95 protein-coding genes, 2 pseudogenes and 2 riboswitches (1 of these 99 running past the window's edge) are annotated in these 115,343 nt (G+C 43.3%); of the genes and pseudogenes, 45 read left to right on the top strand and 52 right to left on the bottom strand.

Features of this window, described 5'->3' with window-relative positions; genetic code table 11:
- Positions 1 to 16: 16 nt before the first annotated feature.
- The 7 genes from AC0J5Y_RS04525 to AC0J5Y_RS04495 all read right to left on the bottom strand — a co-directional run bounded on the left by AC0J5Y_RS04525 (position 17) and on the right by AC0J5Y_RS04495 (position 8,999).
- Entirely contained in the window at positions 17 to 649 is a 633-nt protein-coding gene (locus AC0J5Y_RS04525; RefSeq protein ID WP_475131720.1) for a hypothetical protein, read from the bottom strand.
- A 401-nt stretch (positions 650 to 1,050) separates the two neighbouring features.
- Positions 1,051 to 3,096, bottom strand: a complete 2,046-nt coding sequence (gene betT, locus AC0J5Y_RS04520; RefSeq protein ID WP_475131719.1) for a choline BCCT transporter BetT — start codon at positions 3,094 to 3,096, stop codon at positions 1,051 to 1,053.
- Positions 3,097 to 3,380: 284 nt separating this feature from the next.
- Complete coding sequence (gene betA, locus AC0J5Y_RS04515; RefSeq protein ID WP_475131718.1) at positions 3,381 to 5,081, bottom strand: choline dehydrogenase; 1,701 nt, start codon at positions 5,079 to 5,081, stop codon at positions 3,381 to 3,383.
- A 117-nt stretch (positions 5,082 to 5,198) separates the two neighbouring features.
- Positions 5,199 to 6,713: a betaine-aldehyde dehydrogenase gene (gene betB, locus AC0J5Y_RS04510; protein WP_475131717.1), complete on the bottom strand. Its 1,515-nt coding sequence runs from the start codon at positions 6,711 to 6,713 to the stop codon at positions 5,199 to 5,201.
- Between the two features lie 129 nt (positions 6,714 to 6,842).
- Positions 6,843 to 7,415 (bottom strand): TetR/AcrR family transcriptional regulator, encoded by a 573-nt coding sequence (locus tag AC0J5Y_RS04505; RefSeq protein WP_475131716.1) that lies wholly within the window; start codon positions 7,413 to 7,415, stop codon positions 6,843 to 6,845.
- A 20-nt stretch (positions 7,416 to 7,435) separates the two neighbouring features.
- Positions 7,436 to 7,780 (bottom strand): DMT family transporter, encoded by a 345-nt coding sequence (locus tag AC0J5Y_RS04500; RefSeq protein ID WP_011513213.1) that lies wholly within the window; start codon positions 7,778 to 7,780, stop codon positions 7,436 to 7,438.
- Positions 7,781 to 8,321: 541 nt separating this feature from the next.
- Positions 8,322 to 8,999, bottom strand: coding sequence for a cupin domain-containing protein (locus tag AC0J5Y_RS04495; RefSeq protein ID WP_475131715.1), 678 nt, complete (start codon positions 8,997 to 8,999; stop codon positions 8,322 to 8,324).
- Positions 9,000 to 9,249: 250 nt separating this feature from the next.
- Between AC0J5Y_RS04495 and AC0J5Y_RS04490 the strand changes: the two genes are divergently transcribed.
- A complete protein-coding gene (locus tag AC0J5Y_RS04490) occupies positions 9,250 to 10,449 on the top strand; it encodes a sugar transporter (protein ID WP_475131714.1) in 1,200 nt (399 codons plus the stop codon).
- 81 nt (positions 10,450 to 10,530) lie between these two features.
- Here the strand turns inward: AC0J5Y_RS04490 and arfB are convergent, their stop codons facing one another.
- From arfB to AC0J5Y_RS04460, 6 genes are all read right to left on the bottom strand, one after another.
- The gene (arfB, locus tag AC0J5Y_RS04485) at positions 10,531 to 10,944 is read right to left on the bottom strand and encodes an alternative ribosome rescue aminoacyl-tRNA hydrolase ArfB (protein ID WP_475131713.1); all 414 of its coding nucleotides are present in this window, start codon (positions 10,942 to 10,944) and stop codon (positions 10,531 to 10,533) included.
- Positions 10,945 to 11,005: 61 nt separating this feature from the next.
- Entirely contained in the window at positions 11,006 to 11,851 is an 846-nt protein-coding gene (locus AC0J5Y_RS04480; RefSeq protein ID WP_475131712.1) for an HpcH/HpaI aldolase/citrate lyase family protein, read from the bottom strand.
- 143 nt (positions 11,852 to 11,994) lie between these two features.
- Positions 11,995 to 12,756, bottom strand: coding sequence for an SDR family oxidoreductase (locus AC0J5Y_RS04475; protein WP_475131711.1), 762 nt, complete (start codon positions 12,754 to 12,756; stop codon positions 11,995 to 11,997).
- 141 nt (positions 12,757 to 12,897) lie between these two features.
- Positions 12,898 to 13,707 carry an SDR family NAD(P)-dependent oxidoreductase gene (locus tag AC0J5Y_RS04470; RefSeq protein WP_475131710.1) on the bottom strand — a complete coding sequence of 270 codons (810 nt, stop codon included), beginning with the start codon at positions 13,705 to 13,707 and terminating at the stop codon, positions 12,898 to 12,900.
- A gap of 3 nt (positions 13,708 to 13,710) precedes the next feature.
- A complete protein-coding gene (locus AC0J5Y_RS04465) occupies positions 13,711 to 14,718 on the bottom strand; it encodes an NADP-dependent oxidoreductase (protein WP_475131709.1) in 1,008 nt (335 codons plus the stop codon).
- Positions 14,719 to 14,740: 22 nt separating this feature from the next.
- Positions 14,741 to 16,546, bottom strand: coding sequence for an acyl-CoA dehydrogenase (locus tag AC0J5Y_RS04460; protein ID WP_475132078.1), 1,806 nt, complete (start codon positions 16,544 to 16,546; stop codon positions 14,741 to 14,743).
- Between the two features lie 193 nt (positions 16,547 to 16,739).
- Here AC0J5Y_RS04460 and AC0J5Y_RS04455 point away from each other — a divergent pair, with 193 nt between their 5' ends.
- Positions 16,740 to 17,738: a GlxA family transcriptional regulator gene (locus AC0J5Y_RS04455; protein WP_475131708.1), complete on the top strand. Its 999-nt coding sequence runs from the start codon at positions 16,740 to 16,742 to the stop codon at positions 17,736 to 17,738.
- Positions 17,739 to 17,961: 223 nt separating this feature from the next.
- On the opposite strand, the gene AC0J5Y_RS04450 is transcribed toward AC0J5Y_RS04455, so the two are convergent.
- Positions 17,962 to 19,191: an LD-carboxypeptidase gene (locus AC0J5Y_RS04450; RefSeq protein WP_475131707.1), complete on the bottom strand. Its 1,230-nt coding sequence runs from the start codon at positions 19,189 to 19,191 to the stop codon at positions 17,962 to 17,964.
- Between the two features lie 315 nt (positions 19,192 to 19,506).
- Between AC0J5Y_RS04450 and AC0J5Y_RS04445 the strand changes: the two genes are divergently transcribed.
- On the top strand, positions 19,507 to 19,908 hold the full coding sequence (locus AC0J5Y_RS04445; RefSeq protein WP_475131706.1) for a YkvA family protein: 402 nt from the start codon (positions 19,507 to 19,509) through the stop codon (positions 19,906 to 19,908).
- Between the two features lie 4 nt (positions 19,909 to 19,912).
- Here the strand turns inward: AC0J5Y_RS04445 and AC0J5Y_RS04440 are convergent, their stop codons facing one another.
- Positions 19,913 to 20,665, bottom strand: coding sequence for an IS5 family transposase (locus tag AC0J5Y_RS04440; RefSeq protein WP_475130150.1), 753 nt, complete (start codon positions 20,663 to 20,665; stop codon positions 19,913 to 19,915).
- Between the two features lie 17 nt (positions 20,666 to 20,682).
- Here AC0J5Y_RS04440 and AC0J5Y_RS04435 point away from each other — a divergent pair, with 17 nt between their 5' ends.
- Entirely contained in the window at positions 20,683 to 20,856 is a 174-nt protein-coding gene (locus AC0J5Y_RS04435) for a hypothetical protein (protein WP_475131705.1), read from the top strand.
- A gap of 167 nt (positions 20,857 to 21,023) precedes the next feature.
- On the opposite strand, the gene AC0J5Y_RS04430 is transcribed toward AC0J5Y_RS04435, so the two are convergent.
- Entirely contained in the window at positions 21,024 to 21,329 is a 306-nt protein-coding gene (locus tag AC0J5Y_RS04430) for a hypothetical protein (RefSeq protein ID WP_475131704.1), read from the bottom strand.
- Between the two features lie 56 nt (positions 21,330 to 21,385).
- A complete protein-coding gene (locus AC0J5Y_RS04425) occupies positions 21,386 to 21,940 on the bottom strand; it encodes a hypothetical protein (RefSeq protein ID WP_475131703.1) in 555 nt (184 codons plus the stop codon).
- A 278-nt stretch (positions 21,941 to 22,218) separates the two neighbouring features.
- On the opposite strand from AC0J5Y_RS04425, the gene dnaQ reads away from it, so the two are divergent.
- The 8 genes from dnaQ (at position 22,219) to AC0J5Y_RS04385 (ending at position 31,040) form a co-directional block, all read left to right on the top strand.
- The gene (gene dnaQ / locus AC0J5Y_RS04420) at positions 22,219 to 23,817 is read left to right on the top strand and encodes a DNA polymerase III subunit epsilon (protein WP_475131702.1); all 1,599 of its coding nucleotides are present in this window, start codon (positions 22,219 to 22,221) and stop codon (positions 23,815 to 23,817) included.
- A gap of 149 nt (positions 23,818 to 23,966) precedes the next feature.
- Positions 23,967 to 25,649 carry a hypothetical protein gene (locus AC0J5Y_RS04415; RefSeq protein ID WP_475131700.1) on the top strand — a complete coding sequence of 561 codons (1,683 nt, stop codon included), beginning with the start codon at positions 23,967 to 23,969 and terminating at the stop codon, positions 25,647 to 25,649.
- A 68-nt stretch (positions 25,650 to 25,717) separates the two neighbouring features.
- Positions 25,718 to 26,743, top strand: coding sequence for an NAD(+) diphosphatase (gene nudC / locus AC0J5Y_RS04410; protein WP_475131699.1), 1,026 nt, complete (start codon positions 25,718 to 25,720; stop codon positions 26,741 to 26,743).
- Positions 26,744 to 26,842: 99 nt separating this feature from the next.
- Complete coding sequence (locus AC0J5Y_RS04405) at positions 26,843 to 27,691, top strand: RnfABCDGE type electron transport complex subunit B (protein ID WP_475131698.1); 849 nt, start codon at positions 26,843 to 26,845, stop codon at positions 27,689 to 27,691.
- A 52-nt stretch (positions 27,692 to 27,743) separates the two neighbouring features.
- On the top strand, positions 27,744 to 28,439 hold the full coding sequence (nth, locus tag AC0J5Y_RS04400; RefSeq protein ID WP_475131697.1) for an endonuclease III: 696 nt from the start codon (positions 27,744 to 27,746) through the stop codon (positions 28,437 to 28,439).
- Positions 28,440 to 28,866: 427 nt separating this feature from the next.
- Positions 28,867 to 30,033 carry a methionine adenosyltransferase gene (gene metK / locus AC0J5Y_RS04395; protein WP_475131696.1) on the top strand — a complete coding sequence of 389 codons (1,167 nt, stop codon included), beginning with the start codon at positions 28,867 to 28,869 and terminating at the stop codon, positions 30,031 to 30,033.
- A gap of 96 nt (positions 30,034 to 30,129) precedes the next feature.
- The gene (locus AC0J5Y_RS04390; RefSeq protein WP_475131695.1) at positions 30,130 to 30,486 is read left to right on the top strand and encodes a DUF3144 domain-containing protein; all 357 of its coding nucleotides are present in this window, start codon (positions 30,130 to 30,132) and stop codon (positions 30,484 to 30,486) included.
- 203 nt (positions 30,487 to 30,689) lie between these two features.
- On the top strand, positions 30,690 to 31,040 hold the full coding sequence (locus AC0J5Y_RS04385; protein WP_475131694.1) for a hypothetical protein: 351 nt from the start codon (positions 30,690 to 30,692) through the stop codon (positions 31,038 to 31,040).
- A gap of 153 nt (positions 31,041 to 31,193) precedes the next feature.
- Here AC0J5Y_RS04385 and AC0J5Y_RS04380 read toward each other — a convergent pair whose 3' ends face one another.
- From AC0J5Y_RS04380 to AC0J5Y_RS04350, 7 genes are all read right to left on the bottom strand, one after another.
- Entirely contained in the window at positions 31,194 to 32,837 is a 1,644-nt protein-coding gene (locus tag AC0J5Y_RS04380) for a BCCT family transporter (RefSeq protein WP_475131693.1), read from the bottom strand.
- A 169-nt stretch (positions 32,838 to 33,006) separates the two neighbouring features.
- Positions 33,007 to 34,260 carry a PQQ-dependent sugar dehydrogenase gene (locus AC0J5Y_RS04375; protein ID WP_475131692.1) on the bottom strand — a complete coding sequence of 418 codons (1,254 nt, stop codon included), beginning with the start codon at positions 34,258 to 34,260 and terminating at the stop codon, positions 33,007 to 33,009.
- Positions 34,261 to 34,453: 193 nt separating this feature from the next.
- Entirely contained in the window at positions 34,454 to 37,051 is a 2,598-nt protein-coding gene (gene clpB, locus AC0J5Y_RS04370; protein ID WP_475131691.1) for an ATP-dependent chaperone ClpB, read from the bottom strand.
- A 243-nt stretch (positions 37,052 to 37,294) separates the two neighbouring features.
- Positions 37,295 to 37,786 carry a L,D-transpeptidase family protein gene (locus AC0J5Y_RS04365; RefSeq protein WP_475131689.1) on the bottom strand — a complete coding sequence of 164 codons (492 nt, stop codon included), beginning with the start codon at positions 37,784 to 37,786 and terminating at the stop codon, positions 37,295 to 37,297.
- A gap of 202 nt (positions 37,787 to 37,988) precedes the next feature.
- The gene (locus AC0J5Y_RS04360; protein ID WP_475131688.1) at positions 37,989 to 38,774 is read right to left on the bottom strand and encodes an SDR family NAD(P)-dependent oxidoreductase; all 786 of its coding nucleotides are present in this window, start codon (positions 38,772 to 38,774) and stop codon (positions 37,989 to 37,991) included.
- 87 nt (positions 38,775 to 38,861) lie between these two features.
- Positions 38,862 to 40,577 carry an AMP-binding protein gene (locus tag AC0J5Y_RS04355; RefSeq protein ID WP_475131687.1) on the bottom strand — a complete coding sequence of 572 codons (1,716 nt, stop codon included), beginning with the start codon at positions 40,575 to 40,577 and terminating at the stop codon, positions 38,862 to 38,864.
- Between the two features lie 175 nt (positions 40,578 to 40,752).
- Entirely contained in the window at positions 40,753 to 41,895 is a 1,143-nt protein-coding gene (locus tag AC0J5Y_RS04350) for a DNA topoisomerase IB (RefSeq protein WP_475131686.1), read from the bottom strand.
- A gap of 179 nt (positions 41,896 to 42,074) precedes the next feature.
- Here AC0J5Y_RS04350 and AC0J5Y_RS04345 point away from each other — a divergent pair, with 179 nt between their 5' ends.
- The gene (locus tag AC0J5Y_RS04345; protein ID WP_475131685.1) at positions 42,075 to 42,527 is read left to right on the top strand and encodes an N-acetyltransferase family protein; all 453 of its coding nucleotides are present in this window, start codon (positions 42,075 to 42,077) and stop codon (positions 42,525 to 42,527) included.
- 120 nt (positions 42,528 to 42,647) lie between these two features.
- On the opposite strand, the gene ppnP is transcribed toward AC0J5Y_RS04345, so the two are convergent.
- The 4 genes from ppnP to AC0J5Y_RS04325 form a co-directional block, all read right to left on the bottom strand.
- Positions 42,648 to 42,932, bottom strand: a complete 285-nt coding sequence (gene ppnP / locus AC0J5Y_RS04340; protein WP_475131684.1) for a pyrimidine/purine nucleoside phosphorylase — start codon at positions 42,930 to 42,932, stop codon at positions 42,648 to 42,650.
- A 55-nt stretch (positions 42,933 to 42,987) separates the two neighbouring features.
- Positions 42,988 to 44,083 (bottom strand): peptide chain release factor 2 gene (gene prfB / locus AC0J5Y_RS04335; RefSeq protein ID WP_475131683.1). Its coding sequence is split into 2 segments (ribosomal slippage): positions 42,988 to 44,010 and positions 44,012 to 44,083, totalling 1,095 coding nucleotides; the frame shifts between segments, so codons are not numbered across the junction.
- Positions 44,084 to 44,175: 92 nt separating this feature from the next.
- Complete coding sequence (locus AC0J5Y_RS04330; protein ID WP_475131682.1) at positions 44,176 to 44,883, bottom strand: HAD family hydrolase; 708 nt, start codon at positions 44,881 to 44,883, stop codon at positions 44,176 to 44,178.
- A gap of 41 nt (positions 44,884 to 44,924) precedes the next feature.
- Positions 44,925 to 45,461, bottom strand: a complete 537-nt coding sequence (locus AC0J5Y_RS04325) for a gamma carbonic anhydrase family protein (RefSeq protein WP_475131681.1) — start codon at positions 45,459 to 45,461, stop codon at positions 44,925 to 44,927.
- A gap of 171 nt (positions 45,462 to 45,632) precedes the next feature.
- On the opposite strand from AC0J5Y_RS04325, the gene AC0J5Y_RS04320 reads away from it, so the two are divergent.
- The 9 genes from AC0J5Y_RS04320 (at position 45,633) to AC0J5Y_RS04280 (ending at position 58,145) form a co-directional block, all read left to right on the top strand.
- Positions 45,633 to 46,202, top strand: coding sequence for a phosphatase PAP2 family protein (locus tag AC0J5Y_RS04320; RefSeq protein ID WP_475131680.1), 570 nt, complete (start codon positions 45,633 to 45,635; stop codon positions 46,200 to 46,202).
- A 400-nt stretch (positions 46,203 to 46,602) separates the two neighbouring features.
- The gene (carA, locus tag AC0J5Y_RS04315; RefSeq protein WP_475131679.1) at positions 46,603 to 47,835 is read left to right on the top strand and encodes a glutamine-hydrolyzing carbamoyl-phosphate synthase small subunit; all 1,233 of its coding nucleotides are present in this window, start codon (positions 46,603 to 46,605) and stop codon (positions 47,833 to 47,835) included.
- Between the two features lie 144 nt (positions 47,836 to 47,979).
- Complete coding sequence (gene carB / locus AC0J5Y_RS04310) at positions 47,980 to 51,234, top strand: carbamoyl-phosphate synthase large subunit (protein WP_475132077.1); 3,255 nt, start codon at positions 47,980 to 47,982, stop codon at positions 51,232 to 51,234.
- Positions 51,235 to 51,592: 358 nt separating this feature from the next.
- On the top strand, positions 51,593 to 52,069 hold the full coding sequence (gene greA, locus AC0J5Y_RS04305) for a transcription elongation factor GreA (protein ID WP_011513174.1): 477 nt from the start codon (positions 51,593 to 51,595) through the stop codon (positions 52,067 to 52,069).
- Between the two features lie 531 nt (positions 52,070 to 52,600).
- Positions 52,601 to 53,560 carry a hypothetical protein gene (locus AC0J5Y_RS04300; protein WP_475131678.1) on the top strand — a complete coding sequence of 320 codons (960 nt, stop codon included), beginning with the start codon at positions 52,601 to 52,603 and terminating at the stop codon, positions 53,558 to 53,560.
- 214 nt (positions 53,561 to 53,774) lie between these two features.
- Entirely contained in the window at positions 53,775 to 55,043 is a 1,269-nt protein-coding gene (locus AC0J5Y_RS04295; RefSeq protein ID WP_475131677.1) for a putative DNA modification/repair radical SAM protein, read from the top strand.
- Positions 55,044 to 55,099: 56 nt separating this feature from the next.
- Positions 55,100 to 55,984 carry a TIGR03915 family putative DNA repair protein gene (locus AC0J5Y_RS04290; RefSeq protein ID WP_475131676.1) on the top strand — a complete coding sequence of 295 codons (885 nt, stop codon included), beginning with the start codon at positions 55,100 to 55,102 and terminating at the stop codon, positions 55,982 to 55,984.
- Positions 55,985 to 56,136: 152 nt separating this feature from the next.
- Positions 56,137 to 57,384: a glycosyltransferase gene (locus AC0J5Y_RS04285; protein ID WP_475131675.1), complete on the top strand. Its 1,248-nt coding sequence runs from the start codon at positions 56,137 to 56,139 to the stop codon at positions 57,382 to 57,384.
- A 140-nt stretch (positions 57,385 to 57,524) separates the two neighbouring features.
- Positions 57,525 to 58,145, top strand: a complete 621-nt coding sequence (locus AC0J5Y_RS04280; RefSeq protein ID WP_475132075.1) for an aldehyde dehydrogenase family protein — start codon at positions 57,525 to 57,527, stop codon at positions 58,143 to 58,145.
- Positions 58,146 to 58,495: 350 nt separating this feature from the next.
- On the opposite strand, the gene AC0J5Y_RS04275 is transcribed toward AC0J5Y_RS04280, so the two are convergent.
- From AC0J5Y_RS04275 to AC0J5Y_RS04260, 4 genes are all read right to left on the bottom strand, one after another.
- On the bottom strand, positions 58,496 to 58,729 hold the full coding sequence (locus AC0J5Y_RS04275; protein ID WP_475131674.1) for a hypothetical protein: 234 nt from the start codon (positions 58,727 to 58,729) through the stop codon (positions 58,496 to 58,498).
- A gap of 451 nt (positions 58,730 to 59,180) precedes the next feature.
- A complete protein-coding gene (locus AC0J5Y_RS04270) occupies positions 59,181 to 60,623 on the bottom strand; it encodes an APC family permease (protein WP_475131673.1) in 1,443 nt (480 codons plus the stop codon).
- A 323-nt stretch (positions 60,624 to 60,946) separates the two neighbouring features.
- The gene (gene gabT / locus AC0J5Y_RS04265) at positions 60,947 to 62,209 is read right to left on the bottom strand and encodes a 4-aminobutyrate--2-oxoglutarate transaminase (RefSeq protein ID WP_475132073.1); all 1,263 of its coding nucleotides are present in this window, start codon (positions 62,207 to 62,209) and stop codon (positions 60,947 to 60,949) included.
- Between the two features lie 133 nt (positions 62,210 to 62,342).
- Positions 62,343 to 63,806, bottom strand: coding sequence for an NAD-dependent succinate-semialdehyde dehydrogenase (locus tag AC0J5Y_RS04260; RefSeq protein WP_475131672.1), 1,464 nt, complete (start codon positions 63,804 to 63,806; stop codon positions 62,343 to 62,345).
- A 331-nt stretch (positions 63,807 to 64,137) separates the two neighbouring features.
- Between AC0J5Y_RS04260 and AC0J5Y_RS04255 the strand changes: the two genes are divergently transcribed.
- The gene (locus AC0J5Y_RS04255; protein WP_475131671.1) at positions 64,138 to 64,908 is read left to right on the top strand and encodes an IclR family transcriptional regulator; all 771 of its coding nucleotides are present in this window, start codon (positions 64,138 to 64,140) and stop codon (positions 64,906 to 64,908) included.
- A 296-nt stretch (positions 64,909 to 65,204) separates the two neighbouring features.
- Here AC0J5Y_RS04255 and AC0J5Y_RS04250 read toward each other — a convergent pair whose 3' ends face one another.
- Together AC0J5Y_RS04250 and AC0J5Y_RS04245 are read right to left on the bottom strand one after the other, a co-directional pair.
- A complete protein-coding gene (locus AC0J5Y_RS04250; RefSeq protein WP_475131670.1) occupies positions 65,205 to 66,413 on the bottom strand; it encodes a CaiB/BaiF CoA transferase family protein in 1,209 nt (402 codons plus the stop codon).
- A 219-nt stretch (positions 66,414 to 66,632) separates the two neighbouring features.
- Positions 66,633 to 67,814 carry an acyl-CoA dehydrogenase gene (locus AC0J5Y_RS04245; protein WP_475131669.1) on the bottom strand — a complete coding sequence of 394 codons (1,182 nt, stop codon included), beginning with the start codon at positions 67,812 to 67,814 and terminating at the stop codon, positions 66,633 to 66,635.
- 187 nt (positions 67,815 to 68,001) lie between these two features.
- Here AC0J5Y_RS04245 and AC0J5Y_RS04240 point away from each other — a divergent pair, with 187 nt between their 5' ends.
- From AC0J5Y_RS04240 to AC0J5Y_RS04220, 5 genes and pseudogenes are all read left to right on the top strand, one after another.
- A complete protein-coding gene (locus AC0J5Y_RS04240; RefSeq protein ID WP_475131668.1) occupies positions 68,002 to 68,817 on the top strand; it encodes an IclR family transcriptional regulator in 816 nt (271 codons plus the stop codon).
- Positions 68,818 to 69,362: 545 nt separating this feature from the next.
- Complete coding sequence (locus AC0J5Y_RS04235; RefSeq protein ID WP_475131667.1) at positions 69,363 to 71,165, top strand: FMN-binding glutamate synthase family protein; 1,803 nt, start codon at positions 69,363 to 69,365, stop codon at positions 71,163 to 71,165.
- Between the two features lie 64 nt (positions 71,166 to 71,229).
- Positions 71,230 to 72,060, top strand: a complete 831-nt coding sequence (locus AC0J5Y_RS04230) for a phosphodiester glycosidase family protein (protein ID WP_475131666.1) — start codon at positions 71,230 to 71,232, stop codon at positions 72,058 to 72,060.
- Positions 72,061 to 72,651: 591 nt separating this feature from the next.
- Positions 72,652 to 73,122, top strand: a pseudogene (locus tag AC0J5Y_RS04225) (glycine zipper domain-containing protein); the annotation flags it as partial.
- 90 nt (positions 73,123 to 73,212) lie between these two features.
- Positions 73,213 to 73,389: pseudogene (locus AC0J5Y_RS04220) on the top strand (glycine zipper domain-containing protein); the annotation flags it as partial.
- Positions 73,390 to 74,311: 922 nt separating this feature from the next.
- On the opposite strand, the gene AC0J5Y_RS04215 reads toward AC0J5Y_RS04220, so the two are convergent.
- The 4 genes from AC0J5Y_RS04215 to AC0J5Y_RS04200 form a co-directional block, all read right to left on the bottom strand.
- Positions 74,312 to 75,535: a vWA domain-containing protein gene (locus tag AC0J5Y_RS04215; protein WP_475131665.1), complete on the bottom strand. Its 1,224-nt coding sequence runs from the start codon at positions 75,533 to 75,535 to the stop codon at positions 74,312 to 74,314.
- 132 nt (positions 75,536 to 75,667) lie between these two features.
- Complete coding sequence (locus AC0J5Y_RS04210; RefSeq protein ID WP_475131664.1) at positions 75,668 to 76,522, bottom strand: AAA family ATPase; 855 nt, start codon at positions 76,520 to 76,522, stop codon at positions 75,668 to 75,670.
- Between the two features lie 234 nt (positions 76,523 to 76,756).
- Positions 76,757 to 77,344: a hypothetical protein gene (locus tag AC0J5Y_RS04205; RefSeq protein WP_475131663.1), complete on the bottom strand. Its 588-nt coding sequence runs from the start codon at positions 77,342 to 77,344 to the stop codon at positions 76,757 to 76,759.
- Between the two features lie 222 nt (positions 77,345 to 77,566).
- Positions 77,567 to 77,890, bottom strand: coding sequence for a YcgL domain-containing protein (locus AC0J5Y_RS04200; RefSeq protein ID WP_475131662.1), 324 nt, complete (start codon positions 77,888 to 77,890; stop codon positions 77,567 to 77,569).
- Between the two features lie 380 nt (positions 77,891 to 78,270).
- A riboswitch (glycine riboswitch) is annotated at positions 78,271 to 78,408 on the top strand.
- 56 nt (positions 78,409 to 78,464) lie between these two features.
- Positions 78,465 to 78,603: riboswitch (glycine riboswitch) on the top strand.
- Between the two features lie 169 nt (positions 78,604 to 78,772).
- Here AC0J5Y_RS04200 and gcvT point away from each other — a divergent pair.
- The 5 genes from gcvT (at position 78,773) to AC0J5Y_RS04175 (ending at position 85,507) form a co-directional block, all read left to right on the top strand.
- Positions 78,773 to 79,945, top strand: a complete 1,173-nt coding sequence (gene gcvT, locus AC0J5Y_RS04195; protein WP_475131661.1) for a glycine cleavage system aminomethyltransferase GcvT — start codon at positions 78,773 to 78,775, stop codon at positions 79,943 to 79,945.
- Positions 79,946 to 80,011: 66 nt separating this feature from the next.
- Entirely contained in the window at positions 80,012 to 80,392 is a 381-nt protein-coding gene (gcvH, locus tag AC0J5Y_RS04190) for a glycine cleavage system protein GcvH (RefSeq protein WP_011280078.1), read from the top strand.
- A 347-nt stretch (positions 80,393 to 80,739) separates the two neighbouring features.
- Positions 80,740 to 81,498 (top strand): nitroreductase family protein, encoded by a 759-nt coding sequence (locus AC0J5Y_RS04185; RefSeq protein ID WP_475131660.1) that lies wholly within the window; start codon positions 80,740 to 80,742, stop codon positions 81,496 to 81,498.
- A 63-nt stretch (positions 81,499 to 81,561) separates the two neighbouring features.
- Positions 81,562 to 84,459, top strand: a complete 2,898-nt coding sequence (gene gcvP, locus AC0J5Y_RS04180; protein ID WP_475131659.1) for an aminomethyl-transferring glycine dehydrogenase — start codon at positions 81,562 to 81,564, stop codon at positions 84,457 to 84,459.
- Positions 84,460 to 84,829: 370 nt separating this feature from the next.
- Positions 84,830 to 85,507 (top strand): esterase/lipase family protein, encoded by a 678-nt coding sequence (locus tag AC0J5Y_RS04175; RefSeq protein ID WP_475131658.1) that lies wholly within the window; start codon positions 84,830 to 84,832, stop codon positions 85,505 to 85,507.
- A 17-nt stretch (positions 85,508 to 85,524) separates the two neighbouring features.
- Here the strand turns inward: AC0J5Y_RS04175 and AC0J5Y_RS04170 are convergent, their stop codons facing one another.
- The 4 genes from AC0J5Y_RS04170 to AC0J5Y_RS04155 all read right to left on the bottom strand — a co-directional run bounded on the left by AC0J5Y_RS04170 (position 85,525) and on the right by AC0J5Y_RS04155 (position 89,562).
- The gene (locus tag AC0J5Y_RS04170; protein ID WP_475131657.1) at positions 85,525 to 86,823 is read right to left on the bottom strand and encodes a ribonuclease D; all 1,299 of its coding nucleotides are present in this window, start codon (positions 86,821 to 86,823) and stop codon (positions 85,525 to 85,527) included.
- Positions 86,824 to 87,175: 352 nt separating this feature from the next.
- Positions 87,176 to 87,769: a recombination mediator RecR gene (gene recR / locus AC0J5Y_RS04165; protein ID WP_475131656.1), complete on the bottom strand. Its 594-nt coding sequence runs from the start codon at positions 87,767 to 87,769 to the stop codon at positions 87,176 to 87,178.
- A 110-nt stretch (positions 87,770 to 87,879) separates the two neighbouring features.
- Positions 87,880 to 88,209 carry a YbaB/EbfC family nucleoid-associated protein gene (locus AC0J5Y_RS04160; RefSeq protein WP_475131655.1) on the bottom strand — a complete coding sequence of 110 codons (330 nt, stop codon included), beginning with the start codon at positions 88,207 to 88,209 and terminating at the stop codon, positions 87,880 to 87,882.
- Positions 88,210 to 88,293: 84 nt separating this feature from the next.
- Positions 88,294 to 89,562: an O-succinylhomoserine sulfhydrylase gene (locus AC0J5Y_RS04155; protein ID WP_475131654.1), complete on the bottom strand. Its 1,269-nt coding sequence runs from the start codon at positions 89,560 to 89,562 to the stop codon at positions 88,294 to 88,296.
- 424 nt (positions 89,563 to 89,986) lie between these two features.
- On the opposite strand from AC0J5Y_RS04155, the gene AC0J5Y_RS04150 reads away from it, so the two are divergent.
- From AC0J5Y_RS04150 to dusA, 3 genes are all read left to right on the top strand, one after another.
- On the top strand, positions 89,987 to 91,687 hold the full coding sequence (locus AC0J5Y_RS04150) for a phospholipase D-like domain-containing protein (RefSeq protein WP_475131653.1): 1,701 nt from the start codon (positions 89,987 to 89,989) through the stop codon (positions 91,685 to 91,687).
- 205 nt (positions 91,688 to 91,892) lie between these two features.
- Positions 91,893 to 93,194: an MFS transporter gene (locus tag AC0J5Y_RS04145; protein ID WP_475131652.1), complete on the top strand. Its 1,302-nt coding sequence runs from the start codon at positions 91,893 to 91,895 to the stop codon at positions 93,192 to 93,194.
- Between the two features lie 151 nt (positions 93,195 to 93,345).
- Entirely contained in the window at positions 93,346 to 94,317 is a 972-nt protein-coding gene (gene dusA / locus AC0J5Y_RS04140; protein WP_475131651.1) for a tRNA dihydrouridine(20/20a) synthase DusA, read from the top strand.
- A 205-nt stretch (positions 94,318 to 94,522) separates the two neighbouring features.
- Here dusA and AC0J5Y_RS04135 read toward each other — a convergent pair whose 3' ends face one another.
- The 4 genes from AC0J5Y_RS04135 to AC0J5Y_RS04120 form a co-directional block, all read right to left on the bottom strand.
- Positions 94,523 to 95,308 (bottom strand): lysostaphin resistance A-like protein, encoded by a 786-nt coding sequence (locus AC0J5Y_RS04135; protein ID WP_475132072.1) that lies wholly within the window; start codon positions 95,306 to 95,308, stop codon positions 94,523 to 94,525.
- Positions 95,309 to 95,416: 108 nt separating this feature from the next.
- Positions 95,417 to 96,307: an alpha/beta fold hydrolase gene (locus AC0J5Y_RS04130; RefSeq protein ID WP_475131650.1), complete on the bottom strand. Its 891-nt coding sequence runs from the start codon at positions 96,305 to 96,307 to the stop codon at positions 95,417 to 95,419.
- 142 nt (positions 96,308 to 96,449) lie between these two features.
- Entirely contained in the window at positions 96,450 to 97,505 is a 1,056-nt protein-coding gene (sppA, locus tag AC0J5Y_RS04125; protein ID WP_475131649.1) for a signal peptide peptidase SppA, read from the bottom strand.
- 257 nt (positions 97,506 to 97,762) lie between these two features.
- Entirely contained in the window at positions 97,763 to 100,741 is a 2,979-nt protein-coding gene (locus AC0J5Y_RS04120; protein WP_475131648.1) for a ComEC/Rec2 family competence protein, read from the bottom strand.
- Between the two features lie 281 nt (positions 100,742 to 101,022).
- Between AC0J5Y_RS04120 and AC0J5Y_RS04115 the strand changes: the two genes are divergently transcribed.
- Positions 101,023 to 101,598 (top strand): DUF2062 domain-containing protein, encoded by a 576-nt coding sequence (locus tag AC0J5Y_RS04115; protein WP_475131646.1) that lies wholly within the window; start codon positions 101,023 to 101,025, stop codon positions 101,596 to 101,598.
- Between the two features lie 9 nt (positions 101,599 to 101,607).
- Here the strand turns inward: AC0J5Y_RS04115 and AC0J5Y_RS04110 are convergent, their stop codons facing one another.
- The 3 genes from AC0J5Y_RS04110 to AC0J5Y_RS04100 are packed head-to-tail and all read right to left on the bottom strand — an operon-like array spanning position 101,608 to position 103,935.
- On the bottom strand, positions 101,608 to 101,916 hold the full coding sequence (locus tag AC0J5Y_RS04110; RefSeq protein WP_475131645.1) for a hypothetical protein: 309 nt from the start codon (positions 101,914 to 101,916) through the stop codon (positions 101,608 to 101,610).
- Between the two features lie 58 nt (positions 101,917 to 101,974).
- Positions 101,975 to 102,655 (bottom strand): lipoprotein-releasing ABC transporter ATP-binding protein LolD, encoded by a 681-nt coding sequence (gene lolD, locus AC0J5Y_RS04105; protein WP_011513135.1) that lies wholly within the window; start codon positions 102,653 to 102,655, stop codon positions 101,975 to 101,977.
- A gap of 44 nt (positions 102,656 to 102,699) precedes the next feature.
- Positions 102,700 to 103,935, bottom strand: coding sequence for a lipoprotein-releasing ABC transporter permease subunit (locus AC0J5Y_RS04100; RefSeq protein ID WP_475131644.1), 1,236 nt, complete (start codon positions 103,933 to 103,935; stop codon positions 102,700 to 102,702).
- A gap of 449 nt (positions 103,936 to 104,384) precedes the next feature.
- Between AC0J5Y_RS04100 and AC0J5Y_RS04095 the strand changes: the two genes are divergently transcribed.
- A complete protein-coding gene (locus AC0J5Y_RS04095) occupies positions 104,385 to 105,353 on the top strand; it encodes a hypothetical protein (protein WP_475131643.1) in 969 nt (322 codons plus the stop codon).
- A 91-nt stretch (positions 105,354 to 105,444) separates the two neighbouring features.
- Here the strand turns inward: AC0J5Y_RS04095 and AC0J5Y_RS04090 are convergent, their stop codons facing one another.
- Positions 105,445 to 105,834: an SCP-2 sterol transfer family protein gene (locus AC0J5Y_RS04090; protein WP_475131642.1), complete on the bottom strand. Its 390-nt coding sequence runs from the start codon at positions 105,832 to 105,834 to the stop codon at positions 105,445 to 105,447.
- A gap of 873 nt (positions 105,835 to 106,707) precedes the next feature.
- Between AC0J5Y_RS04090 and ccoN the strand changes: the two genes are divergently transcribed.
- The 6 genes from ccoN (at position 106,708) to AC0J5Y_RS04060 (ending at position 112,606) form a co-directional block, all read left to right on the top strand.
- Positions 106,708 to 108,189, top strand: coding sequence for a cytochrome-c oxidase, cbb3-type subunit I (ccoN, locus tag AC0J5Y_RS04085; protein ID WP_475131641.1), 1,482 nt, complete (start codon positions 106,708 to 106,710; stop codon positions 108,187 to 108,189).
- Between the two features lie 9 nt (positions 108,190 to 108,198).
- Complete coding sequence (ccoO, locus tag AC0J5Y_RS04080) at positions 108,199 to 108,837, top strand: cytochrome-c oxidase, cbb3-type subunit II (RefSeq protein WP_475131640.1); 639 nt, start codon at positions 108,199 to 108,201, stop codon at positions 108,835 to 108,837.
- Entirely contained in the window at positions 108,837 to 109,019 is a 183-nt protein-coding gene (locus AC0J5Y_RS04075) for a cbb3-type cytochrome oxidase subunit 3 (RefSeq protein WP_201563678.1), read from the top strand. The genes ccoO and AC0J5Y_RS04075 overlap by 1 nt, the downstream gene beginning before the upstream one ends.
- A complete protein-coding gene (ccoP, locus tag AC0J5Y_RS04070; protein WP_475131639.1) occupies positions 109,016 to 110,161 on the top strand; it encodes a cytochrome-c oxidase, cbb3-type subunit III in 1,146 nt (381 codons plus the stop codon). The genes AC0J5Y_RS04075 and ccoP overlap by 4 nt, the downstream gene beginning before the upstream one ends.
- A 307-nt stretch (positions 110,162 to 110,468) precedes the next feature.
- The gene (gene ccoG, locus AC0J5Y_RS04065) at positions 110,469 to 111,878 is read left to right on the top strand and encodes a cytochrome c oxidase accessory protein CcoG (protein ID WP_475131638.1); all 1,410 of its coding nucleotides are present in this window, start codon (positions 110,469 to 110,471) and stop codon (positions 111,876 to 111,878) included.
- Positions 111,879 to 112,024: 146 nt separating this feature from the next.
- Positions 112,025 to 112,606 carry a FixH family protein gene (locus tag AC0J5Y_RS04060; RefSeq protein WP_475131637.1) on the top strand — a complete coding sequence of 194 codons (582 nt, stop codon included), beginning with the start codon at positions 112,025 to 112,027 and terminating at the stop codon, positions 112,604 to 112,606.
- 75 nt (positions 112,607 to 112,681) lie between these two features.
- Here the strand turns inward: AC0J5Y_RS04060 and AC0J5Y_RS04055 are convergent, their stop codons facing one another.
- Positions 112,682 to 113,629 (bottom strand): IS256 family transposase, variant Zn-binding type, encoded by a 948-nt coding sequence (locus AC0J5Y_RS04055; RefSeq protein WP_475132045.1) that lies wholly within the window; start codon positions 113,627 to 113,629, stop codon positions 112,682 to 112,684.
- A gap of 140 nt (positions 113,630 to 113,769) precedes the next feature.
- Positions 113,770 to 114,915, bottom strand: a complete 1,146-nt coding sequence (gene ttcA / locus AC0J5Y_RS04050) for a tRNA 2-thiocytidine(32) synthetase TtcA (RefSeq protein WP_475131636.1) — start codon at positions 114,913 to 114,915, stop codon at positions 113,770 to 113,772.
- A gap of 417 nt (positions 114,916 to 115,332) precedes the next feature.
- Between ttcA and queC the strand changes: the two genes are divergently transcribed.
- Positions 115,333 to 115,343: the beginning of a 7-cyano-7-deazaguanine synthase QueC gene (gene queC / locus AC0J5Y_RS04045; RefSeq protein ID WP_201551548.1), read on the top strand. 703 nt of this gene lie beyond the right edge of the window; only the first 11 of its 714 coding nucleotides appear in the window; it begins with the start codon at positions 115,333 to 115,335; its stop codon lies off the right edge, out of view.

Genomic DNA, 115,343 nt, shown 5'->3' with positions numbered 1-115,343 from the left:
CGTTATTAGCATGCTATTACGATTTAACTGGCAGCCCGTATTCCACTTTGTTAATAACCTCACCATGCTGCTCAATCGTTAGCCAGTAGCCTTTAATCACGCCACCATATGGCAAATTGCCATTGTAGTTTTTGTAATGCTCATCAATACACTTTTGTACGATGACCTCACGTTCTGTCTCAGTCATTCGAGCAATATTTTCAGGCAAGTGACTATGAGCCAATTGAGCCGCGCCGCCACGGGACATCCAATTTGCACCAGTAGTAAATTCAAAATCAACATCTGCTCTTAACCGATATTTAGGTAAAGGGTAAGCATAATGCGCCAAATCATACTTGATCTGAGCGATGTCTTCTTCAAACGCCTCATCCTGCATATCAAGTACTGAAACCAGCTTTTCTAAGAATTGCTCAGGAGTAAAATAAGCATCGATATAACTGCCATCCAAGCCCAGTTTTTCACTAGACAATATATGACGCAGACGATCACAGGCAGGAATGGTATGCTTAAGTGGATAGCCCATGGCTTTGATGATATCTTGAGCACGGCGCTCACACGTATCGATTTGAGTAATGATGCGGCGTGCCAAAGAATGCTGCGGTCTATAGTAGCGGGTATATTTGGAATGAGTAGCAGGAAGATTAAACAAGTGAGACTCCTATAACTCCGACAATAAAAGTATAATAATAAGCCAGATTCGGCAAATCAAATAAGGCATGGATGACTTTGTCGGAGAAAAGGCTCATGCGCTTTACCAGAGTTATTTTATATCGTGCTGGAAGTTGCAAGGCTTGTAGCGCTGTCATTGATAGATACACAATGGCAAGTGAAAGCTACGAAACCATTAAACCCACGATAGGTCTGAATGACCATTTTTAATAATGATAGCACATCAGATAATAGTAATACTGTTAATCTTCATTATAAAACGTAGCAGTATATATCCTATTACTTTTATAGCAAATAGACTATAACGCTGACATTTAAAAAACCCTATAAGCTGCATTCAACTTATAGGGTCAGTATAAATTTCGGCGTGTCACTTAGACATTAACGCTCTAAATGTAGATACTGCAAATGGCGCTCGTACTGATTTAAGATATCGACCAACACTTGCTCTTTGGAGTAACCAACCAAGTCATACTCTTGCGAGCCTTCACTCAAGAACACTTCCGCACGATAATAGTACTCTGCATTCTTAGTTGATGTGCTCAATGTAAAGTTAGGACGCTCCGCTTTGATCAAATTAACTTCATAGATAAAGTCATCTTCGTCACCGTGACCGACGCGCAGTTTTACCCCATCTATCTGACCGTCATCTTCACCCATCCCAGCATCTATATCTTTACCGATACTGGCCAAATTTTGGGTATCTAAAGACGTTGTCAGACCACCCGCTTTTAGCTCATTTTCAACCTCAATCATCGCAGGCTTAACCACCGTCTGTAAAAACTTCTCGACCTGCTTGTGACTAGGGAAACTAACGATACGTTGCAAGCGTGCTTTCCAGCTTTTACCACTATCAAGCACATTGGCCGTACCAATCGTACTGGCTTTGCGCTTATTACCTTCTTCTTTTAACGACTTCCACATCGACATCATATAGAGTACAAGAATAAGCGAGAATGGCAAACCTGCAATGACAGATACTGACTGCAATGAGGCAAAACCACCAGCAAACAATAAGCCTAAGGTAATCAGACCCGTTGCCGCCGCCCAAAATAAGCGTAACCAGACAGGGGCATCCGTATCATTTGTCATACCTCTTGAGCTCAAGTTTGCTAATACTAACGCGCCTGAGTCAGCTGAAGTCACAAAGAATACTAGCCCAATCACAACACCTGCAAATGATAGCACTTCGCTGTAAGGAAAATACTCAAACAAGGCAAACATGCCCATTGCCGCATCATTGACTGCGATTTCACCAAGTTCAGTGGCACCATTGGCAACCAAATCTATCGCTGAGTTACCAAAGATAGAGAACCAAGCAAAGATGAAACCAAGTGGGATAAACATCACACCAAATACGAATTCACGCAGGGTACGACCACGGCTAATACGGGCGATAAACAGACCTACGAACGGTGCCCAAGCAACCCACCATGCCCAGAAAAATATCGTCCAGCCTGATTTCCAATCAGCGCCAGCTTGACCATCATAAGCATAAACATCAAAGGTTTTAAAAATAATGGTTTGGAAGTATTGACCAATATTTTGGGTAAAGGTATTGAGCAAATAAACCGTGTTACCCATCACCAATATCGCGATTAATAGTAATATCGACGATAACATGTTGAATTCGGATAAACGGCGGACGCCTCTTTCTACACCAGTCATCGCAGAGATCGCCGCGGCAACAACCACCCCTAAGATAATCAAACTTTGCACCATTTTGCTAGATTCAATACCAAAGACATGGGTCAGTCCAGCATTGGCTTGCAATACACCAATACCCAAACTGGTAGCGATACCCATCAAGGTACAAACAACACCAAAGGTATCAATACCATCACCAAGCCAGCCTTTAATTAAGCGCTCGCCAAAAATAGGCGTCAGTGGTGAACGTAACGCAAGTGGCATGTTTTTACGATAAGCAAAGTACGCCAATGCCATCCCGATTAAAGCATAAATACCCCAGCCATGTAGACCCCAATGTAAAAAGGTCTGCGCAAGTGCTTCACGCATGGCCGCCTCACTGGCAGGCTCGAGCCCCGTATGCGGCGTCAGATAATGCATCAACGGCTCAGAGGCACCAAAAAACAATAAATCAATACCGATACCAGCGGAGAACAGCATCGCTGCCCACGCTAAAAAGGGAAACTGCGCCTTTTCGTGGTCTTGACCAAGCTTGATATCGCCATACTTAGAAAAGCCAACAAACAAGGCAAATATACTATAGGCGGCGACGACCAGCATATAATACCAGCCAAAGCTCTCTGATACCCATGCCATGCTTAAACTTAATAATGTCTCACTATAATCTGGAAACGCAATCGTCCAGATTATCAATAAAATAGAAATAATGGCTGAACCTAAAAAAACCGTCTTATTTAGAGTCAGAGGTTTCGTCGCATCTTTTGATGGCGAGCTGTACATAAAAGACCTCAATAGGTAAATTAAACAGGGTCTGATATTGCTTTGTCCGTCATAACTTTATGACTGATAACCGCACGACATACAAATAACTGCATGACGCACAAAGCAGTACCAATAAATGAAATTTGCTAAATCAACAATGTAAAAAAATAGCAAAGCAAACGATCAACAGAGGCCGCCTTAACGGCACTCATCTTCTTAAACGTTAGCGCGGATAAAAAAAGACCTTTACTATAAAAGACCTTCTTATTAAAACCGTCTTATATGATTGATGTTTCAACCGCTTATAACGTAGGACTATAACTCCGCATCGGCTCTGCTCTGAGCGATGCACCATTGGCGACATAATAGTCTACCGTTGAGCGTGGCAGCTGCACACCGCGCATTTTATCGACGATTTTTTCTGCCAGCATGATGGTGGTCGCGTTGAGATTGCCACTGATGATATTTGGCATAATTGACGCATCAACCACGCGCAAGCCATCGATACCATGTACCAGCCCTTCGCCATTGACGACCGAATCATTGTCTTCACCCATCGCACAGGTACAAGATGGATGATAAGCCGTCTCACTGTGATTACGGACATATTCGTCCAACTGCGCATCGGTCACCAAGTCATCGGTTGGGGCAATGGCACGACCACGATAAGGATCAAGTGCTGGCTGATGCATAATCTCACGAGTGATGCGCATGGCAGCACGGAACTCTTGCCAATCTTGATCATGAGACATGTAGTTAAACAAGATGCTCGGATGCGCGCTTGGGTCTTTTGAGGTCAGCTTGACGCGACCACGACTGGGCGAGCGCAATGAGCCCACGTGTGCTTGGAAGCTATGAGACTTCACTGCACTGCGACCATCATAACGTACCGCAAGTGGCAAGAAATGGTACTGAATATTAGGATGGGTGAATTTCTCATCGGTACGAATAAAACCGCCACCTTCGAACTGATTTGATGCGCCCAGCCCAGTACCATTGAATAACCACTCCGCACCGATGGCTGGCTTGTTCCACCATTTATTAGCAGGTGCAATCGACACTGGCAGCTTACATTCATACTGCATATACAGCTCTAAATGATCTTGCAGGTTATTACCAACACCCGGCAAATCTAGAATCTCATTGACACCCAAATCTTTTAACCATTGACCAGGGCCTATACCTGAGCGCTGCAACAGTTGCGGTGACGCAATCGCACCCGATGAAACAATCACCTCACGAGACGCGTAGAAATTTTTGGTTTGTCCTTGATGTTCTAACTTAACGCCGACAGCACGTTTGCCATCAAACAAAATCACATCGGTCAGTGCACCTGTCAAAATCGTGATATTACTGCGCGGTTTGGCGCGGTCAAGATAGCCACGAGCTGTTGAAGCGCGGCGACCATTAGGCGTCACGAAACGATCCATTGGCCCAAAGCCTTCTTGCTGATAGCCGTTTAAATCATCAGTACTTGGGTAACCTGCTTGCACACCCGCTTCAATCATCGCTTGAAACAGTGGATTGACGCCTGGTTTTGAAGTGGTCATCTCAACAGGACCACCCACACCATGATAGTCATTCTCGCCGGCATCGCGGTTTTCTAACTTTTTAAAATAAGGCAGGCAATCCAGATACGTCCAATCTTCTAAGCCTTTAATCTTAGACCAATCATCAAAGTCTAGTGCATTGCCACGGATATAGCACATACCGTTAATCAGTGACGAGCCGCCAAGTCCTTTACCGCGACCGCAGTCCATCACGCGGTTATTCATATATGGTTCAGGATCGGTTTTGTAGCCCCAGTTGTAGGTCGTTCCTTGCAACGGCATGGCGAGCGCTGCTGGCATCTGCGTACGAAAATCTAAGCGGTGGTCTGGACGACCCGCCTCTAACAGCAGCACCTTAATGTTGGCATCTTCGGTCAGACGTGTGGCCAGCACATTGCCAGCTGATCCTGCGCCAACGATAATGTAGTCATACTCAGGTGTGGTTGATGTCATAAAACGCTCCATAATATTGAAAAATAAATCATTTACTATCAGTAAAGTCGAACAAGGAACCAATTAGCTCTACTACTGAACCACTTTACTGATTAAGAATTTTCTCAATACAAATGATTAAAATACCGATTCAAACGTGCCTAGCTCTACTTGGATAGATTTGGTCTGCGTATAATGCTCAAGGGCTTCAATGCCGTTTTCGCGGCCAACACCTGAATGCTTGTAACCGCCGACTGGCATTTGAGCGGCTGATTCGCCCCACGTATTTAACCAGCAGATACCCGCTTCAATTTGAGCAATCACGCGATGTGCTCGGGTCAAATCAGCAGTCACGACCCCAGCTGCCAATCCATATTCAGTATCATTGGCACGGCGAATCACTTCTTCTTCGGTCTCATAAGTCAATATCGACATCACTGGGCCAAATATTTCCTCACGTACGATAGTCATCTCATCGGTGCAGTCAGTGAATACAGTCGGTGCGACAAATGCGCCATTTGCCAATTCGCCTGTCGTCACACGGTCACCACCTGTTAGCAAGCGTGCACCGCTATCCTTACCTTGCTCGATATAACCAAGCACTCTTTCCATATGCGGGAAGCTGACTAGTGGGCCCATGTTGATGTTTTCATCCATCGGATCGCCAAGCTTAATACGCTCAACACGCGTCAAGATAGCTTCTTCAAACTTGGCTTGCATCGCTTTAGGAATGAACACGCGCGTACCATTGGTACATACCTGACCACTGCTATAGAAGTTTGCCATCATGGCGATATCAGCAGCGGTATCGATGTCGGCATCATCAAATATGATTAATGGCGATTTACCACCAAGCTCTAATGTCACGTCTTTAAGCGATGATGATGCAGCGCTTGCCATTACTTTTTTGCCAGTTGGCACACCACCCGTAAACGATACTTTGGCGATATCAGGATGCTGAGTTAATGCCTCACCCACTTTATAATTGCCTTGCACGACATTAAATACGCCATCTGGTAAGCCCGCTTCTGTCAATATTTCTGCTAGTTTCAATGCAGTTAACGGCGTCACTTCTGATGGCTTAAAGATCATTGCATTACCAGCGGCTAGTGCCGGCGCGGCTTTCCACATCGCAATTTGAATAGGATAATTCCACGCACCGATACCTGCGACCACGCCTAGCGGCTCGCGGCGGGTATAAACAAAGCTGGTATCACGCAATGGAATCTGACGACCTTCAATCATCGGTGCAAGACCTGCATAATATTCAACGACATCCGCACCAGTTGCGATATCGACATACTTGGTTTCAGAGAGCGCTTTACCTGTATCTTTCGTTTCAAGTAACGCGAGTACATCATTACGCTCGCGTAGTATCTCAACCGCCTTTGATAAGATTCGACCACGCTCAACCGCTGTCAGTGCTGCCCAGACTTTTTGACCTTTTTGTGCAGCTTTTACCGCTTCATTAATCTGCTCAGTGCTTGTTTGCTGAATGGTGGCCAGCACCTCACCCGTCGCTGGATTAGTATCTTCAAAGGTAGTTAATGAGTCATCGACAGCTAGGTAACGACCGTTAATATAAGCCGTTTGTATTTGTTCTAAATCAATGATGTCTGTTAAGTTATTTAGCACTGTTTTTGAATCTGTCATGAGTTTGTTCTCCTTACGACGACTGGCAAAAGCTTTATAAAAAAATTAATACCGATAATATCGTCATGGGTTAAGTATTTAAAATCAATTTATATTGTCTATTTCGATAAGTCATTTAAGAGCGGCGCTTTATTCTTGCGCAGCTTGCGTCATGCTTATCAAGCGTTTATGAATGGATGTTTTATCTGAGATATCAATTCCTGAAAAATCAGAGAGCCAAATACCATCAGCGACTAAACGCACCATGCATAATGTTTCGGTATTGTCGGTTTCTTCATGTTTCTTTAATTGTGAATTTGCCCACTTTGCCCATAAGTCACGTAGCTCACTATCGCCTAGCATCAAGGCATATAATGTCGCTTGGCTATTGAACTCATGCTGCCCTTTTTCGCCCAAACTGATCGTGGCATTGATATAAGCACGGGTAAAAGAGCCAAAACGTACCGGATCTTTTGCCATAGCCGCGTCAACCTCTAGCTCGAACTTTCTCATAGCATCATGGAACACTTCCATAACCAAGGCGTTTTTGGTGGTGAAATGATGCATCACGCCACCCTTGGTTACTCCAACTGCATCAGCAACCGCTTGGAAGGTCACCTTGGCCAAACCTTGTTCTAAAGTGATGCGTGCCGCTTGGTCAAGTAATGCCCGACGTATTACTTCTGGTTGTTTTTTACGCTTATGCGCGTTTTCTGCTTCCATTTTTATCTCCAAATACACGATCAATGCCCGACAGAATTGGACAGCAAATTCATCACGACGACACCACCCACAATCATAGCGATACCGACCACCGCTGCCGTATCAAGTGTTTGCTTAAAAAACACCAAGCCTACCAATGAGGTCAATACAATCCCAAGTCCAGCCCACAACGCATAAGCAATACCAAGCGGTATGGTCTTGATGGTTTGTGTCAGTAAGTAAAACGAGATGGCATAGAGCACACCCATAATCACTGTCGGTACCAAACGCGTAAATTGCTCTGACTTAGCTAAAAAGGTGGTGCCAATGACTTCACAAATGATAGCAATGGCAAGGTAACCGTAAGCAATAGTGGTGGGACTCATCATTAGGATACCTGTCTCAAATTGAACATATATTAATAATTTATATACACTAAAGAAACCACACGGTCGGTATTTTATAGAAATAATCTAGCAATGTGAAGGGTTAATATGTATTTTGTTTATTCTAGGTGAGATAAGTTGAGATGAAGTGATACTAGGAAGGTGGAGTGATGAAGTGATTTTACTTGACGAGCCGCGTTTGGGCTTTAGCTGAAATCCTTCCTTGCTATACAGAATTAAAAGCTCTTGTAGCAAGGAGGAACTGATACAAAAAAGACGATTTAGGAGGAGATTTTTATATTGAATTAAGCATGATTCATTAAGAAAATACTAACTTAGGAAGGTTTAGTGTTCCTATGCTAGCAGCATCGATCGCGCCAGCAAGATAACCTGGGAACTGCGTCGACCATTCGCTGCCAATACCTGTCAGATAATGCCTTTTTTCTCCAATAAATAAGCCGCATACACGCCGCTTAGACCGCCGCCAATAATCGCGACCGATGCTTTCTTCATATTATTTTTCTCAACAATACTTATAAACTCAGTGAACATCGATACCGATGATTTGTGATAAATGTCCAGTTTTTAGATAAACCGTGGCGCCATTCTCTCCTGCTGTTATTTGCGATGTCGCATCGACAGGCAGACGTATCCAACCACCGCGCTGATAACTCTGTCCCGCTTCTATCAAAGTACCCTCTAGCACCAATAGCTCAGCACCTCCTACGATAATATCTGTAAACAATGCCTCACTTGCATTGATACGTTGCAAGCTCACCTGCTCCTTTGTATCCGAGTATAAATAGCAAACCTCGCGACCGCCTTGTTCTTGCCAATTGTCAGCATCGTTGGTATCGATAGCGACATGATGGGTCTCGTCGACCGTCATCTGCCAAAGTTTGACAAAAATAACAGCCCCCTCATGACTATAAGGCTGATGCTCTGAAGTCGGTGGATTGCGTAAATACCAACCAGCAGGATAATCGCTATTATCCGCAGAAAAAGTGCCTGACAATACCAGAATCTCCTCGCCACCTGGGTGCAGATGATGCGGAAAATTTGACTCAGGGGCATAGCGTACGATACTGGTAGCACGTGCTTTTTCAGCACCAACACGGTCAAGCATCACGCGCTCGACGCCGTTTTGTGGTGATTGGACCCACTGATAGTGTTCAGGTGCTAAGTCAGCACGGCATGAAAAGTCGGCATTGATAAGCATAATATAACTTCTAAATAAGTATGATATTGTTTGGAATTATCCTCTGATTTATCTATTTTGACAAACCAGATAAACCTATTATCGAAGTCAGTATTTATCATTAAAAAAGCTAGGCAATAATGACATTAGCAAAAAACCTCTTTAACTAAAGCGACTGACTTGCTATCTTGCTTAGCTTTTCTGTAAACATCTCACTTTTTGCCCCGTTTTTACGCTAATTTTTTAGCATTCTTTCTGACCGTTGGATTTTATGACACATAACCTTGAGGTGAGCGCAACTGCTCGCCGCACTCAATATTTTCAAGTATTTTTGATGGGAGTTAGCGCCTTTATCATGAATACCACCGAATTCGTTCCCGTTGCGTTATTAAGTGACATTGCGCAAGACTTTGCTATTACTACAGCAGAAACAGGCTGGATGTTGACGCTGTATGCGTGGATTGTCGCGGCCATGTCATTGCCGCTGATGCTACTGACCAGTCGCTTTGAGCGTAAGCGTTTGCTGTTGGCGTTATTTGCGGTATTTATTGCAAGCCATGCGCTGTCAGTATTTGCGTGGAGTTTTCAAGTGCTACTTATCAGCCGTGTTGGGATTGCACTATCGCATGCGATATTTTGGTCAATCACGGCGGCGATTGCCATACGAGTAGCACCCAAAGGAAAGAAAGCCATGGCGCTCAGTGTGCTTGCGACCGGTACCTCATTAGCAATGGTAATGGGTGTACCGTTAGGACGATTGATCGGTCAATGGTTTGGCTGGCGCGCAACCTTTGGCGGTATCGGTGCAGTTGCTTTGGTGGTATTTATATTGCAAGCAAGGCTTTTACCTACCCTGCCAAGTATGTTTGAGGGCTCGTTCAGAAAGATTCCAGAGTTGCTCAAAAACCCTTTATTGGTCAGCCTGTATGTACTTATTTTGCTTGTCTTTACCGCACACTATACCGCTTACTCTTATATCGAACCTTTTATGCGGCAAGTTGGGGCAATCAGTGAAAATGCGGCGACTTTTGTACTATTATTATTTGGCGTGGCAGGCATTCTAGGCAGTGTGATATTCAGTCGCTGGGGTGATAATTTTAATACCAGATTGATGCTGATATCGACGATATTGATATTGGTATCGATGCTTGCGCTGCTGCTTGCCGTCACCTCGGTATGGGCGCTCAGCGTAATCGCCTTGCTGTGGGGTGCAGCGCTCATGCTATTGATTGTCTCTATGCAAGCTAAAGTCATTATGGTTGATGTTAACGCGCAGGATATGCTGATGTCGATGTTCTCAGGCATTATTAACTTAGGAATTGGTACAGGGGCTTTGTTTGGTGGTTATGGGGTGACCCATCTCTCGTTATCAAGCGTGGGCTATGTTGGCGCTGCAATCGCCAGTGCCGCATTACTACTAATGTTGTTTATGATAAAGCGCTTTCCTGAATTAAGCAGAAGGCTCGGCTAGCTGAGAAGCTGATTGCAAATAAGTATATAAAAATGCCAGCCACTTAACTGGGCTGGGATTTTACATTTAAAATCATTCTAATTAAAAATCCACTTTGCCGCGTAATGCTTTTGTTTTACCGCGCTGGGTCTTTTGATCCACGCGTTTGCGTTTGGCATTTTGGCTAGGCCTAGTAGGTTTGCGGTTTTTATTCACATGAGTGGCTTTTACAATAAAGCTCTGCAAGCGCTCAAAGGCATCTATTTTATTGCGTTCTTGGGTACGAAATTGCTGCGCTTTAATGATGAGCACGCCTTCTTTGGTGATTCGGCTGTCTTTGCTGTCAAGCAAACGCTGCTTGGTCGCATCGCTCAAACTAGAGGCCATGATATCGAAGCGCAGATGAATGGCAGAGGAGACTTTATTGACGTTTTGTCCGCCTGCGCCTTGTGCGCGTATGGCGCTGATTTCGACTTCACTTTCATTGAGGCTGATACGGTTATTGATAAAAATCATGGCGTACTTTTATAATTTATGAATAGATATGTCTTATGATAAACCATTATCAGCTTCCCTGCTACTTCGCCAGTAACTGACCTAATAACTGGCGACAGCGCTCAATCACTGGCGCATCGACCATTTGGCCTTCTATTTTAAACACCGCCTGCCCGCTTCTTTCATACTCGTCGACCACACGCTGAGCAAATAGTAATTCTTCTTCGGTCGGTTGTAGAGATTGCTTAACAGTTGCTACTTGCTTTGGATGGATACAAAGCATGCCGGACATGCCTATTTGCGACCATAATTGCACTCGCTCAGTTAGCCCTTTTTCATCATTAAAATCAGGATAAACGGTATCGATAGGCGCTGATAGCTGATGTACTTTTGAAGTTAGAATCAATTGATAGCGGATTTGATTGGCGACGATATCGGCAGCTTTCGTGCCTACTTGTACGCACAAATCATTGCATAAGTCTAAGAAGCCATAACTGAACGCGGCAAGTCCCTTGGCTTTTGCCATGCTATCTATTTGGTATAAACCTATAGCGCTTTCTATTAACGCAATGACAGGCAGACCTGTATGCTGATGCACAAAGTCAATATCTGTTGCTTGCTCAGCTTTGGCCAGTAGCACGCCTGCCAGCTTCGGCAGCTGCTGACATAATGCCACGTCTTTTTTATATTCATCACTACCCGCTTTATTTATGCGTAGCCAAATCGGCCGATAATCCTGACTATTATAATAAACTTGTAAGTCTTTGCGAGCTTGCACCTTGTCCGTTGTAGCAACCGCATCTTCTAAATCCACAATCACTGCATCTGTCCCACTGGCAAAGGCTTTTGCTACTCTGTCAATGCGAGTAGCTGGAACGAATAACCATGTCTTGATATTGGTAAAATGCTTAATAATAGATGCTTGCATGCTTTACTCCTTCCTTAAATACTATTACTTCAAACACTGTTACTTAAAATATTAGTAATTACTATAACCAAATAAAAAACCGTCTGCCATTTATAAGCATACGGTTTTAGAAATGACCATACTTTTAGACGGCGAACAGCTGACTAAGCCAACATCCCACCATCAACGACTATAGTAGCACCTGTAGTATAGCTTGAAGCATCAGACACTAGGTACAATACTGTGCCAGCCATCTCGTCAGGATTAGCCACACGCCCTAGCGGAATAGCATGTAATGCCATCTTTAAGACTTTATCATTGGTGGTCAATGCTGAGGCAAACTTGGTATCGGTTAAACCCGGCAATAACGCATTGACACGAATATTTAGTGGGCCACACTCTTTGGCAAAGGCTTTAGTCATGCTAATGACCGCTGCTTTGGTGATTGAGTAAATCCCTTGCTTATCACCCGCAACTAAGCCATTAACGGATGCTGTGTTCAAAATCACTCCGCCGCCCTGCTCGCGCATCATCTTGCCAGCTGCTGTCGACATAAAGAAATAGCCGCGAATATTAACTTCGACGGTCTTGTCAAAAGCCGCCAAATCCGTGTCCAAGATATGCCCATAATAAGGATTTGCGGCGGCATTATTGACCAAGATATCAATTTGACCAAACTCACTTTTGATATGCTCAAAGATAGCAGCGATTTGCTCCATGTCTCCTACATGACAAGCAAACGCACTGGCTTTATAACCGTCAGCGATAATACTATCCGCAACGGCTTGGCACGCATCAATTTTGCGACTTGAAACGATCACGTGTGCGCCTCTTGAAGCCAGTAGACGAGCGATAGACTCACCAATACCGCGACTGGCACCCGTTACCAACGCAATCTTACCCGTTAAATCAAATAAATCTTTCATGATAACTCCTTATGCTTTTTTAAATTAGCAGTACTGGACAAAAATTGCGCAGCCTTTGGAGTGCAAAGCACACAGCAAGGAAAACTTTACCAGCACCGCCAAACTTAATATCAATCGTTTTAAGAAAATATATTAAGCCAGCTAAGCCAACATGCCACCGTCTAGCGTAAAGGCATGACCATTCATAAAGCTGCTCTCGTCGCTGGCAAGCCATGCAATCGCGCCAGACACTTCATCGACTTCTCCTAATCGGCGCAACGGACTGGCTTTGATGGTGGCTTGCTGCGCGCGCTCGTTCATATTTGCCATGGTATTGCGTACCATTGGTGTATCGATAAAGCTTGGACAAACAGCATTAAAGCGAATGTTTACGCGAGCGTATTCATGAGCGGCCGACTTGGTCAGACCCATCACCCCATGTTTAGCCGCACTATAAGCTGATAACAAAGGCGCGGAACGCAGACCTGCGATAGACGCCACATTAATCACATGACCACCGCCATTGGTTGCCATACAAGCGACGGCGGCACGCATACAGTGCCAAACCCCTTTTAAATTGACCGCGATATTGCGATCAAAATCATCATCACTCAGCTCATGCATGGGTGCCGGCTGATGATCGATACCAGCATTGTTTACCACCACATCTAGGCCGCCCAATATCTCCATAGCAAACGCAAACAACGCGCGCACTTCATCGCCACTGGTCACGTCTACTTTTTTGAAGGTAATACTGTTGCCTGCATCTTGACCTTGCTGAGCGACAGCTGCGCCCATTTCTTCTGCCAAGTCACCAATCACGACTTTTGCACCGCGACTTGCTAGGAGCAGTGCGCTGGCGGCACCGATGCCTGACGCACCGCCTGTGATTAAGATGCGTTTACCAGTTACGTTTGAAGCCGTCACATTTTTTAGTTTGCTTGACTCAAGTCCATTTGTATTCAGCGTCATGATTTATCCCTCTACCTTAAGTACCAGTTTGCCGAAATTTTCACCTTTAAAGAGCATCATAAGCGTATCAGGGAATGTCTCGATACCCTCAACGATATGGTCTTTCACTTTGATATCGCCAGACTGAATCCAGCCTGCAATTTCTTTCATCGCGATTGGGTATTCTTTGATATTATCAAACACCACGATGCCTTCCATACGCGCACGATTGACCAAGAGTGACAGATAGTTCGATGGGCCTTTTACTGCCTGAGTGTTGTTATATTGGCTGATTGCGCCGCAAATGACGATACGCGCGCGCAGATTGATCTGAGTTAGCACGTCATTTAAGATATCACCGCCCACGTTGTCAAAGTAGACATCGACGCCATTAGGACAGGTTTGCTTGAGGGCTTTTTTTACGTCTTCGTTTTTATAATCGATGGTCGCATCAAATCCAAGCTCATCGATTAAGAATTTGCATTTCTCAGCACCGCCTGCGATACCGACAACGCGGCAGCCTTTGATTTTGGCGATTTGACCGACCAAACCACCAACGGCACCCGCAGCGCCTGATACCACAACAGTCTCGCCCGATTTTGGTTGACCTGTCTTTAATAGACCAAAATAGCCTGTCATTCCCGGCATACCTAAGACGCCTAAGTAATAAGACAAGGGTGCTAAGTTTGGATCGACTTTATACAGTCCTGTCCCATCACTAACGGCATATGACTGTACGCCATTGTGACCAGCCACATAGTCGCCGACGGCAAATTTCTCATGCTTACTTTCAATCACTTCGCCCACGGTGCCAGCGCGCATAACATCGCCAATCTGTACAGGTTCGATGTAGGATTTGGCATCATTCAACCAACCACGCATCGCTGGATCCATGGAAATATATTCGATTTTAATCAGTAGCTCACCGTCTGTAATGCTCGGTAATTCTGACTCGGTATACTCCCACGTGTCAGCGCTTGGTTCGCCAACAGGTCTTGCTTTAAGTCGCCATTGCTTATTCATCGTTGTCATTTTTCTTTCCTTAGCGTTGTTGTTAGAACCACTCAGCTTGCATGTCTGTGCAAACCGAGTTGCTGTTGGTGAGTAATTCAATATCGCGGTTGATTAACGGTAATTCCCAATCGATAAAGTACTTTGCGGCTTGTATTTTGCCTTTATAGAAGTTTTGCTGCTCAGTATCTTGCGTGGTACTTAGTAGCTGCTCGGCTTTGCTGGCTTGACGAATCCAAATCCAGCTCACGACTATCGAGGCAAATATATTCATCAATGCCTGCGCGTTACCCGTGAGCGTCACGGCTTTTTCTGTTTGCAAAACTTTGCTTAAATGCACCAATACTTCATGCAGATGCGCCATATAAGGCGTTAATTTACCCGCAAGCTCTGCGCTCTCAGGCGTAGTGATGTCTTTTAGATCTTGCGTGATTTCTCGTTTCAAAATCTGAATGCCCAGACCCTTGTTTTGCCATAACTTACGAAATGACAAATCTAGCGCCTGTACGCCATTTGTGCCTTCATGGATGGGATTTAGACGATTGTCACGCCAAAACTGCTCGGCATGATACTCACGCGTATAACCCGCACCGCCCAAGACTTGAATACCCAAATCATTGGCTTTAGGTCCATATTCAGACGGCCATGCTTTTAATACGGGTGTGAGTAAATCTAATAGTTCTGACAGCTCATTTTTTAGGGTGGCGTCGTCACAAGTATTGATACGATCAATCAGGTTTGAGCCGTATAAACAAAGCGAGATTCCGCCCTCAGCATAGGCTTTTTGTGCCAACAGCATACGCTTGACATCGCCGTGTTGGATAATGGCAGTAGCGGCATCTTCAGGTTTGTTGTTGGGTGCGATACGACCTTGCGTTCGGTCTTTGGCATAATCGAGCGAATACTGATAGCCACGATAGCCAATCATTGCCGCGCCAAAGCCCACTGCAATACGCGCCTCATTCATCATCTTAAACATATAGCGCAAACCAAAATTCGCCTCCCCGATCAGATAACCATGACAGTCGCCTGCATCACCGAAGCTAAGTGCCGTAGAAGTCGCGCCGCGATAGCCCAGTTTATGAATGAGACCCGTTAAATGCACGTCATTACGCTCGCCAACCGATAGGTCTTCGTTTAAGCGATATTTTGGTACAGCAAATAGAGAAATACCTTTGACACCACTAGGGCCACCTGGGATTTTGGCCAATACAAGATGAACGATATTAGCAGACAGCTCATGGTCGCCCGCTGAGATATAAATCTTACTGCCTTTGACTCGATATGAGCCGTCGTCTTGTTGCACGGCGGTGGTCTTAATATCAGCAAGTGACGAGCCAGCGTGCGGCTCTGTCAATGCCATCGTTCCTGTAAATTCACCCGTCAGCATACGCGGCATAAAGGCATTTTTAATCTCATCATTGGCAAAATGTGAGATAACATTAATCGCGGCAGTGGTCAAAAATGGATAAGCGGTGGTGGATGGATTGGCCGCCATAAAATAGCCTGCCACGGCGGTCATGACGGTTTCAGGCAGCTGCATACCGCCGTCTTCGAAACGATAACGACCAGCGATAAAGCCCGACTCGCGAAAGGCATCAAAGGCGACTTTTACCTCGTCTATCATGCTGACTTTTTTGCCATCAAACTGTGGCTCGTTCTTATCTGCTAGATGGTTATGCGGCAAGAATAAATTGGTCGCGATTTTATTGGCGGTATCCAATACTGCATCGAAAGTTTCGCGGCTATGTTCTGCAAACTTCGGATGCTCGGTTAAATTTTTAGTGCCCAATACATCATATAATTGAAACGGTAATTCAAAGTCATGGATAAGTGTATCTGCTGCCATAGTATTCTCGCTAGTATTCTCATTAACAAATAAAAATTGGTTATCAATAGATACTAAGCCAATTTCACGCGATGTCGTATTGTCATTTATGACATAATTATGGTCAAATGAGACATACATAATACTTATTCTTAGAAAAATTAGATGAAAAACGTTATTTTCAATAAGCGTTCCTAAAGGAAATTACACAATCATGCCCTACTTCAAACCTTTTAAAGTGATTATTGTTGGCTTCGATGGCGTGCTCGGTAGTGTACTCGCTGGGGCGCTAGATTTATTTTCATTTACTGGCGTCAGCTGGCAACGATTTTTGAATGAGGAAGTAGAACCTAGATTTAATGTGCAGATTGCCAGTCTTGGCGGTGTAGATATCAGATGCAGCAACCGCTTAATTATGCGAGCGCATTGCGATATTCAGGAAGTCATAGAGTGCGACTTACTATTGATCCCAACGATTGGCGATTCAATTGATAAAGTATTGAGTCAAAATAGCGATTTAATTCCACACATCAAGCGACTGGCGAATACTAAAGCGGACATCGCCAGCAACTGTAGTGGTGCGTTCTTTTTAGCAAAAGCAGGTCTGCTCGATGGTAAAGTAGCGACAACTCATTGGGGCTATGCCAGTAAGTTTAAGGCAGACTTTCCACTCGTTGACTTACAAGAAAATCAGTTCGTGACCCAATCAGACAATATATTTTGTGCAGCAGGTGGTAGCGCGTTTTATGACTTGGGATTGCTGTTGATAGAGCGTTATTGCGGGCGTGAGATTTCTACTCAAGTGGCAAAAACCCAAATTATTGATAGTAAAAGAGGCAATCAAAACAGCTATACCAATGTGACATTGCATAAGCCACATTCAGATCAGCTGGTGCAGCAAGTACAAGAGTTTATCGAGGAAAAATTCAAACAACCTATTCAAGTTAGCGGCTTGGCAGCCATGGTAAATATCACCCCACGCACCTTAAATAGACGCTTTCAATCTTGCGTGGCTATGCGTCCGATTGAGTATATTCAAGCAGTCAGAATTGAGCAGGCAAAGCGCTTACTGGAATTGGGCGATGTGACGATTAAATCACTCGCTGAGCAGGTTGGCTATGATGATATCTCATCATTTACTAGGCTTTTTAAACGCGCCACTGAGCTGACCCCAAAAGAATATCAGGATAAATTTTCACGCTTAGCGATTTAACTTTATAGTAGATGTCTTTTGAAAGTAATACGTTGCTGTAGCAAATTCATCACAGCAACAATTTTATATAATTAATTCGATATAAAAACGATACAGCGAGACGAAAAGTTGTTTTTCGCAGCATCTGTCGGCGTAGGCACAGCACGCAAGAAAAACAACTTTTCATTGAGCGACTTGATAGTTACGTATCTGATTTATTTAGATTCGACTATAGACCTAAATTTTATTGCCACAAGCCTTCGACATGGATGGCATCGGCTTTAATCGTTGGATAATCGCTAAATGCCAATTGATAGCCACCGACTTTATCTGGACTAATCTGACACATCGCGCCCAGCGGAAAGCTGTGCTTTGCCCCAATATGACCAAAGCGCATACCGCTATAAATCGGTAACCCTGTCAGCTTATGCAGTTGACGAATCACGGTGGCGACATCATAACGCTTATCATAGCTATCTTCACCGCTACCTGATAACGCACCAAACACGATGGCTTGCTGACCTTTAAACACGCCTGCTAAATACAAATCGTACAGCATACGTTCAATACGATAGGCTTGCTCGCCGACGTCTTCTAAAAATACGATACCGCCAGCAATCCGTGGCAAATACTCACTGCCTGCCAGCGCTGACACCACACTCAGATTACCACCCCACATAGTGCCAGTTATCGTTTTTGGCTCAGAACTTGCTAAGATACTGGGTAAATTTGGACTGGTTAACGACGCATCTGGTATGTTGATAGCCAGATTTAGATTGGTTAATGCTTGGGCAAATTGTCGACAGCTGACTTGGTCGGGTTTGGTTTTGCCAAACTCGCTATAGAGCATCGGAGCCGCAAGCGAGCTCATATCCCCTTTTGCCAATAATGCGCACTGAATAGCAGTTACATCACTAAAACCTGCGAGTATCGTGCCACGCTCCTTCATAATGCGTCCCAGCGTTGACCAATCAACCATTGGTAATAGGCGCACAGCACCATAGCCACCGCGTACACCAAGTAGCAGCTTTGGCGCTTTGATCGCACCCGTGGCGATATTTTGCAGATCACTGGCTCTTTGCGAATCGGTACCTGCAAAGCGCAGATACTGCCGAGTGGTGATCAACGGATTATTGACCTTAAAACCTGCACAAGCCAAGCGGTCTAATGCCAGCTGGTTCCGCTCGTTACTACCACCGACATTGGAGCTGGCAAAAAGCCGCGTCTCAATACTTGAGTTGACACAGTAGGTGTTCGATTGCCGCGTCTCAGACGATACGTTTTGTGCTGCTTGTTGCGGTGTCAACGCCGTTGGTAGATCATCTTTGGTAAGCTGCGTACTTTTATCTTGCTGAATAGCATTGGCGGCTAGCGCCTGAGTCATGCTTTGGGTTGCTAATAATCCTGCCCCTGCACTGATTCCGACTTGACATAAAAATTGGCGACGATTAAGTCCAGAAGATATCTTGATCATTATTTTACCTTTTGTACTATTCAGTTAATACTTGTTTAACAGGGATACTTATTTACCATTGATGGTTTAAATGCACGTGATTTCATACAACATGCGCTAGGCCTTTATCTTTGAAACATTGCATTATAACGGAAGTTGGGACGGCAATTTGGTTTAAGATTGTCTAGGGCAGCTCAACCCATTGTTATGCTAGTCAACAAAACAATACAGAATCACCCATCGTCTTATTTGGATGAAGTCGCTACTCTTGTTATAGTAAAGAGCAATTAATCGCAACAAAATATAAATATATACTGACACAAAAGGATCATAAGCATGGCTGACAAAGAGAAAGAGAATAAAAGCCTTATGGATAGCATTAGACACATCTTGGGTAAAGAAGACAAAATAAAAGACCAACTTGAAAACGGTCGCGGTCTTGAGCGTTATACCAAGGATTTACTATTGCTCATGAGCTTGGTCAAAGATTACTATCAAGGCAACTATCGTAATATCCCTTATAAAACCATTTCCGCAGCAGTGGTTGGTCTACTCTATGTTATAAACCCTATTGATCTTATTCCAGACTTTATCCCCTTTATCGGTCAAATCGATGATGCGTTGGTGCTAAAATTTTGTCTAAAGCTCATGGAAAAGGATTTATTAAAATACAAAACTTGGAAAAACGAACAAACTGCATCTGACAATAAAGACTCAAAGCCTACTAGGGCGTGTTGAACATTCATAATTTGAGCCAAATATAAGCACAAGCGAGCGCCACCGTATTCTCATAACTCTGCTTGAGCTTATCAAATCTAGTGGCAACCGCCCTATACTGCTTTAGCTTAGCAAAGGCATTTTCTACTAAGTGGCGTACTTTATACAAGTCCCAGTCCATATGATCATTAGAGGACTTCGTGTTTGATCTTCTAGGGATGTTATCATGCGTCCCTGCTTGTTCAATATGGGCTCGTAGTGCATCAGAATCATAGCCTTTATCGGCACATAAAACCTCTGTATCGCTTAAATCTATCTTGTCTATTAAATCAGGTGCGACCTTAACATCATGGGTGGTACCATCTGATAAAATAAAGGTCAGTGGATTGCCATGAGCATCAACGGCTAAGTGAATCTTGGTCGCGCGTCCTGCCACACTTTTACTAATGGCTTGGGTGTTCTCATTACCACCACTACTGTGCTGATGCGCTTTGATATGAGTACCATCAATAAATACCCATTCACAGTCAGCGTCTTTGATTAATAAAGCAAACAGCGCAATCAGCTTATTACTCTTAAACCAGCGCTGGTAAGCTTTGTATATTGTATTAGGCTTGCCAAAGTAAGCTGGCAGATCCCGCCAAGGACAGCCAACACGCATACGATAAAGCACGCCTTCAACTGTATTTCTAAGATTTTCTTTGTCATAGATCTTAAGTTCTAGTAAGATAGGTTTCAGTCTTGTCCAGTGTTCATCTTTGAGCATAGTGCGAGGCATAGCGAACGATATCTTTTTTGTGTCAGAACTTAAAGATTAACCGTTCGCTATTTTTTTTGCCATCAATTTCTATCCAATGTTCAACACGCCCTAATAAAAAGCTCGAAGATAAAAATAAAAGTACGGCAAAAGCAGATAAAGACGAAGAGTCTAAAGCGGAAGACAATAAGGCAGATATTAAGAAGTCATAGCTACTTAGTTATAGTGAGTTAAATATAAAAAAGATCCATTATTTATCATCGACTATGGTAGAAATTATAATAGCTGTGAGAAAGACACAGTCAATGAGGTGTTCATTGACTGTGTCTTGGCATGAGAATAACTCTATCTTTATGGATTTTCCTTGTCCTCTAAACCATTAATCCGGCACATCATAACGAGCCTTTTCGGGATTAAGACCAAACGAATAGACAAAGGTCGCCACGAGACTGTTTATGATAATAAATGGTACATCAATGCTGGCATGCCCAAGTACGTAGCGACCGATTAGCCATGAGACCGTCAGCATAATAATAAAGAACCCGCCTAAATACGCTAAGATGGCGGGATGCTTAAGATTATAAGGCTGCTCGGGTTCAGGTTTTTTGTCCAGTATATAAGTTCTTATTGCCCAACCAGCTGCATAAGAAAAACCACCTAACACCACATAACTAAAAAAATTCATATTGCCTAACTCTAATGATCTAACGGTTTATAACAGCGAATATCTAAGGCGTGTTGTTAAATACTTTCATTAACGTTATCGATAACGATATTGGCATGCGGGTTGGCTAAAATATCAGTATTAACGTCATCACATTCGACTCGGTAAATAGTGTTTGCCCCTTTATAGATATAAGACAAGTACTCACTATCCAGTAGCGGATCGATATTGGCATAAACAGGCTTAACATGCGCCAGCACTAGCACCCTATCCGGACGACCAATCACCGCATCGACATTCTCAGGGTCGATAGAGAAAAACTTTGGTACATCGCTGTTCTTAATTACCTCTAATGGCTCAGCATCATCCCAAACACGCTTGGCACTTGCAGGCTCTTTCATCTGCATGACCCAAGCATCGTCTTGTTTACTGACTTTTATTTGCGCAGGCTCATCATGACTGACGGTGTAACATCCCTCAAATATAGATAAATCTGCTACCTTCTCAACCTTTTTGGTATCCGCTTGGGTATTACTATCATTACAAGCGCTCAAAAGCAGCATACTGCTCGCAGCCATCGCAATCATAAAATGGCTAAGGTCTTTAGAAGAAGGTTTTGAGGCTGACATCATAGGGTAATCCTGCATTCGAGCATTGAAAGCTTTGGTTAAGCAAATTATAGTTACTGTCTGGCTAGACATATCTTTACAACCGCTCTATTTTAACAGAAAACGTTAGGCTTACTATTAGGATATCTGTTTTTGGTTTTTTGTGCATGGCAATTGCCCCTATTAACGCTGGATTTGTTATACTCGATTCCAACATAGGTAGCTGAAATTAGCCTCCAATATATCAGTGAAATCGCTTCGCCATATCCTGTATTTATTCTCTATTAGGTCAGTAAATTTTTATGTCAGAAAATCGCAGCGCAGCGCAGCCATTTAACACCATTAATGCCATAAATCCATTGGCTGCCAAAGCAGATACTACGGTTGCTTACACAGATGGCGCGTGTAAAGGCAATCCTGGTGCTGGTGGTTGGGGCGCTCATCTGATATTTAGCGACGGACGGACACAGGATTTTTATGGCGGTGATAAAGAAACCACCAATAATCGTATGGAATTGATGGGTGCGATACAAGCATTGACCCATAGTCCGCATGAGCAGAGACTCGAGATTTGGACAGACTCCAGTTATGTCAAAAAAGGCATCACTGAGTGGATTGGAGGTTGGAAAAAAAGAGGCTGGAAAACGGCCGGTAAAAAACCCGTCGCCAATCAAGATCTATGGCAGCGACTCGATGAGCTCTGTCAGCGACGCGACGTTGATTGGCATTGGGTAAAAGGTCATGCTGGACATGCTGGCAATGAAAAAGCGGATGAGCTTGCAAACCTAGGTGTGACCTCACGTAGTGAAGATTGGATAACAGACGGTCAAGATAGTACTAAAAAAAAAGAGCCAATAATGGCTGATAAACAGCCAGCAAGCAGCGATGATTGGCTAAATTTTGATCCATTAGGTTTTGATATGATGGATGATGAGCTTGATGCCGAGGTACTAGATAATCAAAGTTATAATGACAATGTAATAAATACTCATGCTTTAGCTGAAGAAAATATTAGTTCGTACAATGCCACCAATTCAATGAGTGCTATAGAAATGCCAGACGCCCAGACGCCTTTGATTGACACAAGCATCAATAACCATACGTCCAACATGGTTGCTAATGTTGAAGCAGATACCCAAAAATTCGATGGTGATACCAGCCGCGCCAATCCATATTTTATACCGCTGCTACCCAAGCCAATCCATCGTCATGAATCTGATCGTCAGCTCATCATGGATACGGAGACCACCGGTCTTGATCCGCTAAAAGGCGACCGCATTATCGAAGTCGGTATTGTAGAGATGATCGGACGTAAGTTCACCGGCGAAAAGCTCCACGTCTATATCAACCCACAGCGCGGTATGGATGAAGAAGTTATTCGAATTCACGGTATTTCTGAAGCGTTTCTAATGGACAAACCAACCTTTGACCAAGTCGCGCAGTCGCTCTATGACTTTATGGATGGTGCAGAAATCATCGCTCATAATGCCTCGTTTGATATGAACTTCTTAAATATGGAGTTTGCCAAAGTTGGCATGCATGACTTTGCTGAGCGAGTAAAAGTGACCGACTCGCTGGTCATGGCAAAGCAGCAGTATCCTGGACAGAAAAATACTCTTGATGCTCTCGTACGTCGTTTAGACGTGGGCAAGCAAGACCGTACCTTTCACGGGGCATTACTAGATTCAGAGATTTTAGCAGAAGTATATTTGGCGATGACTGGCGGACAAGTAACGCTAGGCATTGAGGATGACGCGCAAGCGGATGGCGGACACACAGCCCATGCTAGCTTTGACAATTTAGCGGCTTTATTGCTTGAGTCAAGTACTGATGAGGGCGCCAATCAAAGCTGGTATGCGTCGCTCGCAGAAGATTATCCTGAGCTGAAAGCCAAAATGTAACAGGCATCAAAATCGCTTCTTATATTGGCAATTAGAGAATACAGTCTTGATTATTATAACGATAAAAAGTAAACCCTTATCTAGCGCTATTTTTAATTTACTCTCTAACTATTTGCTATTTTCGTCAGTATCTTATGGAAAAACCAATTATGAACCACTCTACGCAAATAAAATTAACCGCGCCAACGCTTAGTGTTACTGACTTTAATTTGCCATCGCTGCACTTATTGCATGATGAGGTCAATGTCATACTTAAAGATACTGAGATTCATTTGGGCGAATTTAATGACGACAATAGCCAAGCGCCATTATTATTAGACTCTATTATTGTATTAAAGCAGCTTTCTTGTATTTTTGAGCTGATATCTTTGGTGGGTGCAGAGGCACTCAATAATGCGATTGTACACGGGTTGCAACAGCTTTATGACAGTGGCGACAATAGTGATATTGACTTAATCATGGATCTGTCCGAAGCGATTATGACGCTTGATCGTTATGTTGAATTTGTGCTACTGACTGAGTCGGTAGAGCCTGCTTTATTACTACCTATTATTAATAAGCTGAATGCTCATAGCCAAATAGCACCTATTGCTTCTGATTATTTTTCTATTTTTGGCAATAGTAGCGTCATTATCGCCAATCCTGAAAAGAATTTTCAGCCGCTACATGAGCTCAACCTTGATCAAGAGCTACTGACCTATGCTTATCGTAGCGGGCTTGGCGTTACTTTGATCAATAGGGATGGCAACATCACTCAAGATGATCAGCAAAAGCTGGATGCTATGTCAGCTGCCTGTGCTTTGATAGCGAAAAATACCAGCAGTCTATTCTGGCAAGCAGCGTCCGCTGCGGTCAGTGATATCGCAGCCATCCTGCCGCTTAATGTCAGTCAAAAACACACGCTTATTTATGTTGAGCAGCAATTCCAAAGCTATTTACCTATTATGGATACGCGTTTTGCTGATTTGGTCAGTTTTGCCGGACAACGTGATACTGAAGCGGCAAAAGTACTGCGCGATCAATACGCCGCCAACCGCTTAGAAGATACACAACGCCAGCAGATGGAGCGCTTCTTGTTTGGTCCAAACCGTGAGCTGACGGATACTTTGAATATCATTATCCAGACTCAAATCAATACGATTAAAGAAAATGTCGACAGCTATGCCCGTGGTGACTCAATCAATCCAGTCGATATGCAGACCTCGCAAATTATTGAAGAACTCACTACTTTAAGCTCTTCCTTACATCTGCTCGGTCTATCTAATGCCGCCAATAGCCTGATTAAAGCGGCAGAAGCCGTCAGCACATGGCGCTCGCCTACTCCAGAAGATTTTGATCATTTACTATTGGCACTCATGCATGCAGAAAACGCGACCATCGCCATGGCTGAGATGCATACTCCAGGTGCAATTTATCTGCCGTTGAATAATCCTCATATCTCACTACATCAGTTGAATACCGCTTATGATACCTTGATAGAGGAGAGTCGTACGGCAATTGCCAGTGCTGAACAAGCAATCAACGACTACCTTGCGGAGCCTGAGCGCGATATTCTTAATATTCAAAATACCCCTGAGATGTTGCGTCAAGTGAGCGGTGCGGTGCGCTTTTTACAATTGCCAACGCCTGCCAGTATGCTCAGTCAATTGGCAAATTATTTACAGCAACGTATTAATACTGGTCATGGCATCGATGATGGCACCTTAGCTTATATTGCTGATGTTATTATGGCAGTTGACCATCATCTAGACGGCTTCGAGAACAATCGCCCTGTCAGCAAACAAGCATTGGATGTTGGGCAGCATAGCTTAAGCCAACTGCTTGCCGCTTAATTATTTATTTAAATTTTTATACAAAGACAAGCTGATATGAGCTTGTCTTTGACTGTTTGGAAACCTATATGATAATCCACGCCTTTGTCCTATCTGATGAAACGATCTTATGTCGTCAAACGCCTAATGGCTGGTGGCCGTTACAGGTTGAGCTAGCACACTCTGATGTCAGTAGTGAGCAAGCTTATCAATTAGGACAAGTTACATTGTTTGATAGCGTAGCGCCCAATAGCTGGCTGCCGAATGATGTAGATGATACTGATAACGCTAATGCTGTCACTGTACAAGCAAGCCGCGCTATCACTTATGATTATGCCATAGCACATAATATCGCCTTGCCCAGTATTTTAGACAGTGATGGATTAACAAGTAGTGACTTAGATAGCAGTGACTTAGATAGTAGTGACTTAGATAGTAGCGTTATTAGCAATATAGAAAACAGCATTAACACTTTTGTACCTTATCGACAGCTTATCACGCATCTGCCCATAGCATTAGCTGCTCAGCTTAGCCAAGCCATACAACTATTTCGTTGGCAGGCAGATACACGGTTTTGTAGTCGCTGCGCGGCACGCACTGTAGCTGCCAAATGCGGTGAGCGTGCTATGGTTTGTGACGTTTGTCGATTGCGTCAGTATCCACGTGTACAGCCCTGCGTAATTACCGCCATTACTCGACCCAACCCGCAAACGGGTGAAATGCAAATTTTATTGGCTCATCATCATCGTTACGGTCAGCAAAAAACAGTTTCTCATTTATTACAGTCGCCCCAACCGTTACTATACGGTTTGATTGCAGGCTTTGTAGAAGTCGGTGAAAGCCTAGAGCATGCTGTGGTACGCGAAGTGGCAGAAGAAGTGGGTCTTAGATTGTCCGATATTCGTTATGTGAAGAGTCAACCATGGCCGTTTCCGTCTAATTTGATGTTGGGTTTTCGAGCATCTTATGCAGCTGGCGATATCGTTATACAAGAAGATGAGCTATCACATGCAGATTTTTTTGATCTATCAAAGCTGCCAAAAATTCCCTTTAAGGGTAGCATTGCTTATGAGCTGATTGCGCAAATTGCCAATGAGCAAGGTATTTTGCTTTAATCCATCATATCAACGCCTTATTCAGCATTTATCCATATCACTATTATCCTATTTATTTTAATATCAGCATCTAGCACTGATATAAAGGTTTTACATTAAATGCAAAGCACCATGACCATGAATAAAAACAGCAATCATATCCGTTTAACCAATCTGCCAATCTTGTTCGATTCGCTGAAGATAGAAACATTGCCTGCTGATGTTCAGGAAAAAATTGCGCGCATTGATGCCAGCCTACCGCAAACACAGTGCGGTCTGTGCGACCATGCTGATGGTTGCTTACCTTATGCGGTCGCTATCGTGATGGATGGTGAGTCACATAATAAATGTGTACCGGGTGGTCAGCCAGTGGCAGATACTATCGCACAGATTATCGATACTGATATGCCAACACTAAGCGCTGAACCTTCAAAATGGCCATTAGATGGTACTTCTCAGCGGCCTGTTGAAGTGCGTGCTGTCATCCGTGAAGATGATTGTATTGGCTGTACCAAATGTATTCCCGCCTGCCCTGTTGATGCCATCGTTGGTACTGGCAAGCATATGCATACTATTTTTACAGATTTATGCACAGGCTGTGAGCTATGTATCGCGCCATGCCCTGTTGACTGCATCGATTTGGTCACGGTTGAGCGTACGCTTTCGACACCTGAGCGTACCCTTGAGCAAGAGGATTTGAGACAGCGTTATCATACCCATTTAAATCGTGTCAGCAAGCAACTTGCGGATAGCAGCAATAGTAGACCCGTGGTCAGCATGGTGGAGGCAAAACTGAATAATGCCGCCAGTCAGTCGTTAAATATCAGTGAAGCTCAAGCAAAAAACACCATTGCAGCGGCAAAGCTGCGCAGTAAAATTAAAAAGTTAGAAAAGCAGCTTAGCGTACGTCCCAATGACAGCAAACAAGCAGAGCTTGCTGCATTGCAAACAGAGCTTTCACAACTTTAATAGCCAATACCTCCTTTGAATAACCAATGAACAAAATAATGGTAAAAATACCATGAATAAAACTGTCAAACACAAAACAGCTGATACTCCGCCATCGAGAAGAATGCCCAATCGTGATGTGCGTCCATTTTTTGAGAAGCTGGCGGCGACGATTGATGAGCCAGTGACTGAGCTGAATTATAAGAGTAATTTTGAGCTACTTATTGCCGTCATATTATCAGCGCAGGCAACGGATGTGAGCGTCAATATTGCCACCCAGCAATTGTATCCAATAGCGAATACACCTGAGGCGATATTGGCACTGGGCGAAGACGGTTTAAAGGCGTACATCAAAAATATCGGCTTATACAATGCCAAAGCCAAAAACGTCATCAAAACCTGCCGTGATTTGATCGAAAAATTTGACAGCACCGTCCCTGACAATCGCAAAGATTTAGAATCATTAGCCGGTGTTGGTCGAAAAACTGCCAATGTGGTCTTAAACACCGCCTTTGGTCAACCAACCATGGCAGTCGATACGCATATCTTTCGCGTGGGCAATCGTACAGGACTTGCTACTGGCAAAAACGTATTAATCGTTGAAAATAAACTAATCGAACGTATTCCAGACGACCTCATTGTTGATGCCCATCACTACCTCATTTTGCACGGACGTTATACTTGTCAAGCTCGTACCCCAAAATGCGGCGCTTGTCCGGTTTATGATGAATGTATGTTTAAAGATAAAGCAGTATTTTTAGAGTTGTGATATGAGCAGATGATAATGATCGCAAAGCCTATCGATCAATATACTTATGCTAAATTATAATAATGTCATGATTGAGCATTACTTATAATAGAACGAGTGCAGCTCACTAGAGTTTTATTGCGTTTCGAGTTAGAATAAGCGTATTTTTAGGCAAGTACCCCATATTTTTGATCCTGCTGATAATCAGGTGATAAACGTATAATTGGCAACAGCTTCAAGCACGTTGTCAGTTAATAATTCGATATAGTACAACGCAAAGCTATCGCTCTCTTAGCCTGACCCCATATGATTCATAGAAATCTGTGCCTTATGTAAATTTATATAACACATGCATTTATGAATAAATGAATTAAGTAATACCAATTAAAGCAGCGCCCAGACGTTATGCTTTTTCCTATCTTTATTGATTCAATTAAGCGATCCTATTATGCGCGAATATAACTTATTTACCTCAGAATCTGTGAGCGAAGGTCATCCTGACAAAATGGCTGATCAAATCTCAGACGCTATCCTAGATGCCATCTTACGACAAGATTTACATGCGCGTGTGGCATGTGAGACTCTAGTCAAAACTGGCGCTGTCGTATTGGCAGGTGAAATAACCACCACGGCCAACGTCGACGTTGAGCGTATCGTGCGTGATACGGTTAATGGCATTGGTTATCATCATTCAGACTTGGGTTTTGATGGCGAGACATGTGCCGTTATTAATATGCTTGGCAAGCAATCACCTGAGATTGCCCAAGGTGTTGACCGCGCTGACCCTGAAGAACAAGGCGCTGGGGACCAAGGCCTCATGTTTGGCTATGCTAGCAATGAGACTGAAGTATTGATGCCCGCCCCTATCGAGTATGCTCATCGCTTGATGGAGCGTCAGTCGGAGTTGCGCCGCGCAGGCGAACTACCTTGGTTACGTCCGGATGCCAAAGCACAAGTCACGCTAAAATACGATGGCAATAAACCTGTTGCTATTGACGCGGTCGTCTTATCTACGCAGCATGATCCAAGTATCTCGCAAACCGATTTACAAGAAGCGATCATGGAATCAATTATCAAACAAGTACTCCCAGCAGAGCTACTACATGCGGGTACTCGCTATCATATCAACCCGACTGGCAAATTCGTCATCGGTGGTCCTGTTGGTGATGCAGGACTGACCGGTCGTAAGATTATTGTTGATACTTATGGCGGTATGGCGCGTCACGGTGGCGGCGCATTTAGTGGTAAAGATCCCTCAAAAGTTGATCGCAGTGCGGCTTATGCGGTGCGTTATGTGGCTAAAAACATCGTCGCTGCTGGTATTGCCGATCGCTGTGAAGTACAAGTAAGCTATGCCATTGGCGTTGCTGAACCGACTTCTATCTCGATTAACACTTTTGGTACTAACAAAATCAGCAACGATGAAATCATTAGCTTGATTCGTACGCATTTTGACCTACGTCCGTATGGTATCACTCGTATGCTGAATTTATTGCAGCCAATGTATCAGCAAACTGCCAGTTTTGGACATTTTGGTCGCCAAGGTTCTGAAACTGCCTTTACGTGGGAAAAAACTGACAAAGCTGAGATTTTAAAAGCGGATGCTGGTTTATAAAATTTTTGCTAAAACCCTTTTTGTACCTGCTATCTTATCCAGCTCTTAGACTGCTGTGATACATTTAAATTTACTTACCATTATTAGGAGTCGCTTATGTCTCAAGAGAATGCTCAAAACAATGAGATTGATGCAAGTCTTGAAATCACCCCTGAAATGCAGTCTTTTTATCAACGTGCTGACACCATTATTGGTGTAGCAAACAGTCAATTGGGTCCTGAGGCACACTCAGGTCAAGTAGGTGCGTCATTGCTATATGCCGCAGCACGTTATAGCGCATCGGTCGCCTCGATCGGCTTTGTAAAAGGCGATGATTTTGCCAAAGAAAAAGATGATATTGTCGAATTTTATACCAAGCAATATCGCCAAATGCTGAGCGACAACTTGACTGATTATGCGCAGAACTTTGATAAATACGTACAAATAAATCAAGATGAGAAATCAGCGAAATAAGATTTCATTGCTCATATGATGTTTTAATACCCATCCCAAGCTCAATATAGAGTTTGGGATTTTTTAGCCATTGTCCAAAATTTATTTACCGTGTCTTGACTAAGAGCTGTATAGATAACCTTCTAAAAATGCGCTACTATCATTAAAATAGTCGACTATCGCTAACAGAAAATTATGACACTCATTTATAAGGACATATCATTATGGTCAACCTATCTCAATCATGGCTATCTTTACTTAAATCCTCATTATTAGGTCTAACATTGACCCTGACTTTGGCAAGCTGTAGTAGTATGGTCAATGTTCCCACTCCAGACACCACGCCTATTCAAACAGAACATGCCACCGCTACTAAAGATCAAAAAACGGATGCTGGTATTTTTACCCAATGTGCTCCTAGTAGCTCAGAAAAAACCATGTGTACCATGCAGTATGACCCCGTCTGCGTCAAAGTCAAAACCCCAACAGGATTTAGTACCCAAACGGCAGGCAATGCCTGTTCCGCATGTAATGTCACCGGAGCAGTCAGCTATACAAAAGGCGAATGCCAGTAATACCATGTTGGTAGCATAGATAAACGAGTATCAATACTACATCTATCTCATAGACTCAATAAAAGCGCCATAAAAAATCCTAAGATGTCCATGCATCTTAGGATTTTTTGTTTTCATTTTCTATAAATCATCTTACATATAAATGCAGGATAATCAGTCGCCCTTGACTATCTTAGGAGGGCCTTTTAGTAAGTGCTCATCAACGAATTCGTTTGCCGAATTATGATCGGCCGACTCATCAGTAATGAAGTCCTGCTGCGCCCGATATAAAATCAAACGATCACGACTCAGACCACGTAATAATGCATACATCATCACAAAAACCACTAAAGCAAATGGCAGTCCTGCGACAATAGCCGCTGCCTGAAGTGCAGACAACCCACCAGCCGCAAGCAAGATAGCAGCAATCACCCCTTCAGTCGTTGCCCAAAACAACCGCTGAATTTTTGGTGGATTGGTATCGCCACCAGCGGTCAGCATATCAATGACAAAACTGGCTGAATCTGACGATGTCACAAACCAAAGCATAATCATCACCACAATCAACAGCGTGATCGGTTGTGCCAATGGATAGTATTCCACCAGTTTAAAAATGGCGCTGCCAGTATCTGCTTGTACTGCTTCCACCAATCCTGGGCTAATACCTGTCACTGCAGAGGCAAGCTCCATATGAATGGCAACACCGCCAAACGTTGTGAACCAGAAAAACAAAATCAGCATAGGGATAAGTAAAACCCCAAGCGTAAACTCACGAATGGTACGGCCACGAGAGATACGAGCAATGAAGATACCGACGAATGGTGCCCAACTAACCCACCATGCCCAATAAAATATCGTCCAACTGCTCTGCCAATCTGTCCCACTATAAGACTCACCCCACGTCCCTAGAGATACAATCGCTGTCAGATAATTACCGATGTTTTCGACGAAACTATCAAAGATAAAGAGCGTCGGCCCCAAAACGACCATGAATGCCAATAAAACAATCGTAAAGCCAATATTAATATCACTGAGTCGTTTAATGCCTTTATCCAAACCCATCATAACGGAAGCCGCGGCGAGCGCTGTAATAAAGGCGATTAAAGCAAATTGTATAGGGAGACTACTCGGTATCCCAAACAGCTTCTCAAGCCCAGAATTGATCTGCATCACCCCAAGCCCAAGTGAGGTGACTACACCAAACATCGTACCAAATACCGCCAAAATATCGACAGTATGTCCCCATCGACCGTAGATTCTTTTGCCAATCAATGGATAAAGTGTCGATCGAATCGATAAAGGCAAACCACGGCGGAAATGGAAATAGGCCAATGATAAAGCCACAACCGTATAAACAGCCCAAGCATGTAGACCCCAATGCATAAACGACAGGTTCATCGCTTGCTTGGCTGCCGCAACTGTTTCGGCGTCACCCATTGGCGGTGCCATAAAGTGATACAAAGGTTCGGCAGTGCCCCAATAAACCAGACCGATACCAATCCCTGCAGAAAACAACATACCAATCCACGAAAACAGATTGTATTGTGGCCGCTCCGTTTGATTGCCCAGCCGTATATCACCATAGCGACTCGTTGCTAAGTAAATACAAAGTGCCAGTGCCATATTCACCAAGATAATAAACAGCCAACCGAATTTATCGGTGATAAAATCTTGTAAAAAACTAAAAAGTGTCCCTGCCGTTTCGGTAAAAAATGCGCCAAAAATGATAAACCCCAAAATCAGCAGCGACGATGTAATAAATACAGGCTTACTTACCCGTGGAAAAGGACCCAATCTACCTACTTTTACTTTGTCCATGTGCAAGTCCTTAAATTTAAGAAACGTCACCTTAACAAAATATATCTTAATAATCAAATAATTACAAAATAAAACTTGATATAAATATTGGTTTAGTATAAATAGAAAAGCTATGTATAATGAGTGATGCACCTTAGGCAAGTGCTTCGTTCAAGACAACAATCAACCCCTATTGCTTAGGTAACAGCTTTAGTAATCGTCCATTATCACCATCTTCCAACACCCATACTTCACCATCCACAGTCATTACGCTACGGATGCGCTCACCCATATCGTAACGATAACGCTCACTGGCAGTATTGTCATCAGCGGTATCAACCACGATAAGCGCCTTAGATGACAAACCACTAATCAGCATATTGCCCTGCCATGCTGGAAAATTGCGCTGCGCACCCACAGTATAAAGACTCATCGATGAAGGTGATATGACAGGTGTCCACGTAATCTTGGGCGCTACAAACTTAGGATTCGTATCATGATCTGGAATATCAATACCTGAATAATTACGACCATTAGAAACCATTGGCCAGCCATAATTATTGCCTTTTTCGATCAGATTAAACTCATCGCCGCCTCTTGGACCCATTTCGTTCGCCCATAATTTGCCATCACCATCGAACACCATACCCAATACATTACGGTTGCCTGTGGTCCAGAACTGAGCGGCAATATCATTGCCATTATCTGCAAATGGATTGTCTGTTGGCACCGAGCCGTCAGGATATACTCTGATGATTTTACCCAAATTCACCGTCATGTCTTGCGCTGGATCTTTTTGTTGACGATCACCTGAGCTAATATATAAGTACTTTCCATCAGGTGAAAAGAGTAAACGATGACTATAATGACCTTGCCCTTTTACTTTTGGTGTTTGCTGCCAAATCGGTACAATCTCTTGCAAGCGTGGCGCATTAGTATTCAATCCTGAAAGTTTGGCTTTGACAACTTTGGCACCAAATGCATTACTCTCACTGCCTGTGCCCGCCTCTGCATAACTGATATAAATAGCGTTAGACGTGGCAAAATCTGGCGCAATGACGACATCGCCAAGTCCGCCTTGCCCGCCATACGCAACGTTAGGCACGCCTGTCACAGCCGTTTTAGCACCTGTTGCTGTATCGACGATAAATAACTCACCTGTTTTTTGTGTCACAAGGAATTTCGGTGGCTCATCATTTGTCTTAGGTAGCGCAGTCATTGCCCAAGGTTCAGAAAAAGTAGCCACAGCCTTAGTAGTAAATTCAGGTTTTTCAGCACTGGTTGATGCATCAGCGGTAGCAGGTTTTTCTTTATACTCTGCGAGATCTACATTGGTGTTGACTACCGCCTGATTAGAGCAAGCAGCCGTACTAAACAGCAGTGCTGATATAATAATTGGTAGGGTTAAAGGCGCGTTCTTATATCTGGTATTCACTATTGGCATTTGTCCTCTCCATCCGTGTTAAGTTCATGTCATTAGAGCTTAAATTATTTATGGCATAAAAAACGTGTTAAAAAAGTAAACAATACGGAAATGCCAAATAAAAACCCTTACCTGCCTGTAGAAAAAAATAGGCAAGTAAAGGGTTGCTTTTCATCTATAAGAACAATTGTTTATTGTGAACTCGTTTTAAGCGTTAGCTCATTCTGAGCTTATCAAATGTCAGCTTATCATCCACACCGACATCGACTTTGATGATATCACCAGCAACAAAATCACCAGCCAGCAGCTTCAATGACAATGGATTTTCAATCTCTTGCTGGATAGCACGTTTGAGTGGACGCGCGCCGTAGACAGGATCATAGCCCACCGCAACCAACTTGTTCATCGCTTCTGCCGATAACTCGATGTCTAGCTCACGCTCATATAGACGCTGACGCAAGCGGTTTAACTGAATATCAGCAATACCAGCCATCTGCGACATCCCGAGTGGATGGAAAACCACAATCTCATCGATACGGTTGACAAACTCTGGGCGAAAATGCTGTCCAACCGATTCCATGACTTCCGCTTTGATGTCCTCGTAGCTCTCGCCGACCATTTCCTGGATTTTATGCGAACCCAAGTTACTGGTCATAATGATAACGGTGTTTTTGAAGTCGACGACGCGACCTTGTGAATCAGTCAAACGACCATCGTCCAACACTTGCAATAAGATATTGAACACATCAGGATGCGCTTTTTCAACTTCATCAAACAAGATTACGCTATAAGGCTTGCGACGTACCGCTTCCGTCAATGCACCGCCCTCCTCGTAACCGACATATCCTGGAGGCGCACCCACCAAACGACTGACGCTATGCTTCTCCATGTATTCGCTCATATCGATACGGACAATTGCGTCTTCACTATCGAACAAGAAATTCGCCAGCGATTTGGTCAGCTCTGTCTTACCGACACCCGTTGGTCCTAAGAATAAAAACGAACCTGATGGGCGATTCGGATCGGACAATCCTGCGCGACTACGACGTACCGCATTGGCGACCGCTTCGACCGCTTCATCTTGACCGATGACACGCTCATGGAGTTTTTCTTCCATGGCCAGCATTTTGTCACGCTCGCCCTGCATCATTTTACTGACTGGAATACCTGTCGCTGCAGCAACCACTTCCGCAATCTCATTATCTGTAACTTTATTGCGCAGCAGTTTTACCCCACTATTTTCACCAGTCTGCTCTTTTTGTTCTGCCAAGTCAGACTCAGTGATACGGCGCTCTAACTGCGGAATCGTCTCGTATTGTAGCTTACTCATGGTCTCGTAATCGCCTTCGCGACTGGCTTTATCATAAGCAATACGCGCCTTATCCAGCTCGTCTTTTAGCTGCTGACTACCTTTGACCAAGGCTTTTTCTGCTTGCCAAATCTCGTTGAGATCAGCGTATTCTTTTTCAAGCTCTTCAATTTGTGCATCAAGCACTTTACGCTCTGCTTGCGCACCAGCGTCTTCTTCGTTTTTAAGCACTTCGCGCTGCATTTTTAGCTGAATCAGACGGCTATCAAGTTTGCCAAGCGATTCAGGCTTACTGTCCATCTCCATACGCAGGCGACTTGCCGCTTCATCAATTAAATCGATGGCTTTATCAGGTAGCTTACGATCGGTAATATAGCGATGGCTCATGCGCGCGGCAGCAATAATCGCGCTGTCTTGGATATCGACTCCATGATGCAGCTCGTAACGCTCTTTTAGACCACGCAATATCGCAATGGTGTCTTCGACCGTTGGCTCATCGACCAATACTTTTTGGAAACGACGCTCAAGCGCTGCATCTTTTTCGATATACTTACGGTATTCATCTAAAGTCGTGGCACCGACGCAATGCAGCTCACCGCGAGCAAGCGCTGGTTTTAGCATATTACCGGCATCCATCGCACCATCGGCTTTACCAGCACCGACTAGGGTATGCAGCTCATCAATAAATAAAATCACGTTGCCTTCTTGCTTCGATAAGTCACTAAGTACCGCTTTGAGACGCTCTTCAAATTCACCACGGAATTTTGCACCGGCGATCAACGCACCCAAGTCCAATGACAGCACTTCTTTACGGCGCAAACCTTCTGGCACATCACCATTGATAATTTTTTGTGCCAAGCCTTCTACAATAGCCGTCTTACCAACACCCGGCTCACCAATAAGCACAGGGTTGTTTTTGGTACGGCGAGACAACACCTGAATGGTACGGCGAATCTCTTCGTCACGACCAATCACTGGATCAAGCTTACCAAGCTCCGCTTGCTCCGTTAAGTTAATGGTATATTTATTGAGAGCATCACGCTGATCTTCAGCATTCTGATTGTTTACCGTATCATCACCGCGTAATTGCTCGATCACGGCTTTTAATTTATTGGCTGTAATGCCCGCACTTTCAAATATCTTTTTGGTATCGCCTTGTTCAGCCAGCGCCAACATGACCCATTCGGTGGCAATAAAATCATCACCTTCTTTTTGTGCTTGGCGGTCTGCCAAGTTCAGAATTTTGACTGAATTTGGGTTTAAATTAACGTCGCCTGTCGGCTCACTAATCGTTGCTTGATTGTCGAGCGCTTTTGCCACGCTATTTTTTAGCGCAGGGATAGACGCGCCTGCTTGTTGGCAAATTGACAGATTGGACTCATCTTGTAGCAATACCGCGAGCAGATGTACAGGGTCTATTCCGGTATGGTCACGCCCTAACGCCAAACTTTGTGCTTCTTGAATGGCAGATTGCAGTTTTTGGGTAAATTTCTCAAATCTCATAGTCGTATCCTTTTATCATTTATATATCATTAGGCAGCAAACTTATGCTGTTTACTTGCCTTCGTCTGCCTTTATATATGCGGTATATAGAGAGTAATTTCAACCTACTTAGCACTAAAGCCTTATTAATAGTAATGATATTAATTGCTTGAAATCAAATCACTAAATCGTGCTAACACTTAATACATAATGAATTTTATTTTAGAAAAAAATGCATCTACGGATACCGCTTATTTAAGATTTTCATTCCACGATTTCAATATCGGTACCGACCTTGACCATCGCCATGATTTCATCCATCTCTTCATCAGTGACGGCGATACAGCCCTCGGTCCAATCGCGTAATTGATTGACCGACGCCAAATGTCCAGAACCGCTCTTTTGACCATGAATCATAATATCACCGCCCGGATTGACGCCCATCTTCTTAGCATGTGCCTTATCAACCGCGTTAGGATAACTTACGTGAATAGAGCGATAAAATTTGGATTTTTCATTCTTATAATCGAGTGTATAAGAACCTGATGGGGTACGCTTATCACCCTGCTGCTGCTTGTGACCAATAGGATTGCCACCAAGCGCTATATGATAAGACTTGATAACAGTGTCACCATTTAATAATTGTAGAACACGCGCTGATTTATCAACGAAAACTTTGTCGATAATGGCAGTATCAGGAATAGAGGGAGTAGATTTTGAAGTATTTTGTATGTTTGACGCGGCATTGGTACTCATGAGAGTCACAAGGCTAAGACTTATTGCGCTTACTAACCAAACAAGATACTGACTGAAATCAGCACGAAAAAATGGCATGGCATTGCTTCTTATCATTAATGAATAAAACTGTCTTTTATAAGATAGCAAAAAACCATGCCAAGCGTTGTGCGAGTTGTAAGAATGAGACTTAAAACTGCGATATTAAATTCTTAGAATTCTATTACACCATACGAATCGCGCCATCTAAACGAATCACTTCACCATTAAGATAGGCATTATCAATGATGTGCATGACCAATTTGGCAAACTCATTAGGATTACCCAAGCGCTTAGGATACGGTACCGCAGCCTCTAGTTGCTCACGTGCCTTTTCAGGCAGGCTTTGCATCATAGGCGTTGCAAATACCCCAGGCGCGATAGTCATGACACGGATACCATGACGAGTCAGCTCACGTGCGAGCGGCAACATCATGCCAACGACGCCAGCTTTAGATGAAGCATAACTCCCTTGTCCGACTTGCCCATCAAAGGCAGCGATAGAAGCCGTATTAATAATGATGCCGTTGTCAGCGTTCTTTTCTACGGAGCTGTCTGCGTTATTAGCTACACGCTTCGCAATACTGGCTGCAACCAAACGTGCCACGTTAAAAGAACCGACAAGATTAATATTGACGCCGCGACTAAAAGCAGCGAGATCTGCTGGGTTATTATCACGGTCCAGCAGCTTTTGCACAACGGCAATACCTGCACAGTTAATAGAACCTTGTAAGCTGCCAAATTCTTTTTCAGCCATATCCACAGCCGCTTGTACCTCATCGCCACTGGTCACATCACAGCGTACAAAACGTGCATGGTCACCCAATTCATCAACCAGTGCTTGCCCCGTCGACTCATTAAGATCAGCGATGACAACCTTGCCGCCTTGAGCCACGATAGTACGCACTACCGACTCACCCAGACCTGACGCACCGCCCGTGACCAAAAAGCTGTGTTGTTCAATTTGCATAATTTTTCCTTTAATTAATATCTTTACTGTTATTTTTATCAGTCATCGATTTTTATCTTAACCTGACGATATGAGTGCATTGCTTTATTAAGCCGCAGATAAACTGCGCAGCAAAAAGCGCTGAATTTTACCACTTGGGGTTTTTGGTAACTCTTTCACAAACTCAACCTCACGTGGATAAGCATGAGTTGATAGACGTCTGCGGACCAAGTCTTGAATCTCTTTAGCAATTTCGTCTGTGCCTTCGATACCATCTTTTAGCACCACATAAGACTTAATGGTATGACCACGCACTTCGTCTGGCACCCCAACTGCCGCTGATTCTGCGACTGCCTCATGCTCCAGAACTGTGTTTTCAACATCGGTTGGTCCAACGCGGTAGCCTGCTGTAATGATAATGTCATCATCACGCCCTGAAAACCAATAGCTGCCATCACTATGACGCTCCACCACGTCGCCTGTTAAATAGTAATCATTAGCGAAGGCGTCTTTTTCGTTCCAGCTATAGCCGCGGAAATAAAATGCGGGCGATTGACTGACGACCACTGCTAACTGTCCTTGCTCACCATCCGGTAATATGTTCATATCATCATCTAACACTACCAATGTATGCCCCGGTAGCGCCATGCCCATCGAGCCAACTGGACATTCATGTGCTAACGCATGGTGCTCACAGCAAGTCATGCCTGTTTCTGTTTGCCCGTACTGATCGCAGACTTTACAATTTAAATAGGTTTCAACCCAATTGACCACTTCGATATTTAAGGTCTCGCCTGCTGAATTGGCACAGCGCAGTGATAATTTAGCTTCATCATCATTACTATTGTCATGGTGAGCAGCTTCAAACACGCCACTCGATTTCATCATACGAAATGCAGTTGGCGAGGACGCCAAATTGCTAATTTTATGACGTACCATAAAGTCGCGGGTATTGGCAGCGTCAAAGCCAGCTTCATTAAAATAGGTGGTGACGCCCAATAATAGAGGTCCTGTAATCGCATAATAAAGACCATACGCCCAGCCTGGATCAGCCATGTTCCAGTAATTATCATCGGCGCGCAGGTCAATTGCGTAACGCATATATAAATAAAAGGCTGAGAGCGCACTTAGCGGCACACTAACGCCTTTTGACTTACCCACCGTACCCGAGGTAAACATCTGTAAAAATGGTGAATCAGTATTTAGTAACACCGGTGCTAAAGTTTGTGGCTGCTCTGATATCTTGTCAGCATAGCTATCATCACCCCAGCTTTGCGCATCTACCTTGCTACCAACCAGCACCATTTTGGTTTGCTTCGCCAAGTCGTCAAACTTGCCACGATTGTCTTGATTGGTAAAAACGACCTTGGTATTGGCTTTTTCCATTCGATACTTAATCGAATCATAACCAAAGGCAGTAAACAGCGGTTGGTAGACTGCGCCAATCCGCCAAGTGGCTAATACAATGGTGAGTAACTCAGGGGTACGCGGTAGCATAGTTGCCACTTGGTCACCCGCTTGCACGCCATAAGAAAGTAGTAAACTTGCAACCTGTGCACTTGCTTTATCAAGCTCAGCAAAGCTCATACGCGTGACATTGCTAGCCGTATCTTCATGGATCAGCGCAATATTATCACCGCGACCGTCACGTACATGACGACCGCAGCACGCCATATAGGCGTTTAAACAGTCATCTACATTTTCACCAAATATCTCTGTCAGTAATGCGCTCATATCAAAATTATGATAATAATCGCTATAGCTGATGGCTTTATGGTCATGTAAAACGTTTGTGGATAAAGGGTTTGAAGATGTGGTGTTCATAAGCTAATCCTTTAGCAATCGAAGGTCACTGATGGTCTCAGCGACTTATAAGTGTTAAAACAGTTCTATCCTATAAACTGCTTGCACATATTAACGTGCGTATGCTCTATTAGTAACGTATTTTTATAATTATTTCAATACATAACGTATCATTTTTATCATTCTCTAAAAACAATTACTTAGTAATGGTTTGCTGTAGCGCGCTCAAAAATCCAAGTAACGCCTTTTCTTCACAGCTTTGATGCCGTTTGGTACGTCCACGACGCGCATGTTTATAAGGCTCAAAAAACTCCCCTGCTAAAAACTGCTGGATAATAATAGGATTGATATAAGAGGATCGGCAGACCGTTGGGGTATTGCCGAGCTCATCGGCGACGCTTTTTACCATATCGGTCACCAGTTGCTGGCGCTCCTTACTATCAGGCGCACTGGCTAAAATCAATTTACCAGATTTGGTTTGCAGCTCATCATAAAGGTAGCTTGCTGCCAACACACTTGCCATCCAAGTACGAAAGTCTTTTGCACTGTATAAATTGCCGCTATAACTTTCACACTTATTACCACAGGTGTGCATACGCAGATAATCATTGATATCAGCGCTATCAACGACTTTCTTATTGCCCTCTTCATCTAAATATTTGAATACTTGATAACCGGGTAGCTCAGAGCACGCTTGGATGATGTCAATCAAACGCTCATCTTGCAATTCTATATGATGCTCTTTGGCACTTTTACCGACAAAGTCAAATGCCAGTCCAGTATCCGTTTCGCTGACATGCTTACTGCGTAAGGTGCTTAAGCCATAGCTTTTATTGAGCTTGGCGTAACGACTATTACCGATACGAATCAAGGTGGTCTCAAGTAATTTGACCACTGCTGCCAACACATTGTCACGTGATAAGGGTTTGGCTTCTAAATCTTTTTCAACTTGCGCACGCAGATTGGGCAACGCTTCTGCAAAGCCGATCATGGCATTAAACTTGGCTTGGTCGCGCACGCGATCCCATTCGGGATGATATAAATACTGCTTACGCGCTTTTTCATCACGACCTGTCGATTGTAGATGGCCTTTATCATCTTGGCATATCCAAACCTCTGACCACATCGGCGGTATCACCAAAGCAGCAAAGCGCTGACGCAATGCTTTGTCTGTGACCGTTTTGCCAGTGGCATCCCGATAAGTAAAGCCACGTCCAGAACGTCGACGCCCATATCCAGGATCGGTATCGCTGACATAACGTAAGTTTGCGAGGCTCGCCAAGTGCTCATAGTCATGGCGTATATCTTGAGTGGGGTTTTGCTGATTTTCTTTGTCCATGAGAAAACTCGTCTGATAAATGAATCGTTTTAGCATAATGAACTGTGATGATTTTTGCTGTTTATTTGCCAAGAACAAAGTGTAATCCTGTGTAAAATAAAGTGGGTACAAGGGTTCTAAACGATGCGCTTTTGAGGCATAATTTAGCACTACTCACGACTTAAGTTTATTAAAATAAAATGAACCATTCATCTGTAAAAATAAAACCGCTAGCTATCACTGATTACGACCTTTGGTTACATTTATGGCAAAACTATCTGACATTTTATGAGACCAGTTTGCCGTCAACTACAACGGAGACGACGTGGCGCAATCTGCTCGATAACGATATGCCTGTTTATGGGTTTGGGGCGTGGCAAAACGATATGCTGGTAGGTATTACCCATGTGGTGCTGCATCCCAATACGTGGAATACTAACGAATGTTGTTACTTAGAAGATTTATACGTCACTGATAATGTACGTGGTCAAGGCGTGGGTCGCGCTTTGATTGAGCAGGTCTATGCATTTGCCAATGAGAAACACTGCAACCGTGTTTACTGGACGACGCAAGAAGGCAACACCGCAGCGCGTAAACTCTATGATGCCATTGCTACTCAAACAGATATGATGCAATACCGTAAAAACCTATAATGTTGACTGACTCTGTATTGCCAGTATATTTTGTTAAAACGTCTGCAAATAAAACATCCATAAAAAACGCCAAGCATTAACTTGGCGTTTTTTTGACGACTGTACTCATATGGGAAACAGCTATTTACCGTAAGTACATAGATAAGCCGTTTCGACTTCCACTTTTACTTGAAACTTCTGATTGGCGTCAATGGTAAATTGCTCACCAGCATTAAAGGTTTGCCATTCATCACTTTCTGGTAGCTTCACTGTCAAAGCACCGCTTACCACACTCATGGTTTCAAACTCACTGGTGCCAAATTCGTATTCACCAATTTCCATTACACCAACAGTCGCAGGCTTGGTTGCCGTTTGAAAGGCGATAGAAGTGACTTTATTATCAAAATAATTGTTAACGCTTGGCATAATTTTCCTTAATTAAGTGTTAGTGGATATTTCAAACTCTTTTTATAGTCTAGCTTTACAGACCTGCTTTTAGACTCGCTTCGATAAATTGATCGAGGTCGCCATCGAGTACTGCGCCAGTATTAAAGGTTTCAACGCCAGTACGCAAGTCTTTGATACGTGAATCATCAAGCACATAAGAGCGAATTTGACTGCCCCAACCAACGTCTGACTTACCATCTTCAACCGCTTGCTGAGATTCCATCCGTTTTTGCATCTCAAGCTCATATAGCTTGGCACGTAGCATTTTCATTGCCGTCGCTTTATTACCATGTTGGCTACGCTCGTTTTGACAAGTGACCACCACGCCACTTGGCTCATGGGTGATACGTACGGCAGAATCAGTCGTGTTTACATGCTGACCACCTGCACCAGATGAGCGATAAGTATCAATACGCAAATCTGCCGGATTGATATCAATTTCAATATTATCATCGATCTCAGGCGACACAAAAACGGCAGCAAATGAAGTATGACGACCATTATTACTATCAAATGGTGACTTACGCACTAAGCGATGTACGCCAATCTCAGTACGTAACCAACCAAAGGCATAATCCCCTTTAATCTCAATGGTTGCCGACTTGATACCAGCGACACCGCCAGCGGACACCTCAATAACGTCCACTTTAAAGCCATGCGCTTCCGCCCAGCGCGTGTACATACGCAGTAGCATTTCTGCCCAATCTTGCGCCTCTGTACCGCCACTGCCTGACTGGATGTCCAAGTAGCAATTATTTGGGTCCATCTCACCGCTAAACATTCGGCGAAACTCTAAATCAGCAACGCGCTTCTCTGCATTGTCGAGCTCTGCTTGCACATCAGCAAGCAATGATTCGTCCTCTGCTTCTACCGCCAATTCCAGCATCGTAGATGCATCTTCCAAGGTGGTTTCAAGTGAGACCACCACATCAATCACCCCATCAAGCTGACTTTTTTCTTTATTAATCTTGGTTGCGCGTTCTGGATCATTCCATAGCTCAGGGTTTTCCAGCTCTAAATTGACTTCTTCTAAGCGTTCTTGTTTACCATCGAAGTCAAAGATACCTCCGCAAGTCCTGCCCACGCTCAGATAAGTCTTTGATTCGTTCTTGATACGGATTGATTTCCATAAAGGTTCCTGTGTTTTAAAAAATACGATGGTGCTATTTTAAATGAGATTTAGGTGAAATGTTCGGCTAATTTTAACTGCTACGTGCGTCCTCTAAATTGACCAATCCTCAACCGCCCAGCGGTGTGCCAACGCATGAGCATGTAACGCATCATCAGGTGACACGCAAATAGCCACATCTGCCCACTCAAGTAACGGAATATCATTTTTGGAGTCTGAATACGCATAAGTCTTGACAAAATTAATACCTGCCAGTTGCTGCTTGCCAATCCATTTGTCCAAATGATAAATCTTACCTTCTTTAAAGTTTGGCTTATCGGTCAATTTACCCGTATAGCGCTCGTTTTTTATCTCAAGCGGTGTTGAGAGTACATTACCCTCTTCAATCCCAAAACGCTTAGCAATCGCCGAAACGACAAAGTCATTGGTCGCCGAAATAATCACCACATCGTGACCTGCTTCAACATGTTGACATAGGACCTCCATCGCTTTTGGGCGGATGTGCGGCTCAATCTCGCTTTTGATATAGTCTTCGCGCAGCTCATGCAACCTATCCATCGGGAGGCTACTTAAAAACTGTGCCACAAACTCGTTATATTCCGTCGCATCAAGCGTACCTTCGATATAGTCATTATAAAATTTCTGGTTGGCAGTACGATACTCGGCTTCGTCGACAAGATTATGCTTGACGATATATTCGCCCCATAGATAGTCGCTATCGACATCGAGCAAAGTATGGTCTAAATCAAATAGCGCTAAGGTGCGTGAGACAGTCTGGCTGACAATGCTTGGCGTGCTCATAACAAAATACTCATGAAGGATAATAAAGGGTTTACAAGAACTTATTCGGGTTGCTCAATCTCTCTGAGGCCAGTTTTAAATTTCTGACAACGCTCGCTATAATGCAGCGCTGATAGTTTCATCATGACTGCTTGCTCATCAGTTAATGTTTTGACCACTTTGGCAGGCGCGCCCATGACGAGCGAGTTATCTGGAATCTCTTTGCCTTCGGTGACCAGAGCTTTGGCACCGATGATGCAGTTTTTGCCTATTTTGGCATTATTTAGGATGACTGCACCAATCCCAATCAAGCTATTATCGCCCACTTCGCAGCCATGCAACATTGCTAAATGACCAATGGTGACATAATTACCAATTTTCACTTCAATACCGGCATCGGTATGAATCACGCTATTTTCTTGCACATTACTATAGTCACCGATATGGATACGTTCATTGTCACCACGTATCACCGCGCCAAACCAAACGCTTGCCTGATGACCTAAATATACATCACCAATGACTCGTGCTGAGTCTGCAACCCAACCATTAAAGGGTACAGCGAATGTAGGCACTTTGTCTAAATATTGATAAATCATACTCTATCCTTGATGGGCTTTATTCAGTTATTATTAATAAATGTAGTTGAGACAGATATCGGTTATAAAACTGACCTGTAAATATGTGAGCGCGTAATATAGGAGCAAGCATTTGTAGTATAATGCGGTTTTCTTTCATCTGCCCTATGAACCCTCTTTAGGATTGCCGCAATGATCAGCAAAAACGCTTCCGCTATCATTTTATTACCCAGTAGTTTTTTATTATCGAGCAGCTTACTTGTCGCTATGCCAGCTCACGCCAGTAGTAGCGATAATATCGACAAGGCAGGTAACATTCTATCTTTCGCTATACCAGCAGTTGCTTACGGTAGCACTTATTATATGGATGATAAAGAGGGACGAGAGCAATTTTATTATTCATTTGCAACTAATGTTGCAGCCACTTATGCCCTAAAATCTATGATTGGTAAAGAAAGACCAGATGGCAGCGATGATGATGCTTATCCATCTGGTCATACCTCAAGAGCCTTTCAAGGTGCCAGCTTTATTCATAAACGCTATGGACTAAAATATAGTGCTCCTGCCTATATTGGCGCAGGTTTTGTGGCTTATAGCCGCATTGAAGCCGATGAGCATGATGCTGTCGACGTCTTGGCGGGCGCTGCCTTAGGTATGGCGAGCAGCATGTATCTGACCAAAAGCTATCAAGATGACCAGCTGCATGTCGCTACCAACTTATCGCCAGATTACTACGGCTTATCAGTTCATTATAATTTTTGATCAATAAACCCTAATCTTCATACCTATTTATAACGCCTATTTGTCACTACCGTTAGCCAAATCTATGATGGCTACTCAGGATTGAAGGTGATATAAGAAACATCTTAAATTTATTAGCTAAGCATCAGCTTAAGAGGCTAGCCCTTGACGCAAAACTCTAGTATAATGCGCAAAATCTGTGCCAAAGCGAGCGGACATGATGTAAGTTACTTATTCACCACCTAGTGAATCCTGTACCTTTTCATCTATGATGTCTTCTCGCTTTTTTGTGGAAAAATTTTGGCGCTGTCTCTTTTATTATGGTTATTTAGCCGCAGTTAAATAGCAATAATCAAAAAAGCAGCGCTTTATTTTAACCAAAAAACAGCACAGCACTCACTAATAACAGCGGAGGCAACCCTTGAATTCATCGGCAGAAATACAAGCAATTTTGGCACTAGCAGACGGTACGATTTTTCGCGGTTTGAGTATCGGTAGTCTTGGTCATCGCGTCGGTGAGGTGGTATTTAATACAGCCATGACAGGGTACCAAGAAATCCTAACCGACCCAAGTTACGCGCGCCAACTGGTCACGCTTACTTATCCGCATATTGGCAATACCGGCACTAACGCTGAAGATGTTGAATCCGGTAATGGTCATCAAGTGTGGGCTGAAGGTCTTATCATCCGCGATGCGACCATGGTAACTTCGAACTTCCGCAACTCTCAATCGCTGAGTGATTATTTGCAGAGCCATAATACCGTCGCTATCGCTGAAATTGACACGCGTCAATTGACACGCCTGCTACGTGATAAAGGTGCCCAAAACGGCTGTATCATGACGGCCTCAAATGGCGAGACCATCAGTACAGAGGATGAGCAACAAGCCATCAAGTTGGCACAAGCATTTGCAGGTCTAGAAGGTATGGACTTGGCAAAAGAGTGCTGTACCAAAGACAGCTTTGAATGGACAGCAGGTACGTGGGATCTGTCAGACACCCTACTTAATCGTGACATACCAGGCAGCCATGACAGCGGTACGGGCGGTTTCTTTAAGCAGCTTGGCACTCATATCGATGCAAAATACAAGGTCGTGGCTTATGATTTTGGAACTAAAACCAATATCTTGCGCATGCTCGTTGACCGTGGTTGTCATGTGACCGTTGTACCAGCACAAACGCCTATCGTAGACGTGCTCGCGATGAATCCAGATGGTATCTTCTTATCAAACGGCCCTGGTGACCCAGCTGCTTGTGACTATGCTATCGATGCGGTACGCCACATCATTGAAGAAACGGACATTCCAACCTTCGGTATCTGCTTAGGTCATCAGCTGATTGGTCTAGCGAGTGGTGCAAGCACTCTTAAAATGAAAACCGGTCATCATGGTGCCAATCATCCGGTACAAGACTTGGCAACTGGCACGGTTATGATTACCAGTCAAAACCATGGTTTTGCGGTTGATGAAGACACCCTGCCTGCCAATGTTAAATCGACCCATCGCTCATTATTTGATGGTACCAACCAAGGTATTGAGCTGACCAATAAGCCCGTTTTTAGTTTCCAAGGTCACCCAGAAGCCAGTCCCGGCCCGCATGATTGCGCGCCATTGTTTGATAAGTTTGCTGAGACGATGGCAGCAGCGAAAGCTTAATACCTAGCCGTAAATAATAAGTAGAAAGCTTGAAGCACAAATGGTGATTCAAGCTGCACCATGCCAGATACGATAAGCGTTATTGAACATATCGTTAAAATGCAGATTACTCAAAATATCACTCAAACGAAGGTAGCCCTAACTATGCCAAAACGTACCGACATAAAAAGCATTCTTATCATTGGCGCAGGCCCTATCGTCATCGGCCAAGCATGTGAGTTTGACTACTCAGGCGCGCAGGCGTGTAAAGCGCTAAAAGAAGAAGGCTACCGCGTCATCTTGGTCAATTCAAACCCTGCGACTATTATGACTGACCCAACCATGGCGGATGCGACCTATATCGAGCCGATTACTTGGCAGACGGTTGAGCAAATCATTGCCAAAGAACGCCCTGACGCGATCTTGCCAACCATGGGTGGTCAGACCGCTCTAAACTGTGCCTTAGCATTAGACAAACACGGTGTGTTAACCAAATATAACTGCGAATTGATTGGGGCAACTAAAGACTCGATCGAGATGGCGGAAGATCGCAATTTGTTCGATAAAGCCATGAAGCGTATTGGTCTTGAGTGTCCACGCGCTGAAACCGCTGAAACCATGGAAGAAGCCTTTGCGACTCAAGAAAAAATGGGCTATCCATGTATCATTCGTCCATCATTTACCATGGGTGGCTCAGGTGGCGGTATCGCCTATAACCGCGATGAATTTATCGAAATCTGCGAGCGCGGTTTTGATTTATCACCTAACCATCAATTGCTTATCGATGAGTCGTTAATCGGTTGGAAAGAGTACGAGATGGAAGTGGTTCGTGACAAAAACGACAACTGCATCATCATCTGTGCGATTGAGAACTTTGACCCAATGGGCGTGCATACAGGCGACTCAATCACCGTGGCACCAGCGCAAACCTTGACTGACAAAGAATATCAAATCATGCGTAATGCATCGCTCGCGGTACTGCGTGAGATCGGTGTTGAAACAGGCGGTTCAAACGTCCAGTTCGGTATCAATCCAGATACTGGTCGTATGGTTGTCATCGAGATGAATCCACGCGTATCACGTTCATCAGCATTGGCCTCAAAAGCCACGGGCTTCCCGATTGCAAAAATCGCGGCAAAACTGGCGATTGGTTATACACTAGATGAATTGCAAAATGACATCACGGGCGGCAAAACCCCAGCGAGCTTTGAGCCTGCGCTTGATTATGTTGTGACGAAAATCCCTCGTTTTAACTTTGAGAAATTCCCACAAGCCGATAATGTTCTATCAACGCAAATGAAGTCAGTTGGTGAAGTCATGGCGATTGGTCGTAACTTCCAAGAGTCGATGCAAAAAGCATTACGCGGCATGGAAACTGGCAATGATGGTTTTGATGAACAAATTGACTTATCAAAAGTAAGTATTGAAAAAGCGCGTAGCGAAATTACCAACCGTTTAACCATTCCAACACCTGAGCGCATTTATTATATTGCGGATGCTTTCCGTATTGGCATGAGCGTCGATGACGTTTTCAAATTAACCAAAATCGACCCATGGTTCTTGGTACAAATCGAAGATATCGTAAAAACCGAAGCTCAAGTTAAAGCGTTAGGCTTTGGCGGGTTAACTGAGCAAAACCTGCGCAGCTTTAAGCGTAAAGGCTTATCAGATTTACGTTTGGCTAAGTTGCTTGGCGTCTCACAAAAGCAGCTACGTACTAAGCGTTGGGACTTAAATGTCTATCCCGTTTATAAGCGCGTCGATACTTGTGCAGCAGAGTTTGCTACCAGCACCGCTTATATGTACTCAACATACGATAGCGAATGTGAAGCCAATCCTACCGATAATAAGAAAATCATGGTTATCGGCGGTGGTCCTAACCGTATCGGACAAGGTATCGAGTTTGACTATTGCTGCGTACACGCAGCCCTTGCCATGCGCGAAGACGGCTACGAGACCATCATGGTTAACTGTAACCCTGAAACCGTTTCGACCGATTATGACACCTCTGATCGTCTATACTTTGAGCCAATCACATTAGAAGATGTGCTAGAAATCGTCCGTATCGAAAATCCTGACGGCGTGATTGTCCAGTTTGGTGGTCAAACACCATTGAAGCTCGCCCGCGCACTTGAAGCCGCTGGGGTCAAAATCATTGGTACGAGCCCTGATGCCATTGATCGCGCTGAAGATCGCGAACGCTTCCAGCATATGATTCAGCAGTTGAATCTTGTTCAACCGACCAATGCCTTAGCGACCAGCTTAGAGGATGGTTTGGTCAAGGCAAAAGACGTTGGCTATCCGCTGGTTGTCCGCCCATCATATGTCCTTGGTGGCCGCGCGATGGAAATCGTTTATAACGAAGATGAATTAAGACATTATCTGCGCACTGCAGTACAAGCATCAAATGAAGCACCAGTATTATTAGACCGTTTCTTAGACGATGCGATCGAAGTCGATGTTGACTGTGTTAGCGACGGTACAGACGTGGTAATTGGTGGTATCATGCAGCATATCGAACAAGCAGGCGTCCACTCTGGTGACTCAGCCTGTTCATTGCCGCCTTACTCGCTATCGGATGAGCTGTGTGACGTGATGCGCGCACAAACCGTCGCTATGGCAAAAGAGCTTGGTGTTGTCGGCTTGATGAACGTTCAGTTTGCGGTAAAAGGTGAAACGGTTTATATCTTAGAAGTCAATCCACGTGCCGCGCGTACCGTACCGTTTGTCTCTAAATGTATCGGTACTTCTTTAGCACAAATCGCAGCACGCTGCATGGCTGGCATGTCGCTCAAAGACCAAGGCTTTACGAAAGAAATCGTTCCTGCATTCTATGCGGTAAAAGAATCGGTCTTCCCGTTTGCTAAATTCCCTGGTGTTGACCCAATCTTGAGTCCTGAGATGAAATCGACTGGGGAAGTGATGGGTGTTGGCAAAACCTTTGGCGAAGCATTCTACAAAGCGGTTATCGGTAGTAATGAGCGTTTGCCCGGTTTGCCAACTGAAGGCGAAACCAAAACGGTCTTTATTTCAGTACGTGATAGCGATAAAGCGCAAATTTCCCCTATCGCTCGTCAGCTGATTGACTTTGGCTTTAACATTGTAGCGACTACTGGTACGCAAAAAGTACTCAGTGACAATGGTATTGAATGCAAGCAAATCAACAAGGTCACCGAAGGTCGCCCACATATCGTTGATGCTTTAAAAAATGGCAAAATCGATATTATTATTAACACGACTGAAGGCAAGCAGGCACAAGAGGATTCCTTCTCTATCCGTCGTAGCGCGCTACAAGGCAAAGTGTTCTACGTCACGACTTTGGGCGCAGCAGATGCTGTTTGTAAATCTTATGCGATTGACCTACCTTTTGAGGTGTATAAATTGCAAGATTTACATGAGCAAGCAAAGTCTATTGTATAGCTCTATTGACTTGGCTGAATAATTTCAGTAGATTAAGCATAACCGTTAGGCTTGCCTAAGAGCTTATTTGAGCACAGTGCAGCGTTTAATACTGTAGACCATGCTTGAAATACAATGTAAATGATAGACCTAAAAAGCATAGTGGCTAAATTGCGACTATGCTTTTTATTACGTAAGCTTAAACACCCAAATTATTGAATTGATATCAATGAATGATAGCGACCTGACTGGTTACGCTGTCTGAATCATTAATCTTTTTTTATTTTATATCCATTGCAACCACTCTGACACCATCTCACTACTCACTACTCACTAAGAGTAGGAGATGGTGCCCGTGTTATTGGTTTAAGGAAAAAACATGCAACGTTATCCCATGACTCCGCAAGGACATGCGGCTTTAGAAGCCGAATTAAAACAGTTAAAAAGTATTGACCGTCCTCGCATCACCGCCTCTATCGCTGAAGCGCGCGAACATGGTGATTTGAAAGAAAATGCTGAATATCATGCAGCGCGTGAACAGCAGGGATTTTGTGAAGCCCGTATCCGTGATATCGAAGCCAAGCTTGGCGGTGCACAAGTGATTGATCCTACAACGTTACCAAAAGATGGTCGTGTGATATTCGGCGTCAGCGTCGTTATCGAAAACATGGACACTGAAGAAGAAAAGCAGTACAAAATCGTTGGTGACGATGAAGCGGATTTCAAAGCCGGTAAAATCTCTGTTAACTCACCGATTGCGCGTGGTTTGATCGGTAAATCTGAGGGCGATGAAGCGCGTATTGAAACCCCAAAGGGTGTGGTTGAATACGAAATTATGAAAGTCATCTACGATTAATATAGTCATATTTTGTAGGGAATCAAATATAGTCGATTCTAAATAAAACAGATACATCATATTTCAACGCTGAACTGGTATAAATTTTTCTTGCTTGCTGTGCCTTCGCAGACAGAGGCGGCGAAAAATTCATTCCAGTCCCGCTGTATTATTTTTATACTGAACTCACTATAGTAATTTTCTTAAGAAATTAGATAAAGTAAAGCACACAAAAAGTCGTCGTTTATAGGATAGCAGTTACACAACGCTGCTTTTCTACCTAACTCGTTTTAGCGCATAATTCTTGAGTTGAGATTGCTAAGTGTATGCTTAGCAACTAATCAAAATAATCACGGATAAATCAATAGTTTGATAGTACCGTTTGACAGATAGCTTTTATCGTCTGGCCATTTACTACTATTATCAGTAATGCTGCCCCCGTTATTTGACCTCCCCTGCAGCGTCAATTAACGGGGGTTTTCTTATCTGGGCTTTCTTATTTAAGTGTTCTCTATTTTTGTGTTACTTATTATCATTTTAAAGGACTTTATTATGACCACCACTATTAATCGCTCATTCGTTGTGATGCAAAAAACAGCTACATTCACGGCAGTATCCGCACTGTTGGTAGGCACTATTATGGCTATGTCTGCTGCCAATGCCGCCACTGAAGTGACCGTTCTACCTTCTACGGGCGGTAGTACCACTGTGGTCGAGCAGTATTCTGATGGTAAAACAGCTGTCATTACTGCTACGCCCAATAGCATCGGTATGCAAGATGGCATGCCGTTTGCTGTGACGCAGGTTACCAATGTACCGCGCTACGTGGTTCGCCAAGTAGCCAGTAATGGTGTTAATAATACTGTCGTCACTCAAGGTAGTGCGACTGTCACTAGCGTACCGGTGACCAACCAAATAACCAATCAAAGCAGTCGTGTTGATGTTATCGCAGTGCCGACCAGTACTATCACTCAAGTATTACCGACGACTCAAGTACTGCCTGTTACCACAGCAACTCAGCTGCCAGTCCTAAATACGTCAGTAATCACTACCCCTGTGATCACTACTCCTGTGATCACTACCCCTGTGACTACCATTACCTCTATAGATTCTTTACAGCTTAAACCAACTTTTAGTACGCCTGATGTGGTCAATGCTCAAACCAAAGTCATGAAAATCCTCAAAAATAGTGATGGACGTGAAGTTGCAGTACCAGCTAACCATATCGCGCCTGGTGATGTGATTGAGTATCATACCGTCTATACTAATACCACAGCGCAGCCAGTGACTGATATCAATGCCATGGTTTCTTTACCAAGTGGCATCAGAATGGTGTCATTGAACAGTCCATTACCAACGCTTGCGACCACTGGTGGTGACAGTTATCAAACCATTCAGCAAGTTGGCAATACGGTCATCGTTAAAGAAAATTACTCTGGTCTTAAATGGAATTTGGTAAATCTTAATCCAAATGCCGCACAGACTGTCGTGATACGCGCTAAAGTTCAATAAATACGGCAGTGAAGTTATAGTATTAAAACTTAAGAAATACTGAATCTTATAAAAGGTCTTGTTTGCTAGGTCTCTAGCCGGCAAGACCTTTTATTATCAATGTAACGAGCGACATCAGATGTCGTCTACTGTTATTTTTTCACTCATAAATACAATGACTTACCGCTAATTTTGCTAAAATAGTCTTTCATTACTGACATGGTAAATACCGCTTATGGCAACCATCAACTATGAACGACTACAAGGTAAGCTCAACATTTTAGCGGACGCTGCTAAGTATGATGTCTCTTGCTCATCCTCCGCCGGTACTCGCAAGAACCAAGGCGGTGGCCTTGGCGATGCCTCAGCAACCGGTATTTGTCACAGCTATACCGAAGATGGTCGCTGCGTCAGCCTGCTGAAAATCCTGCTGACCAATCATTGCATATACGATTGCGCTTATTGCACCTCACGTAAAAGCAATGACACTCCGCGCGCTGCTTTTAGTGTTGAAGAAGTGGTTGATTTAACCATGCAATTTTATCGTCGTAATTATATCGAAGGGTTATTTCTAAGCTCAGGGATTTTTAAAAGTGGTGATTATACGATGGAGCGACTGGTAGAGGTTGCCAAGATATTACGTACCCGTGAGCGTTTTAATGGATATATTCATTTAAAAACCATTCCTGGGGCGTCAAAAGAGTTGTTATTAGAAGCAGGACTGTACGCAGATCGCCTGAGCGTCAATATTGAGATTCCAACCAAATCAGGCTTAGCACTCCTCGCTCCAGAAAAATCTCATGAGCAATTAAAAGCGCCGATGGAAACGGTTAAAGAAGAAATCATTACCATTCGTGAGAGTCGTAAAACGCATAAAAAAGCGCCTAAATTTACCCCAGCAGGTCAAACCAGCCAGATGATTGTTGGTGCCAGTAATGAGACTGATTTGCAAGTGATTCAATTATCGAGTCATTTTTATAAGCAATATGATCTAAAACGGGTTTACTATTCTGGCTATGTGCCAATGCTATCTGACAGTCGCCTACCAGCTATCGGTACGCCTGTGCCAATGATACGCGAAAACCGCCTCTATCAAGCGGATTGGCTGATGCGTTTTTATGGGTTTGGTGCGCACGAAATCGTTGAACCGGACTCGCCATTTTTAGATTTGGACTGCGACCCAAAGCTAGCTTGGGCAATCCGTCACCGAGAGCATTTTCCAGTCAATATCCAAACCGCAAGTTATGAGATGATTGTACGTATTCCCGGTATCGGTACAAAAACGGCTAAAAAAATAGTCAAAGCCCGCAAGTTCAATCAGCTCACATTTTATCACTTGAAGAAAATGGGCGCGGCGGTCAATCGCGCCAAATACTTCATTGCAACGACTGGTAAAAATGAGCATCTCGCACACTTAACCCGTGATAACTTTCGTCAATATGTGCTGGCGCAAACGCAGACGAAATTTAAAGATCAACGCAGTGGGCAGTTGGCTTTGTTTTAAACAGCAAAATGATAAATAAATTTAGCCAAAATCATGAAGTTATCTTAGGACAAATAATGTCGCAATCACTGTCAGAACTTGTCAAAAACCAAAACTATCAGCTGGGTCAATTGACGCCCAGTATTGTACTTTATGAGCCAAGTTTTGAAGGCTGGCTCAGTGCAGTATTTTACGTCTATTCCAATCACTTACAGGACGATACATCGCTACAGCTTATTGCGCAGGACTGTTATGTGCCGTCATTTCTCGCTCACGCCATTAGTGTAGGGACCAATATCAACCATGCGGAAAGAGTACTTACGAAGTTGAATCAACTCCTAGGGCGCTCGGGTCTGCGCAATTTACTTTGGGGTTTTTTGTCAGAAAAAGACTGTATTGGTAGCACATTGTTTCAAGTGGTCAAATACGCAATTGATTACCCAAGTCGCCATATTATGGATGATTTGGGTAATCTCAATGTTTTAGAGCTCGTGCAAACAGTCAAGTCTGTCGGTCGTGAGAAGCATCGTATGGAAGCCTTTGTACGCTTTGAGCATACAGTTGAAGACATTTACTTTGCCCGTGTTGAGCCGGATTTTAATGTTTTGCCTTTAATCGGAGAGCATTTTCGTCAGCGTTATCAAGATCAGCATTGGGCCATTTATGATTTGACGCGTGGCTATGGCATTTATTATGACAAAAGTCAAAGCACGCCCAAGCGCCCTGCAGCCCTGCAAACCATTACTGAGCTTGATGAGGCAGTACTACGTAATCCTGCCAGTATTCATAGCAAAGATGAGCAACGTTATCAGCGTTTTTGGCAAGGTTATTTTACCAACGTCAATATCAAAGAGCGTAAAAATCCACGTTTGCACAAGCAATACTTACCGCAGCGCTATTGGAAATACTTGAGTGAAAAACAAGTCCTGCCAAATGCGCCGCACCTCGAAAAACAGCGCTAATGTCTTGAATGCTTTCACTTATATCACATGTATTTATTGACGACGAATAATAGTCATCGTTCCATGCTATCTTTTTATTTTGGTGGTTGAGTTTTAAACGCTTTTCACTGACAATAACAGCTTGATATCGTCTAATAGTGACCCACGCCATTATGAAAGTTATGCGTTTACTGTCGTCTTTGAAGCATGATGAATCCGAGCGCGGTATTTTTCATCTTGGGCGTGCTTTGGTCAAAAATGAGCATACCTCAATTATTGTCTCTAGCGCTAATGAAGATAATGACTTGGTCAGACGCCTAAAGCGTGATGGCAACCATTATCATCAGTTATATATGAATAAAAAATCTTGGCTGTCCTTGTTACAGGTCGCGCCACTGCGTCGCCTGATTGAAAAATATGACCCTGATATCATTCATGTACATTCGCGGACACCGGCGTGGGTACTGCATTTAGCGCTGCGCCGTGCACGGGTAAAACGTCGACCAAAACTGGTATCGACAATGTATGGCTTCTATCCTATCAATAAATACTCACAAGCCTTGCTTGATGTTCATACCATTATTACTGTGTCTGATAGTGTGACTGATTACCTAAAAAAAGGGCTGCGCCGTGAGGAGCTGGACCCCAGAGTCATTAAACGTATCTACCGCGGTGTTGATACACGTCGTTATCCTTATCGTCATAATCCATCAGTATATTGGCTACGTCATACTTTTGCTGAATACCCTGAGCTTGAGAATAAAAAATGGCTGGTATTTCCAACCATCATCGGTAAAGAATATGGTCAAGAATGGCTGATTGATATATTGGGCAATCTTCAAGAGCAGTTCCCCAATATCCACGCCATTATTATGGATGATGATTATCGGGCAGGCGATGTCGCCCATGAAGATTTTCGTCAACGCAGCAATACTTTGGGATTAGCCGATCGTATCACTTATGTCGGCAGCAAACGCAATGATATGCGTGAGTGGTTGTCAGCGGCCAATGTCGTCATGGCACTAGCCAATCAGCCTGAATCTATCGGTATCAATGCCTTACAAGCCATTCATTTGGGTACGCCTGTCATTGGCTGGGATCAAGCGGCATTTAGTGAAATTCTGCGCCCACTCTATCCGCAAGGTTTGGTCAGAAAATACAATGCCAACGCACTTTGCAAAGCGGTGCGCAATCAGTTAGAAAGTGTGACTCGCCCTGAAATGACCAACAAATTTACCATGCGTGAGATGATTGATGAGACAATAGGCGTCTATAAAAATCTGCATGAGCAGGCATTAGCAGAAGAAAAAGCGGCAGCGGATGCTTTAGCCGTAAGAAGACACAAAAAAGTCTTTGGCGTGACTTCTGAGCCTATCATTAATAAAAAAACAGCCAATAAAGTCAGGTTAGGCAAAGACTGAACCGCCTCGGGATTGTCGGAGACTTAACAAACTGAGAGAATATGATAATGAAAACACGACAGGACACTCCCGAACTTAAAGAACGCGGCGCAATGCCCTAAGGCTGCAGAATTGATCGCTGATATGTTTAAAGAGGCGCTATCTCTGGTCGATTTGGTAACGCAGGTCAAGCCTATAACGCGGCCAAACGCCTCATCGTTATTGAGTCTGTCTATGACAAGTTCGTCGAAGGCTTTATCGATGCTGCACGTGCCATGCCGTTGGCTGATTCTCTTGATGAAAAAACCTTTATCGGCCCAATGTCTTCAAAATCTGCCGCCGTCAATTTACAAAAACAATTAGACAGTGCTGTGCAAGCGGGCGCAACGGTCTTATTAGAAGGCGGTATGGTGAAAGACAAGCCGGGCGGTTGGTTTAAGCCTGCGGTACTGACAGACGTTGATGAGTCCATGGATGTCTATCGTGAGGAGTTATTTGGTCCTGTCGCAGTCGTCTACAAGGCGAAAGATATCGATCACGTTATCAAGACTGCCAATGACGTGCCTTTCGGTCTTGGCGCTTCCATCCAAACGCAAGATGCTGCCCTAGCTGCTGATATTGCTGACAAACTAGAAGTGGGCATGGTAACGATCAACGCACCGTCTGGTACGAAAGCGAATACGCCGTTTGACAGTGTGAAGCGCTTAGGTTTTGGTCGAGAGCTTGGTACGCTAGATATCACTGAATTCTTAAACTATAAATTGATTAGTGATAAGTCTTAAGAAATATGAGCGCTTAATCGAATGAAGTGAAAAAGCCTAACGTTTGACGTTAGGCTTTTTCGTAAAATTTACTTACGATATCGGTCAGCAGCGATACTTTAATCAATCGCTTAATACTTAAATCTACTGATAAAGGCACTAAAGTAGAACTGCCGAAAATGGTAGATCTGTTGTAGATGACTATTGGTTCAGAAAACTTACTGGTTCAGGAAACCTGCGGAATAATCGTACTCTGTAAGCTTAGAAAAAATAACCAATCAATTTATTTGATGACCATATAATAAATAGTGCTCCATATCTTCATCTGAATCTCAAACGCAAACTTAAGTTTTAAAGACTTCTTAAAAAAGCTAGTATTGACGTTTTAATAAAGCGAAAAAAGCATCATTTACTAGATGGTCTTCTGCATTAAAGCGAACATATATCCCTTCGCTATCTTTTGTTGCATACCAATGCTCATCATTCGCACCAACATTTATTTGGAAAAATTTATCGCTTATGATATTACCTACAGTATAAACCGAGCCTTCTACAAAAAAATCATTGCCGCAGGTACATTTGAGTTTATCTCCGCTTTTAATCATATTTCTATCGTCCACTTTTTATCGTCCACGAAATTAAAACAGCAAACAAGAGTACGTAATTTTACTTTTTTATTTGCAAATGTCAATAAATGAATATAATACTTTCTCGTTAATTACATAAAAAATACATAAACAACTATTTGTATAGAAGAATATAGGAGTACTAGATATCTTTTAAGCGTTTAAAAACAAGCTTTTTATAAAATCAAACCATTCATCGTTCAATGACAGTAAAAATAGATATAGGCTCGACTGAAAACCTCAAATACTCCTATATGGAAAAATTAAATTAACATTATCCCTTTAAATAAGGAATCAGCATGTCATTCCAAGTTTTATTCTGACGTTCCAACCTTATTAACTCATTTTCAAGCAGCATAAAAGCCATAAAAAAAAGCCTAACGTTTGACGTTAGGCTTTTTTGTTAAATGATGAAATAGTTAACATGAGATTACTTTTTATATGGATTGTCTTTTAACCATTGCTGATTAACGATTTTTAGCTCATGCAGCTCATGATCCATGATTTCTTTACTCTTACCAGGATTTTTCATCGTGGCATAACCGTACAAGGCAGCACCTAAAACCGTCCAGCCTAGGAAGATCCACCACTCGATAGGGACAAGTGCTGATGGCATACCCGGTAGATAAAGTGTCAACATACCAAGGCTGAGGATAATGGTAATAATACCGACCAATTTACCTGCTGGTACTCTAAACGGACGTACCATATTAGGCTCACGGTAGCGTAGCACTAAGAACGAAAGAGCCACACAGGTATAAGCGATAACGATACCAAACCCGCCAGCATTAACAATCCACACGAGCATTTTGCGACCAAATAATGGCGCTAGCGTCGCCAAACCACCGATCAACAAGATAGCATTGACTGGGGTGTTGTACTTAGGATGTAACTTGCACAAAAACTGTGGCAACATGTGCGTTTTGCTCATGGCATATAGCAGACGACTACCACCGATAAGAAACGCGTTCCAGCTTGATAAAATACCTAGTACACCACCAATAACGAGCAACGTACCCGCCCATTTACCATTCCAAGCATTGGTCATCGCATCCGCCGTGGCCAATGTTGAATCTTGCGCTTGTAACAGTGGTAATGTTTTACCCACACTCCAAGCGACAGCCACATACCAAAGTACAGCGATAATAATAGAAATAATCAAAAATTTGCCGATATTTGGACGAGTCAGATTGATTTCTTCTGCTGCCTGCGGAATCACGTCAAAGCCGACGAATAAGAACGGTACCATAACCATGACAGTCATGATGCCACCCATACCACCAATAAAGGCAGGGGCTTGTACCGAATTTGAGGTCTCAGGATTGAACAGCACAGCACCAACGAATAGTAAGATACCGACGCAGAAAATACCAACGACTGCCAGCTTTTGGAACCAAGCGCTAACTTCCATACCGCGTATATTGAGCCATGTGACAATCACTGAGCCGATCATTCCGACAGCTACCCATGTGGCATAGACGTCCCATCCGGCAATGGTCCAAAGATAACCTTGACTATAATTGGGGACGATATATTCGACCACGGTAGGCAATGCTACAGCCTCGAAGGCCACGACGGAAAAATAACCAAACAAAATACTCCATGAGCAAATAAAGGAGACATTTACCCCAAGTGCGCGATGGGTATAAGTATGCTCACCACCAGTAATCGGCATTGATGCTGCCAGTTCAGCATACGTCACACCAATCAAGATAACCACAAGACCGCCGATCAAAAAGGCGCTAACTGCGCCCCATATACCTGCCGAGATGATCCAGCCACCTGCCAGTACGACCCAGCCCCAACCAACCATTGCCCCGAATGCCAGCGCAATGATATCAAACACACCTAACGTTTTCTTTAATTCAGACATAACCTACTCCTTGTCTGTGTGTCATCCGTGTAAACCTTTTACAGTTACACTATTTTTGTTTAGTGGGACAGCACCCATCATATTTACTGTATATGCCGTTTCGTATAACTACTGTTTTTGTAATTTTTTTACTATTTAACTTGTCTACTATTCCAAATTGCAAAAACAAAAACGGCGTCTTGACTTGCAAGGCGCCGTTAAAAACACACTCTAAATGAGTGCCATAAGGGCAGCCTTGCCATTGTCTTAAATACAAGTTTTAACCAAAATCAATGTTTGATTAAAAGCAATCCATCGCTAAAGTAAATGACACTCAATATTTATTAAACGGTTAGGATACCTTTAATAATATCAAGACCTTCCTGTAGCACTTCGTCTTCGACCGTCAATGGCACCATCACACGGATGGCATTGCCATACATACCACAAGACGCTAGTAATAAGCCTTGCTCAAATGATTTTGCTTTTAGGTTGGCGGCGGCAGCGGCATCAGGTTTGCCTTCGCTATCAATCAATTCAAACGCCAGCATCGCACCTTTATGACGGATATGACCGATCGTGCTTAGGTTTAAGCCTTTTAGGAATGAAGCAATGGTATCGCCAATCTCGATACTACGCTCCAGTAAGTTTTCTTCTTCGATCACTTCCATGACAGCAAGCGCAGCCACACAAGCAAGTGGATTACCAGAGTAAGTACCGCCCAAGCCGCCTACTTGCGGGGCATCCATGATATCAGCACGGCCGATGACCGCAGAGATAGGATAACCACCAGCCAAGCTCTTCGCGGCGGTCATCAAATCAGGCTCAACACCCAATTGCTCAGTGGCAAACAACGTACCGGTTCTGGCAAAACCGCACTGTACTTCATCAAAAATAAGTACGATGCCATGCTCATCACAGATGGCGCGCAATGCTTTGGCAAATGACGGCGTCACTTGATGGAAGCCGCCCTCGCCTTGGACTGGCTCGATGATCATCGCTGCTACTTCACTAGGATCGATATCTGCTTGGAAGATCATATCAAGGCTATGCAGCGCTTGTGCTTCTGTAACGTTCAACTCTTCTGCAGGGAACAATGCATGAAATACAGGTCCTGGCATAGGGCCAAAGTTCTTTTTGTATGGTAGTACTTTACCTGTCAGGCTCATACACATCATGGTGCGACCATGCCAGCCGCCAACAAAAGAGATAACGCCTGGACGACGGGTTTTGGCACGGGCAATCTTGATACAGTTTTCGACGGCTTCTGCGCCAGTGGTCAGAAAGAAAGCCTTGGTTTCACCGCTTATAGGCGCTTTTTCACACAGTTTTTCAGCCAAATCTACATAGCATTCGTAGTTGATCATTTGCGCCGCAGTGTGGGTAAATTTGTCTAGCTGCTCATGGACACGCTGAGTAATTTTTGGGTGGCTGTGACCGGTATTCAATACTGAGATACCACCGACAAAATCGATATAACGCTTGCCTTCGATGTCCCAAATTTCTGAGTTTTTTGCTTTTTCTGCAAAGATAGGAAAGGCAACCCCAAGTCCTGTTGGTAAAACAGCTTTGCGGCGCTCAAGTAATGATTGATTGGTAGTCGTCATAGGAATGTCCTTTTCTGTGTTCGTAACATAAATGCCATCTAGTGATTGGCGGTTCATTTAATACCTTTTAGATATCGAGTGGTGTTTGTTTGAAATAAAACACCGTGCGACATCTAAAAGGTTTTGTTAAATATTAGCTGATGTCAGAACACCAGTATTTGGTCGTGATATAGTCTTCGATGCCATATTTTGAGCCTTCACGGCCAAAGCCAGACTGTTTCACGCCGCCAAATGGGGCAACTTCTGTAGAAATCAAACCCGTGTTATGACCGATGATGCCGTACTCAAGGCCTTCGGTCACGCGCCATGAGCGGGCATAGTCGCTACTATAGAAATAAGCAGCCAAACCATAGATAGTATCGTTGGCGGCACGAATCACTTCTTCTTCGTCTTTGAAGGTAAAGATCGTTGCAATCGGTCCAAAAATTTCTTCAGAGGCGATATCCATATCACTACTGATATCAGTAATCACCGTCGGATTATAAGTCAGCTCTGAGGCATCATTGATGCTACCACCAGTGACCAATTTGGCGCCTTTATCGATGGCATCTTTGAGCAGTGCTTGTACCTTATCCAACGCTTTTTTGTTGATGAGAGGGCCAATATCTACGCCTTCTTCTAGACCATTACCAACTTTTAGCTCAGCGACTTTTTTGACAAAAATCTCTAAAAATTCTTCTTTGATACTGTCTTGTACATAGACGCGGTTGGCACAAACACAGGTTTGACCAGCATTACGGTATTTAGAAGCGATTAAACCTGTGGCAGCTTTTTCTAAGTCTGCATCATCAAAGACGATAAATGGCGCGTTGCCACCCAACTCTAACGATAGCTTCTTAATAGTTGGCGCGCATTGTGCCATCAGCGTACGACCAACTTCGGTGGAGCCAGTAAACGACAGCTTATGAATACGGGTGTCACCAGTTAGGATCTCACCAATGGTTGATGATTGACCAGTTACAACTTGGATAACACCTGCTGGAATGCCCGCTTGCTCAGCTAACACACCAAGTGCTAATGCTGAAAATGGCGTTTCGGTCGCAGGTTTGACGATAATCGTACAGCCTGCTGCCAAAGCGGGCGCGACTTTGCGCGTGATCATCGCGGCTGGGAAATTCCAAGGCGTAATAGCGGCACAAACACCGACTGGCTGCTTGAGAACGACGTGACGTAGCTGTGAGCTATTGGCAGGAATGACATCACCATAAACGCGCTTACCTTCTTCTGCGAACCAGCGGATAAAGCTATTGGCATACCCTACTTCGCCGCGTGACTCAGTGAGCGGCTTGCCTTGCTCAGCAGTCATAATGATGGCAAGATCTTCTTTATTGGCATCAATAAGGTCGGCCCACTTTTGCAATAGCTCGGCACGCTCTTTGGCTGTTTTTGCCGCCCAAGCAACTTGAGCCTCATGCGCATAAGCAACCGCGTCATTGACATCTTCGGTCGTCAGGCTTGGTACTGTACCAATCAGCTCATCGTTAAAGGGATTGTTTACATCAAGCACCGCATCATCACTAGCGACGTGCCAGCCGTCTTTAACGAAGCAAGATTGTTTGAGTAGGTCTGGATTTGATAACTGTAGCGTATGTGACATGTTGACGCTCCTTGTCATATAGGATTTATGTTTAGAAGGATAGATACAATAGGGTATATGAAATAATTATTGATAATTCATTTTTTGTTCAATATACTGAACACGTATTCTATATATGAGACATCATTATAAGAATGATATGACGCGATTTGCAACCCTTAAATCCCATTATTTTAAAAATTATACCAATCCCAAAAAATATAATGGATTGCGCCAAAAGCATTTGGCCTACTAAATGTAGTATTGACACTTGTTTTTTTACTATTCAGATTTTTGAAAATGGTATTACTTTATAATGCTTCTTTTTTTATCTTATTTTTACAGGTGACCTATGAGCGCAACCGCCGTTCCTGCATTGGACAAAACGTTTCAGATTTTGGATTTAATTACCGATAGCACGCAACCTTTGACAGCGGCTCATATCGCCAAAGAACTTGGGCTGCCTCGTAGCTCTACCCACAATATCTTGCAGAGTTTGTTGACCAAGCATGTTATCTACAAAGACCCTGAAAGCCGCTTTCATTTAGGCTCTTATTTGATGTATTGGGCAGGCAAATACGAACAACAGCAGGGTGTCGTCCAATTGTTTAAAGATTTGATTGTGCAATACCCTGTGCTACTTCAGCACACGGTCACTTTGTCAAAACTGGATTTGGGAGAAGTGGTGTTTTTGGCTTGTCATGAGTCAACTGCGCCGCTCGGCTTTACCTTTCGTGCTGGTGTGCGTGTGCCAGCCGTGTTTTCTGCCACAGGCAAAGCCATGCTATCCACGTTGTCTATGGACAGTATAAAATCATTGTATAAAGAGAGATTTCCCACGCCCATGACCCAACATGGGGTCAAGAATTTTGCGGATTTATCCACCGAGCTTGCGGTGATTCAGGAAAGTCGAGTCTCACTCGATGATGGGCAATTGCGTGATGGCATGTACTGCTTGGGCACTTATATCCGCAATGCGTCGGGCAATGCCGTTGCTGGTATGGCGGTCAGTTTTTTGCAAGGAGAATACGAAGCGAAGCGTGCTGAGGTCAGTGCGGTACTGATTGAATTGGCTGAACAAATTGAGCAGTGCTTGGGCTTTAATCCAAACGCTAGCAAGTAACATCATTGGTATTCTAGATCGTTGACCTTAAATGAAATAGATACATGACATTATGATGCGAGACTGGGATAAATTTTTCTTGCTGTGCCGTTACTGCTATAGTTGAAATACTTTAAAGTCGCTACAGTGCTACTGGGATAAATTTTTCGAAGCCTCTGGAGTGCAAGGCGCACAGCAAGCGAGAAAAATTGATACCAGTAGTACAGGACTATTGATGTATCGATTTTACTTTTCATTGACTATATAGGCTACGAAATATTTATCTCAATCTCGCTGTATTGAACATTCAGTGCACTTTAAACAATGCCGTCTGCTTTGAGCTTGGCGATCATGTCATCATCATAACCAAGCGCCGCCAAAGTGTCGTCGGTATGCTCGCTCAAACTTGGCGGTGGCGTGCGATAGCTTACGGGTGATGCGGATAGTTTGATGGGATTGCCCAATGCGCGTACCGGACTGCCTTGAGCCGCAAAATCAACAATCATCTCACGTGCTTTTGCTTGCGGCATCGCCAAGGCTTCGGCCACGTTATGAATCGCCCCGCATGGAACTCCTGCCTGATCCAAAACCGCTAACCAATACGCGCGCGGACGTTTGGCAAATCTTTCGGTAAGTGCCTCACACAGCACATCACGATGAGTGACACGATCAGGATTGGTCATAAAACGGTCGTCTGTATGCCAATCGACTGCTAAGACTTCGCATAACTTGGCAAACTGGCTGTCATTACCACAAGCCAAAATAAAGTGCACCTCCCCTTCAGCCGCAAACACTTGATAAGGCACAATGTTGGGATGCTGATTGCCGAGTCTTGGCGGGATTTTATCTGAAGCCAGATGATTCATCCCGACATTGGCCAGCATAGCGAGCGCACTGTCGAGTAATGCAACATCAACGTGCTGTCCAAGTCCCGTATGTTGACGCGCTAATAATGCCGCTTGAATACCAATCGTCAACTGCAACCCTGCAAACAAATCAACGACAGCCACCCCGACTTTATGCGGCTCACCATCACTAGGGCCAGTAATACTCATGAGCCCTGATAGACCTTGGATAATATAATCGTAGCCGGGGCGCGCAGCATCTGGACCCGTCTGCCCAAAGCCGGTTAAAGACGCATAAATCAGGCGCGGATTGTCTTGTTTTAGACTGTCATAATCTATGCCGTACTTTTTTAGACCGCCCACTTTAAAGTTCTCTACCAAAATATCACTGTCAGCAATGAGCTGTTTGATAATGGTCTGTCCTGCTGGCGTGGTGATATCTACAGTCAACGATTTTTTATTACGATTGATGGTGGCATAATACGCGGACGTGTCATCGCTGAAGGTTGGCGGTGCCCAGTGGCGCGTTTCATCACCGATATGTGGACGTTCAACTTTGATGACGTCAGCCCCCAGGTCAGCGAGTATTTGGGTACAAGAAGGGCCTGCCAATACTCTCGATAAATCGAGCACCTTAATACCATGCAGTGCACCGTTTGGCATATCAACCATGTCCGTCATAATAGTCCCTTATTCTGTAACGTATTCTTTGTTAATTTGATAATAAAATTGCTATTCATTATCTAATTTTTCGTGTTTTTTAATGACACGCATTGACAAGTAAATGGTGAATAACAACTGAAAAACGTACGCTACTGTTGATGCTCTTTTGAATAAAAAGCCAAGCAGCAACGTACGTTATAAAAAATAGCTGTGTTAAATATTTCTAATTAAAAATGCTTAAAAGAACGCTTGAATGCCCGTCTGTGCACGGCCCAAGATGAGTGCATGAATATCGTGCGTACCTTCATAAGTGTTGACGGCTTCTAAATTCATCACATGACGAATAATATGGAACTCATCAGAGATACCATTACCACCATGCATATCACGAGCTATACGTGCGATATCGAGCGCTTTGCCACAATTGTTGCGCTTAATCAGTGAGATCATCTCAGGTGCAGCGTTGTCCTCGTCCATCAAACGACCGACAAGTAACGCGGCTTGCAGACCTAGGGTGATTTCTGTTTGCATATTGGCAAGCTTCAACTGTACCAGCTGGGTCGCTGCTAGCGGACGACCAAATTGTTTGCGATCTAATGTGTACTGACGGGCGGCTTTCCAGCAAAATTCAGCCGCGCCCATTGAGCCCCAAGCGATACCATAACGCGCTTTGTTTAAACAACCAAACGGCCCTTTTAGACCACGAATATCTGGGAAGGCATTGGCTTCAGGGACAAACACTTTGTCCATAACAATCTCACCTGTCACTGACGCCCGCAGTGAAAATTTGCCTTCGATTTTTGGCGCTGATAACCCTTTCATGCCTTTGTCTAAGATAAAACCGCGAATATCGCCCTCGTCATCTTTTGCCCAAACGACAAACACATCAGCGATAGGACTGTTGGTAATCCACATTTTATTACCCGTCAACTCATAACCACCATCGACTGCACGCGCACGCGTCGACATCGAAGCAGGGTCTGATCCTGAATCTGGCTCTGTCAGACCAAAGCAGCCGACATATTCTCCAGTTGCCAGTTTGGGCAGATATTTTTCTTTCTGCTCTTCTGTACCATAGGCATGTATCGGATGCATGACCAAGCTTGACTGCACACTCATTGCTGAGCGGTAGCCTGAATCGACCGCTTCTACTTCCTTGGCAATCAGACCATAAGCGACACTTGACAAGCCAGCACAGCCATAACCCTCGATGGTCACACCAAGTAAACCCATTTCACCCATTTGACGCATGATATTGCGGTCAAAGTTCTCATTACGATTGGCTTCAACAATGCCGGGCATCAGCTCTTTTTGAAAAAACTGACGCGCACTGTCCGTTACCATACGCTCTTCATCTGTAAGCTGGTCACGTAATAAAAAAGGATCTTCCCAATTAAAGCGTGGGCTAGAAGTTGCCATGTGGTGCTCCTTGTTATCAGCCATCCTGACCGACGATTAATGGTGAATATGATGCTTTGGCTAAATCTACTATTGACTTCAGTATTCCGCTGTGCGAAACTCAGTTTCATAATATGAACTATTTAAGCAAAATTTTAGCGTCCTGTAAACCCTTATTCATTCAGATGGTTATAAAATGAGAAAAAACATGTCGGTAGCTGCATCATTATTGGATCGATTAAATAGCTCCCTTACCCAAGGTAAAGAAGACAACGATAGGCAATTTGTCACCGCCCTTGGACGTGGCTTAATGATATTGGCAGCTTTTGAGCATGAGGAGGCGCTTAGCCATCAGCAATTATGCCAGATGACAAAACTGCCAAAAGCGACAATTACTCGTCTGATTCATACCTTGATGACGCTTGGATTTTTGCGCGTGACGCTACATGGACAGTATCAATTGGGTAGTAGTGCGGTGCGATTAAGTGCAACAGCCTGGAGTCGTCATGATTTAGTGGCAGCAGCTGAACCCTTATTACGGCAGTTTGCCAGTAGCAATGAAGTATCGGTAAATTTAGCAACCGAAGTTGGAGGGGAAATGCGCTATCACGCTTGCTGTCGTAGCCCTGCTCGCCTATCGGTCAATTTGCAAGTTGGCTCAGCCGTTCCCGTCGCCCGAACCGCCATTGGACGTGCTTTTTATGCGGCTAGCTCGCAAGCAAGACAGAAAGTGATTCTTAGTAATTTACAAGAGCAGCTATCAGCAGAAGATTATAGCCATGCGCAGGCTGCTTTATCTGAAGCCGCAGAACATTACGAAATGCATGGTTATACAGTATCGGATGGTGAGTTCTCTACGGACATATTGGCAGTGGCCGTTGGTGTCTTTGATGTTGCGACTGGACAATATGCCTATTCACTCAATGCCAGTGTTCCGAGTGCTAACTGGGAAAGCGAAGACTATGCGGCGATGATAGTGCCTAAGTTGCAAGTGTTGGCTGAAAGGATTGGCAGCGGGGTTTAGACTGATTGAGTTGTCAGATAAGTTTTAATTTAGTTTGCCAATGATACTAAAGCCAATAACTGGCAAATTGACCTCGTTGTATAATTGCTTTTTTAACCTTGATGTCCCGTCCTCGTCACAGCTTACAAGCTGCTTTTTAGACTTTACCACCAGATACTGACAGTCGGTTTCAATTTTATTTTTAATATTTTTTGCCATTGATTATAAGCAATTTAACCGTAGCTACGCGACAAACAGTTATTAAAACATAAGCTTAAGATTTTTTTTGAAATTACTTAAGCCTGAGAGTAGCAATTGCAATGTCTTTATCGGTCTGCCGTTACTCAATTGATATGGACCCGTGATATTATAGGCGTATGATACACACCACAAATTTGAGCCCCTAAGGGCGTTTGGCCTGCTTTTAACATGTTGGCTTTTAGCGCTTTCGCTCATTTTAAAACTCTTACTTAATCTTTCTATATTGAATCATGAATAGCGGCAAAGTTACCAAATAACTTACTGCCGCATTTTTTAATTCCTATTTTTTATAGTTGAGCCTTGTTATGCCCGATTCCAGAACCAATTTGAACCCTGAGCCTGAACAAAATTCACCTTACCTAACCGGTGCTTTGCTACGCTACAGCACCTTTGGCGCCGCAATCTTGCTGTTTTTAGCAGGATTACTCCTCGTCAACTGGGTGCTAATCATCATCGGTGGTCTCGCTGTTGGGCTTGGTATTTATGACTTATTGCAGTCTAAGCACTCTATCTTAAGCAACTATCCTATTGCCGGTCACATCCGCTATGTGTTAGAGGATTTTCGTCCTGAGATTCGCCAGTATTTGCTCGAAGACGACAAAGAACAAGTACCGTTTTCACGTCAGCAGCGAGCTTTAGTCTATCAGCGCGCCAAAAACGTCAGCGATACCAATGCTTTTGGCACTTTGGACAATTTATATGCTCATGGTAAGGAATGGTTTTTGCAATCTGCTGTCAGCGAGCCGATTAAGAATAAAGACTTTCGCATCATTGTGGGCGGTGAGCGGTGTAAGCAGCCGCATGATATGTCAGTGTTTAACATCTCAGCGATGAGCTTTGGCAGTTTGTCTGCCAATGCCATTATGGCACTCAATCAAGGCGCAAAAATGGGCGGCTTCACTCATGATAGTGGTGAAGGTGCTATCAGTCCTTATCATCGTAAATTCGGTGGTGATTTGATTTGGGAGCTGGGTACAGGTTACTTTGGATGCCGCGATGACAATGGCAACTTTGATCCACTGTCATTTGCGGAAAAAGCCGTTGACCCACAAGTCAAAATGATTGAAATTAAACTGTCACAAGGCGCTAAGCCCGGTCAGGGCGGCGTGTTGCCAGCAGAAAAAATTACCCCGGAAATCGCTGAAACCCGTCAAGTGCCGATGGGTCAAGATTGCGTATCACCTGCGTCGCATTCTGCTTTTAGTACGCCTCGCGAATTGGTTGTTTTTTTACAGCAGCTACGGGATTTATCAGAAGGCAAGCCAGTTGGCTTTAAGCTTTGTATTGGTCAGCCTTGGCAGTTTATGGCGATTGTCAAAGCCATGATAGAAGCCGATAACTATCCTGACTTTATCGTCATTGATGGTGCTGAAGGCGGCACGGGTGCTGCACCTGTTGAGTTTATGGATAGCGTCGGTATGCCATTGATCGATGGTTTTTTATTCGTTCACAATACCTTAGTTGGGGCGGGCATCCGCAACCAAATCAAACTTGGCGTGAGTGGCAAAATTGTCTCAGGTTTTGATATCGCCCGCCTCTTGGCATTGGGCGCTGATTGGTGTAACTCTGCACGTGGCTTTATGTTTGCTGTCGGCTGTATCCAATCACGCTCTTGCCATACCAATACCTGCCCGACAGGTGTGGCAACCCAAGATCCTTATCGTCAAAAGGCGCTGGATGTACCAAGCAAGGCTGAACGCGTTGCCAGTTATCATAAAAATACCCTAAAATCGCTTGCCAGCATCGTTGGCGCAGTCGGTCTACAGCACCCAAGTCAATTGCAGCCTTATCACATCGCACGCCGTTTGGATGATGGACAGATTAAGCTATTGTCGAAGTTCTTTTATTTCACCGATAAAGGCGCCTTACTTGATCATAATGCGCGATCAGATGTCTTTAATCAGATGTGGGTAATGGCAGATTCGTCGAGTTTTTTAGCCAATAATGATGCGCTGATTGCGTATAACAAAGACTCGCGTGATATCGGTAAAGAAACCGGTGCGCCAACAAAAAAAACGGTTGGAGAGGTAGACGTCAATATTGATGGTGGTAAAATGATTGGCAATGTCAATAATACCGTCCGCGATTTTATACCGCCAACTGTTTAATCATTTAACAGTGTTTGGCTGTGACAATCACGCAATTTATTTCCTTATAAAAGATAGATGATTGATGCCAAACACTGTTTTCACAAAATTACTTCATGTACTGGCAATGATGTTTATGGCTCTTATGATTGTTGGTATAAGTGCCTGCCAACCATCTGATAACAATCAGATGGACAGCAATTCTACTGATTGGTCATGTCAATCACACAACACACCGTTTGCTTATAGCACCTGTCGTATTCAGTCTGATTTGTTGACAGATAAGCGCTATTCATTACAGTTGTTTTGGCAACAATCTGACAGTCGTCAACCGCTACTGACCTTCGATAAACTCTTGAGCAGCCTGCCCCCATCGCAATCTTTGAAGTTTGCCGTGAATGCGGGCATGTACAATGAAAATTACGCACCCATTGGCTATACCGTTATAAAATCTGAAGAGATACGTGCATTAAATCTGAAAGAAGGCGGCGGCAATTTTCACCTCTTACCTAATGGCGTACTGTGGTGGGATAAGTCTGGCAAAGTACGAATTACTGAAAGCAATGCCTTAGCTGAGCAGTTAAAAAACGGCACTGCACAGCCCCTGTATGCTACCCAATCTGGTCCTATGCTGGTCATTAATGATGCTATCCATCCACAGTTTGACCCTGACGGCACCTCAGCTAAAATTCGCAACGGTATAGGCGTGTGTAGCGATGGCAGTCTACAATTTGTTAATAGCGAAGCACCCGTGACCTTTTATCAGTTTGCCGCACTATTTAAAAATGACTTGAAATGTCCGAATGCTTTATTTTTAGATGGCGGTATTGCATCCGCTTTATACGCACCCACGATAGATAAGCATGACAAAAAAGAGATGGGCGTGATGATTGGAGTGGTTGAATCAGCACAATAGACCATATTATGGTTATTTACACGCCGTCAATTCATCATCAGTAATACCATACCTAATGAGACTGCATCTTTTATTCACTGAGCCACATTGAGTATTTATTAAGCACAAAAAAGGCACTATTATTAAGAATAATAGTGCCTTTTTTGTGCTTAATTAACCCTTCTTATAGCGTTTATAACTGGTAAACAGCGATTCTAATAATATCGACTTACATCCTACCTACTTTTCTGCGCCTTGATAATCATTGGTTAACAATAATGCTCATTATAGAAGTAACGTTTACATAGATGCTATAAAGCTAGCAGCTATGTGCTACAGACTAATCCAGTACCCTTAGGCTATATTACTTAGCAAGCAAGGCTTACTAGATTCCTTAAGGGTAATGCCAATGCGAAGGATTAAAGTAATTATTAGAAATTTGAACAGCTACACAGTGATTGCTAGCAAGATCAATGGCTAGCCATCACTGATTTAGAGGACAAGCTAAGATTGGATGTCAAAAACGACCTTTATTTTGATGTCATTTAGATTGTAAGCTACTTATGTCATTCTTCATAACTTAACAATAATAGTAAAAAAGGATAATAGCTCATGGATAATATCAATCGTACAGTAGTAGTCAATGACAACGCTGACCCCATTACAGGTGAGCCAGGCTCACATCCAATAGGTACAGCTCTTGGTGGTACAGGCGGTGCAGCAGCAGGCGCAGCTATAGGCGCTATTGGTGGTCCATTAGGCATGCTGATTGGTGGTGCTATTGGTGCTATCGTCGGCGGCGTCGCAGGTAGTTCGGTCGGTGAGATGCTAGACCCAACAGTAGAATATGAATACTGGCAAGAGACTCATACCACGCGCCCTTATTATCATGAAGATTATGATTATGATACCGATTATCATCCAGCCTATGCAGTAGGTTATGCCACCCGTGCACATTATCCAAATGCGACGCGTTTTGAAGAAGTTGAAGCTGAACTTGAACAGCGCTGGTATGAGGTAAAAGGCGATTCACGCATGACTTGGCTACAAGCAAAGGACATGGTACGTGATGGTTGGGATAAGACCCATGCTCGTATGAATGGTGAAAACTATGAGCCAAAAGAGTACATCCATTATGCAGGTCATAGAGAGCCTATCGAGCCACTTCATCATGGTGAAGATAAGCCGCATCCAGTAGCAACAGGTACTGGCGCGCTTAGCGGCGCAGCAGCAGGTGCAGCCGTAGGCACAGCAGTTGGAGGTCCAGTTGGCACCTTGGTAGGCGGTGCTGTTGGAGCAATCGCTGGTAGTAAAGTTGGACATGAAGCGGGCGAGATGGTCAATCCTACCGATAGTTTAGAAGCTCATGAGAAGCCGCATCCTATTGCTAGTGGTACTGGTGCGCTGGGCGGTGCTGCAGCAGGCGCTGCTGTAGGTACAGCGGTTGGTGGTCCAGTCGGTACGGTAATCGGCGGCTTAGCAGGCGCAGTTGCTGGTGGTGGTGCTGGTCAAGAAGTTGGTGAAGCCATTAACCCTACTGATCAAAATGAAGTACAACGAGAAGCCAATCCTGTTAGTAGTGGTACAGGTATGGTCGGCGGTGCAGCAGCAGGTGCAGCTATCGGTGCAGTAGGTGGTCCAGTGGGTTCAGTCGTAGGCGGTGCCGTTGGTGCAGTCGTCGGTGCAACAGCTGGTAACGCCGTTGCCAATGCCTTTGACGGCAATATGGAAGAAGACACTTACTGGCGTACTCAGCATGCAACGACTGACTACTATAACCCGCAATATGACTACGATACTGATTATCGTAATGCCTATGGTTATGGCTATGCACAGCGTAAGCAGTATGGTAACGACCAAACGTTTGAGCTGGTGGAGCAAGACTTGCAGAGAGATTGGTCAAACTCACGTGGCAACTCACGCTTAGAATGGTCAGATGCCAGATTTGCCGTACGTGATGCGTGGAATCGTCCTGTTATTTAATTATTAATAATGAGGCAATGATTGCTTATCGTAAACGATTAAAATGTTATGAGAAAACAGCTTCTATCATTTAATAGAAGCTGTTTTTTATTCTGATTTATGTCATTTAAAAACTGACTGCAAAGCTAACTTTGAGTTATAGTTAAAATACCTTAAAAACGCTACGGTACTGCTGATATAAATTTTTTGCAGCCTCTGTCTGCGTAGGCACAGCAAGCAAGAAAAATTAATATCAGCAGTACGTTATGTATCGATATTGCTTTTCCCTGACTATAAAGTCAATATAATATTAGCGTGCCATATAATTGGTCATATCTTCCACGCCATGTAACGTCATCGGATACATCTTATTATCAAACAGTTTTTTAATCTCAACGATGGTTTGGGTATATTGCCAATAGGTTGGATTTTCAGGATTGAGCCAAGCAACTTTATCAAAGTGCGCGAGCACCCTCTTTAACCAGACAATGCCTGCCTCATTATTCATATACTCAACGCTACCGCCCACTGTCATCAGCTCATAAGGCGACATCGACGCATCACCCACGAAGATAACACGATACTCTCGCCCATACTTATTGAGCAATTCAAACGTTGGCATAGGCGCGCTGTGACGACGGTTATTGTCCTTCCACACATAGTCATATAGACAGTTGTGAAAATAGAAAAACTCTAGGGTCTTAAATTCATTTTTCGCCGCAGAAAACAGTTTTTCAAGTGCTTCGACATGAACATCCATACTGCCACCTACGTCGAACAACATCAGTACTTTGACACGGTTACGGCGCTCTGCTTGCATATGTATATCGAGCATACCTTTTTTTGCGGTACGTTTAATCGTCTCATGAATATCCAGCTCATCAGCACTGCCCGTCCGTGCAAACTGGCGCAGATTGCGTAGCGCCATCTGAATCTGGCGCGTGCCCAACTGGCTGTCATCATTAAGATTGCGATATTTGCGCTGCTCCCAAACTTTGGCAGCGCTACGTTTGCGTGACTCACCGCCGACACGTACGCCCTCAGGATGGTCACCATAGGCACCAAACGGTGAGGTGCCACCAGTACCGACCCATTTACTGCCGCCTTGATGACGCTCTTTTTGCTCTTTTAACCGCTCTTCCAATGCCTTCATCAACTCCTCAAGCGAGCCGTACTTTTTTAGCAGACGTCTCTGCTCTTCGGTCAAATTCTTTGGATCGAGCTTTAAATCGAGCCATTCTTTGGGCACGTCTGTTAGCTTCGCCAACAGCTCATCCATGTCTAGACTATCAACGCCTTCGAAATAATCCGCCATGGCACGATCAAACTTATCAAAATGGCGCTCGTCTTTGACCATGCACAATCGAATCAGACGATACATGTTTTCGCGACTGGCAAAGATAGACAGTTCGGCATCTTCAGAATGTGGCTGCATCATCAATCCTTGCTCTAACGCAGCATTTAAATCGAGCAGCTCGCGCGTACTAACTGGCACGCCGTAAGTACGCAAGGTGTAAAATAGTTTGATAAACATAAGAGTCGTATCACTTATTGGCTGACATTATTATCTGGTGATATTGCTGATATCATTAATTGATACAGTCATAGACTAAGCGCTTGCATTGACTTTGATATCTGATGTTAAAATCCATGCAAGCTACAAATATTAACGACGCATCATATTGGCAAAACGCTGCAACAAACTCACATCCGCTTCGTTTTTCAGTAACGCACCATACAATGGCGGAATCGACTTTTCACCGCGCAGGTTTTCTTCTAATTCCGCTTGTGCCATGTCATCAGCGAGTAATAACGTTAACCAGTCGACCAACTCTGAAGTCGATGGCGGTTTTTTGAGGCCTTGAACGTTACGCAATTTATAAAAAATATCCAGCGCGTCATTGACCAGTTTTTCTTGAATATTAGGGAAATGTACTTCAACAATTTGGCGCATGGTTTTTTCTTCAGGGAAATCAATATAGTGGAAGAAGCAACGACGCAAAAACGCATCAGGCAGCTCTTTTTCATTGTTTGAGGTAATAATCACCACGGGGCGCTGTGCTGCGGTGATGGTTTCGCCTGTCTCATAGACATAAAAGGACATCTTATCAAGCTCATGCAACAAGTCATTTGGGAACTCAATATCTGCTTTATCAATTTCATCAATCAATAATACGCTGCGCTCTTTGCTGGTAAAGGCATCCCACAATTTACCCGGCTTGATATAATTGCCAATCTCATAGACTTTATCGTCACCCATTTGCGAATCACGCAGACGCGATACCGCATCATACTCGTACAAACCCTGCTCTGCCTTAGTAGTCGACTTGATATGCCACGTAATCAGTGGCATACCTAAACTTTCGGCAACCTCTTCTGCGAGTAAAGTCTTGCCTGTACCCGGCTCACCTTTGATAAGTAGCGGTTTTTGTAGCGTCATTGCCGCATTGACTGCAAATTGCAAATCATCAGTAGCGATATAGCTTTGCGTACCCGTAAATTTGGTTTTCTTATCGGTCATAATACAATCTCGTTTATTGTTATCGTTAAAATTTTAAGAGCGTTAATAAATTGTTATTTAGATTAGCACAGCCTTATTGATTGCCAAAATACTCATGCGTTCGCAGATATTTATTACATAAAAAAAGACACGCATGGTGTCTTTTATAATCATTAGAAAAATGCATGAATCAACACTATCAACTAAAAATGGAATACTTTGAAAAGTTATAGCGTTAAAGCAATCGGATTTAAGCTAATCATTATTTTTAGATACAGGCATATCCTTTTTTAGATTAATTGCTGGATTAATATCTTTAACTGCCACCACTTCATCAGATTCTGTCGCCAAATAATTGCCAGATGCCAGTTGCATATTCGCTTGGGCATCTTGCGCAGTGCGACTGCGAGCTTTATCCAAGCTCGACTCAAAGGCGCCGCGAATAAGCTGCCAAACAAAACCCACAAATAGACCGACAAATAATACCACCATAATAGGCAGCATATTGGCAATCGCGCCAGTCGTGTCTTTCATCATGATCGCATAGACCACGCTGATACTAGCAGGTGCAATCACGCTTGGATCACCCAGTGCTGTACCTGGGGCTAACAATACAGCAAACAGTATCATCCAACTCATACCGCCTAATGGACGTGGTAGTACGCGCGCGACCAATAACCAAAGTATCAACACAAGAATAACACCACCAAGATACGCATACATTGGTAAGTCTGCTGCCGGCACGTCTTTTACCAGCTGTCCCCACCAAATAGCAAGCTCACCGAGAATATCGCTGATGGCTTCTAGTGGTAAGCTGTGTAAGATATTTTTTAACCAATCCATGCGTGTTTTATTACCTGCGTTCGTAAATAGTGTGGGATAGTGGTTATATTAGTAAACTGCTAGTTTATCATGACTACTCACCAAAATGCATGACACGATATATTTCGATATTGCATCTGTACCTATCCACTCTGTTCAGAAAAGCCAGCTAAAACATTAGACTTGATAAAACGAGCTGCAAAATATCGCCATAAACCTTGTTGAAATGTATGTTCATAACTATTACGTATTATAAATACTGTCTTGAGATTCGCGAGCACGCAATTCTGCTTGGCGGCGCATGACATCTTGTGGTGGTAATTGTACAAAATACCCTTGCAACGCTAGCTTTGCTAGCACTTCTTCTTTGTCCACTCTAGCAAGTATAGGCGTTGCACCCAAATCCAGATGCATAACAAACTGACTGCGACCTAAGCCTGCACGAAAATCTTTGGGTAACACACCCAGCCAATCTCTGATTTCGTCAGTGTCATTCGGATAATCAGGACGGGCAATATAGATATACATATCATCATGTTTAAGGAATTTATAAATATCGCAATGCATAACAACAACCTATCAGAAACTATCGTCATAGATTAGCATATTTCAGGCAAGTATCAGTAGTGGCTTTACGTTTGGCTATGGTAAATCTTCTTAAATAGATTGCCCATTTGCTTGAGATGAAAGAGACAAAATCAGATAAAATATTCTGCATGCTTTGTCTTATCAGGCATCACGTTCACGGATAAGCTTTATATATTTAAGTTTTGATCATCGATGTGTCCGTCTTATCTGCTATTAACATATTGCAATTTTATAGAAACATCAACGCTTCATCTTGCTGTTTTTTACGGCAGTATCCTCATAAAAAATCGTTATAGCTAAGATTATTCACTTTAATCCCTCTGATGACTTGTAAAAAAGCTGTGAACCTTTCATAATAAAAGCGTTTTTCAGGAGAGAGTCTTTAGCCTAATGTTAGTGATGCTCATATTAATGAGTTTGTACTGACAGCTGCTATATGACCACCGAAGGCGCATCCACCCTGCTAATCGCTCAGGTAAAAGGACTGAAAAACACATGTCATAACGGTTTATTTGCATCACGCTGATTGGCGTATTGCTCTTTAAACCTTAGGCATAACAAATCTGGAGAGCGGTAAGGACGGACGACGTCTTACCCACCGAAGGGGAGAAAACGCGACATCATTGCTATGTTGAAGAATTACAATGATGGATCGTGTTGAAAATCTCAGGTCACAGGACAGATAGGGCTTCCCTCTAAACTGACGTTAAGCGTTTGTTTGGCAGATAGTTTTATCTTATTTCTGTACTACCCTTGGTTGCAATACTTGCACCCTGCAATATTGCTTCTCGCTACTATGATTATGGACATCAGCCCTAATACTTTTACTAAGTATAGCTAATGTCCACATAAGGATTTGTTATGACCGATATTCAAAATACTGACACCCAAGCTCCTCAACGCACACCCCTTTATCAGTCTCATGTCGAGAGTGATGGCAAACTGGTGGATTTTTCTGGCTGGGAATTGCCAATCCATTATGGCTCACAAATCGAAGAGCACGAAGCGGTACGCACCGACGCCGGTATGTTTGACGTCTCTCATATGGTTATTGTCGATATCAAAGGCAGCGACGCCAAAGCATGGCTACAAAAATTATTGGCTAACGATGTCGATAAACTAAAAACAGCTGGTAAAGCCCTTTATTCTCCTATGCTAAATGAAGAAGGTGGCATCATCGACGACTTAATCGTTTATCTATCAAATTCTGATGAAACTGAATACCGTATCGTCTCAAATGCCGGTACTCGCGATAAAGATATGGCACAGTTTGAAAAAGTAGCTAAAGACTTTGATGTTGTCTTAATTGAGCGCACAGAACTTGCAATGCTTGCCGTTCAAGGACCTAATGCGGTTGAAAAATTGGCAAAGATTAAGCCCAGTTGGGCTGATACATTAGCTGCGCTAAAACCTTTTGTCGGTGCTGATTTAACAGATATCGAAGGTACGGATTGGTTCATCGCTCGTACAGGCTACACAGGTGAAGATGGCGTCGAAGTCATTATGCATGGCGATGATGCGCCGGCATTCTTTGAGCAATTAAAAGCCAATGGCATAAAGCCTGCCGGTCTTGGTGCGCGTGATACCTTGCGTATGGAAGCAGGCATGAACCTCTACGGTCATGACATGGATGAAAGTATTAGCCCTTATGAGTGCAACATGGGCTGGACACTGGCACTAAAAGACGAGCGTGACTTTATTGGTCGCAAGGCTATGGTCAGCAAACGCAAGCAAGCCAAAGATGACAATATTGCGATGAAACAAGTCGGCTTATTAATGACTAGCCGTGGCGTCTTACGTGAAGGTATGGAAGTGACCATTAATCAAGGCACTGATAAAGAGCAAAAAGGTATCATTACCAGTGGTACTTTCTCTCCTAGCCTCAAAAACTCTATCGCAATCGCCCGTGTTCCTGCTACCCTAGCAGACGATGACAATGTACAAATTGATCTGCGCGGTAAAGGTAAGTTCGTCGATGTACGCGTACTTAAGCTACCGTTTGTCCGTAATGGCAAGCAGCAGTTTGACTCGTAGGCAACAGAAAATTTATTATTAGCTTTCTTTTTTATTAATTAACCTCTATCACCTAGGAGAGAAACCATGAGTAATATCCCAGCAGAACTAAAATACATCGCCAGCCACGAGTGGTTACGCTTAGAAGACGACGGTACTATCACGGTTGGTATCACTGATCATGCTCAAGACCTATTGGGTGACGTGGTATTTGTTGAATTGCCAGACGTGGGTGACATCATCGCTGTTGATGACGAAATCTCTGTTGTTGAATCAGTAAAAGCGGCTTCTGACGTTTATGCGCCTATCTCAGGTGAAGTAGTTGCTATCAACGAAGCCTTAGAAGATGATCCTGAAATCATCAACTCTGACCCATACGGCGAAGGTTGGTTCTTCAGAATGAAGCCTGATAATATCGCTGATTATGAAGCACTGCTAACCGCTGATGAGTACGAAAACGAGTTGTAATATCAGTCTTACGCTCTGTTAAAGGCAGCATTTAACTTTAGTATTGCTGCTTTTAATATTCTTATTGATAAAGCAGTCATTACTAAGATTGTTACTTATAAAATGGTTACTGATTAAAAAAAGCAACTCGACAGATACTGGCAAGCGCTGGTATCTGTGCGCTTTATTTTTAAGACAATAATGGCAAAACCGTGTTTTCAATGCAGTATTTTCAAGACAATCAGCACTCAATTTATGACGCCCAACTGCTATCTGATTTATTCATATTAATCACTTGTCAAACACTATTGAAAAGTGCCCTCAATAATGACTAAGCTGATTAGTCATTCCTCAGCATGGATCCTACTATGAATTCTAATACTGGCAATAAAGACAGTCATGCGACGCCTAGTCACACTCCGCAACTGCAAGCGTTTCGCGAGGTGGTAGAGTCGCGCCGTTCAGTACGCCGCTTTACCGACACAAAGATACCTGACGATGTGTTAGCAGACTGTCTGCGTTTGGCAATGCTTGCACCAAACTCAAGCAACCTTCAGCCGTGGGAGTTTTATGTCATTGATGATGCTGACAATCGTAAGCGCGCGGTCAAAAACTGCATGAATCAAAACGCAGCAAAAACTGCCGCCCGCTTAATCGCTGTCGTTGCCCGTACTGATATTTGGCATGAGCATGCGCAGCAGATTTTACGTGAGTATCCAGATAAACCTGTGCCAAAAAAGGTTAAAGACTACTACACCAAAGTCGTTGCTATGGATTTTTTACGTGGCCCAGCCAACGTGGTATCAGCTGCAAAATGGGGCGCGACTCAAGTGGTCAGACGCGTAAAAGGGCCGATCAAATCGCCTTACTATACCTTTGAAGACACCAAAAACTGGGCAACCAATAACACCGCGCTTGCGGCCGAAAACCTCATGCTAGCACTACGTGCACATGGGTTTGATAGCTGTGCGATGGGCGGCTTCGATGAGCCAGCTATGAAGCGACTGTTAGGCTTAGGCGACGATCAGCACATCATTATGATGATTGGTGCGGGCGAGCGTGCTGATAATGGCGTCTACAATACCCAGTTCCGCTTTGAGCAAGACCAATTCGTGCATTACGTATAACCTGCTACTACCCTATTTTTATTATAGCCATCTCCTTTATTCCTATATTTACCAAGGATCACCATGACTATCTCTCAAAACCCAACGCTTGATACGTTTGAAGGCTTGTTCAACGAAGCCGAATTTGTTTATCGTCATCTTGGCTCCAATGATAGCAAACAAGCTGACCTGCTCAGCGCTATTGGCTATAGCGACATGGCAACCTTTATCAACGATACTGTGCCTGAACCAGTACGTCTGCATAAAGAATTAGATTTGCCAGTGGCGATGAGTGAGCACGCAGCGCTTGCCAAATTGCGCACTATGGCTGACGACATCACTGTTAATAAGAGCTATATCGGACAAGGGTATTCGCCTGTGCGTATGCCAGCAGTTATTCAGCGCAACGTCCTTGAAAACCCAGGTTGGTATACCGCTTACACGCCTTACCAAGCAGAAATCGCTCAAGGTCGCCTAGAAGCCTTGCTTAACTTCCAACAAGTTTGTATTGACCTGACTGGTCTTGAGCTTGCTGGCGCCTCACTGCTTGATGAAGCAACGGCTGCTGCTGAAGCGATGGCAATGTCAAAACGTGTCAGCAAAAGTAAGTCTGTGCAGTTTTTCGTTGATGACCGCGTCTATCCACAAACGCTAGATGTTATTAATACCCGTGCCAAATATTTTGGTTGGGAAGTGGTGGTTGGTGATTTTGAGCTGGCTAAATCAGGCGACTATTTCGGTGCATTATTCCAATACGTCGGTGTTGAAGGCGATGTTAAAGACCTAACCGACGTTATCACTGCCGTTAAGAAAAATAAAACTTATGTGAGCGTCGTGAGTGACATCATGAGCTTAGTATTATTAAAATCACCAGCGGATATGGGTGCAGACGTGGCTTTGGGTAGCACGCAGCGTTTTGGTATCCCAATGGGCTTTGGTGGTCCACATGCCGCCTACTTTGCGTTCTCTGATAAAGCCAAACGCTCAGCGCCTGGTCGTATCATTGGTGTGTCAAAAGATGCGCAAGGCAATACCGCTCTACGCATGGCATTACAAACCCGTGAGCAGCATATCCGCCGCGAAAAAGCCAACTCAAACATCTGTACTTCGCAAGTATTGCTTGCCAACTTGGCTGGCATGTATGCCGTTTATCATGGTCCAGTTGGTATAAAGCGTATCGCTACTCGTATCCATGCATTTGCGACTGCCTTCGCTGACGTCATCGAAAACGCCAACGATAGTAATTTAAACGTGGTACATGATCAATTCTTCGATAGTGTTGTGGTTGATTGTGGCTCAGAAAAACTGGCTACCCAAATCTTTGAAAATGCTGATAATGTTGGTTATAACTTATGGCGTCTTGGTGACACCAAATTGAGCGTCGCGTTCAGTGAAACCAGTGATCAGAAAGACTTTAATGTCCTAACTCAGCTGTTCGTTACTAAAGCACATGACCTACCAGAAGACGCTCGTGTCTCTCTTGATAGTGCTCATTTGCGTACTGATGCTATCTTAACGCATCCAGTATTTAACTCGCATCATACCGAACATGAAATGCTGCGTTACTTAAAATCGCTTGAAGACAAAGATTTGGCGATGAACCGCAGTATGATTTCACTTGGTAGCTGTACCATGAAATTGAATGCCACCAGTGAGATGCTACCGATCACGTGGCCTGAGTTTGCCAATGTGCATCCGTTTGCGCCGCGCGATCAAGTCACTGGTTATATTGCGATGATTGACAGCTTGCAAGATCAGCTAAAAGCCATCACTGGATTTGACGATGTGTCCATGCAGCCAAACTCTGGCGCTTCAGGTGAGTATGCTGGTCTACTAGCGATTCGTCGTTATCACGAATCATTGGGTGAAACGGATCGTGATGTTTGTTTAATCCCTCAGTCAGCGCACGGTACCAACCCTGCAACAGCGATGATGATGGGTATGAAGGTAATCGTGGTCAAAACTGATGACAATGGCAACGTTGATATCGACGACCTAACCACTAAGTGTGAAGAAAACAGCGCCAATCTAGGGGCTTTGATGATCACTTATCCATCGACGCATGGTGTGTTTGAAGAAGGCATCCGTAAAATCTGTGACCTTATCCATAAACATGGCGGTCAAGTCTATATGGATGGTGCCAATATGAACGCACAGGTTGGCATGATGCAGCCAGCCGACGTTGGTGCTGATGTACTGCACATGAACTTGCATAAAACCTTCTGTATCCCGCATGGCGGCGGTGGTCCAGGTATGGGTCCTATCGGCATGAAAGCGCACTTAGCACCCTTTATGGCTAACCATACCTTAAGTCCTGTACACAATGCGCAAAACGACTGCTCGGCGGTATCAGCAGCCCCTTATGGTTCAGCAAGCATTTTACCTATTTCATGGATGTATATCGCCATGATGGGCCGTGATGGTCTGCTAAAAGCGACTGAGCTTGCGCTATTAAACGCCAACTATGTCGCTGCTCAATTAAAAGGTCATTATACTGTTCTTTATACCGGCAAAAACGGCCGCGTCGCGCACGAATGTATCATCGATATTCGTCCTTTAAAAGAAGAGACGGGCATCAGTGAAAGCGATATCGCGAAACGCTTGATGGATTATGGTTTCCACTCACCAACCATGAGTTTCCCAGTAGCGGGTACCTTAATGATTGAGCCGACAGAATCCGAGTCGAAAGAAGAGCTTGATCGCTTTATCAGTGCCCTAAAATCTATCAAAGCGGAAGCGATGAAAGCCAAAGCGGGTGAAGACAACTGGACGTTAGAGAACAACCCATTGGTCAATGCACCACATACGGCTGCCATGGTGATTGACGGTGACTGGACTTATCCATACAGCCGTGAGACAGCAGCATTCCCACTGCCTTATATCCGCACTAATAAATTCTGGCCAAGTGTGGCACGTGTTGATGACGCTTATGGTGATAAGAACCTCATGTGTTCTTGCCCAAGTATCGAAAACTATATGTAATCCCAGTTTTATATAGTCCTAGTTTTTGATACTTTATAAAAGATAAAAACAAACCTCCAACTCAGTAGCTGATTTGGAGGTTTTTATTTTGCTAATAACATTTAGCGTTATAATAAAATGGCTATAATCAGGGAAAAGCAATATCGATATAGTTGAAATACTTTAAAGTCGCTACAGTGCTACTGGTATCAATTTTTCGAAGCCTCTGGAGTGCAAAGCGCACAGCAAGCGAGAAAAATTGATACCAGTAGTACAGGACTATTGATGTATCGATTTTACTTTTCATTGACTATACATAACGTACTGTAGCGTTTTTAAGGTATTTTAACTATATTAATCTATTCACATCATTCCATGGTTAGAATTAAATATGCGGAAAAATACTCTTGTCATTCTTATCCATGGTCTGCACCAAACGGCTTGGACCATGCGACCACTTGCCAAACGCTTGCAAACAGCAGGATTTGATACTCATCAATTTGGCTATCGTAGTATGCGAGATGGTATTCAAACCAATAGTCAGCGGCTTAATAAATGGCTTGAAGAAAACCATCATCCTGATGAGCCGATACATTTAGTCGGTCATAGCTTGGGCGGTTTGATTATTCGTGATTTTGTCACTCAGTACCCTAAATGGCAAATTGGTCGTTGCGTGACCCTTGGGACACCGCATATGGGCAGTATTTGTGCTGATTATATTTGGCGACTAAGCCCTGCTATCGTTGGGCAATCCTATATCGATGCATTAGATGGCACCGTTGCGCCGTTACCTGAGCATATTACCCTTGGCGTGATTGCTGGGAATCGTCCATACGGTTTGGGTCAGATATTTCTGCAATATCACAATCGCAAATTACGCCGAACAGACAACCCTTTGCTTGATGAGCATCTTGTACATGACGGCACTGTATATCTAAAAGAAACTAAGCTTGATGCCGCTATTGACCATTTAATCCTGCCTGTATCGCATACCGGCATGTTGATTGATACTAACGTTGCCAAGCAGACAGGATATTTTTTACAGTATGGTCAATTTGAACATGAGTAAGCGCCAGACGTAAAGTATTAAACATTGATACCCATGCCTTGCTGTAGCTCAGTTTTATGCGCTTCGATAATAGGAATAAAGGTGTGCATCACCCAATCATAACGCCAGCCTTTCAATCCTTGCGGCAACTCGCTGATATTTTTATCAAAAGCAATCACTTCGTATAATTGCCCAAGCCATTTTTTACGCATTAAGACATTGGCAGGTACGCCGGTAGCTTTTGCTTGATCATCTATCGCTTGTTGCACCGCTTTTGAGAGTACTTTATTCTTTGAGCGATACGGCGGCAATAAGCAATCTGGATATTCTGCAGGATGCAGATTTTTTGCCTCCTTTATCACTTTGAGTAGCTCTTCACCATACAATCGCAACATACTGCGATGTATTGTTGTCTTATGCGCAAGCTCACGCATACTGTTTGGTTTTTCAGTGACAATCTCACGCACGGCTTGTTTTTTTATGACAAAAGTACGGGGCTGATTGGTTGAGCGCGCGAGCTCTTCACGCCATGTGGCTACCGCCTGCAATATTGCCATTTGCTCAGAGGTATAGCGATAATCTGCCATGGTTAGATACATCTGCTCGTCTGCAACATTTTGAGCATCATATAAGTCGTTGGCGTAAAGCTGACAGTCTTCCCAGACATACTCATAGAGACCTTGAGATTTTAGGGCGTATTCAAGACTCAAATATAACGCAGGTAAAAAGCGCACGTCATCAATCGCATATTGCTCTTGCTCATCAGATAATGGTCGCTGTAACCAATCTGACTGGCTGTGCTCCTTATCAATATGCATGTCGAGCTGCTCATCAAGCGCCTGCTGATAGCCTATCTGTAATTGACCTGTTAAGTAGGACAAGGCAATTTGCGTATCAAAAATATTGGTCAGCGGCGGGCAGCCGGACAATAGATAAAATATACCCAAATCTTCACCACAAGCATGCCAGATAGCCACATCAACCTTCATAAGTGCTTGCCATAGCTCACTCAGCTGTAACTGCGGCGCATCTAATAAATATACATGATTGCCAGTATTTAGCTGTATCAGTGCTAAGCGTGGATAATAGGTATCGCGTTTGATAAACTCCGTATCTAATGCCACACGCCCGCAAGTGGCTAATGCCTTAATCACTTCATCTAAACCACTTTGCTTACGCACCCAAGTGACGGCAACCTCATCAGCAATATCTAATAGCGCGTCGATGTCTGGCTCTGCGAGCAAATCTACTGAGGCTGTTGTATTAGATGACTGATTTATAGGGTCAGAGGTAAGCACATCTTGAGGGTTTGATTCGATTGAAGCAGTGTTAGACACGGGCAGATACCTGCATTGATAAAAGGAGATAAAACGCTAAAACGCGTCTTAATAAAATTGACAAAAATAATAATAAAGCAATTATAACAATATCATCAAATAAAGTGGGCAAAACTCAATATTATAGTGAATTCAAGTTTAAGAACAATGCAGTTCTAATGGTATGAACGCCTCTTTTCTATTTAAACCTGATTATATAAGGTTATAGTTGAAATACTTCAAAGTCGCTATAGTATTGCTGGTGTAAATTTTTTGCAGCCTCTGGCAGCAACGGCACAGCAAGCAAGAAAAATTTGCACCAGCAGTACGTGTTGTATCGATATTACTTTTCACCGACTATATGATAACAGCGTTATAAAAAAGAGCGATTTTGCATGGCTTGACCAAGCGTCATACTATCAAGATACTCAAGCTCACCGCCCATAGGTACGCCTTGCGCCAGACGCGTAACTTTATTGACATGACGACTGACTGCCTCACTGATAAAGTGCGCGGTCGTTTGCCCCTCGACCGTCGTACCGGTCGCCAATATCAGCTCTTCAACAGGCTCTTGCTTGACGCGCCAAACCAGTTGCTCAATATTTAAATCATCAGCGCTAATACCATCAATCGGTGATAAGTGACCACCTAATACAAAATAACGCCCACGATAGCCTGCCGTCTGCTCTATTGCCATCACATCTGCTGCCGTCTCAACCACACACAGCAATGCATCATCACGCCTAGGATCTTGGCATAATGGGCAAACAACATCATCGCTAAAGCTATGGCAGCGCTGACACTCGACGATATCACGCATCGCTTCATCAAGTGCTTGAGCAAGCGCCATGCCTTGTGGGCGTTTTTTGGTGAGTAGATGCAGCGCCATACGTTGAGCGCTTTTTTGACCAACGCCCGGCAAGATACGCAACTGTTTGACCAGCTGATCAAATTTGGCTGTCAGCAAAGTGATGTCCTTTGTTTATAAATCATAGCTATGAAAATGGGGTCGTATCGTGTCGATAACAACCCCATTTTTCTTTAATATGTCGCCTTTAGCGTTTAAGAACCAGCTACTTAAAACATACCTTGCATACCTGGTGGCAGACCCATACCTGATGTCGCGCCAGCCATGGTTGATTCATATAGCTCGTCCGCTTGACGCACCGCATCATTGATTGCGGCAGCGATAAGGTCTTCAATCATATCCGGCTCATCTTCTAATAAGCTTGGATCGATGGTCAAGCGTTTGACCACATGACGACCCGTCATGGTTACTTTTACCAGACCACTGCCCGCTTCTGCATGCACTTCTTTATTGCCAAGCTCTTTTTTAGCATTTTCGACGTTTGCTTCGACTTTCTTTTGCATGGTTTGTGCTTGTTGCATCAATGCTTGGATATTCATAGTTGCCTCTTGGTTTTTTAATAATAAATAATGGGTGTGTTGATAATAAAAAATAAAATGCTAATAGCAATTATACCGTTATCTTTACAAACTGTCTAAACCACGCGCTAAATCTTTAATGATATCTTCTACATCCTCTAAACCGACCGACAAACGAATCAGACCGTCTTTTACGCCTGCTTCTGCCCGCTCTTGGGCGCTCAGACGGAAATGCGTGGTGGTTGCAGGATGGGTAATCGTGGTTTTGGCATCGCCCAAATTATTGGTGATAGAGACCATTTGGGTCGAATCAATGACATGCCATGCGGCAGATTTTGAATCACGCGTCTCTGATGGCTGCACTTCAAAACCCATAATTGCTCCAAAACCGTCCTTCATATGATGCTGACGCTTGGTCAAATCATGCGATGGATGGTCGCTCAAGCCTGGAAAGTGCACGGTGCTAACATTGGGATGGTTAACCAAAAACTCTGCCACTTGATTGGCATTATTACAATGCGCTTGCATACGTAATTTAAGCGTTTCAAGTCCTTTGGTAAACACCCACGCATTAAACGGGCTCATGCTAATGCCGCCTGAACGTATGACCGTAAACGCCTCTTGCATCAGCTTATCATTACCGACCAATGCGCCACCAAGTACTCGACCCTGACCGTCCAAGTATTTGGTGGCAGAATGAATCACCACATCGGCACCCAAATCAAGTGGACGTTGCAAAGCTGGGGTGGCAAAGCAGTTGTCAACGACCAAGAGTATATCATTGGCTTTACACAGCTGGCTTAAAAAGCCAATATCACAAATCTGTGCCAATGGGTTACTGGGGCTTTCGCAATAAATCACTTTGGTATTTGGTTGAACAGCATTTGCCCAAGCGTCATTGTCGAAACAATCAACGTAACTGACTTCCACGCCAAACTTTGCCATATAGTTATTAAACAAGCCGATCGATGAGCCAAAGAGCTGATTGGCAGCAAGCAAATGGTCACCGGCTTTTAGATAAGCCAAACACATGGTCAAAATCGCACCCATGCCGGAAGCGGTCGCCACTGCCCGCTCACCGTTCTCAAGCGCGGCCAAACGACGCTCAAAGGTACGTACGCTTGGGTTGGTATGACGTGAGTAGACATTGCCCGTCTTAGTACCGTCGAAATGACCGGCAGCATCAGCTGCCGAGCTATATACATAAGAGCTGGTGGTAAAAATAGCTTCTGAGTGCTCACCCTCGTCAGTACGATGCTGCCCTGCACGCACGGCAATGGTTTGCATACCATAATCGAGCTCTAAATCCAGCGCATCATTACACCAGTTTGCATCCAAGCCATTTACATTGTCTTTATTTTGCGGTTGACTCATAAAGTTTCCATTGCCTTGATTGTTATTTATAGTACCGTTTATTTTTGATTATAGACATCACGCATTCGCGTTATCGTATCATGATAAATTATTCCAAGCAGTAGCTTCAAATTAGCAGTTTTCAGCGCTGACTTTCTATTATTTTGCCTAACGTATCACTTATTAGAAGGAAGAAGCAAAAATTGTGCTGCCTAGATTCAATAAGAACAATATCTAATACAGGCAATATTTTATAAAAGTAACGTATTTATAATAGGCACAGATGCCGACACCTGATAAGCTTAGCGGCGATTTAGACTTTGCCTTAGGCGATATTATCATATGCCTTATAGTCAGTGTTATCATCTGCAAAACCACCAAAAAATTCTGACATATTTTTTGACAACTTCTTCATTATATAAAGGCTCACTAAGGTAATTTATTTATGTCGATGTTCAGTATAGAACCCAGCAACTTATCGTTGAGCCTGACACTCGGTCTCACCTTAGGTCTTAGTGGATGCCAAAGCTTACCCAAGCAACCGCACTTGCCTGAAAGCCAAGCACTATCCGCACGGGTCAATGCTTTATACCAATCGGACATCAGCAAACAAGCTGAAATAGAAAAAGACGCCCAAAAAGAGGGCGATCCTATAAATACTACGACTGTCAGCACAGACCTTGCTACCCCAAACACGGATAATCTTGATTTGGTTGCTGCCATCAGTCAACAGAGTGAGATTCACCCTGATTTGTCAGGGTATCATCCAATTGTAACGGGCGCCAATGCTTTTGCCTCACGCAGTATATTGACAGGTATGGCAACGCGCAATATCGATGCCCAGTACTATATCTGGCATGATGATCAAGCCGGTCAGCTAATGCTCAAAGACTTATGGGATGCGGCGGAGCGCGGCGTGATCGTACGTTTACTGCTCGATGATTTTAATAATAATGCTAAATTTGATCAACATTTACTGCGTTTTGCCAGTCACCCTAATATTGCTGTGCGTATTATCAATCCACTCATGCATCGTAAATTTCAGACTTTAAATTTTGTCACCGGTTTGCCACGTATCAATAGACGCATGCACAATAAAAGCATGATTTTTGATAAGCAAATCACCATTATTGGTGGTCGCAATATCGGTGATGAATACCTAAGCAATGATAAAAACAGTCAGTTCGCCGACTTGGATGTACTATTGATTGGTAAAGTGGTGGCAGATATTGACAATAGCTTTGCCAGCTACTGGTCAGCACCAATATCATTTGATATTCAAACCTTAGCGACCCTTGATAAAGGAGAGACGACTGACTTCGTACAAGGGCTCGACAAGTTAAAAGCCGATGAAAAAAGTAGTAGCAGTGGCAGCTTATCAGTGTATAAAGCAGCCATTGAAGACTCCTCTATCGATACGGATTTGATTAATAAGCGAGTGCCGTTTCGTTGGACGGACATGCAGTTCTTGAGTGATGACGTTGGAAAATTGACCAAAACCGTGCCAGCAGACACGAATTTAGTGCATCAGCTACGCACTTTGCTTGGTAGCCCATCAAAAAAACTAACTATTATCTCCTCCTACTTTGTACCGACCAAAGACGGTGTTAATACGTTGGTCGCATTAGCAGAATCTGGTATCGAAATCAAAATTCTCACCAATTCATTTGATGCAACCGACGTAACGGCGGTACATTCCGGCTATAGCCAATGGCGTCCTAGTTTACTGCGCGCGGGAGTCAAGATTTATGAGCTAAAATCAACTGCTTCTGAAGAAAAGCGTGAAAACAAACTCTGGAAAGCGCGTAGCCAATCTTCAACCAGTTTACATGCAAAAGCTTTCGCCGTTGATGACTATCAAGTATTCATTGGCTCATATAATGTTGACCCGCGCTCGGCTAATATTAATACTGAGATGGGCGTGATTATCAATGATAATGAGCTTGCAACTCAGTTGCATGATGCATTGAGCGATGACTTATTAAATCAAGCGTATGAAGTGAAGTTACTAGAAAACGGTGATTTACAATGGCATACCATGGAAAAAGATAAGAAAGTCATTTATGATTCAGAGCCGCGCGTCGATGTCAGTGATCATGTTTGGCTAACCATCATGTCATGGTTACCTATTGATTGGCTGTTATAGTTGGCTCAATATAACAGAAGCAGACATTGCATGCCCTTAGCTTAACTTTGGCTCAATTTTGTTTCATACAACCTTATTTGACATAAACGTCTTTATTTTGACGATAAATCATTAGTAATGATGATTTATCGTTTTTTATTATAGGCAGTTATTTAGATAATGACTGCCTTAACGAATACCTTAATGTCTGGATGCGTGACTTAATATGCCTTCTCGTTCTCAATATGCACTGATGTCTTCTAAAGATAAAAACATGGTACTGTTCACTTGTTATAGCAGTGCAATAGCGTTTTTCGACTTTTTATTATACCTATATCTTGCAGATATGTTGGCAGCGACTTTATTTCCTGTTAGCTCAGATCCCAATCTTATGAAGATACAGGGACTGTCATTATTTGCAATTGGTTATGTGGCACGACCACTTGGCGGTGTTATCTTTGGACGTTATGGCGATATAAAAGGTCGTAAACCGTTGCTACTTATCAGTATCTTGGTTACGGCAGCAAGCTTGTTGGCCATGGGATTTCTGCCCACTTATACGCAATGGGGTTTAGCAGCGCCTGCATTGTTTATCCTCTTGCGAATCATACATGGCATGGCTTATGGTCTTTATGTACCACTGTCTTGGGTGTTCGTTGCAGAGCATGTACCGCGCCAATATCTGCCTGTAAGCTGTAGCTACGTGACCGCCAGTTTTTTTGTGGGCGTCTTATTCTCTAATGCTTTTTTTCTTTGGTTAAACAGTACGTTGACCACTGAGCAATTGGCAGATTATGGCTGGCGTTTGCCCTTCTTTATAGCAGCTATCCTGACGGTCTTGCCGCTCCTTGCCTGGCGATGGATAGAAGAAACTCCGTTTTTCACTCAGATGAAAAAATCAAGACCTAGTGATTATATTGCTAAGCCTTTTACGACCCTATTTAAGCATTGCAAGCATGCTATCTTTATAGGTCTGGTTCTCACTTTAATTGCCTCAAGTATTACCACAGTCGTTGTTGTTTTACTGCCTGATTTGATTGAATTACGTTTTACACTTGATACTGACTTATTTGGATTTTCACACAGCCTTGGCATCGTCTTTATGATTTTTGGTTGTATCTTTTATGGCATCATCTCTAACAATCAGAACTTTGGCAAAATCTTGATAATAGGCTCCATTATTTTGATCGCTCAGATGCTTTCTTTCTTTTATCACTTAGAGGCAAGTGGCGACTATATCCTTATTATGTATGCGCTTTTGGGATTTTGTTCGGGTATTGTCGGCATGATACCTGCCATCTTGATTCAGCTATTTCCTACCAATGTGCGACTCACCGGAATGGCTTTTTGCTATAATGTCACTTATGGTATTGTTGGGGTATTGATACCGTTCGGACTTGGCTATGCCACTTTATATCTGAGCTTTTCACCCGCATTGTATATCGTTTTTATCGGTTTTATCGGCATCATCATGGGCATTTATTTTTATAATTTACCTGAATTCAAAAAAATCGATCAAGTTATATAGTGTGAGTCTATGACCAATAGGCTGATCTTTTATTACCCTATTGATCATAGACTCACAGGCCATTGCAAGTGATACGTAAACTGACACATCTACCATCAGCATTTAGCATATACATCTTCAAAAATTTCTAAAAAATTAAGGCTTAACCACTATGGTTGATATGACCAATAAACGTCTTTCGGTTGCACCCATGATCGATTGGACAACGACGGATTATCGTTATTTTGCTCGGCTTTTTAATCCGTATGTTTATTTGTATACCGAGATGATCAGCACGGGCGCGCTGATACATGGCAATCGCGCGCGGCATTTACGCTTTGATACTCTTGAACATCCGCTGGTATTGCAACTTGGCGGCGCAGATATCGCTGAGATGACGCAGTGTGCAGAATTTGCTCAGCAGCATGGTTATGATGAGGTTAATATTAATGTTGGCTGCCCCTCTGATCGTGTACAGCACAATAAAATCGGTGCTTGCTTGATGGCAGAACCCAATACCGTTGCAGACTTGGTCAAGCATATGCAAGCGGCAGTCGATATTCCAGTCACGGTCAAGCATCGTATCGGCATTGATGATTTTGACAGTTATGAATTTATGGCGGATTTTGTACAAAAGGTAGCAGCAGGTGGTTGTACACGCTTTATCGTTCATGCGCGTACGGCATGGCTACAAGGCTTGAGCCCAAAGCAAAATCGTGAGATACCGCCACTGCGCTATGAAGATGTGTATCGTTTAAAGCAGGACTTTCCTACCCTTGATATTGAGATAAATGGTGGGATTGAAACCGTCGCTGATATTGAGGCACACCTTGAGCACATTGACGGCGTTATGATTGGACGCGCCTTTTATCATAACCCGTATCTGCTTGCTGAAGCCAATAGCTTGTGGGAAACCCCTGTCCCAAAGCGTTCAGATATACTAGCTCAGCTTTATCCTTATTTAGAAGCGCAAATCGCCAAAGGTGAAGTGCTTCCAACGATGACTCGGCACTATTTAGGGTTATTCCAAGGATTGGTGGGCGCCCGAAAATGGCGTCAAGCATTGAGTGGTAAGCCTCACTTGACCATCGATGATATCAAGCACGCGGCGACTGAAGTACTAGCCCTTAACCCTGACGCCTGACGCCTGATAAAACCTACCATTAAATATAGTCGATTCTAAATAAAGTAGATACATCATATTTTGACGCGGCACTGGTATAAATTTTTCTGGCGTGCTGTGCCTGCGCAGACAGACGCTACAAAAAATTCATTCCAGTTCCTCTGTATCGTTTCTATACTGATCTTACTATAACAGTGCATACGGCTTAAGTATTCACTGTTACCACCTACGCGACTTGCGCCAGATACTGCCACATAGCCGCGCCGTTATTTATAATATGTAATAACATGGGCAATATCAGCGAGCCTGATTTGATACGCGCATAGCAAAATAATAATGCCAGTACTATGATGGTACTGATCTCATACATGCCATATTGCAAATGAATGACCGCAAATATAAAACTGGTTACCAGACTTGCTACGATTGCCCCGCGATGCCCTGCATCAGATGGCGAGGTAAACTGCTCTGCAATCGCCGACCACAATAACCCCCGGAATATGAGCTCTTCATAAATAGGCGCGACGATAACCATCGCAAAAATAAGTAGCCATACTGAGCTGACAGACTGATATAAAGGGTCGACAAAGTCCAGTGGTGATTTATCAAGCACATACGTCAATGCTTGACTGCCAATCATAAATATCAATAGCAGCCCTATCATGCCCATACCGACCGCCAATGAGAACGGTCTTAATGCTAAATACTGCTTTAAATTGCCGCCTCTCATGCGTATAACCAACGCGCTGATTGCCATTAATAGCACGCAGCCTATCACGATAGAAATACTGACAACCGTTCCATCATTGCTGCCAAAAAAGAAAATATCGCCGATCGTTGCGCTTTTGGCAGTTGGTAATACCAGTTTGCCAGCGATATAAATCGCGCTCAATTGACTGATAAAGAAAACAACCACCATACCTATGATAAGCAGTAAAGTGCCTAAGCGTGTGAATAAAGGCTGAGGATGTATGACAACTTTATTGGTTTCAGCGGCGCTCTTATTTGGCATTCGCATTGACATAATAGGTTTACTCGAAAAGATACTGAAACATTGCTTAAAAACTACTCACAAAGACAATCGGTCTAGCATAAGGAAATTGATTAAAAACAAAGCCTGTTATTTGGCAGATAACTGTTTTTCAATCAATGCTAATACCTGCTCTGACACGGACTTTGGATGCTCAAGTGGAAACATATGACCACCCGTATGAGTAATATAAGGAATACGTAAGCGCGACTTTATTTGTTGCGGGAATCGACGTTTTAAAAAGATACTGTCTTCACCGATAATCAATGTAACTGGCACTTTAGGGGCACGATTCGGGGTCAACCAATACCAAGAAGGGTTAGTCCGAAAGACGGCGACTTCACTGGCTTTTGGAATCGCCAAGGTAACTTTACCATCGGCACGCTTATGCAGACCATGCTCAATATACCCTTGAAAACTGCGCTCAGTAAAGTTTTTAAAAAACCCTTTATGGCGCAGTTTGTCATATGCCTCTTCTCGGCTATCCCATACGTCACGGCGATGCTTAGATACACCAGCGGGCGATAGCTTATCCATCAAACGATTATTCATCAATGGCAATCGATCTGCTGTCTTGGCGAGATGCCATAGCAAGCTAACTTTGCCATAAATCCATGGTGGATCCATCAGAACGGCTTGCGAAAAGTACTCAGGTGCGCGGTACAACGCTTGCAAAGTACACATGGCACCAAGCGAATGTCCGACGGCTACGACTTGCTTAACGCCATGTTTTTTACAGGTATCTTTAACACTATCGACAATCTGCTGCGTGAGACTTCGCCATTGGTTATCGACCGGATAATCAGGCGTATCGCCTAACATTGAGATATATTCAATGGTAAAAAATTCAGCCAATTTCTCAAAAAATGGCTCATAGACAGGACTTGGCATTCCGTTGGCATGAGCAAAATGGATGACTGGTTTTTGAGTTATTTTCGATATCGGTAAGGACGCAAAAGACTGCACATTGACTTCTCTCATGGCACATTCTCATTAGTTGTTATAATGGTTTATATGATATTTATGGTTTTAAATGCTAGATAGCGACACATAAATAAGGCTGAGCGTAATCAAACGCTCAGCCTTAACAATCATACACGGTAACGCTAAAAATTAAAGTCTATTAACGCATCTGCGCGTTGCCTTCTTCTTGTGGCAAGAGATCAAGATTGATGCTTGAACCCACACCTGCGCCCAATTTGACGGCAAAGCGATCCATAAATAACTGGAACGGATCACTTGGCGTATAATTAACCACGTTATTTAATTTAAGCTGCTTCTCTAAACTTGAGATACTGCCTTTTTTGTCCGCCAAGCCAAGCTCAATAGATTGTTCACCTGTCCAAAATAGTCCCGAAAACAGCTTATTTTGTTCAGGATTTTTCAGACGATCGCCACGACCGTCTTTTACAGCATTAATAAAGTGCTTATGAGTATTGTCCAGCACTTTTTCAACATGCTGTTCTTCATAATCCGTTAGTGGACGTGACAGGCTCAAGATATCTTTATATTCCCCTGCTGTAATGGTACGATCTTCTACGCCGACCTTGTCCATCAAGCCTTTTACATTATAGCTTGGCATAATGACGCCGATCGAACCGACTAGGCTTGATGGGTTGACATAAATCTCATCAGCCGCTGATGCGATATAATACGCGCCAGAAGCCCCCATATCGCCAATCACTGCATAAAGCTTTTTATCTGGATATTCTTTACGCAAATCCATCATGGTCTGCCAGATTTCATCTGACTGCACAGGCGAGCCACCCGGTGAGTTGATATCGAGCGCCACTGCCTTTGAATTACTGTTTTTAAAGGCGCGTGTGAGCGCATCATTGACATCATAAGCGTTGGCGACATCACCACTGCTAATAGTTCCTTGAAGCTCAACCACTGCCAAATGTGGCTTACTGGTATCAATACCATCAAGAGCAGTGGGTGCTTCAGTACTACAGCTACGACCAATCGTCAAAAATATCAATAAAATATAGCCAAAGGTCAGTAGCTTAAAGAAAATACTCCAACGACGGGCACGGCGTTGCTCGACCACGCTTGCTAATAAAGTATTTTCAATCAGTCGCCATTCTTGCCCACTCGGCTGGTTTGACTGCTGCATCGGTGCTGGCTGGTTTGCCGAATTGTCAGGACGTTTGTTAGGGTCTGGCGGCCAGTTGGGCATATAACTTCCTAAGTAGAAACAACGTAAAACGATAAAAGACAGATTATATAAACTTAAGACAGAAAAATGCGAGATTCTTACTGTTTAAGTTTTCTGTATGAATAGGTGGTTAAGTATGGTGCCATTTTACTCGTGGTTCAATAGCGTCTATGTGAAATACCTATATTTTATAAATGTGATATCACAAATAAAACACTATCGCTAGATATTAGAAGTTCCCAATAACCTCTGCAACATTATCGATATTGGAACAACTTTTAATTACCTTCTTTGAATAGCGCATCAGAAGATAAAGCCACTTCTAACGGTTTATTATCATAGGTAATTATCTCATCTATTTGTTGCTGGGTGATTACCTCATACGAGATATGTGAGGTACTGTGACCCAGCCATGTCGTATGATTCATGGCTATATTACTATTGGTTAAATCAGCCGAGCATAGCAACGACCACATTTGCCAAGTTCGCTCATGCGTATCTGCATTCAAAATTAGCCGCGATTGCGACATATTTGCTTGGTCAGGTAGTGGTTGACTTTTTGACATGAATATTTGTGAGTTAGCAGGTAACGATTTGAGTGCATTGTTTGCTTGATACTTGAGCACTTGTATGGGCGTGCTGCTATCAATAGCCACAGTACAATCCCAAACACTGGCATCTTCTATCTTGCTCCAGCCTGTGATTGCTTGCAACGTTAAGTTACCATTTGGCAGCTGCCATATTTTACCGGATTCGCAACGTTGGGCGCTGATAGTTGCCGTCTTTTGAGAGTCCGTAGTAACTTTATAAGCTTGATGCAGCGCAGACCAACGCTCACTACGTCCTGCTTGCCAGTATTGGCTCACAGGCAATCTCTGACTGAGCTGAGCGACTATCATGGGTAAGAGCTCTGAATCATTAGGACTCACTGCGCTGCTCTTTTTATCGTAAACGCGTGAATCAGTCACGCCACTACTACTGCTTTGTACGACGATGCCCTCTAGCTTATTGACAGATAAGCTGCCCAATTGCTGCTCTAAGATGGCAGAGAATTTATCTGCCGTCAGATTGCTGGGCATGGTCTTAATTTTAGTGTTACTGGCTCTATGATCTGCCAAAAACAACCAGCTGGTATTTTTGGCATCTTTATCATTAACGATAGGATATTGTAATAAAGTGGCACTTATATAATGATCACCCGTTGGCAATATATATAGAGTGGGTATCGTAGTCAGTGACTGCTGATTGGCATATACCGTCATTACCAAAAGACTGAGCGGTGGCAATACTAGCCAACGACTGATCAGACCGCGAGGTAGCAACCAAGGTAACATGGTTAACAATGCCATGAGCAAAATAGCGGCATTAACGGGCGTATAAAGCCATGCATCTGATAGCACAGGCATTGCCGTTAGCCATACTATCAGTTCGTGTAGGTTACTGACAATCGCAGTGACTAATGTCCAAATAATATCGGCTACAGACGGCAATATAAGATAGCAAAGCCCAGCCAATAAATTAAGCGGTACGATAATCCAACCAAATAAGCCAATAGCAAAGAGATTTACGACTAACCCCCATGCTGAGGCTTTGCCAAAGAGCAACAAAGTGACAGGTAATAGAGCGAGAAATAGCCAAAACTGCAACTTAAATAAGCGCTTAAAACTTAGCCATAGACGTCTGAATAATTTGTCATAGGAGGTAGAGGGTTGGTTTGATGTTAATGGCTGATTTTGTGAGGTATCTTCATATTTAAGCAATAACGCCACGGCAATAAAGGACAGCCAATAACCCGCTTGCCATAATACATAAGGGTCATGCCATGCCATCAGTACTGCCAAGGCGAATAATACACGCATGGTACTGACGGGCAATAAAGTTAGCCTTGTCAGACCGACTGCTAGTAGCATCCATGCGGTACGTGCAGCGGGCACATCAAACCCTGTAAATAATGCATAAATAAATGCGACGCTAATCATCACCCACCAACGTATTTGCCAGCGCGGAATATAGCGATATAAAGCGGGATACAGACGATTAGCCAGTAGGATAACCATACCAGCCAGCACAATCGCTAAAAACAAAACATGTGTACCTGATATTGCTAATAAGTGTGAAATACCAGCCAACTGATACAGATCTTTGGTCTCACGATTGATTAAACTGCGATCACCGGTCAGCAAGCTTAACGTGACCGCTTTTGCTTGTTGCTCTGTAGCAGTATTTGTAGACCAATCTTTATAAAAGTGCTGGCGTAATTGCCAACGTCCTTGGTCAATAGTAGTACGCAACCGTGTTAAATAAGAATCAGAAGAGAGTAAATGCGAATTTGAATGTGTCTGTGGGTGACTGGATGGCAAAATCGCGCTGCTAGTAGCCAGTATATTGGCAACGCCGTCAATATGCCGACCACGTAGCCAGCGATAACCATCAAACCCTGATGGGTTATTTGATACTTGCTCAGAAGTAGTAAGTGGTGCAAGCGTCAACGTCATAAACAACCTATCACCCGGCTGCAAATGATTTAGGTCAGCAATCTGACTCTGTTTTTCTATTTTCTGAGATTTTTTCTTAGAGTTAGTCTGAGATGACTGTTTGGCTGGCTTTTTTGGGTAAGCATTAAGTAGGACGCGATATACGTTAGCTTGAGCAGCGTTTTCAGCGAGTGTGTTTTGATGTGAAGATATGGCATTTGAAGATTCATACTTGATATCATCGCCGCTTAAGCTATTATTTAGCCCTGCTCCATATTCTGCTGTTATTTTATCTAAGTCTTGCGCTGTCAGCTCAGAAACCAATGGCAATATTTGACTGATGATCGCAACTTGCCGATAGCCGGTATCGGTACCAGCATCATACACACTATCACTTACTCCCTCTATATAAACCAAAGCCTGCACACGCATAGGCTCAGTGATCTTTTGATCGTCTGCTTGTTGGTGACTTACTAGTGCCTTCAAGCCACTGCCGATAATCAAAGTGCTTGCCAGTATAGCGATTGATATAAAATAGAGAATACGAAAAGCAAACCTAGAGTGATGTGGCCTATTTTTTACGGAATTGGCACGATAAGCTGATGGGATAGTAAACTGGCTGATCAAAATTAAAATAAAGGTAAGAAGTATGAATGAAATAGTCAGAACAGGAGTACTGACGCTATCCATAAATAGCGACATTATTGGTATAGGCGTGCTATCAGCAACCGCCAGAACACCCATCATAGCAAGGATGATAAAGCTACCTATTAACCAATACACCAGCACTCCTTGCTTAATATTTGAAATAATATATAGCATTCACTAAAAAAACTGTAATGCGCTTGCTATATTAGCTTGACGTTAAATACCACTACATCAAGCCATGGTATTTATCCGGATATTATCCTATACTAATTGCACACACTAGGATGGTGATTGTCTAACGTTCTTTTTACGTTTTTCTGATAGAATTCTTATCCATACTTTTATCAACAACATGACTGCCTATCTGCCTATTATTATGATTGAGCGGGCTGCGGACAATGAGTAAAGGCAAATCTGTGCCCAAAAAACGTTTAAAAGACTTATTACCTACCCCTGAGAAAGTGTTAGAAAGTCGCACACTACAACTGTTTGCGCCGCAACTTTCTGACCCACGATTGTGGCATTTTAATCGCCATAGTTTAAATAAAGCCGTCTATATCGGCGTGCTGAGTGCCTTTTTTCCATTGCCAGGACAGATGTTATTGGCATTGATTGGTGCGCTTATTTTTCGCGCCAATGTCCCTATGGCACTGGGCTTAACATGGATTACCAATCCACTCACCACCTTACCGGTATTTTACGCTGGATACTATGTCGGTGCCGAAATACTCGATCTGCCGATGATTAGCTTGCGCACGATTGGCAGGATGATCTCTGACTTAAGTTTATGGATAATCTCTGACGGTGCCAACCCCTTTGTTACTTATAAAGGGACTGTATCCTTAACTGCATTTTGCCTAGGCCTTACTATCTTAGCCGTTATTACAAGCATCGTCTGCGGCTTAGCGTTTAAAGCCATTTGGCGCTATAAGACTGTCACGAGTTGGCAAAAAAGGCAGCTTAGCTCTTTAGATAAGCCGCCTGAACTTTAATGAACTCTATCAATCATCCTCTCTATTTGCTTCAATAGCATTAAGGATGTTGTCAGTGAGCTTATTATCCATCACAAAGACTTCAACCACTTCTTCGTTTTTGAGCAATACATAACGCTTACCTGTCGCACTGTCTTGAACCTTTAAGTCAAAATCAACACCTGCCAAAGTAATACGATCGAAAACGGGCGTCAGTAAATCTATTTGATCTTGTTTATCGAGCGTATCAAATAACGCAGTATCCATATAAAGTTTTAGTGGCTCATCACCTTCTTCAATACTGCCAAAAGCAGCAATCGGGTCGTCATCTTTATCCATTATATCTATCCTTACTCAATCAATAGACTGCTATCTTGCAGTCCGTTTCTATTATATTTTAATAATTTTCCCAATGACCATTACGTAAAAGCAGCTGACGATCAGCAAGCGCCGCTAGATTTCGATCATGAGTGACCATCAATAGTGCTGTTTGCATCGTACTTTGTAGCTCTGATAATAATCCAAAAACGCTTTGTGCGTTATCATAATCTAGGTTACCTGTTGGCTCATCTGCCAAGATAAGCGACGGTTTGGTGACTAAAGCACGTGCAATCGCCACGCGCTGACGCTCACCGCCTGACAACTCACCAGGTCTATGTGCCAAACGATGCTCAAGACCAACACTGTTTAAAATATCGATGGCTTGCTGACGCGCTTCAGCCGTCGATACTTCTGGGCGCATTAATAGTGGCATGGCAACGTTTTCAATGGCAGTAAATTCAGCCAATAGATGATGAAACTGATAAATAAATCCCAAATGCTTATTGCGCATCGCACCGCGTTCGGTTTCATTCATACTATTTAATAACTGACCATGCAACCAAACCTCACCGCTGGTTGGCGTATCAAGCCCACCGAGCAGATGGAGCAAAGTACTCTTTCCTGAGCCACTGGTACCAACGATTGCGATGCGCTCACCAGCGGTGACAGTCAAATCCAAACCGGTCAAGACTTGGGTGCTCACAGCGCCTTCATCGTATATCTTATTAATATTGGTCGCTTTTAAGATAGCAGACATAATGCATCCTTTGTTTTATTTATAACGGCATTAACGCCTGTAAATTACTCGTAACGCAGTGTTTGTGCAGGCTGAATTTTAGCCGCTCGGCGTGCTGGATAAATGGTCGCCAAAAAGCTCAATATAAATGACGCACTGGTAATCAATACCACATCTGCCAAACGCAGCTGCGATGGTAGATAGTTTACAAAATAAGCATCAAATAAATTTAGACCAAAGCTATTATTGATAAAGCCCAAAATATCACTGACCGTTAATGCAAATATCACACCCAATATCGTACCTGCAATGGTACCGATAAAACCGATGACCACACCTTGCACCATAAAGACTTGAGTAATCAGACGCGGGGATGCGCCAAAGGTTTTTAAGATAGCGATGTCTGCTTTTTTATCCGTCACTAACATGACCAAACTTGAAACAATATTAAAAGCTGCCACAAGAATAATTAAGAACAGTAGCAAGCCAACCATGGCTTTTTCCATTTGGATAGCACCAAATAGATTACCATGCGTCTGGGTCCAATCACTAGGATATAATTGCTCTGGCGCAATCGCAGCCGCTTTTTGGGCTGCCATTGGCGCTGTAAAGATATCATCAAGTTTCATACGGATACCTTGGGCACCCTCCGGTAAACGTAATAACTTCGCCGCATCGCCCATTGGAATAAATGCCATGAGACCGTCCACTTCTGGACTGATAGAGAATATACCGGTCAAGGTAAAGCGCTTAAAGCGTGGTATCACGCCAGCTGGTGATGGCGATGCTTCTGGCAGCACAAGAGTGACTTTGTCACCCAATTGCAACCCTAGTGATTGCACCATACCTTCACCAAGCACAATACCGAACTCGCCATTTTTTAGCGTATCAATATTGCCTTCTACCATATGCTCATTGATGATAGAAACGTTTTTCTCATACTCAGGATCAACACCTGTCACCATGATGCCAGCTACCTGACCATTCGAGGTCAACATACCTTGCAACTGGATAAACGGGGCAACCGCAACCACTTCTGGATCTTCTTTAATCTTATCAGCGACTTGTTTCCAATCATCGATAATCTCGGTTGATGTGACCGTCGCTTGTGGCACCATACCCAAAATACGCGTTTTTAACTCACGATCGAAGCCGTTCATGACCGACAGCACGGTAATCAATACTGCCACGCCAAGCGTCAGACCAATCATTGAAATCAGTGATATAAAAGAGATAAAACCATTACTACGTTCTGCTCGGGTATACCGTAAGCCGATAAATAACGCTAAAGGACGAAACATATTCAAACTCTTTATCTTATCTACGTGCGACTTTATGTAGGTTACAAAACAAATAGCGGCAATTGCATCATACTTTTGCAGCTGCCACAAAAACATATCAATCGAACACAAAAACAGGGTGTAAGACAAGCCAAATGTGGCTGTCAAAAGGGAGCTAGTTTGACACAATTTGGCTAACAGGTGCCAGTCATTACCGAAAACTGTCCAGATTTTATAATAAAAAATGCGGTTTTATGATTATTTTTTATAACAGACTTGCTATTCTCTGTGTCTATACCTATATATTGTATGCTAAGGACAATTGTCATTAACCCCTCATTGTTGTTTGTTGCCTCTTTACTGACAGCATTGCTGACCATCATAAACCCCTCTTTTAAAGTGGCCCATGGTACTCAGCGATCACAGTTTCAGACCCAAACCTCATGGCTGACTTAAGTTTGAGTATTTTCATGACCATTAATTATCAATATAAAAACATCCAATCTCCTACCAAAATCACCTTAACTGATGAGCAATCAGCTGGTCACGGTGACCATTGGCGTATTCTGACTGATGACATGAGTCATGATGTACCTGAATGGTTACAACAGATGATTGAAAAAGCAGCGATGCCTAAAGGTCTTAATACCGATGCCAGTGCCAAAGACAGCTGTTTGTTGCTATCTGAGAACCAGCCTTGTCATATCAATCAAGTACTGGCAATGAAGGATGGCAAGCCTGAATGCTTTATCAATGCTTACCCTTGTGTCGATAGCCCATATGGATTGAGCTGTAAAATCGAGCGTATGATTGTCAATGATAACTCACACGATGCAGTATTACGCTTACGTACCACTGATGGCAGCATCATCTACGCTTTTGATCAACTATATACTGCTAATCGTCATTTATATCAACGTGATACCGCCTATTTTGTGAATTTTAGCGCTTGGGCGCATGAGATCAAAATCAGTGAGCAAAATGAAGTCATCAAAGTAGAAGACCAAGAAGCGATACGCTATCACCGTGCTTTCAATGATATCGTCGCGGCAAACGGTGGAAAGATGCCAGATGACTTACAAGAACAAATCAAAGCATGGCAACCAGAAACCAAGGAACAAATGGCGCCGGTCGAGATCAATCTGGGTCATATGTGTGCGTATTTATTTGGTGACACGTTAGGTCAAGAAGATGAAGCTTGGTGTCAAGGTCAAGTACTTGGCAAGCAAGAAACCCTATTTAATGGTAAAACAATTATCTTGTTTGATGTGGTGGTACTGCGCGAACAAGATGCTGATCCGTTTGTGATGCGTATTGGTGCGCTAAAAACACCTGATACCGCCTCTATTAACGTTCATGATTACGTACAAGCAAACGTATGGCTCCAAGCGGCCATTTATAAAGAAAATCAGCAAGCAGCCCAATCAAAAGCCAGCTAGTCAGATTTAGATTATTTCAGACAAATAAAAAGCCCCTAATTGATTTTAGGGGCTTTTTATTTGTCTGAATACGATTGAATTAATAAACACTCTAAGCCATTGTAGTCATTGACTTAATGTTGCTATAAAGCGCTTTTTGCTCAGCACTTGGACGAGCCGTCTGTACTGCCATCAACTGTGACATATCGCCTTCAACACGAATCTTGCCACCCATAAAGGCGCCCATGATTTCATTGGTATCGAAATCAGTGATGATAGATTGTAGGATACTACGATCAAGCAATAACGTGGTGGTCGCTCCATCGTTTAAGCCGCGATGTAATAGACCGTTTGCAAAATTGGCTTCGATGTCTTGCTCGCTATCAGATACTTTTAGATTGACGATCATATTTGCAAGTGCAGGCGGCAAGTTAAGCTCACCTGCTTCTTGACCCATTTGCTCAACTTGCTCAAACCATTCATCTGTCAAAAAAACTGCCATGTTATTATCCTTAATACATATTGTTGTTAATCGGTGCTAGGTCAGCATCTTTCTTGCTCCAACCTAACAGCCAGTTAAATGCCAAAAAACTTACTACCACGAGGTGACTATTTTATATAATAAGCACTCTATTATGGATGCTGCTCAGTGGCATTATAAGATGCCACTTTACAATAAGTAAAACTTATTTGTAGAACAAATAATAAAACTGTTACAAAACCTTGTTCATAATTTGTCCGTACAAACTTGTGAATACTATCTTTTTCCATCTATAGAATAGTCATAAAATTGGGTATAAAATAAGTGGATAGCTTAGCAGTGATAAGTTGCTTGCTAAGATTTTACTAAAGAGTTTGTATTTTGGCGCATAGTTCTGATGATATTTGATTAGGTTTGCGTTACAATACCCTTAAACAGAGTCGGGAGTTTTAACTAAACATTACGTAAATATGTTTTTTTGTCAGCTATCGCTAGCATACATTGACGGTCGATTATCTTCTTATCACCAGTTGAACATCAGTATCTATCTTGGTTTGTACGGCTTTTGGCGGTGACAATTAAGACAAATACTCAACCTCAATAGATGTTTGATGCTAGATAACGACACATTTTCTTATTAAACCTGACAATATATTAACAATCCTACTATCAATCAGCTTCGCGGGCAGTGCGCTTTAGTACTGCTCTCTACCCATCAGCCATCACTGATATCTAGACCATGCTTAGCTTGGTAGTTAATATCGTCAGCCTAATAAGACAAGTGGAAACAGCCTTTACCAAAGCCATTGTTTGATTATGATCTTTATCATGATCTAGATGACATGGCATGTTAGTTAATTCTGTTGATAATTCGGGCTGTAAAGGAATCATCCAATGAGTTTACAAAACACAGCAGTCGCCCCAGTGGACCGTGAGTACGAAATTACTATCGTAAGATTCTTTACGGTTATGGCCGTGGTATGGGGCATCGTCGGCATGAGTATTGGAGTGTTCATTGCTTCTCAGTTAGTATGGCCAGCACTCAATTTCGATATACCATGGCTGACGTTTAGTCGTTTAAGACCGTTACATACCAATGCGGTTATTTTTGCGTTCGGTGGCTCTGCCCTGTTCGCAACCTCTTATTATATTGTTCAACGTACCTGTAAGACCAGATTATTTGCCCCTTATTTGGCTTGGTTTACTTTTTGGGGTTGGCAGACGGTCATCGTAGCGGCGGTTATTACCCTACCTTTAGGACTAACATCATCCAAAGAATACGCTGAACTTGAGTGGCCTATTGATATTTTGATTGCTCTGGTATGGATCTCTTATGCCATTGTATTCTTCGGCACGCTCATCAAACGTAAAACATCACATATTTATGTGGCTAACTGGTTCTTTGCTGCCTTTATTATTACGATTGCGCTATTACATATCGTAAACAGTATGGCAATTCCTGTTAGTGCCTTTAAGTCGTACTCGCTATTTGGCGGTGCAACCGATGCCATGGTGCAGTGGTGGTACGGGCATAATGCGGTAGGCTTCTATTTGACGGCGGCTTTCTTAGGTATGATGTATTATTTCGTGCCAGTACAGATTGGTCGTCCTATTTATTCCTACCGTTTGTCTATCGTTCACTTTTGGGCATTGATCGCAGCATATATGTGGGCTGGTGGTCACCATCTGCATTATTCAGCGCTTCCAGATTGGACGCAGTCGCTTGCTATGGTATTCTCAATCATCCTATTTGCGCCATCTTGGGGTGGTATGATTAACGGTGTACTAACGCTTTCAGGTAGTTGGGATAAGCTGCGTACCGATCCAATCATTCGCTTTATGATTGTGGCATTGTCATTCTATGCAATGTCGACGTTCGAAGGCCCAATGATGTCTATCAAAACCGTAAATGCTTTATCGCATAATACGGATTGGACGATTGGACACGTACACTCAGGTGCTCTTGGCTGGGTCGGTATGATTACCATTGGTTCACTATACGTACTGTTACCACGTATTTATAACAAACCAAAAATGTATTCTATCAGCTTGATCACGACGCATTTTTGGTTAGCAACATCGGGTACCATCTTCTATATTGTATCTATGTGGATTTCAGGTATTGGTCAAGGCATGATGTGGCTTGCGACTAATCCAGACGGTACTTTGGTATACAGCTTTATTGATACCGTTGAATTCTCGCGTTTTCCCTATATGGGTCGTGCGTTTGGTGGTTTTCTCTATGCATCTGGTATGTTTGTAATGGCATATAATGTCTATAGAACAATCAAGATGCCAGAGGGCAAGCCAGTAGACATTGCTGATCCGACTGATCATGAACCTAGTGTCGATCAAATCTCGACAGCTAAAGTATAAGGAGCGATCATGGCTGGTACACCGCATGAAATTATTGAAAAAAATACAGGCTTGTTGGTCATCGGTATCGTTATCGCTATTAGCTTTGCAACGCTTGTTGAGATTGTGCCGCTGATATATGATTATAAGGGCGCTGAAGAAGGCGGAGTGAATAAACCTCTGCCTTCTATGGAGCCTTGGACTGCGCTTGAATTTGAAGGTCGTGACATCTACATTCGTGAAGGCTGTCATGTTTGTCACACCCAAATGATTCGTCCGCTACGTGCCGAAGTTGAACGTTATGGTCCCTACTCGCGTGCTGCTGAATCAACGTGGGATCACCCTTTTCTTTGGGGCTCAAAACGTACTGGCCCTGATCTAGCACGTGTTGGTGGACGCTATTCTGAAGATTGGCAGAAGCAGCATTTGATTGATCCGCGTTCACTAGTACCTGAATCAGTCATGCCAGGATTCCCTTGGCTTGCGACCAATGAAGTGAATGGTTCTAATGTTCAAGACAAAATGCGTCTATTCCGTGATCGCTTCGGTGTGCCTTATACTGAAGAAGACATCGAAGGCGCTCCAGATGCTGTGCTTGGTGCTACTGAGCTTGATGCTTTGGTTGCTTATTTGCAGCAGTTGGGTACCGCAATGGAAGGACAGCGCTAATGGGTATTGGTGAATTACAAACAATTGCGACCGTTTCTGCCTTTATTGCCTTCGTAGGTGTTGCATGGTGGGCGTATTCGCCAAAAAACAAAAAACGCTTCGAAGAAGATGCACAACTTGCGCTTGATGACGAGGATATCAAATCTCTGTCTGACGAGCAGCGCGATAAGGATAAACGATGACATTCTTTTGGAGTTCTTGGATAACTATAATAAGTATCATGTGCTGGGCGTTCATCCTTGGTATTTTACTAATGGTCTTAAAATTCAAACCAGAAGTAGAAGAGGACGGTACCACAGGGCATGAATACGACGGTATTCGAGAATATGATAAAGCGCTGCCTAAATGGTGGCTAGTGATATTTTTTGGCTCCATCATTTGGGGTGTTGCTTACTGGGTGTTCTTTCCAGGTATTTTCCCCTCAAAATGGGAAGGCATCACAACCGTAGAAGTCGATGGCAAAACTTTACCATGGACCTCTAAAAATGAGCTTTACAGTGAGCTTGAGAGTAATAACAAAGTATTTACGGATAACTTTGAGAAAAACATTTTGGCAAAAGCAGATGCCAGCGGTGCTACTAAGACCCTAGCCAGCTTGGCTGATATGCAAGCAACTATGCGTCGTAGTGAAAAGCCGCCTGCAGATCTGCAAGCTCAGATCGATGAAAAAGTTGCAGAGCTTTCGCCTTATGTTGAAAAGTTATCTGAAAACCCGAATGCGTTAAAAGTCGGTAGCCGCTTGTTCTTACAGAACTGTGCGGTCTGTCATGGCTCAAATGCTAAGGGCGCTGTGGGCTATCCTAACTTGACCGATAACGAATGGTTATATGGCGGTGAAGCTGCCAACATCTTAACCACATTACATAATGGTCGAGTTGGTGGTATGGCAGCGTGGCGTGATCAGATAGGTGAAGATGGGGTGCGAGCGGTATCTGAGTACGTTCTGTCTATATCTGGTAATCAAGAAGGGTATGATCTCGATCAAACCATGGTCGCTCAAGGTAAAGTAATTTTCAACGAGCCGACCAACTGTGTGCTTTGTCATGGTAATGATGCCAAAGGGATGATTTCAACTGGCGCACCAAACTTAACAGATAATATCTGGTTATACGGTGGCGATCGCGAGACTATTCGAGAAACATTACGTTATGGTCGTGCAGGTGTGATGCCTGAGTGGCAAACTAAGCTAGGTAATGAACGTATTATGTTACTTGCGGCCTACGTTTATTCGTTATCAGATAGAACGGCTAAACCGGTTGCTAAGACGACTACTGCAGTTGCTATGCCAGAACCAGTGGCAAGTACAGAGAAAACGGTTAACTAATACGGTTAATTTTGATTACAGTTACTTGGTTAGCAGCTATCTCATTGACGAGTAGATTTAGATAAAGGGAGGTCTGTCATTGCAGTCCTCTCTTTTTTATTAAAAATATTTAAGCCTTATTATCAATTATGGTTTTTAGCAGTGCTACTATTTGTAGCGTAATAGCCCTCATATGGATATTGCTTTTCAATTTTTATTTCTCTACTTACTGACATTGATAACACCGTACATCCACCTATCTTATTTTTATAACAGATGTTTGTTACCCATGCCAGCAGACTGATTCTTTTTTTAAAGAGGCACGTTTATGTCAGCACCACAATCTAATAAAATCTCTGTACAGCAAATAGATCTTGATGCCACAAAGCATCGTGTCCATCCACGATTTGTGACTGGTTTCTATCAAAACATTCGTGTTATTACGATGTACGCACTTTTAGCGGCGTTTTTGCTGTTGCCGTGGTTGCGCTATAACGGACGACAAGCTATTTGGTTTGATGTGCCATCGCAACATTATTATATTTTTGGCATGACATTTTTGACGCAGGATTTTTATTTTATTGCCGCCTTTGCTATCATTGCAGCTTTCGCCTTATTTATGGTAACAGTCTATGCGGGGCGAGTTTGGTGTGGCTATGCTTGTCCCCAGACCATTTGGACGCATTTATTTCAATATGTAGAAAAATGGGTGATTGGCGATCGCAATAAACGCATCAAGTTTGATAAAGAACCAATGAGCGCAACCAAGTTGTTTAAACGCTTCTTGATATATTTCATCTGGTTTGTGTTTTCCATGATTACCGCCACGACCTTTGTAAGTTATGTATCCGGTACAGATGCTCTGTACAATAGCTGGCAGATGATTGGTTTTATCCCTTTCCCAGATTGGGCGACGTGGATATGGGTATCAGTATTTATTTTTGCGTTTTCGACCTATGTCAATGCAGGTTATATGCGCGAGCAGATGTGTATCCAAATCTGCCCTTATGGTCGCTTTCAAAGTGTGATGTTTGATAAAGATACGTTAATCGTTTCTTATGATTATGAGCGCGGCGAGCCTCGTGGTGCTCGCAAAAAAGGCACCAACCCTGAGAATTTAGGTGACTGTATCGAGTGTCAGATGTGTGTACAGGTCTGCCCTACTGGGATTGACATTCGTGATGGATTACAAGTAGCTTGTATTCAGTGCGCCGCCTGTGTGGATGCTTGTAATGAGATAATGGATAAAGTGGGTTATCCACGCGGACTTATCCGCTATACCACAGAGCGTCAATTGGCTGAAAAAGAGAAGAGCCGTGTCTTTCGCCCTCGTTTCTTCGCTTACTTAACATTTCTCACGATACTTTGTGGCGGCGTTTTATACGCTTTGAATGACCGTGTGCCATTAGAGATTGATATACGGCGTGACCGCAATCAGTTGTCTTCATTGAATCAGCAAGGCATGATTGAAAACAGTTATATCGTTAAGCTGACCAATAAAACCCAAGATGCCCATACTTATCAAATAACGCTCGCACCGCAAGAGGGTTTGAGCTTGGAGATTCGCTTTAACGATGTACCGTTAGATGCCGGTGAAAGCTTTGATATGCCAGTTAGTATCTATGGCGACCCTGATGTGATTGAATTTGGTCAAACACCCGTGACTTTGAATGTCAGTAGTGAAGACGGCAAATATCAGGTTAGTAAGCAGAATGTTTTTACCACTCAAGGTCAGTAAGCATTAACATTCATTGTTAAATGATACCTACCAGTGAGTTAGTACTTGATAGCTCACTGGTTATTGAGTTACCTTACCTTGGCAGCTTTTGGCTGTCAGCTTTATCCGTTGATACGGTTACTAAATATCTGATTAATAGGTATATTATGTCCAGTCCAGCCTCAAATTTTAAGCATCAAGACAGCCAGCCATGGTATAAAAACTATATGGTGGTTATCTTTGTCATTGGTATGCCAGCTTTTGTTGTCATTGCTTGCATCTGGTTTGTTTATTACTCTTATCAGATTCGTGATAGCGTGGTACGCGACGACTGGTATATGGATGGTAAAACCCTTTATCATGATGTGTCGCGTGACAAGTTGACCTATGATTTAGACCTACATGGACAAATGCAATTTGCCGATAATGGCGATGTTGTGTTTTATCTTAATTATCCTGAGCAAAGTTTGCAGTCGGGCAAACTGATTAATGGCAGTCCGCTTAGCTATCCTGAAACACTGGATCTGTCTATCTCTCATGCCACTGACATCAAAAAAGACCGTGATGCGGTGTTAAAGCATGTAGAAGGCAATAAATACAGCGCGCAATTGGATATCGATCCTCTTAAGGCCAAATATTATTTACAAGTAAGCCATGAAGGTGAAGATGATTGGCGTATGCAAGATGTTGCCAAGTTACCACGATCAGAGGTTAGCTTTGATCCCCTACCTGTATTTGGCGAAAGCTAAACTTTTCAAAGTAGGTGTAATGGACAAAATTCATGCTAAAAAGTAGAAGGTAGTCGCTAATGGACATAATTCATGCTATTTGAGAGACTTTGATGCTAAAAATTCTTTAATAAACCGTAACTTACGCTGCTCATTTAGACCGTGATGACTGTGTAATTGTCGCTTTAACTCACTGAATAATCCTTCAAGAGAATTGGTGGTGTTTGGTATGTCTAACTGCTCACATTCTTGATAAGTGAATAGCCAATCGCTATTGGTTCTGAGACTACGATAAGCACTTCTAAGACGCTTGTGGGTGTACCAACTTCTACCAGTATCTTCATTGATGCTACGCTCACTAATGTAGTCATCATGAGTCAAATACCACTGATCTAAGCGCTTCATGAAGTCCGCTTTCTCAAGCTTAGTTAAGTCTAAAGCAAGCCCTCTAAGCTCAATACTAGCGATATTCTTAGGTCGACGAGTGAGATAGCGAGTTACTATTTGTATTTGATGAAACTGGCACATCTGGCAAGGGGTGTGGGTAAATAACGTCCGCAGTCCTCGTCTACCATCGCAGGTAATGCTTTGTATATCAACGCCTAACGATGCTAGATGATCCACTCCTTGTTTGTAGGCACTGTTGGTTTCATGACTGACTATCGCGTAGTAAAGAACGGCTTTAGTGGTATTGTCCATAAAGACCATTAAACCGAACTTGCGACCAAAGTAGGTGGTGTCCATGATGATGTTAGCAGTCGTAGGACGTTTAATTTGATAGTCAATACTGATTGTGTCTAAGCGTCTTTGAATGGTTTTAAGACTACAGCTATACTTGTCAGCCAGTTGTTTGTAGGTCTGTTTTCCTTGGGTGTATTCAGTCCAAAGGGTTTGGTTATTGAGTCTTTTACCACCTAAAAACTGCCGTCTGCAAGCTAGACATTGATACTGTTGTTTACCAAGCTTGCGTCCATTCTTTTTGATGTGTTTATCACGACAAAAAGGGCAGTTTTTTGATTCATGGCGTTGATTCCTTGCAAATATAGACAGTATATAGCTTTAGGTCCTATCCCAGCATGAATTATGTCCATTACACCTCAAAGTATGATTATAATAATAAAACCAGCCATGAATCTATCATGAGCTGGTTTTATTATTTGAAGAGCGTAGACAGCATCAAGTCATTAAACCACTGGATTAATCGTTGGAATCTTTTTCGGCGTACGGCTGCCTTTTTCTGAATTAACAAAGTCTGGATTGAATATCTGCGTTTTTGGTGATACCGGCAAACCAATCCCAGCCAGACCCTCTATTTGCCCCGCTTGGATATTATCACCTTCAAACAAACGCTCGTTATCATCACGCTCCAAGCTCAAAGTTTCAAAATCAAACAGCTCTCTATCTGCCAATTGCGAGGGCGCAACATTTTGCATCGCTTTAAAAATAGACGCTAGGCGCTGGGGATGAGCATTGTCCCATTCTCGTAGCATGTCATTGATAATGGCACGTTGCAGATTGGTCTGGCTACCACAGAGATTACACGGAATAATCGGGAATTCTTTGAGGCTTGCATATTCAATGATGTCTTTTTCTTCCACATAAGCCAGTGGACGGATGAGCATGTTTTGCTTGTCATCACTGAGCAATTTGGGCGGCATCGATTTCAAAGCGCCACCATGGAATAAGTTTAGAAAGAAAGTAGCCAACATATCGTCGCGATGGTGCCCAAGCGCAATCTTGGTCGCACCGATTTGTTTGGCGAAACCATATAGGGAGCCACGACGCAGACGTGAACACGCCGAGCAATAGGTTTTTCCTTCTGGCACCACACTTTTAACAATACTATAAGTATCTTTTTCCAGAATATAATGAGCAATGCCCTGCTCGTTTAGATAGGCGGGCAACACCTCTTCTGGATAGCCGGGCTGCTTTTGGTCAAGATTAACGGCAACGATATCAAAATGAATCGGGGCGATACGTTTCAATAGCAGCAAGATATCAAGCAATGTATAGCTGTCTTTACCACCTGATACGCAGACCATCACCACATCGCCATCTTCAATCATATTAAAGTCGCGAATCGCCCATGATACTTGACGACGAAGCTTCTTTTGCAATTTCCGAAAGTGAGCCGACTCGGTCAGTGATTGCGTATCAGCCAATATGTTATCTGCTTTCTCATCCATAAAATCATCATTTCTGTCATCGATATCATCATATAACATCGCATCAATGTCAGTCGTTTTATCATGATGATTCACATCAGTATCGATAGAAGCCTTGTCAAACTGAGGCGTGATTGATGGTGTAAATAAGGTTGCTGCAGTCATAAGTTACTCAATATCTTGACAAGAATGGCGTTACTTCAAAAGAGATAATCAATCGATTTATTCAAAACGCTGCAATAAAAGCTATCTGCATGTGGCTAACTATGATGCTTCATAAGGCAACGTTTCAAACATGATTTAAAACAGCAGCGATTATAACAAAATTTGCTAACAGATTGAAAAGATGACATTAAATTATCGTCTTAAATGCGACTACTTATCTAAAGCTACTAATTATCGTATTCTTAAACTTTATCCTATTAATTGCATGATGTTTTAATGCTGCTTTCAAGGTTCTGTAATGGTAGAATTTTTGCTAAAATAGGCGTTTTTTGCTAACCAATAATAGATGCCATTATGACAAATACTGCTCTGCCAACCTCTTCTGCTGATCAAGAAAACGAGACCCAATTAAATGGTCTGCATAAAAG

The sequence above is a fragment of the Psychrobacter sp. TS_SC_6 genome (assembly GCF_056156305.1).
This window is presented reverse-complemented; position numbering and strand designations above follow the sequence as displayed.

Coding starts and splice junctions, on each gene's coding strand:
- betT (WP_475131719.1), bottom strand. CDS start 3,096: ATGTACAGCTCGCCATCAAAAGATGCGACGAAACCTCTGACTCTAAAT.
- betA (WP_475131718.1), bottom strand. CDS start 5,081: ATGACATCAACCACACCTGAGTATGACTACATTATCGTTGGCGCAGGA.
- betB (WP_475131717.1), bottom strand. CDS start 6,713: ATGACAGATTCAAAAACAGTGCTAAATAACTTAACAGACATCATTGAT.
- AC0J5Y_RS04505 (WP_475131716.1), bottom strand. CDS start 7,415: ATGGAAGCAGAAAACGCGCATAAGCGTAAAAAACAACCAGAAGTAATA.
- AC0J5Y_RS04500 (WP_011513213.1), bottom strand. CDS start 7,780: ATGAGTCCCACCACTATTGCTTACGGTTACCTTGCCATTGCTATCATT.
- AC0J5Y_RS04495 (WP_475131715.1), bottom strand. CDS start 8,999: ATGCTTATCAATGCCGACTTTTCATGCCGTGCTGACTTAGCACCTGAA.
- AC0J5Y_RS04490 (WP_475131714.1), top strand. CDS start 9,250: ATGACACATAACCTTGAGGTGAGCGCAACTGCTCGCCGCACTCAATAT.
- arfB (WP_475131713.1), bottom strand. CDS start 10,944: ATGATTTTTATCAATAACCGTATCAGCCTCAATGAAAGTGAAGTCGAA.
- AC0J5Y_RS04480 (WP_475131712.1), bottom strand. CDS start 11,851: ATGCAAGCATCTATTATTAAGCATTTTACCAATATCAAGACATGGTTA.
- AC0J5Y_RS04475 (WP_475131711.1), bottom strand. CDS start 12,756: ATGAAAGATTTATTTGATTTAACGGGTAAGATTGCGTTGGTAACGGGT.
- AC0J5Y_RS04470 (WP_475131710.1), bottom strand. CDS start 13,707: ATGACGCTGAATACAAATGGACTTGAGTCAAGCAAACTAAAAAATGTG.
- AC0J5Y_RS04465 (WP_475131709.1), bottom strand. CDS start 14,718: ATGACAACGATGAATAAGCAATGGCGACTTAAAGCAAGACCTGTTGGC.
- AC0J5Y_RS04460 (WP_475132078.1), bottom strand. CDS start 16,546: ATGGCAGCAGATACACTTATCCATGACTTTGAATTACCGTTTCAATTA.
- AC0J5Y_RS04455 (WP_475131708.1), top strand. CDS start 16,740: ATGCCCTACTTCAAACCTTTTAAAGTGATTATTGTTGGCTTCGATGGC.
- AC0J5Y_RS04450 (WP_475131707.1), bottom strand. CDS start 19,191: ATGATCAAGATATCTTCTGGACTTAATCGTCGCCAATTTTTATGTCAA.
- AC0J5Y_RS04445 (WP_475131706.1), top strand. CDS start 19,507: ATGGCTGACAAAGAGAAAGAGAATAAAAGCCTTATGGATAGCATTAGA.
- AC0J5Y_RS04440 (WP_475130150.1), bottom strand. CDS start 20,665: ATGCCTCGCACTATGCTCAAAGATGAACACTGGACAAGACTGAAACCT.
- AC0J5Y_RS04430 (WP_475131704.1), bottom strand. CDS start 21,329: ATGAATTTTTTTAGTTATGTGGTGTTAGGTGGTTTTTCTTATGCAGCT.
- AC0J5Y_RS04425 (WP_475131703.1), bottom strand. CDS start 21,940: ATGATGTCAGCCTCAAAACCTTCTTCTAAAGACCTTAGCCATTTTATG.
- dnaQ (WP_475131702.1), top strand. CDS start 22,219: ATGTCAGAAAATCGCAGCGCAGCGCAGCCATTTAACACCATTAATGCC.
- AC0J5Y_RS04415 (WP_475131700.1), top strand. CDS start 23,967: ATGAACCACTCTACGCAAATAAAATTAACCGCGCCAACGCTTAGTGTT.
- nudC (WP_475131699.1), top strand. CDS start 25,718: ATGATAATCCACGCCTTTGTCCTATCTGATGAAACGATCTTATGTCGT.
- AC0J5Y_RS04405 (WP_475131698.1), top strand. CDS start 26,843: ATGCAAAGCACCATGACCATGAATAAAAACAGCAATCATATCCGTTTA.
- nth (WP_475131697.1), top strand. CDS start 27,744: ATGAATAAAACTGTCAAACACAAAACAGCTGATACTCCGCCATCGAGA.
- metK (WP_475131696.1), top strand. CDS start 28,867: ATGCGCGAATATAACTTATTTACCTCAGAATCTGTGAGCGAAGGTCAT.
- AC0J5Y_RS04390 (WP_475131695.1), top strand. CDS start 30,130: ATGTCTCAAGAGAATGCTCAAAACAATGAGATTGATGCAAGTCTTGAA.
- AC0J5Y_RS04385 (WP_475131694.1), top strand. CDS start 30,690: ATGGTCAACCTATCTCAATCATGGCTATCTTTACTTAAATCCTCATTA.
- AC0J5Y_RS04380 (WP_475131693.1), bottom strand. CDS start 32,837: ATGGACAAAGTAAAAGTAGGTAGATTGGGTCCTTTTCCACGGGTAAGT.
- AC0J5Y_RS04375 (WP_475131692.1), bottom strand. CDS start 34,260: ATGCCAATAGTGAATACCAGATATAAGAACGCGCCTTTAACCCTACCA.
- clpB (WP_475131691.1), bottom strand. CDS start 37,051: ATGAGATTTGAGAAATTTACCCAAAAACTGCAATCTGCCATTCAAGAA.
- AC0J5Y_RS04365 (WP_475131689.1), bottom strand. CDS start 37,786: ATGAGTACCAATGCCGCGTCAAACATACAAAATACTTCAAAATCTACT.
- AC0J5Y_RS04360 (WP_475131688.1), bottom strand. CDS start 38,774: ATGCAAATTGAACAACACAGCTTTTTGGTCACGGGCGGTGCGTCAGGT.
- AC0J5Y_RS04355 (WP_475131687.1), bottom strand. CDS start 40,577: ATGAACACCACATCTTCAAACCCTTTATCCACAAACGTTTTACATGAC.
- AC0J5Y_RS04350 (WP_475131686.1), bottom strand. CDS start 41,895: ATGGACAAAGAAAATCAGCAAAACCCCACTCAAGATATACGCCATGAC.
- AC0J5Y_RS04345 (WP_475131685.1), top strand. CDS start 42,075: ATGAACCATTCATCTGTAAAAATAAAACCGCTAGCTATCACTGATTAC.
- ppnP (WP_475131684.1), bottom strand. CDS start 42,932: ATGCCAAGCGTTAACAATTATTTTGATAATAAAGTCACTTCTATCGCC.
- AC0J5Y_RS04330 (WP_475131682.1), bottom strand. CDS start 44,883: ATGAGCACGCCAAGCATTGTCAGCCAGACTGTCTCACGCACCTTAGCG.
- AC0J5Y_RS04325 (WP_475131681.1), bottom strand. CDS start 45,461: ATGATTTATCAATATTTAGACAAAGTGCCTACATTCGCTGTACCCTTT.
- AC0J5Y_RS04320 (WP_475131680.1), top strand. CDS start 45,633: ATGATCAGCAAAAACGCTTCCGCTATCATTTTATTACCCAGTAGTTTT.
- carB (WP_475132077.1), top strand. CDS start 47,980: ATGCCAAAACGTACCGACATAAAAAGCATTCTTATCATTGGCGCAGGC.
- greA (WP_011513174.1), top strand. CDS start 51,593: ATGCAACGTTATCCCATGACTCCGCAAGGACATGCGGCTTTAGAAGCC.
- AC0J5Y_RS04300 (WP_475131678.1), top strand. CDS start 52,601: ATGACCACCACTATTAATCGCTCATTCGTTGTGATGCAAAAAACAGCT.
- AC0J5Y_RS04295 (WP_475131677.1), top strand. CDS start 53,775: ATGGCAACCATCAACTATGAACGACTACAAGGTAAGCTCAACATTTTA.
- AC0J5Y_RS04290 (WP_475131676.1), top strand. CDS start 55,100: ATGTCGCAATCACTGTCAGAACTTGTCAAAAACCAAAACTATCAGCTG.
- AC0J5Y_RS04285 (WP_475131675.1), top strand. CDS start 56,137: ATGAAAGTTATGCGTTTACTGTCGTCTTTGAAGCATGATGAATCCGAG.
- AC0J5Y_RS04275 (WP_475131674.1), bottom strand. CDS start 58,729: ATGATTAAAAGCGGAGATAAACTCAAATGTACCTGCGGCAATGATTTT.
- AC0J5Y_RS04270 (WP_475131673.1), bottom strand. CDS start 60,623: ATGTCTGAATTAAAGAAAACGTTAGGTGTGTTTGATATCATTGCGCTG.
- gabT (WP_475132073.1), bottom strand. CDS start 62,209: ATGACGACTACCAATCAATCATTACTTGAGCGCCGCAAAGCTGTTTTA.
- AC0J5Y_RS04260 (WP_475131672.1), bottom strand. CDS start 63,806: ATGTCACATACGCTACAGTTATCAAATCCAGACCTACTCAAACAATCT.
- AC0J5Y_RS04255 (WP_475131671.1), top strand. CDS start 64,138: ATGAGCGCAACCGCCGTTCCTGCATTGGACAAAACGTTTCAGATTTTG.
- AC0J5Y_RS04250 (WP_475131670.1), bottom strand. CDS start 66,413: ATGACGGACATGGTTGATATGCCAAACGGTGCACTGCATGGTATTAAG.
- AC0J5Y_RS04245 (WP_475131669.1), bottom strand. CDS start 67,814: ATGGCAACTTCTAGCCCACGCTTTAATTGGGAAGATCCTTTTTTATTA.
- AC0J5Y_RS04240 (WP_475131668.1), top strand. CDS start 68,002: ATGTCGGTAGCTGCATCATTATTGGATCGATTAAATAGCTCCCTTACC.
- AC0J5Y_RS04235 (WP_475131667.1), top strand. CDS start 69,363: ATGCCCGATTCCAGAACCAATTTGAACCCTGAGCCTGAACAAAATTCA.
- AC0J5Y_RS04230 (WP_475131666.1), top strand. CDS start 71,230: ATGCCAAACACTGTTTTCACAAAATTACTTCATGTACTGGCAATGATG.
- AC0J5Y_RS04215 (WP_475131665.1), bottom strand. CDS start 75,535: ATGTTTATCAAACTATTTTACACCTTGCGTACTTACGGCGTGCCAGTT.
- AC0J5Y_RS04210 (WP_475131664.1), bottom strand. CDS start 76,522: ATGACCGATAAGAAAACCAAATTTACGGGTACGCAAAGCTATATCGCT.
- AC0J5Y_RS04205 (WP_475131663.1), bottom strand. CDS start 77,344: ATGGATTGGTTAAAAAATATCTTACACAGCTTACCACTAGAAGCCATC.
- AC0J5Y_RS04200 (WP_475131662.1), bottom strand. CDS start 77,890: ATGCATTGCGATATTTATAAATTCCTTAAACATGATGATATGTATATC.
- gcvT (WP_475131661.1), top strand. CDS start 78,773: ATGACCGATATTCAAAATACTGACACCCAAGCTCCTCAACGCACACCC.
- gcvH (WP_011280078.1), top strand. CDS start 80,012: ATGAGTAATATCCCAGCAGAACTAAAATACATCGCCAGCCACGAGTGG.
- AC0J5Y_RS04185 (WP_475131660.1), top strand. CDS start 80,740: ATGAATTCTAATACTGGCAATAAAGACAGTCATGCGACGCCTAGTCAC.
- gcvP (WP_475131659.1), top strand. CDS start 81,562: ATGACTATCTCTCAAAACCCAACGCTTGATACGTTTGAAGGCTTGTTC.
- AC0J5Y_RS04175 (WP_475131658.1), top strand. CDS start 84,830: ATGCGGAAAAATACTCTTGTCATTCTTATCCATGGTCTGCACCAAACG.
- AC0J5Y_RS04160 (WP_475131655.1), bottom strand. CDS start 88,209: ATGAATATCCAAGCATTGATGCAACAAGCACAAACCATGCAAAAGAAA.
- AC0J5Y_RS04155 (WP_475131654.1), bottom strand. CDS start 89,562: ATGAGTCAACCGCAAAATAAAGACAATGTAAATGGCTTGGATGCAAAC.
- AC0J5Y_RS04150 (WP_475131653.1), top strand. CDS start 89,987: ATGTCGATGTTCAGTATAGAACCCAGCAACTTATCGTTGAGCCTGACA.
- AC0J5Y_RS04145 (WP_475131652.1), top strand. CDS start 91,893: ATGCCTTCTCGTTCTCAATATGCACTGATGTCTTCTAAAGATAAAAAC.
- dusA (WP_475131651.1), top strand. CDS start 93,346: ATGGTTGATATGACCAATAAACGTCTTTCGGTTGCACCCATGATCGAT.
- AC0J5Y_RS04135 (WP_475132072.1), bottom strand. CDS start 95,308: ATGCCAAATAAGAGCGCCGCTGAAACCAATAAAGTTGTCATACATCCT.
- AC0J5Y_RS04130 (WP_475131650.1), bottom strand. CDS start 96,307: ATGAGAGAAGTCAATGTGCAGTCTTTTGCGTCCTTACCGATATCGAAA.
- sppA (WP_475131649.1), bottom strand. CDS start 97,505: ATGCCCAACTGGCCGCCAGACCCTAACAAACGTCCTGACAATTCGGCA.
- AC0J5Y_RS04110 (WP_475131645.1), bottom strand. CDS start 101,916: ATGGATAAAGATGACGACCCGATTGCTGCTTTTGGCAGTATTGAAGAA.
- lolD (WP_011513135.1), bottom strand. CDS start 102,655: ATGTCTGCTATCTTAAAAGCGACCAATATTAATAAGATATACGATGAA.
- AC0J5Y_RS04100 (WP_475131644.1), bottom strand. CDS start 103,935: ATGTTTCGTCCTTTAGCGTTATTTATCGGCTTACGGTATACCCGAGCA.
- AC0J5Y_RS04095 (WP_475131643.1), top strand. CDS start 104,385: ATGACCATTAATTATCAATATAAAAACATCCAATCTCCTACCAAAATC.
- AC0J5Y_RS04090 (WP_475131642.1), bottom strand. CDS start 105,834: ATGGCAGTTTTTTTGACAGATGAATGGTTTGAGCAAGTTGAGCAAATG.
- ccoN (WP_475131641.1), top strand. CDS start 106,708: ATGAGTTTACAAAACACAGCAGTCGCCCCAGTGGACCGTGAGTACGAA.
- ccoO (WP_475131640.1), top strand. CDS start 108,199: ATGGCTGGTACACCGCATGAAATTATTGAAAAAAATACAGGCTTGTTG.
- AC0J5Y_RS04075 (WP_201563678.1), top strand. CDS start 108,837: ATGGGTATTGGTGAATTACAAACAATTGCGACCGTTTCTGCCTTTATT.
- ccoP (WP_475131639.1), top strand. CDS start 109,016: ATGACATTCTTTTGGAGTTCTTGGATAACTATAATAAGTATCATGTGC.
- ccoG (WP_475131638.1), top strand. CDS start 110,469: ATGTCAGCACCACAATCTAATAAAATCTCTGTACAGCAAATAGATCTT.
- AC0J5Y_RS04060 (WP_475131637.1), top strand. CDS start 112,025: ATGTCCAGTCCAGCCTCAAATTTTAAGCATCAAGACAGCCAGCCATGG.
- ttcA (WP_475131636.1), bottom strand. CDS start 114,915: ATGACTGCAGCAACCTTATTTACACCATCAATCACGCCTCAGTTTGAC.